At 71.2% G+C, this 114,788-nt stretch carries 99 protein-coding genes and 1 tRNA gene (1 of these 100 only partly in view); 13 read left to right on the plus strand and 87 right to left on the minus strand.

Translation table 11 applies throughout. The features are described 5' to 3' along the window. From zwf to pgl, 3 genes are all read left to right on the plus strand, one after another. Positions 1–50, plus strand: the final stretch of a protein-coding gene (zwf, locus tag DEJ35_RS09360; protein ID WP_027465683.1) for a glucose-6-phosphate dehydrogenase. The gene continues 1,489 nt to the left of window position 1, outside the view; the window shows 50 of its 1,539 coding nt (coding positions 1,490–1,539); its start codon lies off the left edge, out of view; the stop codon is at positions 48–50. Beyond that, positions 47–991 carry a glucose-6-phosphate dehydrogenase assembly protein OpcA gene (locus DEJ35_RS09365; protein WP_110862755.1) on the plus strand — a complete coding sequence of 315 codons (945 nt, stop codon included), beginning with the start codon at positions 47–49 and terminating at the stop codon, positions 989–991. The genes zwf and DEJ35_RS09365 overlap by 4 nt, the downstream gene beginning before the upstream one ends. 100 nt (positions 992–1,091) lie before the next feature. After that, complete coding sequence (gene pgl, locus DEJ35_RS09370) at positions 1,092–1,862, plus strand: 6-phosphogluconolactonase (protein WP_111192623.1); 771 nt, start codon at positions 1,092–1,094, stop codon at positions 1,860–1,862. 847 nt (positions 1,863–2,709) lie between these two features. Here pgl and DEJ35_RS09375 read toward each other — a convergent pair. The 11 genes from DEJ35_RS09375 to uvrB form a co-directional block, all read right to left on the minus strand. Then, positions 2,710–3,078, minus strand: coding sequence for an RNA polymerase-binding protein RbpA (locus DEJ35_RS09375; protein WP_110862753.1), 369 nt, complete (start codon positions 3,076–3,078; stop codon positions 2,710–2,712). 3 nt (positions 3,079–3,081) lie between these two features. Beyond that, positions 3,082–3,333 (minus strand): preprotein translocase subunit SecG, encoded by a 252-nt coding sequence (gene secG / locus DEJ35_RS09380; protein WP_017887256.1) that lies wholly within the window; start codon positions 3,331–3,333, stop codon positions 3,082–3,084. A 111-nt stretch (positions 3,334–3,444) separates the two neighbouring features. Next, positions 3,445–4,224 (minus strand): triose-phosphate isomerase, encoded by a 780-nt coding sequence (tpiA, locus tag DEJ35_RS09385; RefSeq protein ID WP_111192624.1) that lies wholly within the window; start codon positions 4,222–4,224, stop codon positions 3,445–3,447. Between the two features lie 40 nt (positions 4,225–4,264). Next, positions 4,265–5,482, minus strand: a complete 1,218-nt coding sequence (locus DEJ35_RS09390) for a phosphoglycerate kinase (protein ID WP_111192625.1) — start codon at positions 5,480–5,482, stop codon at positions 4,265–4,267. A 3-nt stretch (positions 5,483–5,485) separates the two neighbouring features. Beyond that, a complete protein-coding gene (gap, locus tag DEJ35_RS09395) occupies positions 5,486–6,490 on the minus strand; it encodes a type I glyceraldehyde-3-phosphate dehydrogenase (RefSeq protein WP_027465689.1) in 1,005 nt (334 codons plus the stop codon). Between the two features lie 269 nt (positions 6,491–6,759). Beyond that, complete coding sequence (gene whiA / locus DEJ35_RS09400; RefSeq protein ID WP_027465690.1) at positions 6,760–7,740, minus strand: DNA-binding protein WhiA; 981 nt, start codon at positions 7,738–7,740, stop codon at positions 6,760–6,762. 75 nt (positions 7,741–7,815) lie between these two features. Beyond that, on the minus strand, positions 7,816–8,715 hold the full coding sequence (gene rapZ, locus DEJ35_RS09405) for an RNase adapter RapZ (RefSeq protein ID WP_111192626.1): 900 nt from the start codon (positions 8,713–8,715) through the stop codon (positions 7,816–7,818). Positions 8,716–8,818: 103 nt separating this feature from the next. Continuing rightward, positions 8,819–10,849, minus strand: coding sequence for an excinuclease ABC subunit UvrC (uvrC, locus tag DEJ35_RS09410; RefSeq protein WP_110862750.1), 2,031 nt, complete (start codon positions 10,847–10,849; stop codon positions 8,819–8,821). Further along, positions 10,850–13,891, minus strand: coding sequence for an excinuclease ABC subunit UvrA (gene uvrA, locus DEJ35_RS09415; RefSeq protein ID WP_258378458.1), 3,042 nt, complete (start codon positions 13,889–13,891; stop codon positions 10,850–10,852). 48 nt (positions 13,892–13,939) lie between these two features. Beyond that, the gene (locus DEJ35_RS09420) at positions 13,940–14,857 is read right to left on the minus strand and encodes an SDR family NAD(P)-dependent oxidoreductase (protein ID WP_111192627.1); all 918 of its coding nucleotides are present in this window, start codon (positions 14,855–14,857) and stop codon (positions 13,940–13,942) included. Next, positions 14,847–16,919, minus strand: coding sequence for an excinuclease ABC subunit UvrB (gene uvrB, locus DEJ35_RS09425; RefSeq protein ID WP_110862762.1), 2,073 nt, complete (start codon positions 16,917–16,919; stop codon positions 14,847–14,849). Before uvrB ends, DEJ35_RS09420 begins: the two co-directional genes overlap by 11 nt. 170 nt (positions 16,920–17,089) lie before the next feature. Here uvrB and DEJ35_RS09430 point away from each other — a divergent pair, with 170 nt between their 5' ends. Beyond that, positions 17,090–18,418: an MFS transporter gene (locus DEJ35_RS09430; RefSeq protein WP_110862748.1), complete on the plus strand. Its 1,329-nt coding sequence runs from the start codon at positions 17,090–17,092 to the stop codon at positions 18,416–18,418. Positions 18,419–18,623: 205 nt separating this feature from the next. Here DEJ35_RS09430 and DEJ35_RS09435 read toward each other — a convergent pair whose 3' ends face one another. The 7 genes from DEJ35_RS09435 to polA form a co-directional block, all read right to left on the minus strand. Further along, complete coding sequence (locus DEJ35_RS09435) at positions 18,624–19,868, minus strand: acyltransferase (protein ID WP_181435556.1); 1,245 nt, start codon at positions 19,866–19,868, stop codon at positions 18,624–18,626. Positions 19,869–19,915: 47 nt separating this feature from the next. Beyond that, positions 19,916–21,412 (minus strand): class I adenylate-forming enzyme family protein, encoded by a 1,497-nt coding sequence (locus DEJ35_RS09440; protein ID WP_111123660.1) that lies wholly within the window; start codon positions 21,410–21,412, stop codon positions 19,916–19,918. Positions 21,413–21,434: 22 nt separating this feature from the next. Continuing rightward, positions 21,435–22,478 (minus strand): hypothetical protein, encoded by a 1,044-nt coding sequence (locus DEJ35_RS09445; RefSeq protein WP_111123659.1) that lies wholly within the window; start codon positions 22,476–22,478, stop codon positions 21,435–21,437. Further along, entirely contained in the window at positions 22,475–23,077 is a 603-nt protein-coding gene (coaE, locus tag DEJ35_RS09450) for a dephospho-CoA kinase (protein WP_111192629.1), read from the minus strand. Before coaE ends, DEJ35_RS09445 begins: the two co-directional genes overlap by 4 nt. Positions 23,078–23,169: 92 nt before the next feature. Beyond that, the gene (rpsA, locus tag DEJ35_RS09455; RefSeq protein WP_027465699.1) at positions 23,170–24,645 is read right to left on the minus strand and encodes a 30S ribosomal protein S1; all 1,476 of its coding nucleotides are present in this window, start codon (positions 24,643–24,645) and stop codon (positions 23,170–23,172) included. 158 nt (positions 24,646–24,803) lie between these two features. Then, positions 24,804–26,483, minus strand: coding sequence for a DUF885 domain-containing protein (locus DEJ35_RS09460; RefSeq protein ID WP_111192630.1), 1,680 nt, complete (start codon positions 26,481–26,483; stop codon positions 24,804–24,806). A gap of 50 nt (positions 26,484–26,533) precedes the next feature. After that, positions 26,534–29,176 carry a DNA polymerase I gene (polA, locus tag DEJ35_RS09465; protein ID WP_258378459.1) on the minus strand — a complete coding sequence of 881 codons (2,643 nt, stop codon included), beginning with the start codon at positions 29,174–29,176 and terminating at the stop codon, positions 26,534–26,536. A gap of 128 nt (positions 29,177–29,304) precedes the next feature. Between polA and DEJ35_RS09470 the strand changes: the two genes are divergently transcribed. After that, positions 29,305–29,673, plus strand: a complete 369-nt coding sequence (locus tag DEJ35_RS09470; RefSeq protein ID WP_051596794.1) for a PaaI family thioesterase — start codon at positions 29,305–29,307, stop codon at positions 29,671–29,673. 16 nt (positions 29,674–29,689) lie between these two features. Here DEJ35_RS09470 and DEJ35_RS09475 read toward each other — a convergent pair whose 3' ends face one another. From DEJ35_RS09475 to DEJ35_RS09500, 6 genes are all read right to left on the minus strand, one after another. Further along, positions 29,690–30,160, minus strand: coding sequence for a GNAT family N-acetyltransferase (locus tag DEJ35_RS09475; protein WP_110862741.1), 471 nt, complete (start codon positions 30,158–30,160; stop codon positions 29,690–29,692). Positions 30,161–30,268: 108 nt separating this feature from the next. Continuing rightward, positions 30,269–30,874, minus strand: a complete 606-nt coding sequence (locus DEJ35_RS09480; protein WP_017887240.1) for an ANTAR domain-containing response regulator — start codon at positions 30,872–30,874, stop codon at positions 30,269–30,271. Positions 30,875–31,568: 694 nt separating this feature from the next. After that, positions 31,569–31,653, minus strand: a tRNA-Leu gene (locus tag DEJ35_RS09485). Positions 31,654–31,708: 55 nt separating this feature from the next. Then, a complete protein-coding gene (locus tag DEJ35_RS09490) occupies positions 31,709–32,878 on the minus strand; it encodes a helix-turn-helix domain-containing protein (protein WP_111192631.1) in 1,170 nt (389 codons plus the stop codon). 52 nt (positions 32,879–32,930) lie between these two features. Then, positions 32,931–33,329 (minus strand): DUF779 domain-containing protein, encoded by a 399-nt coding sequence (locus DEJ35_RS09495; RefSeq protein ID WP_111192632.1) that lies wholly within the window; start codon positions 33,327–33,329, stop codon positions 32,931–32,933. Beyond that, entirely contained in the window at positions 33,329–34,870 is a 1,542-nt protein-coding gene (locus tag DEJ35_RS09500) for an aldehyde dehydrogenase family protein (protein ID WP_111192633.1), read from the minus strand. Before DEJ35_RS09500 ends, DEJ35_RS09495 begins: the two co-directional genes overlap by 1 nt. A 151-nt stretch (positions 34,871–35,021) precedes the next feature. On the opposite strand from DEJ35_RS09500, the gene DEJ35_RS09505 reads away from it, so the two are divergent. Beyond that, the gene (locus DEJ35_RS09505) at positions 35,022–35,561 is read left to right on the plus strand and encodes an HdeD family acid-resistance protein (protein WP_181419974.1); all 540 of its coding nucleotides are present in this window, start codon (positions 35,022–35,024) and stop codon (positions 35,559–35,561) included. A gap of 52 nt (positions 35,562–35,613) precedes the next feature. Here DEJ35_RS09505 and DEJ35_RS09510 read toward each other — a convergent pair whose 3' ends face one another. The 18 genes from DEJ35_RS09510 to fmt all read right to left on the minus strand — a co-directional run bounded on the left by DEJ35_RS09510 (position 35,614) and on the right by fmt (position 56,875). Next, positions 35,614–36,708, minus strand: a complete 1,095-nt coding sequence (locus DEJ35_RS09510) for a VIT1/CCC1 transporter family protein (protein WP_111090419.1) — start codon at positions 36,706–36,708, stop codon at positions 35,614–35,616. A 130-nt stretch (positions 36,709–36,838) separates the two neighbouring features. Further along, the gene (gene pyk, locus DEJ35_RS09515; RefSeq protein ID WP_111192634.1) at positions 36,839–38,284 is read right to left on the minus strand and encodes a pyruvate kinase; all 1,446 of its coding nucleotides are present in this window, start codon (positions 38,282–38,284) and stop codon (positions 36,839–36,841) included. A 140-nt stretch (positions 38,285–38,424) separates the two neighbouring features. Continuing rightward, positions 38,425–39,882 carry a glutamate synthase subunit beta gene (locus DEJ35_RS09520; RefSeq protein ID WP_110858958.1) on the minus strand — a complete coding sequence of 486 codons (1,458 nt, stop codon included), beginning with the start codon at positions 39,880–39,882 and terminating at the stop codon, positions 38,425–38,427. Further along, entirely contained in the window at positions 39,875–44,479 is a 4,605-nt protein-coding gene (gltB, locus tag DEJ35_RS09525) for a glutamate synthase large subunit (protein WP_375231891.1), read from the minus strand. Before gltB ends, DEJ35_RS09520 begins: the two co-directional genes overlap by 8 nt. Before the next feature lie 221 nt (positions 44,480–44,700). Beyond that, a complete protein-coding gene (gene lgt, locus DEJ35_RS09530) occupies positions 44,701–45,687 on the minus strand; it encodes a prolipoprotein diacylglyceryl transferase (RefSeq protein ID WP_181419975.1) in 987 nt (328 codons plus the stop codon). Positions 45,688–45,783: 96 nt separating this feature from the next. Beyond that, the gene (gene trpA, locus DEJ35_RS09535) at positions 45,784–46,578 is read right to left on the minus strand and encodes a tryptophan synthase subunit alpha (RefSeq protein ID WP_110858959.1); all 795 of its coding nucleotides are present in this window, start codon (positions 46,576–46,578) and stop codon (positions 45,784–45,786) included. Further along, positions 46,575–47,789 (minus strand): tryptophan synthase subunit beta, encoded by a 1,215-nt coding sequence (gene trpB / locus DEJ35_RS09540; RefSeq protein WP_111090502.1) that lies wholly within the window; start codon positions 47,787–47,789, stop codon positions 46,575–46,577. The genes trpA and trpB overlap by 4 nt, the downstream gene beginning before the upstream one ends. A 159-nt stretch (positions 47,790–47,948) precedes the next feature. Then, the gene (gene trpC / locus DEJ35_RS09545) at positions 47,949–48,734 is read right to left on the minus strand and encodes an indole-3-glycerol phosphate synthase TrpC (RefSeq protein ID WP_110859138.1); all 786 of its coding nucleotides are present in this window, start codon (positions 48,732–48,734) and stop codon (positions 47,949–47,951) included. Positions 48,735–48,753: 19 nt separating this feature from the next. Then, on the minus strand, positions 48,754–48,993 hold the full coding sequence (locus DEJ35_RS09550) for an HGxxPAAW family protein (RefSeq protein ID WP_111090420.1): 240 nt from the start codon (positions 48,991–48,993) through the stop codon (positions 48,754–48,756). After that, entirely contained in the window at positions 48,990–49,688 is a 699-nt protein-coding gene (locus DEJ35_RS09555; RefSeq protein ID WP_110858960.1) for a Trp biosynthesis-associated membrane protein, read from the minus strand. Before DEJ35_RS09555 ends, DEJ35_RS09550 begins: the two co-directional genes overlap by 4 nt. Further along, positions 49,685–51,229: an anthranilate synthase component I gene (locus tag DEJ35_RS09560; protein ID WP_110858961.1), complete on the minus strand. Its 1,545-nt coding sequence runs from the start codon at positions 51,227–51,229 to the stop codon at positions 49,685–49,687. Before DEJ35_RS09560 ends, DEJ35_RS09555 begins: the two co-directional genes overlap by 4 nt. Next, positions 51,226–51,624, minus strand: coding sequence for a phosphoribosyl-AMP cyclohydrolase (gene hisI / locus DEJ35_RS09565; protein ID WP_110858962.1), 399 nt, complete (start codon positions 51,622–51,624; stop codon positions 51,226–51,228). Before hisI ends, DEJ35_RS09560 begins: the two co-directional genes overlap by 4 nt. 25 nt (positions 51,625–51,649) lie before the next feature. Further along, complete coding sequence (gene hisF, locus DEJ35_RS09570) at positions 51,650–52,420, minus strand: imidazole glycerol phosphate synthase subunit HisF (protein WP_110858963.1); 771 nt, start codon at positions 52,418–52,420, stop codon at positions 51,650–51,652. Further along, the gene (hisG, locus tag DEJ35_RS09575; RefSeq protein ID WP_027465727.1) at positions 52,417–53,256 is read right to left on the minus strand and encodes an ATP phosphoribosyltransferase; all 840 of its coding nucleotides are present in this window, start codon (positions 53,254–53,256) and stop codon (positions 52,417–52,419) included. The genes hisF and hisG overlap by 4 nt, the downstream gene beginning before the upstream one ends. Positions 53,257–53,314: 58 nt before the next feature. Further along, complete coding sequence (locus DEJ35_RS09580) at positions 53,315–53,578, minus strand: phosphoribosyl-ATP diphosphatase (protein ID WP_027465728.1); 264 nt, start codon at positions 53,576–53,578, stop codon at positions 53,315–53,317. 101 nt (positions 53,579–53,679) lie between these two features. Next, positions 53,680–54,339 (minus strand): ribulose-phosphate 3-epimerase, encoded by a 660-nt coding sequence (rpe, locus tag DEJ35_RS09585; RefSeq protein ID WP_111192635.1) that lies wholly within the window; start codon positions 54,337–54,339, stop codon positions 53,680–53,682. Positions 54,340–54,374: 35 nt separating this feature from the next. Then, positions 54,375–55,880 (minus strand): RsmB/NOP family class I SAM-dependent RNA methyltransferase, encoded by a 1,506-nt coding sequence (locus tag DEJ35_RS09590; protein ID WP_111192656.1) that lies wholly within the window; start codon positions 55,878–55,880, stop codon positions 54,375–54,377. Between the two features lie 59 nt (positions 55,881–55,939). Next, complete coding sequence (fmt, locus tag DEJ35_RS09595; protein WP_111192636.1) at positions 55,940–56,875, minus strand: methionyl-tRNA formyltransferase; 936 nt, start codon at positions 56,873–56,875, stop codon at positions 55,940–55,942. A 133-nt stretch (positions 56,876–57,008) separates the two neighbouring features. Between fmt and DEJ35_RS09600 the strand changes: the two genes are divergently transcribed. Together DEJ35_RS09600 and DEJ35_RS09605 are read left to right on the plus strand one after the other, a co-directional pair. After that, positions 57,009–57,338, plus strand: coding sequence for a hypothetical protein (locus DEJ35_RS09600; RefSeq protein WP_110858967.1), 330 nt, complete (start codon positions 57,009–57,011; stop codon positions 57,336–57,338). A gap of 14 nt (positions 57,339–57,352) precedes the next feature. Next, positions 57,353–57,808: a DUF4383 domain-containing protein gene (locus DEJ35_RS09605; protein WP_110858968.1), complete on the plus strand. Its 456-nt coding sequence runs from the start codon at positions 57,353–57,355 to the stop codon at positions 57,806–57,808. A gap of 120 nt (positions 57,809–57,928) precedes the next feature. Here DEJ35_RS09605 and DEJ35_RS09610 read toward each other — a convergent pair whose 3' ends face one another. The 14 genes from DEJ35_RS09610 to DEJ35_RS09675 form a co-directional block, all read right to left on the minus strand. Next, on the minus strand, positions 57,929–59,911 hold the full coding sequence (locus DEJ35_RS09610) for a primosomal protein N' (protein ID WP_111192637.1): 1,983 nt from the start codon (positions 59,909–59,911) through the stop codon (positions 57,929–57,931). An 8-nt stretch (positions 59,912–59,919) separates the two neighbouring features. After that, on the minus strand, positions 59,920–61,131 hold the full coding sequence (metK, locus tag DEJ35_RS09615) for a methionine adenosyltransferase (protein ID WP_110858970.1): 1,212 nt from the start codon (positions 61,129–61,131) through the stop codon (positions 59,920–59,922). Between the two features lie 5 nt (positions 61,132–61,136). Then, positions 61,137–61,400 carry a DNA-directed RNA polymerase subunit omega gene (rpoZ, locus tag DEJ35_RS09620; protein WP_017887186.1) on the minus strand — a complete coding sequence of 88 codons (264 nt, stop codon included), beginning with the start codon at positions 61,398–61,400 and terminating at the stop codon, positions 61,137–61,139. Between the two features lie 27 nt (positions 61,401–61,427). After that, on the minus strand, positions 61,428–62,351 hold the full coding sequence (gmk, locus tag DEJ35_RS09625; protein ID WP_258369790.1) for a guanylate kinase: 924 nt from the start codon (positions 62,349–62,351) through the stop codon (positions 61,428–61,430). Continuing rightward, positions 62,348–63,232 (minus strand): orotidine-5'-phosphate decarboxylase, encoded by an 885-nt coding sequence (pyrF, locus tag DEJ35_RS09630; protein ID WP_258378461.1) that lies wholly within the window; start codon positions 63,230–63,232, stop codon positions 62,348–62,350. The genes gmk and pyrF overlap by 4 nt, the downstream gene beginning before the upstream one ends. Before the next feature lie 11 nt (positions 63,233–63,243). Further along, positions 63,244–66,537 (minus strand): carbamoyl-phosphate synthase large subunit, encoded by a 3,294-nt coding sequence (gene carB, locus DEJ35_RS09635; RefSeq protein ID WP_111192639.1) that lies wholly within the window; start codon positions 66,535–66,537, stop codon positions 63,244–63,246. Then, positions 66,537–67,736 (minus strand): glutamine-hydrolyzing carbamoyl-phosphate synthase small subunit, encoded by a 1,200-nt coding sequence (gene carA / locus DEJ35_RS09640; protein ID WP_111192640.1) that lies wholly within the window; start codon positions 67,734–67,736, stop codon positions 66,537–66,539. The genes carB and carA overlap by 1 nt, the downstream gene beginning before the upstream one ends. Next, positions 67,733–68,296 carry a hypothetical protein gene (locus tag DEJ35_RS09645; protein ID WP_051596738.1) on the minus strand — a complete coding sequence of 188 codons (564 nt, stop codon included), beginning with the start codon at positions 68,294–68,296 and terminating at the stop codon, positions 67,733–67,735. The genes carA and DEJ35_RS09645 overlap by 4 nt, the downstream gene beginning before the upstream one ends. Next, the gene (locus DEJ35_RS09650; RefSeq protein ID WP_111192641.1) at positions 68,293–69,687 is read right to left on the minus strand and encodes a dihydroorotase; all 1,395 of its coding nucleotides are present in this window, start codon (positions 69,685–69,687) and stop codon (positions 68,293–68,295) included. The genes DEJ35_RS09645 and DEJ35_RS09650 overlap by 4 nt, the downstream gene beginning before the upstream one ends. Continuing rightward, complete coding sequence (locus DEJ35_RS09655) at positions 69,684–70,658, minus strand: aspartate carbamoyltransferase catalytic subunit (RefSeq protein WP_111090425.1); 975 nt, start codon at positions 70,656–70,658, stop codon at positions 69,684–69,686. Before DEJ35_RS09655 ends, DEJ35_RS09650 begins: the two co-directional genes overlap by 4 nt. Further along, entirely contained in the window at positions 70,658–71,257 is a 600-nt protein-coding gene (gene pyrR / locus DEJ35_RS09660; protein ID WP_017887177.1) for a bifunctional pyr operon transcriptional regulator/uracil phosphoribosyltransferase PyrR, read from the minus strand. The genes DEJ35_RS09655 and pyrR overlap by 1 nt, the downstream gene beginning before the upstream one ends. Positions 71,258–71,281: 24 nt before the next feature. Beyond that, a complete protein-coding gene (nusB, locus tag DEJ35_RS09665) occupies positions 71,282–71,734 on the minus strand; it encodes a transcription antitermination factor NusB (RefSeq protein WP_027465744.1) in 453 nt (150 codons plus the stop codon). Between the two features lie 11 nt (positions 71,735–71,745). Further along, on the minus strand, positions 71,746–72,309 hold the full coding sequence (efp, locus tag DEJ35_RS09670) for an elongation factor P (RefSeq protein WP_027465745.1): 564 nt from the start codon (positions 72,307–72,309) through the stop codon (positions 71,746–71,748). Between the two features lie 110 nt (positions 72,310–72,419). Next, positions 72,420–74,111 (minus strand): AarF/ABC1/UbiB kinase family protein, encoded by a 1,692-nt coding sequence (locus DEJ35_RS09675; RefSeq protein ID WP_181435557.1) that lies wholly within the window; start codon positions 74,109–74,111, stop codon positions 72,420–72,422. Positions 74,112–74,397: 286 nt separating this feature from the next. On the opposite strand from DEJ35_RS09675, the gene DEJ35_RS09680 reads away from it, so the two are divergent. After that, complete coding sequence (locus DEJ35_RS09680; protein WP_111192643.1) at positions 74,398–74,577, plus strand: hypothetical protein; 180 nt, start codon at positions 74,398–74,400, stop codon at positions 74,575–74,577. A 9-nt stretch (positions 74,578–74,586) separates the two neighbouring features. Here DEJ35_RS09680 and aroB read toward each other — a convergent pair whose 3' ends face one another. The 9 genes from aroB to DEJ35_RS09725 all read right to left on the minus strand — a co-directional run bounded on the left by aroB (position 74,587) and on the right by DEJ35_RS09725 (position 85,061). Continuing rightward, complete coding sequence (gene aroB / locus DEJ35_RS09685) at positions 74,587–75,684, minus strand: 3-dehydroquinate synthase (protein ID WP_111192644.1); 1,098 nt, start codon at positions 75,682–75,684, stop codon at positions 74,587–74,589. Next, the gene (locus tag DEJ35_RS09690) at positions 75,681–76,340 is read right to left on the minus strand and encodes a shikimate kinase (protein WP_181419977.1); all 660 of its coding nucleotides are present in this window, start codon (positions 76,338–76,340) and stop codon (positions 75,681–75,683) included. The genes aroB and DEJ35_RS09690 overlap by 4 nt, the downstream gene beginning before the upstream one ends. Further along, on the minus strand, positions 76,337–77,557 hold the full coding sequence (gene aroC / locus DEJ35_RS09695; protein WP_111192645.1) for a chorismate synthase: 1,221 nt from the start codon (positions 77,555–77,557) through the stop codon (positions 76,337–76,339). Before aroC ends, DEJ35_RS09690 begins: the two co-directional genes overlap by 4 nt. A 43-nt stretch (positions 77,558–77,600) precedes the next feature. Then, entirely contained in the window at positions 77,601–79,163 is a 1,563-nt protein-coding gene (gene mltG / locus DEJ35_RS09700) for an endolytic transglycosylase MltG (RefSeq protein ID WP_258370293.1), read from the minus strand. 93 nt (positions 79,164–79,256) lie between these two features. Next, positions 79,257–79,700, minus strand: a complete 444-nt coding sequence (ruvX, locus tag DEJ35_RS09705) for a Holliday junction resolvase RuvX (protein ID WP_181435562.1) — start codon at positions 79,698–79,700, stop codon at positions 79,257–79,259. An 8-nt stretch (positions 79,701–79,708) separates the two neighbouring features. Further along, positions 79,709–82,366, minus strand: a complete 2,658-nt coding sequence (gene alaS / locus DEJ35_RS09710) for an alanine--tRNA ligase (RefSeq protein WP_110858981.1) — start codon at positions 82,364–82,366, stop codon at positions 79,709–79,711. 59 nt (positions 82,367–82,425) lie between these two features. After that, on the minus strand, positions 82,426–82,608 hold the full coding sequence (locus DEJ35_RS09715) for a hypothetical protein (RefSeq protein WP_111192647.1): 183 nt from the start codon (positions 82,606–82,608) through the stop codon (positions 82,426–82,428). A gap of 236 nt (positions 82,609–82,844) precedes the next feature. Continuing rightward, positions 82,845–83,474, minus strand: coding sequence for a 30S ribosomal protein S4 (gene rpsD / locus DEJ35_RS09720; RefSeq protein ID WP_017887166.1), 630 nt, complete (start codon positions 83,472–83,474; stop codon positions 82,845–82,847). Between the two features lie 234 nt (positions 83,475–83,708). After that, on the minus strand, positions 83,709–85,061 hold the full coding sequence (locus DEJ35_RS09725) for a replication-associated recombination protein A (RefSeq protein ID WP_110858982.1): 1,353 nt from the start codon (positions 85,059–85,061) through the stop codon (positions 83,709–83,711). A 129-nt stretch (positions 85,062–85,190) separates the two neighbouring features. Here DEJ35_RS09725 and DEJ35_RS09730 point away from each other — a divergent pair, with 129 nt between their 5' ends. After that, positions 85,191–86,003 carry a peptidylprolyl isomerase gene (locus DEJ35_RS09730; protein WP_111192648.1) on the plus strand — a complete coding sequence of 271 codons (813 nt, stop codon included), beginning with the start codon at positions 85,191–85,193 and terminating at the stop codon, positions 86,001–86,003. Between the two features lie 113 nt (positions 86,004–86,116). Further along, entirely contained in the window at positions 86,117–87,349 is a 1,233-nt protein-coding gene (locus DEJ35_RS09735; RefSeq protein WP_027465754.1) for a DUF349 domain-containing protein, read from the plus strand. Between the two features lie 118 nt (positions 87,350–87,467). On the opposite strand, the gene DEJ35_RS09740 is transcribed toward DEJ35_RS09735, so the two are convergent. Genes DEJ35_RS09740 through DEJ35_RS09760 form a run of 5 tightly spaced genes read right to left on the minus strand, consistent with a single transcriptional unit; the run spans position 87,468 to position 90,733 of the window. Then, positions 87,468–88,430, minus strand: coding sequence for a bifunctional riboflavin kinase/FAD synthetase (locus DEJ35_RS09740; protein ID WP_110858984.1), 963 nt, complete (start codon positions 88,428–88,430; stop codon positions 87,468–87,470). An 8-nt stretch (positions 88,431–88,438) separates the two neighbouring features. After that, positions 88,439–88,894, minus strand: a complete 456-nt coding sequence (locus DEJ35_RS09745) for a hypothetical protein (protein WP_110858985.1) — start codon at positions 88,892–88,894, stop codon at positions 88,439–88,441. Positions 88,895–88,939: 45 nt separating this feature from the next. Beyond that, complete coding sequence (locus DEJ35_RS09750; RefSeq protein ID WP_110858986.1) at positions 88,940–89,305, minus strand: hypothetical protein; 366 nt, start codon at positions 89,303–89,305, stop codon at positions 88,940–88,942. After that, on the minus strand, positions 89,302–90,264 hold the full coding sequence (truB, locus tag DEJ35_RS09755; RefSeq protein ID WP_111090430.1) for a tRNA pseudouridine(55) synthase TruB: 963 nt from the start codon (positions 90,262–90,264) through the stop codon (positions 89,302–89,304). The genes DEJ35_RS09750 and truB overlap by 4 nt, the downstream gene beginning before the upstream one ends. A gap of 22 nt (positions 90,265–90,286) precedes the next feature. Then, on the minus strand, positions 90,287–90,733 hold the full coding sequence (locus tag DEJ35_RS09760; RefSeq protein WP_111123646.1) for a hypothetical protein: 447 nt from the start codon (positions 90,731–90,733) through the stop codon (positions 90,287–90,289). A gap of 52 nt (positions 90,734–90,785) precedes the next feature. Between DEJ35_RS09760 and DEJ35_RS09765 the strand changes: the two genes are divergently transcribed. Beyond that, a complete protein-coding gene (locus DEJ35_RS09765) occupies positions 90,786–91,712 on the plus strand; it encodes an A/G-specific adenine glycosylase (RefSeq protein ID WP_375342439.1) in 927 nt (308 codons plus the stop codon). Here the strand turns inward: DEJ35_RS09765 and rbfA are convergent. From rbfA to DEJ35_RS09825, 12 genes are all read right to left on the minus strand, one after another. Then, complete coding sequence (gene rbfA, locus DEJ35_RS09770) at positions 91,709–92,182, minus strand: 30S ribosome-binding factor RbfA (RefSeq protein WP_111123645.1); 474 nt, start codon at positions 92,180–92,182, stop codon at positions 91,709–91,711. The genes DEJ35_RS09765 and rbfA overlap by 4 nt on opposite strands. A 112-nt stretch (positions 92,183–92,294) precedes the next feature. After that, on the minus strand, positions 92,295–95,144 hold the full coding sequence (infB, locus tag DEJ35_RS09775) for a translation initiation factor IF-2 (protein ID WP_110858990.1): 2,850 nt from the start codon (positions 95,142–95,144) through the stop codon (positions 92,295–92,297). A 74-nt stretch (positions 95,145–95,218) separates the two neighbouring features. Further along, positions 95,219–95,530 (minus strand): YlxR family protein, encoded by a 312-nt coding sequence (locus DEJ35_RS09780; protein WP_031259737.1) that lies wholly within the window; start codon positions 95,528–95,530, stop codon positions 95,219–95,221. Positions 95,531–95,598: 68 nt separating this feature from the next. Beyond that, positions 95,599–96,594 carry a transcription termination factor NusA gene (gene nusA, locus DEJ35_RS09785; RefSeq protein WP_027465762.1) on the minus strand — a complete coding sequence of 332 codons (996 nt, stop codon included), beginning with the start codon at positions 96,592–96,594 and terminating at the stop codon, positions 95,599–95,601. Positions 96,595–96,737: 143 nt separating this feature from the next. Beyond that, the gene (locus DEJ35_RS09790; protein ID WP_110858991.1) at positions 96,738–98,489 is read right to left on the minus strand and encodes a proline--tRNA ligase; all 1,752 of its coding nucleotides are present in this window, start codon (positions 98,487–98,489) and stop codon (positions 96,738–96,740) included. 123 nt (positions 98,490–98,612) lie between these two features. Continuing rightward, positions 98,613–99,767 carry a flavodoxin-dependent (E)-4-hydroxy-3-methylbut-2-enyl-diphosphate synthase gene (gene ispG / locus DEJ35_RS09795; protein ID WP_181430089.1) on the minus strand — a complete coding sequence of 385 codons (1,155 nt, stop codon included), beginning with the start codon at positions 99,765–99,767 and terminating at the stop codon, positions 98,613–98,615. Positions 99,768–99,823: 56 nt separating this feature from the next. Further along, positions 99,824–100,384 (minus strand): cysteine hydrolase family protein, encoded by a 561-nt coding sequence (locus DEJ35_RS09800; RefSeq protein ID WP_111090432.1) that lies wholly within the window; start codon positions 100,382–100,384, stop codon positions 99,824–99,826. Further along, positions 100,381–101,859: a cytosine permease gene (locus DEJ35_RS09805; protein ID WP_111090433.1), complete on the minus strand. Its 1,479-nt coding sequence runs from the start codon at positions 101,857–101,859 to the stop codon at positions 100,381–100,383. The genes DEJ35_RS09800 and DEJ35_RS09805 overlap by 4 nt, the downstream gene beginning before the upstream one ends. A 26-nt stretch (positions 101,860–101,885) precedes the next feature. Beyond that, positions 101,886–103,220: an RIP metalloprotease gene (locus DEJ35_RS09810; protein ID WP_181435558.1), complete on the minus strand. Its 1,335-nt coding sequence runs from the start codon at positions 103,218–103,220 to the stop codon at positions 101,886–101,888. Between the two features lie 124 nt (positions 103,221–103,344). After that, positions 103,345–104,457: a 1-deoxy-D-xylulose-5-phosphate reductoisomerase gene (gene dxr, locus DEJ35_RS09815; protein ID WP_111123640.1), complete on the minus strand. Its 1,113-nt coding sequence runs from the start codon at positions 104,455–104,457 to the stop codon at positions 103,345–103,347. Positions 104,458–104,459: 2 nt separating this feature from the next. After that, positions 104,460–105,431, minus strand: coding sequence for an FKBP-type peptidyl-prolyl cis-trans isomerase (locus DEJ35_RS09820; RefSeq protein ID WP_111192651.1), 972 nt, complete (start codon positions 105,429–105,431; stop codon positions 104,460–104,462). Positions 105,432–105,437: 6 nt separating this feature from the next. Continuing rightward, positions 105,438–105,947 carry an OsmC family protein gene (locus DEJ35_RS09825; protein ID WP_111192652.1) on the minus strand — a complete coding sequence of 170 codons (510 nt, stop codon included), beginning with the start codon at positions 105,945–105,947 and terminating at the stop codon, positions 105,438–105,440. 34 nt (positions 105,948–105,981) lie between these two features. Here DEJ35_RS09825 and DEJ35_RS09830 point away from each other — a divergent pair, with 34 nt between their 5' ends. Continuing rightward, a complete protein-coding gene (locus DEJ35_RS09830) occupies positions 105,982–106,974 on the plus strand; it encodes an asparaginase (RefSeq protein WP_111090436.1) in 993 nt (330 codons plus the stop codon). A gap of 51 nt (positions 106,975–107,025) precedes the next feature. Here the strand turns inward: DEJ35_RS09830 and DEJ35_RS09835 are convergent, their stop codons facing one another. The 5 genes from DEJ35_RS09835 to DEJ35_RS09855 form a co-directional block, all read right to left on the minus strand. Then, positions 107,026–107,787, minus strand: coding sequence for a hypothetical protein (locus DEJ35_RS09835; RefSeq protein WP_110859000.1), 762 nt, complete (start codon positions 107,785–107,787; stop codon positions 107,026–107,028). Between the two features lie 64 nt (positions 107,788–107,851). Beyond that, positions 107,852–109,849, minus strand: a complete 1,998-nt coding sequence (locus DEJ35_RS09840; protein WP_111192653.1) for a zinc-ribbon domain-containing protein — start codon at positions 109,847–109,849, stop codon at positions 107,852–107,854. Further along, positions 109,846–112,323: a transglutaminaseTgpA domain-containing protein gene (locus DEJ35_RS09845; protein WP_111090439.1), complete on the minus strand. Its 2,478-nt coding sequence runs from the start codon at positions 112,321–112,323 to the stop codon at positions 109,846–109,848. Before DEJ35_RS09845 ends, DEJ35_RS09840 begins: the two co-directional genes overlap by 4 nt. Then, positions 112,320–113,633, minus strand: coding sequence for a DUF58 domain-containing protein (locus tag DEJ35_RS09850; RefSeq protein WP_258370294.1), 1,314 nt, complete (start codon positions 113,631–113,633; stop codon positions 112,320–112,322). The genes DEJ35_RS09845 and DEJ35_RS09850 overlap by 4 nt, the downstream gene beginning before the upstream one ends. Positions 113,634–113,731: 98 nt before the next feature. Continuing rightward, the gene (locus tag DEJ35_RS09855) at positions 113,732–114,703 is read right to left on the minus strand and encodes a MoxR family ATPase (protein WP_110859004.1); all 972 of its coding nucleotides are present in this window, start codon (positions 114,701–114,703) and stop codon (positions 113,732–113,734) included. Positions 114,704–114,788: the final 85 nt, after the last annotated feature.

Consider the following 114,788-nt stretch of genomic DNA (forward strand, 5'->3'; position numbering starts at 1 on the left):
CCGCCGACGCCCTGCTCGCCCGCGATGGTCGGACCTGGAGGCGTCCATGAAGATCGACATGCCCGACACCACGGTGTCGAAGATCCAGAAGAAGCTCGTCCGCATCCGCGAGGAGGGCGGCGCCGTCGCCCTCGGTCGCGTGCTGACCCTCATCGTCTCGACGGCCCTCGGCCACGAGGAAGAGGCGATCGAGGCGGCGAACGAGGCGTCCCGCGAGCACCCGATGCGCGTGATCATCGTCTCGAAGAACAGCGGTGACACGAAGTCCCCCGGTCGTCTCGACGCGCAGATCCGTGTCGGCAGCGACGCGGGTGCGAGCGAGGTCATCGTCCTGCGCGCGTACGGCGAGACCGCGACCGACGAGGAGAGCCTGGTCACCGGCCTCCTGCTGCCCGACGCACCCGTCGTGGCCTGGTGGCCGCAGACCGCTCCCGAGCAGCCCGCGGCGTCGGCCCTCGGCCGCATCGCGCAGCGACGGATCACCGACGCGGCCGCGCAGAAGGACCCGAACGGCGCGATCGAGGCCCTCGGGGCGTCCTACGTGCCGGGTGACACCGACTTCGCCTGGACTCGTCTCACCCTGTGGCGCAACCAGCTCGCCGCGGCGCTCGACCAGCCGCCGTACGAGCCGATCACCGCGGTGGAGGTCTCCGGAGCGTCCGACAGCCCGTCGACGATCCTGCTCGCCGCCTGGCTCCAGCTGCAGCTCCGGGTGCCGGTGTCCGTCGTCACGTCACCGCGCGCGACGGGGTCCAGCGGCATCCACGGTGTGAAGCTCGTGCGTGAGTCCGGCACCATCGAGCTCGAGCGGTCCCTGGTGGACGTCGCCACGCTCTCGATGCCCGGGCAGCCGACGCACGACCTGTCGCTGCCACGCCGCAACCTGCGCGACTGCCTGGCCGAGGAACTCCGTAGACTCGACCCGGACGTCCTCTTCGGAGACGTCGTCAAGCACGGGGTGCCCCAGCTGCGCGAGACCATCGCCCGCTGATCCACACCCCACACGGTCGGGCCGCCTGTCTGGTGCAGGCGGCCCGACCGGACCGAAGGCGGTCGGACGACCGGTCGGCCGCCACGAACACGGGAGTCACGTGACCAACGAACGGCGGGTGCTCGTGCACCCGGACAAGCAGGCCCTCGGCGCTTCGGTCGCCGCACGCTTCATCACCAAGATCATCGACGTGCTCGACGAGCAGGAGCGTGCCGACATCGCGATCAGCGGTGGCTCGGTGTCCTCCCTGGTCCTCGCCGCGATCGGCCAGTCGCCGGCGCGCGAGAGCGTCGACTGGTCGAAGGTGCACGTCTGGTGGGTCGACGAGCGCTGGGTTCCGGCGGACGACGCCGACCGCAACACGATCGGCACGCAGAACGACTTCTTCGACCACGTCGACATCCCCTCGTCGAACATCCACCCGATGCCGGCGTCGGACGGCGGGGTCGACATCGAGGCCGCTGCGACCCAGTACGAGCGCGAGCTGCAGGACGCCGCACCCGAGGGTGCCGTCGCTCCGCGCTTCGACATCACGCTGCTCGGCGTCGGTCCCGACGGACACACCGCCTCGCTCTTCCCGGAGTTCCCGCAGCTCACCGTCACCGACCGCGCCGTCGTGTCGGTCGACGACTCCCCCAAGCCGCCGCCGCAGCGTCTGACCGTCACCTTCCCGGTGATCAACGCCTCGCAGCGCGTCTGGGTGATCCTCTCCGGTGCCGAGAAGGCCTCGGTCCTCGGGCTGGCCCTCGCCGGTGCGTCGATCGAAGACGTCCCCGTGGGTGGCGTGCAGGGTCGCAAGCGCACGGTCTTCTTCGTGGACCAGGACGCCGCGCGCGACGTCCCCGAGAATCTGATCGCGTCGACGTACTAGACGCGCGTTCCTGACGGACAGGAGGCCCGGAGCCAGCTGGCACCGGGCCTCCTGTCCGTCTGCGGTCGCGCCCATCGCGTGCGTCGAGCGGTCGCGACACCCCGCCGGCGCGGCACCGAGGGGTCTGGAACCGTCGTCTGCGGGCACCGCAGGCGACACAACGCGCCACCACGGCGCACCGCACGCGGCGTGTCCTGACCACTCGGCGAACCGGAGCTCGGCGCGGCACCCGGCACGTCGAGCGGTCGCGACACCCCGCCGGCGCGGCACCGAGAGGTCAGGAACCGTCGTCTGCGGGCGCCGCAGGAGACACAACGCGCCACAACGGCGCACCGCAGGCGGCGTGTCCTGACCACTCGGCGAACCGGCGCTCGGCGCGGCACTCAGCACTCCACCCCGCACTCCACCCCGCGCGGCACACCTGTGCCGAGCGGTCGCGACACCCCGCCGGCCCGGCACCGACGGGTCTGGAACCGTCGTCTGCGGCCGCCGCAGGCGACACAACGCGCCACCTCGGCGCACCGCACGCGGCGTGTCCTGACCACTCGGCAAACCGGTTCTCGGCGCGGCACCCAGCACTCCACCCCGCACTCCACCCCGCACTCCACCCCGCGCGGCACACCTGTGCCGAGCGGTCGCGACACCCCGCCAGCGCAACGCCGAGCGGTCACGAACTGTTCGCCGCGGGCGCCGCAGGCGACACAACCCGCCACCTCGGCGCACCGCACGCGGCGTGTCCTGACCTCTCGGCGAACCGGCTACCCGCGCGCCGAGCACTGCCGGCAGTCCCCCGGACGCACGAAGGCCCCCGCACCATCGGTGCAAGGGCCTTCGTCAGCGTTGAGCGCTAGCTCTTCTTCGCCGCGGTGCCGCGACGCTCTCGGAGCTGCTGGAGCGCATCCTCGAGGAGCTGCGCTGCCTCTTCCTCGGTGCGGCGTTCCTTCACGTACGCGAGGTGGGTCTTGTAGGGCTCCGTCTTGGAGACCACGGGAGGGTTCTCCTTGTCGCGCCCGGCCGGCAGACCACTCGACGGCGAGTCCACCGTCTCGGGGATCTCTTCGTCGGGCAGGTTCGCGGCGAAGTACCGCACGACCTCGTTGCCCAGGGCGTCCCAGTACGAGATCGCCACGCGCTCGGCCTGGACCCCGCGGTCCTGTTCGCCCATCGGGCCCGCGCCGACGCGGGACCCTCGGATTGCACTGCCTCCGCTTGCCATGGATCAGACCCCCGCCGTGAACTTGTTGATGAGACCGAGCACGATGATGGAGACGATCCAGACCAGACCGAGGATCACCGTGATGCGGTTGAGGTTGCGCTCGGCCACGCCGGACGCACCGAGGTTGCTCGTGACCCCACCGCCGAACATGTCGGAGAGGCCACCACCGCGGCCCTTGTGCAGCAGGATGAGGAGCGTGAGCAGGAGGCTCGTGATTGCGAGCAGGACCTGCAGCACGACGGAGAGTATCGCCACGACGTACCTTTCGTGTCAGTCAGCCGTACCAGTGTACCGGCCACGCGGAGCACGGCCGGTACCTGGACGGGAGTGGTGCGGACGACTGCCCGCGACGACGTCGCCCGTGGACTACAGCCCGACGTGCTGACGGAACCGCGCGATGGCCGCGAACTCCTGCACGTCGAGCGAAGCGCCACCGACGAGCGCGCCGTCGATGTCGGGCTCGCGGAGGAACCCCGCGATGTTGCCCGACTTGACCGAGCCGCCGTAGAGCACCCGGGTGTCGGCAGCAGCCTGGTCGCCCCAGGCTGCGGCGATGCCACGACGGATGGCCGCGCACTCGTCCTGCGCCTGCTCGGCCGTGGCCGCCTGGCCGGAGCCGATGGCCCAGACGGGCTCGTACGCCACGACGATGTCGGCGGGCTTCACCGCGTCGAGCACGACACGGAGCTGCTCGACCGGCACGACGCCGGCGCCGCGCTCTTCGCGCTGCTCGCCGGTCTCGCCGACGCACACCACGGGGACGAGACCGTGCTTGACGGCCGCTGCGGTCTTCGCCGCGACGACCTCGTCGGTCTCACCGTGCAGCGTGCGCCGCTCGGAGTGGCCGACGATGACGTACTGGGCGTCGAGTGCAGCGAGGAACGCGCCGGAGACGTCACCGGTGTAGGCGCCGGAGTCGAACTGCGACAGGTCCTGCGCACCGAAGTGGATGGGCAGCTTGTGGGCCGAGATGAGCGTCTGCACGCTCCGCAGGTCGGTGAACGGCGGGAACACCGCGACCTCGACGTCGTCGAAGTCGTGCCGGGCGTCCTTGAGCGTCCACGCGAGCTTCTGCACGGTGGCGATGGCCTGGAGGTGGTCCAGGTTCATCTTCCAGTTACCCGCGATCAGCGGAACCCGGCTCATGCTGCGCCTCCCGAGAGCACGGAACGGAGTGACATCCGGGTCATGCGGTCCACCCCAGTGCTTCGAGACCGGGCAGCGACTTGCCCTCGAGGAACTCGAGGCTCGCACCGCCGCCGGTCGAGATGTGGCCGAACTGGTCGTCCGAGAAGCCGAGCGAGCGCACGGCGGCAGCGGAGTCGCCACCACCGACGACGCCGAGGCCGTCGACCTCGGTCAGCGCCTGTGCGACGGTCTTCGTGCCGGCGGCGAAGGCCGGGAACTCGAACACGCCCATCGGGCCGTTCCAGAACACGGTCTTCGAACCCGAGACGGCCGAGGCGAACCGCGCTGCGGTCTCAGGGCCGATGTCGAGGCCGATGCCGTCCGTGCCGAACGACGAGGACTCGATGGCGTCGGCCGCCACGGTCTCGTGGTCGGCGTCGGCCGCGAAGCCGGAGGCCACCACGACGTCGGTCGGCAGGTCGATGGTGACACCGAGCTCCTTCGCCCGCGAGAGGTACTCGCGGACGACGTCGAGCTGGTCGGCCTCGAGCAGCGACTTCGCGACCCCGTGGCCCTGGGCCGCGAGGAACGTGAAGAGCATGCCGCCACCGATGCAGAGGGTGTCGACCTTCGGCAGGATGTGGTCGATGACACCGAGCTTGTCGCTGACCTTCGAACCGCCGAGCACCACGGTGTAGGGGCGCTCCGGGTCCTTGGTCAGTCGCTCGAGCACGCGGAGCTCGGTCTCGATCAGCGAACCGGCTGCGCTGGGCAGTGCGGACGCGAGCTCGTAGACCGAGGCCTGCTTGCGGTGCACGACACCGAAGCCGTCGGAGACGAAGGCGTCACCGAGGGCGGCGATGCGGTCCGCGAAGGCACCGCGCGTGGCGGCGTCCTTCGAGGTCTCCTCCGGGTTGAAGCGGAGGTTCTCGAGCAGCAGGACGTCGCCGTGCTCGAGGGCCTCGGCCGCGGCGGTCGCTTCGTCGCCGACGGTCTCGCCGACGAACGTGACCTCTTTGCCGAGCAGCTCCGAGAGCCGCTGGGCCACGGGTGCGAGCGAGAACTCGGGCTTGGGCTCCCCGTCGGGGCGGCCCAGGTGCGAGATCACGATGACGCGTGCGCCGGCGTTGACGAGGGTGTTCAGCGTGGTCAGCGACGCGCGGACGCGGCCGTCGTCCGTGATGGTGCCGTCCTTGAGCGGGACGTTCAGGTCACAACGGACGACGACGCGCTTGCCGGCGAGGTCGCCGAGGTCCTCGAGGGTGCGGAGGGCCATGTGTTACAGACGCTCGCCGACGTACTCGGTGAGGTCGACGAGGCGGTTCGAGTAGCCCCACTCGTTGTCGTACCACGAGGTGATCTTCACGAGGCCGCCGATGACCTTGGTCAGGCCGGAGTCGTAGATCGAGGAGTGCGGGTCCGTGGTGATGTCGGTCGACACCAGCGGGTCCTCGCTGTAGAGCAGGATGCCCTTGAGGGGGCCTTCTGCGGCCTCCTTGTAGGCGGCGTTGATCTCGTCGACGGTGACCTCGGACTTGGTCTCGAGGGTGAGGTCGGTGATCGACCCGGTAGGGACCGGGACACGCAGCGCGAAGCCGTCCAGCTTGCCGGCGAGCTCGGGGAGCACGAGGCCGATGGCCTTCGCCGCACCGGTCGAGGTCGGCACGATGTTCAGCGCGGCGGCACGGGCACGACGGGGGTCCTTGTGCGGGCCGTCCTGCAGGTTCTGGTCGGCGGTGTAGGCGTGCACCGTCGTCATGAGCCCACGCTCGATGCCGAACTTGTCGTGGAACACCTTGGCGAGCGGCGCGAGGCTGTTCGTGGTGCAGGACGCGTTCGAGATGATGTGGTGGTTCGCGGGGTCGTACTGACCCTCGTTCACGCCGAGCACGATGGTGACGTCGTCACCCGAGGCCGGAGCGGAGATGATGACCTTCTTGGCACCGGCGTCGATGTGCTTCTGCGCATCGGCGGCCTTGGTGAAGAAACCGGTCGACTCGATGACGATGTCGACACCCAGCTCGCCCCAGGGGAGGTTGGCGGGGTCGCGCTCGGCGAGGACCTTGATGGCCTTGCCGTCGACGACGATGTTGTCGCCGTCGAGCTCGACGGTCGCGGGGAGCTTGCCCGTGATGGAGTCGAACTTCAGCAGGTTGGCGAGCGACGCGTTGTCGGTGAGGTCGTTCACCGCCACGATCTCGAGGTCGGAGCCCTTCGCGAGGGCGGCCCGGAAGAAGTTACGGCCGATGCGGCCGAAGCCGTTGATACCGATCTTGACGGTCAATGGATCTCCTGGTGAGTGTGGAGCGCCCAGGGGGCGCTGCTTTCGGGAGTCGCGCACCCTGGCGGGCCCGCGTGTGGTGGACGATACGCCCCGTAACGTCGCCGTAACGACCCTAGCAGTCGGACACTGCGTGCCCGAGCGTGATGACGGTCCGTCCGGACGGTCGCCGACCAGGCCGGGAACGGGTCCGAGAACGGGCCGTGAAACGGACGGGAGGCGCGGTGCCAGCTGGCACCGCGCCTCCCGTCCGCAGGGTCGACAGACCCGTGTCAGGCCCCTTCGAGCTCCTCGGGAACGCTCGCTTCGGTGCCCGGGATGCCGAGGTCGGAGGCCCGCTTGTCGGCCATCGCCAGCAGGCGACGGATGCGGCCGGCGATGGCGTCCTTGGTCATGGGCGGGTCCGCGTGCTGGCCGAGCTCGTCGAGCGAGGCGTCGCGGTGCTGCAGGCGCAGTGTGCCGGCGTACTGCAGGTGGTCAGGGACCTCGTCGCCGAGGATCTCGAGCGCACGCTCGACCCGGGCGCAGGCGGCCACGGCGGCCTGCGCGGAACGGCGGAGGTTCGCGTCGTCGAAGTTGACCAGGCGGTTCGCGGTCGCACGGACCTCGCGGCGCTGGCGCATCTCCTCCCAGTCGGCGGTGGTGCGCGCGGCCCCCATGACGGTCAGCATCTGACCGATGGCCTCGCCGTCGCGGATGACGACGCGGTGCACCCCGCGGACCTCGCGGCCCTTGGCGGCGACCCCGAGACGCGACGCGGCACCGACGAGGGCCATCGCGGCCTCGTTGCCGGGGCACGTGACCTCGAGCGCTGCAGCCCGACCCGGGTCGGTCAGGGTGCCGGAGGCGAGGAAGGCGCCGCGCCAGATGGCGGCCAGGTCCTCGCGGTTGCCCGTGGTCAGGCGGTTCGGCAGCCCGCGGACGGGGCGACGACGGGCGTCCATCAAGCCGGTCTGGCGGGCGAGGGTCTCCCCCGCCTCGAGCACGCGGACCAGGTAGCGGGTGCCACGGCGGGCGGACGCGGACGACCCCACCGATGCCTCGCTGCGCACGCCGTAGAGCTCGGCGAGGTCCTTGCGGACCCGGTGCACGATGATCCGGGTGTCGAGCTCGACCTCGACCGCGATGCGGCCCGAGATGACGTGCAGACCACCTGCGAACCGGAGGATCGTGGCCAGTTCGGCGGCGCGGACCGTGTTGCGGTTCACGGCGACCCTGGCCAGTTCGTCCTTGACCTCGGCAGTCAACGGCACAGCATCATTCCTAACGTTCGTTCAGTGGTTCCCGCAGATCCGGCGGCACGGGCGTGGGAGCGGCCGGAGGGACGGTCACTCCCGGCCGAGATCTCGGTTCTTCACACGCACGGCGACGCCTGGCATCCCGCGGAGGAGGTTCGCCAACTCGGCGACGATGGCGACCGAGCGGTGCTTCCCGCCGGTACAGCCGATGGCGATCGTAGCGTGTCTTTTGTTCTCGCGCTGGTACCCCTCGAACACCGGCTCGAGGACGGCGGCGTAGCGATCGACGAACGGACGGGCTCCGGCCTGGGCCAGCACGTAGTCCGAGACCGGCTGGTCGAGCCCGGTGTGGGGCCGCAGTTCCGGCACCCAGTAGGGGTTCGGGAGGAACCGCACGTCGGCCACCATGTCGGCGTCGGCGGGCAGTCCGTACTTGAACCCGAAGCTCATCAGCGTGACCTGGACACCCACGAAGTGCTCGTCGGCGAAGTGTTCGATCACGGTGTTCGCGAGCTGGTGGATGTTGAGGTCGGAGGTGTCGATCACCACGTCGGACGCCTCGCGCAGGCCGGCGAGACGCGCCCGCTCGCGGGCGATGCCGTCGAGCAGGGTGTCCTCGCCCTGGAGCGGATGGGGTCGACGGACCTGCTCGAAGCGCCGGACCAGCACGGCGTCGGTGGCCTCGAGGAACAGCACCCGGACCCGCGCGGACGTGCTCGAGCGGACCTGCTCGACCGCGTGCTCGGGGTCGGTGAAGAACCGCCCGCCACGGACGTCGACCACGGTGGCGATCTTCGGGATCTTCTCCCCCGCGCGGTCGGCCAGCTCGGTCAGCGGGGCCAGCATCTGCGTGGGCAGGTTGTCGACGACGTACCAGCCCAGGTCTTCGAGGGCCTTGCCGACGGTGGACCGCCCGGCCCCGGACATGCCGGTGACGATGAGGATGTCGTGCTGCGACGCGTGGGTGGTCGCGGTGGCGCTGTCGGTCATCTGGGAGTGGGCTCCGTCGTGGCGGCCCGGGCGCGTCGCCCGGGGAGGTCTCGGCTGCCGGACCAGGCTACCGCCCGGTGACGGCCGGGAGGCGCGGGGTTCGTCACGACGGTCGCTGCGGACCGTCGTCGGTCACCTCGGGGACCCGCACCGGGCCTCCGGGATCGGTTCCGGTTCCGGTGTCCGTGATCGCGTCGGCGTCCGGTTCGGGGGCGCTCGACGCGCTCGTGGCGGGTGCGCTCGTCGGCGTCTGGGCCAGCTTCGAGACCACCGCGGCAGCGGTCGCCGGGCCGATCCCGTTCACCTCGCCGATGTCCTCGGCCGTGGCCTCGCGCAGCCGGGCCACCGAGCCGAAGTGCTTCAGCAGGGCGTTGACGCGGCTCGGACCGAGACCGGGGATCTCGGACAGCCGCGACCGGACGTCACGCTTCCGTTTGCTGCGCTGGTGGGTGATCGCGAACCGGTGCGCCTCGTCACGGATGCGCTGGATGAGGAAGAGCGCCTCGGAGTTGCGGGGCAGGATGACCGGGAAGTCGTCGTCGGGCAGCCAGAGCTCCTCGAGCCGCTTCGCGATGCCGACCAGGGCGATGTCGTGCACGCCGGCTTCGTCCATCGCGCGCTTCGCTGCCTGCACCTGGGGCTGGCCACCGTCGACGATGAGCAGCTGCGGGCGGTACGCGAACCGCTTCGTCGGCTTCGACCCCTCGACGACCTCGTCGGTCGTGACGTCCGGGACGTCCGGCAGCTCGGCGTCCTCGTCCAGCCGCGCCAGGCGCCGCGAGAGCACCTGGTACATGCTGTCGGTGTCGTCGGTGGTCTCGGCGATCGAGTACCGGCGGTACTGGTCCTTGCGCGGCAGACCGTCCTCGAACACCACCATCGACGCGACGACGTTGGTGCCCTGCAGGTGCGAGATGTCGTAGCACTCCATGCGGAGCGGCGCCTCGGTCATGCCGAGGGCGTCCTGGATGTCGGCCAGTGCCGCGGCCCGCGTCGTGTAGTCGGCCGAACGCTTGGTCTTGTAGAGCATGAGCGCCTGCCCGGCGTTCTGCGCGGCCGTCCGCGCGAGACCGGCACGATCGCCGCGCTGTGCCGTGCTGAGCTTCGTACCGCGCCCGTTCCGGCGCTTGCTGAGCCACTCCTGGAGCGCGTCCGCGTCCTCCGGCAGCTCGGGGACGACGACCTCGCGCGGGGGCTCGTCGGTGACGTAGACACCCTGCACGATCTGCTCGACGAGATCGCCCGTGGCGATGTCGAGCTCCTTGTCGACCACCCAGCCGCGGACACCGCGGATGCGACCACCACGGACCGAGAACAGCTGCACGGCCGCGGCGAGCTCGTCCTCCGCGATGCCGAACAGGTCGAGGTCGACCGAGTCGCGGAGCACCACGGCGGACTTCTCGAGCACGGCTTCGAGCGCCTCGACCTGGTCGCGGTACTTCGCGGCCTGCTCGTACTGCATCGCGTCCGCCGAGGCCCCCATGCGCTGCCGGAGCTCGGTGATGACCCGACGGTCGTACGAGTTCATGAAGCGTACGAACTCCTCGACGAGGGCACGGTGCTCCTCGATCGTGACCTTCTGCGAGCAGGGGCCGCCGCACTTGCCGATCTGCCCCGGGAAGCACGGGCGGCCGGTCTGCATCGCCTTCTTGTACGACGAGTCCGAACACGTGCGGATCGGGAACACCTTGATCATCAGGTCGATGGTGTCGTGCACCGCCCAGATCTTCGGGTACGGACCGAAGTACTTCGCACCCTTGATCTTGCGGTTGCGCGTCACCATCACCCGCGGCGCTTCGTCACCCAGGGTGACCGCCATGTACGGGTACGACTTGTCGTCGCGGAACTTGACGTTGAAGGGCGGGTCGAACTCCTTGATCCAGGTGTACTCCAGCTGGAGCGCCTCGATCTCGGAGCCGACCGTCGTCCACTCGACACTGCGCGCCGTCAGGACCATGCGCCGGGTGCGCTCGTGCAGCGTCGGCAACGGTGCGAAGTAGTTGCTCAGCCGGGCGCGGAGGTTCTTCGCCTTGCCGACGTAGAGCACCCGACCGGCTTCGTCACGCCAGCGGTAGACGCCCGGGTCGGTCGGGATCTCCCCCGCCTTCGGACGCCACGGGACGGTGTCCGCCACCTACCGAGCACCCGCCTTCTGCTTGCTCGCCTGCTTGGTCGTGCCCTGCTGCTTCTGGGTGGCCTGGCGTGCGCCGACCGCCTGCTGCTTGCCGACCCGGGCGTCCTGCGCGTCGAAGATCTCGCGCAGGAAGACACCGGTGTGGCTCTCCGGCACGGTCGCCACGTGTTCCGGGGTGCCCGTCGCCAGGACCGTGCCACCACCGGAACCGCCCTCGGGTCCCATGTCGATCAACCAGTCGGCGGACTTGATGACGTCGAGGTTGTGTTCGATCGTGATGACGGTGTTGCCCTTGTCGACCAGGCTCTGCAGCACGAGGAGCAGCTTGCGGACGTCCTCGAAGTGCAGACCGGTGGTCGGCTCGTCGAGCACGTAGACCGTGCGGCCGTTCGAGCGGCGCTGCAGCTCGGTGGCGAGCTTGACGCGCTGCGCCTCGCCGCCGGAGAGCGTGGTCGCGCTCTGACCCAGGCGCACGTAGCCGAGGCCCACGTCGACGAGGGTCGCCATGTACCGGTGGATCGCCGAGATCGGCTCGAAGAACTCGGCCGCCTCGCTGATCGGCATGTCGAGGACCTCGGAGATGTTCTTGCCCTTGTAGTGCACCTGGAGCGTCTCGCGGTTGTAGCGCGCACCACCGCAGACCTCGCACGCGACGTAGACGTCGGGCAGGAAGTTCATCTCGATCTTGATCGTGCCGTCGCCCGCGCAGTTCTCGCAGCGGCCGCCCTTAACGTTGAAGCTGAAGCGGCCGGGCTGGTAGCCACGCGTCTTGGCCTCCTGCGTCTCGGCGAACAGCTGACGGATGCGGTCGAACACGCCCGTGTAGGTCGCGGGGTTCGACCGTGGCGTGCGGCCGATCGGTGCTTGGTCGACGTGCACGACCTTGTCGAGCTGGTCGAGGCCCTTCACCCGGGTGTGCTTTCCCGCGATGTGCCGTGCGCCGTTGAGCTGGTTGGCGAGCACCTTGTACAGGATGTCGTTCACCAGCGTCGACTTGCCGGAACCACTCACGCCCGTGACCGCGGTGAACACACCGAGGGGGAAGTCCGCGTCGATCGACTTGAGGTTGTTCGCGCGGGCGCCCTGCACGGTGATGGCGCGCTTCAGGTTGACCTTGCGGCGCTCGGTCGGCACATCGATCGCGCGTCGGCCGGCGAGGTAGTCACCGGTGATCGACTCACGGTTCTCGATGATGTCCTCGTACGAGCCGGAGTGCACCACGTTGCCGCCGTTCACACCGGCGCCGGGGCCGATGTCGACGACCCAGTCGGCCGTGCGGATCGTGTCCTCGTCGTGCTCGACGACGATGAGCGTGTTGCCGAGGTCCTTGAGCTTGACCAGCGTGTCGATGAGTCGACGGTTGTCGCGCTGGTGCAGGCCGATGCTCGGCTCGTCGAGCACGTACAGCACGCCGGTCAGCCCGGAGCCGATCTGCGTCGCCAAGCGGATGCGCTGCGCCTCGCCGCCGGACAGACCACCGGCACCACGTGCCAGCGTGAGGTAGTTCAGACCGACTTCGAGCAGGAACTCGAGGCGTGCGCGGATCTCGCGGAGGACCGCGGCGGCGATGTGCGCTTCACGGTCGGTCAGCGTCAGCTCGTCCATGAACGCGTACGCGTTGTCGAGCGACATGTCGGTGACGTCCGCGATGCTGCGGTCGTTGACCGTCACCGCGAGCACCTCGGGCTTGAGACGGGTTCCCTCGCACACCGGGCACGGGACCTCGCGCAGGTAGCCCTGGAAGCGCTGCCGCTGCGAGTCCGACTCGGCCTCGGCGAACTTGCGCTCGATGTAGGGCATGACGCCCTCGAAGCCGCTCGTGTACCGCATCTCGCGGCCGAACCGGTTGCGCCAGGAGACCGACACCTGGAAGTCCTTGCCGGTCAGGATCGACGCCTGCACCGCGGGGTCGAGCTGGTTCCACGGGGTGTCGAGCGAGAAGCCGAGCTCCTTGCCGAGGCCGCCGAGCAGCTTGTCGAAGTAGGAGTACAGCCCGCTCGTCCCGGTCCAGGGCAGCAGGACGCCGTCGCGCAACGAGGCCTCGGGGTCGCCGAGCACCAGGTCGGGATCGACCGACATGCGCGTGCCGAGGCCGGAGCACTCGGGGCACGCACCGAACGGCGCGTTGAACGAGAACGTGCGCGGCTCGATCTCGGTGAGCGCGAGCGGGTGGTTGTTCGGGCACGAGAGGTTCTCGGAGTAGGTCCGGACCGCTCCGGGCCCCTCGTGGTCCACCAGGTCGATGCCGACGGTGCCGTCGGTCAACCGCAGGGCGGTCTCGAGCGAGTCGGTGAGACGGCCGAGGATGTCGTCGCTCGCCACCAGGCGGTCGACGATGACCGAGATGTCGTGCTTGACCTGCTTCTTGAGCTTGGGCGGGTCGCTGAGCTGGATGCGCTCCCCGTCCACGATCGCACGGGCGTAGCCGGACGCCGCGAGTTCCTGGAAGAGGTCGACGAACTCGCCCTTCTTCTTGGAGATGACGGGCGCGAGGACCTGGAACCGGGTGCCGGTCTCGAACTGCATGAGCTGGTCGGCGATCTGCTGCACGGTCTGCTTGCTGATCACCTCGCCGCACGTCGGGCAGTGCGGGACCCCGATGCGCGCCCAGAGCAGACGCATGTAGTCGTAGACCTCGGTGATCGTGCCGACCGTCGACCGGGGGTTGCGGTTCGTCGACTTCTGGTCGATCGAGACCGCCGGCGAGAGCCCCTCGATGAAGTCGACGTCGGGACGGTCGACCTGGCCGAGGAACTGGCGCGCGTAGGCGGACAGCGACTCGACGTACCGGCGCTGTCCCTCGGCGAAGATCGTGTCGAACGCCAGCGAGGACTTGCCCGACCCGGACAGGCCGGTGAAGACGACGAGCGAGTCGCGCGGGATCTCGAGGTCGACGTCACGGAGGTTGTGCACGCGGGCGCCGCGCACGCTGAGCGTGGAGGTGCTGTGCGGTGCGGTCCCGCCGGGGAGGTGGAGGTCAGCGGGCTCGCCGAAGGCGTTCCGGCCCGACGTCGAGGTACCGGGGTCAGAGGTGATGGTCATCGTCGTCGATTCTACGAAGCGGCACCGACATTCGGCCGGGATGGAGGGTCAGACGAGTGCGTCGAGAGCGAACGCGACACCGGATGCGCGCTCGCTCGCCGCCCAGAGCTGCGCTGCGACCGTACGGTCGTGCGCCCGTGGTTCGGCCGCGACCACCGTGGCCGGACCACGGAGCTGCATCCAGCCCGCCGGGCCCCAGTACTCCCCCGAGCGCACGTCCGCACCGACGGCCGCGTGCACGAGCGGCTGGGCGCCGACGTCCTTGCCCTGGGCGACGATGCGCTGCGCCGGGCGGATCCACTCGGGTTCGGGTCGTGTCGGGCTGACGTCTGGGCGGGCCGGTGACAGTCGGTCGAGCGACAGGCCGGGGTGCGCGACGACGCTCGACACGGACGACCCCGAGTCGGCCAGTCGTTCGGCGAGCTCGAAACCGAACAGCATCACCGCGAGCTTGCTCCTGGCGTACTGGCGGTGGCTCGAGTACCGACCGACCCCGAGTGGATCGATCGTGTCGAGCCCTGCGAACCGGTGGGCGATCGACCCCAGGTGCACGACCCGGCCGGCTCGTCGCTCGAGCAGGGGCAGGACCAGGGCGGTCCACGCGAAGTGTCCCAGGTGGTTCGTGCCGATCTGCAGTTCGGTGCCCTGCGCCGTGCTCCCCGGCGTGGACGCCCCGACGACCCCGGCGTTGTTCACGACGGCGTCGACGCCGTCGGGTTCCAGCGCGGCGAGTTCGTCGGCGGCGGCGTTGACCGAGTCGAGGTCGGCGAGGTCGAGGTGGACGTGGGCGAGCGAGGCTCCGTCGACGTGCCGTCGGATGCTGCGCTCGGCGGCGTCCGCCCGGTCACGGTCGCGCGTGGCCAGCACCACACGGTGCCCCGCCGCGGCGAGCTGCTCGGCGGCGTGGTACCCGAGCCCGGCACTCGCGCCGGTGACGACGACCGTGCGGGCGCCGTCAGCTGACATGCCCGGCCGACTCCATCTGGCGCAGGGCCTTCTTCAGGTCCTGCACCTCGTCGCGCAGTCGCGCCGCGAGCTCGAACTTCAGCTCGGCCGCAGCCTGCAGCATCTGATCGTTCAGGTCGGCGATGGTGGCACCGAGCTGCGTCGCGCCCTCGCCCGCGATGCCGCCGCGCTTGAGGTTCGGCGTGGGCGACCGACGGCCGTCGGTGCCGGGGCGACCCTGCAGGAGTGCCTTCGTGTCGTCGTTCTCGCGCTGCAGGACCTCGGTGATGTCCGCGATCTTCTTGCGCAGCGGCTGGGGGTCGATGCCGCGCTCCAGGTTGTAGGCGACCTGCTTCTCACGACGGCGATCGGTCTCCTCGATCGCGGTCTTCATCGAGTCGGTCATCTTGTCGGCGTACATGAGCACCTGGCCCGACACGTTGCGGGCAGCGCGACCGATCGTCTGGATGAGCGACGTCGACGAGCGGAGGAAGCCTTCCTTGTCGGCGTCGAGGATCGCCACGAGCGACACCTCGGGCAGGTCGAGCCCCTCGCGCAGCAGGTTGATGCCGACGAGCACGTCGTAGACACCCTGCCGCAGCTCGGTCAGCAGCTCGACGCGCTTGAGGGTGTCGACGTCGGAGTGCAGGTACCGGACGCGGACACCGGCGTTCCCGAGGAAGTCGGTGAGTTCCTCGGCCATGCGCTTGGTCAGCGTGGTGACGAGGACGCGCTCGTCCTTCTCGACCCGCTGCTTGATCTCCTCGAGCAGGTCGTCGATCTGGCCGTCGCTCGGCTTGACCACGATCTCGGGGTCGATCAGACCCGTCGGGCGGATGATCTGCTCGACCACGCTGTCCGTGATCCCGAGCTCGTACTTGCCGGGCGTCGCCGACAGGAAGACCTTCTGGCCGACGCGGTCGAGGAACTCCTCCCACTTGAGCGGGCGGTTGTCCATCGCGCTCGGCAGACGGAAGCCGTGCTCGACGAGCGTGCGCTTGCGCGAGGCGTCGCCTTCGTACATCGCGCCGATCTGCGGCACGGTGACGTGCGACTCGTCGATGACCAGGAGGAAGTCGTCGGGGAAGTAGTCGATGAGGCAGTGCGGCGCCTCGCCCGGACCACGGCCGTCCATGTGCCGCGAGTAGTTCTCGATGCCGGAGCAGAACCCGATCTGCTCCATCATCTCGATGTCGAACGTGGTGCGCATGCGGAGTCGCTGGGCCTCGAGCAGCTTGCCCTGGCCCTCGAGCTCGGCGAGCCGTTCCGCGAGTTCTTCCTTGATGGAGGCGATCGCGCGGTGCATCACGTCGGTGTCGGCGACGTAGTGCGAAGCCGGGAAGATCGACACGGCAGGCAGGTCGTCGATGACGTTGCCGGTGAGGGGGTGCAGCGACGAGAGCGCCTCGACCTCGTCGCCGAACATCTCGATGCGGATGGCGTGCTCTTCGTACATCGGGATGATCTCGATGGTGTCGCCGCGGACCCGGAACGTGCCACGGGCGAAGTCGACGTCGTTGCGCTGGTACTGCATCGCGACGAACTTGCGCACCAGCTGGTCGCGGGAGATCGTCTGACCCACGTGGAGTGCGACCGACGCGTTCATGTACTGCTCGGGCGTCCCCAGGCCGTAGATGCAGGAGACCGTCGACACCACGACGCTGTCGCGGCGGCTGAGCAGCGAGTTCGTCGTCGAGTGCCGGAGCCGTTCGACCTCGGCGTTGACCGAGGAGTCCTTCTCGATGAAGGTGTCGGTCTGCGGGACGTACGCCTCGGGCTGGTAGTAGTCGTAGTACGAGACGAAGTACTCGACCGCGTTGTTCGGCATCAGGCTGCGGAACTCGTTGGCGAGCTGGGCCGCGAGGGTCTTGTTGTGCGCGAGCACGAGCGTCGGCCGCTGCACCTGCTCGATGAGCCACGCGGTCGTCGCCGACTTGCCGGTACCGGTCGCACCCAGCAGCACGACGTCGGTCTCACCGGCGTTGATCCGTCCGGCGAGTTCCGCGATGGCCGCGGGCTGGTCGCCACTCGGCGAGTACTCGCTGATGACCTCGAACGGACGTACCGCTCGGGTCGGTTCGATCGCAACACCCATGGGGACAACGGTAGTCGGCACCCCTGACATCGAGGACCCCTGCTCGCCCTCGGCGTATTGTCCGCTGCAAGCGGGCTCCAAGTCGACTGATGGCCACCGGGCATACCGTTCGATCCGATCAGCCACCCGACTCCTTCCCACTCCCCCGAAGAGGCCTCATGACCACGGCGACCCCGGCCGCACCGATCAAGGGCACCCCGTTCCGCGGACGCATCCGCGGGCGTGTGCTCGTCCTGCTCTGCTGCATGTACGCGATCTCGTACATCGACCGGACGAACATCTCGACGGCGCTGCCGCACATCACCGAGGAGTTCGGGTTCAACGAGGCGACCGCCGGCCTCATCGTCTCCGCCTTCTCGTTGCCGTACGCCCTGCTGCAGGTGTTCGGCGGCACGATCAGCGAGAAGTTCGGCCCGCGCCGGGCACTCTTCGTCATCACGGTGATCTGGGGCGTCGCGACGCTCTGGACCGGCTTCGCCGTCGGCTTCTGGACCCTGTTCGCTGCTCGTGCGCTGCTCGGCCTGAGCGAGGCCGCCGCGTTCCCGACCGCCACCCAGGCGATGAGCCGCTGGATCCCCCGCGACCGGAACGGCTTCGCCCAGGGCGTGGTCCACTCGGCCGCCCGGCTCGGCAACGCCCTGGCCCCGCTCATCGTCGCGTGGGTGATCGGCGCGACGGGCAGCTGGCGCTGGGCGTTCTTCGCCACCGCGGTGCTGTCCCTGGCGTGGGCCGTCGTCTGGTTCGTCTGGTTCCGCGACAAGCCCGAGTCCGCGAAGGGCATCACGCAGGTCGAGCTCGCCGAGCTCCCGCCGGTCGAGACCCGTGCGACCCGTCCCCCGGTGCCGTGGCGGCAGATGGCGAAGCAGATCCTGCCGGTCACCTTCGTCGACTTCGGGTACGGCTGGACCCTCTGGGTGTTCCTCACGTGGCTCCCGACGTTCCTCAGCTCCACCTACGGCCTGGAGATCGGCGACTTCGCCCTGTTCACCACCCTCATCCTGCTGGCCGGTGTCGTCGGGGACACGGTCGGCGGGATGCTCAGTGACCGCATCATCCACCGCGGCGGGAACACCCGGAACGCCCGCCGGATCATCCTGGTGATCGGACTCGGCGGCTCGCTCCTCTGCCTCATCCCGCTCGTGATCGGGCAGGGCCTGCTCGTCGCGACGATCTCGCTGGCCCTGTCGTTCTTCTTCCTCGAACTCTGCAACGCCAACCTCTGGGCGATCCCGATGGACGTCGCGCCGCAGTGGTCCGGCACGGCCTCGGGCTTCATGAACACCGGGTTCGGCATCGCCGGGGTGGTCTCGCCCATCGTGTTCGGCCTGCTCATCGACGCCTCGGGCTGGCAGGTGCCCTTCGCGCTCTCCTGCGCCCTGCTCGGAGCCGCGGCCGTCGTCGCCTGGTTCATGAAGCCGCAGCGGCTGACCTCCACCGACGGCGTGCTCGAGATCGGCACCCCGAAGGCCGAGCAGCGCCCGGCCTGACGGGCGACGCGCGGAACGTGCGCCGGCCCTGGTGGTCCGCGCGCGACGGCCGGGAGGCACGCGTCGGGCCCGCCCCGCGCCTCCCGGCCGCCCGCCACGCGTCCACCGCCCCGCACGGCTGGTGCGGGGTTCCGGACTCGGTGCGATGGCGCCGCCGTCGCACCACGGACGGGACCTCCCAGAGCTGCGCCGGGCGCGCGGGCGCTCAGCGCGCCGCGCGCCGCCCGACGTCGTCGGTCTCGCCGACGAGGGCGTCGTCCGGCTCCACCGGTTCCGGCGACCGCCGGGGCACCGCCGCGCCTGCGGAACGACGCGCCCGCGCCGCTCGCGACGCCCGAGAGGACAACGACGGCCGGCCGGTCAGCGGCACGCTGAGCGGCGTCCACCGGAACAGCTCGGTCACCGCGACGGACAGGACCAACACGAGCACGTACGTGACGAGGGTGAGCCACGGCCGTGGCACGGCGGCCTCGAGCCAGCTGTCGCCGAAGAGCAGGATCCAGATGACGAACGGGTGGCTCAGGAAGATGCCGAACGAGCGATCGGACGCGTAGTCGACGAAACGGGCGGCCCGGCTGCCGGGTCGCCGGCGGTCCGCCCACGCGGCGCCGATCGCCAGGAACCCGACGAACACCGCGGTGCTCCAGACCGCCTGGATCGGCTGCAGCGGTGTCCCCGCGGCGTAGAGGGACTGCCCGAGGCCGACCTGCAGCGCCCACACGCCCAGGGTGAGCCCCCCGACACCGGCGAAGGCCCACAGGACCGAACGGCGGTGGACCCGGATGAACCGCAGGAAGGCGTCCGCGTGGTCGGCGGCGATCGCCCCCGAGACGATGAAGAAGACGTACGAGAAGAAGAACTGCTTCTGGTACCCGTGCATCCACGCGTCGCTCGCCGGGAAGTACTTGTACCCGGCGAACACCACCAGCTGGACCAGGAACGCCACGACCAGCACGGTCACGTGGTGCCCGCGGGTCCGGCGCACCAGCCAGACGATCACCGGCAGGAGCAGGTACACCTGCATCGTCACGAGCAGGAAGTACAGGTGGTACCACGAGGTGCCGGTGACGATGCCCTCGGCCGCGGTGCGCACCAGGTCCGGGACGTCGCCCCGGCGGGTCGGACTCAGCAGCCACGCCGCCGCGACGTAGAGGAACGACCACGCCAGGTACGGCACGCCCACGAGCAGGAACCGCTTCGGCCAGAACTGCGCCATCGGACGCGGGCGCAACGTGTAGCTGTACACGAGCACGAACGCGGTCAGCGAGAAGAAGACCAGCCGGGTGAAGTGCAGCAGGGCGAGCAGCGCGTTCAGCCCGACGTCGTCGGCGGCGGCGGTGTGGCTCGTGGTGTGCACCCCGATCACACACGCGAACGTGAGGATGCGGAGCACGTCGACCTCGTACAGGTGCCGGGGCTTGCCCGCGGCCGTGCGCGTCGGTGTCTGCACCCCCGGCTCAGCGCCGGTCGACGCCGGCGACACGCGTGATGGTCCGTTCACGAGGGTCGGGCCATGGTCCGGACCTTCGCGCGCTGCACCTTGCCGGTGGGCGCACGCGGCAGGTCGGGCACGACGATGACCTCGACAGGTCGGCGGAACCGCGTCAGGTGCGCCTCGGCCCGGGCCACGAGGTCGGCCACGAGGGCTGCGTGGTCGACGGGTTCGTCGGGCTGCGGGATCACGTAGGCGATCGGGACGGCACCGAGCACGTCGTCGGGGCGGCCGACGACGACCGCCTCGAGCACACGTGGGTCGCCGAGCAGGACGTCCTCGACCTCGGACGGGTAGACCTTCTCGCCACCGCGGTTGATGACGTCGTCGGAGCGCCCGGCCAGGGACACCCAGCCGTCGGCGCTGACGGACCCGACGTCACCGGTGTGGAGCCAGCCGTCGGCGTCGAACCGCTCGGACGCGCGCCCGCCCAGGTACCCGCGGACGATCCCCGCACCACGCACCCACAGGGCGCCGATCTCGTCGGCGCGCAGGAGCGAGCCGTCCTCGCCGCGGACCTGCACCTCGGACCCGACCGGCACCCCGACGGTACCCGGCCGGGCCGGTTCGTCCAGCGGGGTCGCCGTGATCTGCGAGGCGCCCTCGGTCATGCCCCAGCTCACGACGAGCGGCACGTCGCCGAGGGCGGCGCGCACGGGATCGGGCAGCGGCGCCGACGCGCTGCGCACGAACCGCAGGCCCGACGGGAACTCGAGCGGCCCGGTCTTCGCCAGCACGGCCAGGACGGCCGGGACGGCGTTCAGCCAGGTGATCCGGCGTTCCGCGAGCAGGTCCCAGAACCCGGTGCGACGGAAGCGCCGGTCGAGCACCAGGGTCGCGCCGGCGACGAGCGTCGCGAGCAGCCCGACCACCTCGGCGTTGACGTGGAACAGCGGCAACGAGTTGAACCCGCGGTCTTCCGGCACGAGCCGGTTGTGCCGCGCGACGGCACGGGCGACGAACAGCAGCTGCGTCTCGGGCAGCTCGACGCCCTTCGGTGTGCCGGTCGACCCGGAGGTGAACAGCACGACGGAACCCTGACCCGGCGCGTGCGGGCTGTCGGCGGGCAGGTCGCCGTCACGGACGGCGGTCGGGAGGAACGTGGCGGGGTCGATCCCGCTGGCCGGCGCCCCGGGGACGGTCGCGTCCACCGAGCGGTCGGACACGACGATGGACGCACCCCCGATCAGGTCGGCGAGACGGCCGGGCTCGGTGGCCGGCTGGCCGGTGTCGACGGGGATCGCCCTGAGACCTGCGGCGACGGCGCTCAGGTGCACGACCGCGAACGCGAGCGGGTCACCCACGTCGACCAGGACGGCACCCGACGGGGCGATGCCGATCGCGTCGAAGGTCCGCGACCAGGCGGTGACCGCGTCGTCGAGCGCACGGTACGTCAGGACGCGCTCGGAGCGAGCATCCTCGAGGAAGTGGCGCTCGCCCCCGCCGGCCGCACGGGCACGGATGAGCGAGCGCAGGTCGGGTTCATCGCGAACGGGCTGCACGCAAGAAGGCTATTGCCCGACCCTATGAGCGGTCGGAGGGAACAGCGGGATCTGTGGAGAACCGGTGCAGCATCCACTGCCAGAGCGGGAGCATCCGGGGCACGCCGTCACGGGTGAGCGGTGTCGAGTCCTTGATGATCAGGGAGTGCGCCTTGCCGTCGCCGCGGAGGTCGGTGAGGATCGCGTGCGGGTCCGCGCCGGCGACGGGCGGGGTGGTGTCCGTCTCGAACGGCCCGGACACGCCACTCAGCCCGAGGACGTCCCACGAACCGGTGATGCGGGGGCCGAACGCGTCACGGACGTCGTCGATGGCGTACATCCGGTCGACCGGTGTCCGGCCCGGGCGGTCCATCCACGCTGCGTGCGACGGCCCGCGGGACTCGACGGGCGAGGAGAACATCAACGCACCGTGGACACTGCGGACGTGCGCGATGTACGCCGCCTCTCCGCCGCCCTGCGAGTGCCCGGCCACGACGACGTCGTTCCAGACGATGCGGTCGTCGCCCTGGACGAACCGCCCCCAGCCGCCGTCGGGGTCGTGGTCGTCGAGGTACGCGACGGCGTCACGGAAGCGCGAGACGATGGACCCGGCCGGACTGACCGCGCTGAACTCCGACGGCCGGGTGCCGTCGAAGCGGTTCCGCTGGACCATGCCGTAGCAGCGCGCGTCCGCCTCGCACGTGCCGGACAGGGTGCGACCGAGGTTCCAGTAGTCGAGGCCGAGCACGTGGTAGCCGTCCGCCAGCGCGGCCCCGAGGAACCGCTGGTACTCGGCCGGACGGGACCGGGTCGCGGGCAGGAACAACAGGAGCGGGCCGTCGGCCGAGGTGCGCGCGGCGAAGTCGTCGCGGTTCGGGGTGAGCCGCTCACCGTTCACCGTTCCGAGCCGGAACCGGTGGAACTCCCCGTGAGGCCCGCGTTCGTCACCCGACGGCCGCTCGTGCACCGCGACCCGGCCGTTGTCCGCCACTCGCTGGGCACCGAGGACGTTCGCGGCGACGAGCGAACCGGCCCCGATCGCCACGAGGACGATCGCGGCGAGGACCAGCAGCAGACGGTGGCTCATGCCGTGATCCGTGCCCACACCTCGTCAGCGGAGCGGATCGTCTGCTCGAGCGTCCCGGTGGCGTCGACGACGTGGTCGGCGAGGGCGAGACGGTCTGCGTCGCTCGCCTGGGCGGCGACACGACGCTCGGCCTCGTCACGGGGCATCCCGCGGTGCTCGACGAGCCGTTCGATGCGCTGCGCCGCGGGGGCGTCGACCACCACGACCGCGTCGAACCGGAGCGGGCGCGAGCCGCGGGCCTCGGCGAGCAACGGCACGTCGTAGACCACCACGGCGTCGGGGTCGGCGGCCTCGGCGGCGTCGAACGCCTGCTGCGCGAGCCGCCAGACCTCGGGGTGCGTGATGGCTTCGAGGTCCTTCCGCGCCGCGGGGTCCGCGAACACGATCGACCCGAGCGCCGGCCGGTCGAGGGAACCGTCGGCGGCGATCACCGACGATCCGAACCGCTCGGCGACCTGCGCCAGGCCCGGGCTGCCCGGTGCCACGGCGTCCCGCGCCAGTCGGTCGGCGTCGACCAAGACGGCCCCGTGCTCGGTCCAGCGTCGGGAGACGGTCGACTTGCCCGCGGCGATGCCGCCCGTGAGTCCGATGATGTGCACGGCAACAGGGTAACGACCCCGATGCCCGGAAACGCCGGAAGCCCGGCACCCTGTCAGGGGTGCCGGGCTTCCGGTCGGGACGAACCGCTCGATCAGTTGTTGGTCGAGCTGAGCTTCTCGCGGAGTGCAGCGAGCGACGCGTCGTCGGCCAGGGGGCTTGCGCCACCCGTCTCGCCGGCGAACGACGAGGTCGACGACGACGAGGAAGCCGTGGCCGGGAGGTCGAAGCCACCCTGCGCCTCGTCGGCGATGGTCTTCGCGACCTGCGCCTTGTGGGCTTCCCAACGCGCCTGGGCGGCCGCGTACTGGCCCTCCCACTCGGTGCGCTGCGTGTCGTAGCCCTCGAGCCACTCGTTGGTCTCCGGGTCGAAGCCCTCGGGGTACTTGTAGTCACCCTTGTCGTCGTACTCGGTCGGCATGCCGTAGAGCGCCGGGTCGAACTCGTCGCTCTCCGGGTCGACGCCCTCGTTCGCCTGCTTGAGGCTCAGCGAGATGCGGCGACGGTCGAGGTCGATGTCGATGATCTTGACGAAGACCTCGTCGTTGACCGACACGACCTGCTCGGCGAGCTCGACGTGCTTGTTCGAGAGCTCCGAGATGTGCACCAGGCCCTCGATGCCGTCGGCAACGCGGACGAAGGCACCGAACGGGACGAGCTTCGTGACCTTGCCCGGTGCGATCTGACCGATCGCGTGGGTGCGGGCGAAGACCTGCCACGGGTCCTCCTGCGTCGCCTTGAGCGAGAGCGACACGCGCTCGCGGTCCAGGTCGACCTCGAGGATCTCGACGGTGACTTCCTGACCGACCTCGACGACCTCGCTGGCGTGCTCGATGTGCTTCCAGCTGAGCTCGGAGACGTGGACGAGACCGTCGACGCCGCCGAGGTCCACGAACGCACCGAAGTTGACGATCGAGGACACGATGCCCTTGCGGACCTGGCCCTTGTGGAGGTTGTTGAGGAACGTCGTCCGGGACTCGGACTGCGTCTGCTCGAGGAGCGCACGGCGCGACAGGACCACGTTGTTGCGGTTCTTGTCGAGCTCGAGGATCTTGGCCTCGATCTCCTGGCCGAGGTACGGCGTGAGGTCGCGGACACGACGGAGCTCGATGAGCGAGGCGGGGAGGAAGCCACGGAGGCCGATGTCGACGATGAGACCGCCCTTGACGACCTCGATGACCGTCCCGGTCACGACGCCGTCGGACTCCTTGATCTTCTCGACGTCGCCCCACGCACGCTCGTACTGCGCGCGCTTCTTCGACAGGATGAGGCGGCCTTCCTTGTCCTCCTTCTGGAGAACCAGGGCCTCGACCTCGTCGCCGACCTCGACGACCTCGTTGGGGTCGACGTCGTGCTTGATCGAGAGCTCGCGCGAGGGGATGACGCCCTCGGTCTTGTAACCGACGTCGAGGAGGACCTCGTCGCGGTCGATCTTCACGACGGTGCCGGAGATGAGATCACCGTCGTTGAAGAACTTCAGGGTCTTCTCGACCTCGGCCAGGAAGTCATCAGCCGAACCGATGTCGTTGATGGCGACCTGCTTAGGAGCCTTGGTCGTAGTGGTTGTCATGTAGAGATTGCTCCGAACGGACATGAGTCGGGCCATGGCGTGCGGGGACTCGGCCCCCGTGGTGCACCGCCGTGGCGATTGATTGAGTGGCGCGGATTGCGCCGCACAAGTCTAACCGCACCGGCGGAGGCCCCACAACCGGGCGTGTCGACGGCGCGTCACCCGACCAGCGCGGTCCGGAGGGTGTCGAGGCCGATGCTGCCGAGCGAGAGCGCCCGGTGGTGGAACGCCTTCAGGTCGAAGTCGGCTCCCTCGCGCGCGGCGACCTCGTCGCGGATGGACTCCCAGACGCGCTGGCCGACCTTGTACGAGGGTGCCTGCCCCGGCCACCCGAAGTACCGTGCGACCTCGAACCGGACGAACGCCGGGTCCATGTTGACGTTCTGCCCCATGAAGTCGAGCGCGTACTCCCACGTCCAGCCGCCTCCGTCGGGGTTCGTCTTCTGCAGGTGCACGCCGATGTCGAGGACGACGCGGGCCGCACGCATCCGCTGCCCGTCGAGCATGCCGAGCCGGTCGCCGTCGTCGTCGAGGAACCCGAGCTGCTCCATCAGCCGCTCGGCGTACAGGGCCCAGCCCTCGACGTGTCCGGAGGACCCGGACAGCTGCCGGCGCCAGGTGTTCAGCTCACCGCGGTTGTAGACGCCCTGGCTGATCTGCAGGTGGTGTCCGGGGACGCCCTCGTGGTAGACCGTCGTCTTCTCGCGCCAGGTGCCGAACTCGGTGACGCCCTCGGGCACGGACCACCACATGCGTCCGGCACGGGAGAAGTCGTCGGAGGGGCCGCTGTAGTAGATGCCGCCCTCCTGCGTGGGGGCGATCCGGCACTCCAGCCGACGGATCGGGTCCGGGATGTCGAAGTAGGTCCCGGCCATCGCGGCGATCGACGCGTCACTCGTCTCCTGCATCCACCGCTGCAACGCGTCGGTTCCGTGCAGGATCCGGGACGGATCGGTGTCGAGCACCTCGATCGCCCGGGCAACGCTCGCGCCGGACTCGATGCGGTCGGCGATGCGCTCCTGCTCGTCCCGCATGCGCGCGAGTTCCTCGAGGCCCCACTCGTACGTCTCGTCGAGGTCGACGACCGCGCCGAGGAACCGGCGCGAGTGCAGCTCGTAGGCCTCGCGACCGACGGCGTCCACGGGGGTGGCGAGCGGCAGCAGCTCGTGCTCCAGGAACTGCCCGAGCGAGCGGTACGCGGCCGAGGCGACCTGGGCTCCGCGGGTGAGCTCGGCGCGGAGCGTGTCCGGCACCGGCGAATCGTCGTCGAACGCGGCGCCTTCGGCGAGGCGCGCGAAGAAGCCGTCCTCGGCGCCGTTCCGGGCTGCCTGCTCGGCGACCAGGGCGATCTGGCGCTTGGCCGGGGTGACGTCTTCGCGGGTGCCCTCGAGCAGGGTCTCGCGGATGCCCTCGAGGGCGTCCGGCAGCGCGTGCAGCCGGCTCGCGATGTCCTGCCAGTCGCCCTCGGTCGCGGTCGGCATCAGGTCGATGATCTCGCGGACCGACTGCGCCGGGCTCGCGATGACGTTGAGGTCGCGGAGGTGCAGCTTGCGCTCGTACGACTCCTGCACCAGGTCCAGCTCGGCGCCGAGGTCGGCCTTCGTCACCTGGTCCACGGAGTCGACGGCTGGAGCGGCGTCGAGCGCACGCTTCGCACCGCGCGCCGCCTCGGCCATCGCGGCGGCACCGGCGGGCGAGGTGTCGCCGTACTCCCCCGTGCGCCCCGGGACGCCGATGTACGTGGCGGTCGTCGGGTCGAGGTCGACGAGGGTGGTGACCCAGTCCTCGGCGACGCGGTCGACGGCGGACGGCTGGCGGACAGGACGCTCTTCGCTCATGCCCCGACCCTACCGACCCGCGGGTCGACAGGACCCCCGGGCCGCCCGGGTCAGTGGGCGGCGCTCTCCCAGTTCGGCCCCACGCCGACCGAGACGTCGAGCGGGACGCTCAGCTCGGCAGCACTGCCCATCCGGGTGCGGAGGATCTCCTCCACACGCTCCTGCTCACCGGGCGCGACCTCGAGGATGAGCTCGTCGTGCACCTGGAGCAGCAGGTGGGACTGCAGCTCGCCTTCGCGCAGGTCGTCGGCGACCCCGAGCATCGCGATCTTGATGATGTCGGCGGCCGAACCCTGGATCGGGGCGTTCAGCGCGGCGCGCTCGGCGTTCTCACGCAGGACCCGGTTCGGGCTCTTCAGGTCGGGGAACGGGCGACGGCGACCGAAGATCGTCTCGGTGTAGCCGTCCTCGCGCGCCTGCTCGACGACGTTGCGCAGGTAGTCGCGCACCGCACCGAAGCGGGCGAAGTACTCGGTCATCAGGGTGCGGGCCTCGGACTGCTCGATGCGCAGCTGCTTCGACAGACCGAAGGCACTCAACCCGTAGGCCAGGCCGTAGGACATCGCCTTGACCTTGGTGCGCATCTCGTTGGAGACCTCGGACGGGTCGACGCCGAACACGCGGGCGCCGACGAAGCGGTGCAGGTCCTCGCCCTCGTTGAAGGCCTGGATGAGCCCCGGGTCGCCCGAGAGGTGCGCCATGATCCGCATCTCGATCTGCGAGTAGTCGGCGGTCACGAGCGTCGTGTACGGCTCGGCGACCGCGAACGCCGACCGGATCCGGCGACCGACGGCCGTCTTCACCGGGATGTTCTGCAGGTTCGGGTCGGTCGACGAGACCCGGCCGGTGCTCGTTCCGGTCTGCTCGTAGCGGGTGTGGATGCGCCCGTCGACCACGGCGGCGTCGAGCGTGTCGACGATCTGCCGGAGCTTCGTGGCGTCGCGGTGCTGCAGCAGGAGCCCGAGGAACGGGTGCGGGTGCTGTTCCTGCAGGTCGGCCAGGCTTGCGGCGTCGGTCGAGAACCCGGTCTTGGTCTTGCGGGTCTTCGGCATCGCGAGCTCGGTGAACAGGACTTCCTGCAGCTGCTTCGGCGACCCGAGGTTGACCTCGTGCCCGATCTCGGCGAAGGCCTGCTGCGCGAGCTCGGCGGCGCGCTCCCCCAGTTCCTTCGACAGGCCGGTGAGCACCGGGCGGTCGATGCCGACACCGATGGTCTCCATGCCGGCCAGCACCGACACGAGCGGCAGCTCGATGTCGTCGAGGACCCGCAGCGAGGACGCGTCGATCCGGGCGCGCAGGGCCGTGGTGACGCGGAGCACGAACCACGCGTGCACCCCGACGTTGACCGGGTCGGTCTCGGGGACCAGCTGGTTGGGGTCAGCCGTCGGCAGTTCTTCGCCGAGCTCCTGGTAGACGAGGTCCGACAGTGGCTGCCCCTGCTTGCCCGGCTGCGCGAGCCACCCCATGATCCGGGCGTCGCCGGCGATGCCGTTCACGACGAAGCCGGCGGTGCCGAGCGCCTTGATCGCCGCCTTGGCGTCGTGGAAGTGCTTCGGGGCGTCGGAGGCGAACCAGGCCGAGAGCTGCTCGTAGTCCTTCGCGCCGCTGCCGCCCGGCACCAGCACGGCGTCGTCGTGGGTCGCGATGCCGATGGCGCTGAGGCGTCCGTCGATGACCTCGACCGCGACGCCGTAGCCGTTCGCCGCCTCGGTCGCGTTGCGGCGCTCGAGCCAGTAGCCGAGCTCTTCGTCGATCAGGGTCTTGACGGGTGGCGGGGTCGGCGCGCCGTCGGTGACGGTGCCCTCGGCCGCCGGCTCGGCGGGATCGCCCGACCCGGCCACCTTGAAGACGCGGTCGAGCAGCGTGCGGAACTGCAGCTTGGCGAAGAGCTCGCGCACCGCGGTCTCGTCGACCGGGCGGAGCGCGACGTCGGCGGGACCGACGGGCAGCTCGACGTCGGTGACCAGGCGGTTGAGCCGGCGGTTCCGGATCGCCCGGTCCTGCTGCTCGCGCAGGTTGTTCCCGACGACGCCCTTGATCTCGTCGGCGTGCTCGAGGACGCCGTCGAGCGACCCGTACTGGGTCACCCACTTGACCGCGGTCTTCTCGCCGACCTTGTCGATGCCGATCAGGTTGTCGCTGGTCTCGCCGACGAGGGCGGCGATGTCCGGGTACTGGTGGGGCTCGATGCCGTACCGCTCGTAGACCTTGTCGCGGTCGTAGCGGGTGAGTTCGGAGACACCGCGGACCGACGGGTAGAGCAGGGTGACGTCGTCGTTGACGAGCTGGATCGAGTCGCGGTCGCCGGAGACCACGTAGACCTTGAAGCCCTGGTCGGCACCCTGCTTGGAGAGGGTCGCGAGGATGTCGTCGGCCTCGTAGTCCTCTTTCGTGACGGTGGTTATGCCCATCGCCTCGAGCGCCTGCTGCAGGAGCGGGATCTGTCCCTTGAACTCGGCCGGGGTCTCGGAGCGGGTGCCCTTGTACTCGGCGTACTCACGCGTGCGGAACGAGAACCGGGAGATGTCGAACGCCACCGCCAGGTGGGTGGGCTTCTCGCGCTGCAGGAGCATCAGCAGCATCGAGATGAAGCCGTGGATCGCGTTGGTGTGCTGCCCCTCGCGGTTCACGAAGCTGTCGACCGGCAGCGCGTAGAAGGCCCGGAAGGCGAGCGAGTGGCCGTCGATGACCATGAGGGTAGGCTTTGCGGAGTCCGACACCCGGACAGCCTACCGACGCCCGCTGACACGGAAGGTCGACGCAGACCGTGACCGACGACACCACATCGACCACGATCGATCCACGCCTCGACGAACGCGGCATGGGCGAGCTGGCCGAGAAGATGGGCATGGTCATCACCGAACTCTCGGCCGAGCGGGCGGTCGGTTCGATCCCCGTCGAGGGCAACCGCCAGCCGGTCGGCCTGCTGCACGGCGGCGCCTACGTCGTCCTCGCGGAGAGCCTCGGTTCGATGGCCGCCAACGTGCACGCCGGGCCCGGTCGCTACGCCGTCGGCATCGAGCTCAGCGCCTCGCACTCCCGCAGCGCCACGAGCGGCATCGTCACGGGCACGTGCACCGCCATCCACCTGGGCGGCACGCTCACCACCCACGAGATCGTCCTGACCGACGACCAGGGTCGCCGGTGCTCCACCGTCCGGATCACGAACATGATCCGCGAGCGTCGCTGACCGACGGACCGACGGCTCAGTCCTCCGGCGGCCGCTGCAGCAGCAGGCGGGCGTCGCCGAACCCGAGCCGCCGGTAGAGCCGCTCGCCGTCCACGCTCGAGTGCACCGACGTCCGCTCCACGCCGAGTTCGTCGGCGACCTGGAGCAGGGCCGTGACGAGCCGTCCGGCGACGCCGGAACCTCGCAGCTCCGGGTGCACGTAGACCGTCTGCACGTCGGCGGTCAGCCGGCGCCCCGGCCGGTCCGGCAGCGGCGGTCGCGCGACGAGCCCGAGCCACGCCATGCCGAGCACGACACCGTCCCGCTCCGCGACGACGCACCGGTGCGACTCCGCGTGGTCGGCGGCGAACGCCGTCATGGCATCGCGGTACGCCTCCACGCTCGCCACCGGATGAGCGCCGCCCTCGTCCACGCTCCACCGCCACCGCAGGTCGGCCACCGCCGGCATGTCGTCAGGCCGGGAGGCCCGGATCACCACGTCGTCCATGCCTCCAGCCTGCCAGGTGGTCGCGACACACGCCCCGCCCCCGGACGCAGGAACGCCGCCGACCCCAGGGGGCCGGCGGCGTTCCGTGAGCGACGGTGGAGCGCTGGACTACTTCTTGGCGCTGAGCTGCTCGATGATCGCCTTCGCGACGTCGTGCATGGTCAGGCGGCGGTCCATCGAGGCCTTCTGGATCCAGCGGAACGCCTCGGGCTCGGTGAGGCCCATCTTCTCGTTCAGCAGGCCCTTGGCGCGGTCGACGAGCTTGCGGGTCTCGAAGCGCTCGACGAGGTCGGCGACCTCGGCCTCGAGCGTGATGATCTGCTGGTACCGCGAGAGGGCGATCTCGATCGCGGGGAGCAGGTCGTTCGGGGTGAAGGGCTTGACCACGTAGGCCAGCGCGCCGGCCTCGGTGGCACGCTCGACGAGGTCCTTCTGGCTGAACGCGGTCAGCAGGACGACGGGCGCGATGTGGTTCTTGGACAGTTTCTCGGCTGCGGAGATGCCGTCGAGCTGGGGCATCTTGACGTCCATCACGACGAGGTCGGGGCGGAGGTCGGTCGCGAGCTGGACGGCGGTCTCACCGTCACCGGCTTCACCGACCACGTCGAACCCGTTGTCGCGGAGGATCTCCACGATGTCGAGGCGGATGAGCGACTCGTCCTCGGCGACGACGACGCGACGGGGTGCTGGTGCTGTTGCTTCTGTGTCACTCACGGGCGAAAGCCTACTAGACGACGGAAGTGCCGTATCCCAGACCACGCAGAACGATGCTTGGTACGAGTGGCGGGACGCGGATCGGTACTGCCCCGCTCGCCGTGAGCTTCTTGGGACGAGTGGCGGGACGCGGATCGGTACTGCCCCGCTCGCCGTGAGCTTCTTGGGACGAGTGGCGGGACGCGGATCGGTGCTGCCCCGCTCGCCGTGAGCTTCTTGGGACGAGTGGCGGGACGCGGATCGGTGCTGCCCCGCTCGCCGTGAGCATCTTGGTACGAGTGGCGGGACGCGGATCGGTGCTGCCCCGCTCGCCGTGAGCTTCTTGGTACGAGTGGCGGGACGCGGATCGGTGCTGCCCCGCACGCCGTGAGCTTCTTGGTACGAGTGGCGGGACGCGGATCGGTGCTGCCCCGCACGCCGTGCGCATCTTGGTACGAGTGGCGGGACGCGGATCGGTGCTGCCCCGCACGCCGTGCGCATCTTGGTACGAGTGGCGGGACGCGGATCGGTGCTGCCCCGCACGCCGTGCGCATCTTGGTACGAGTGGCGGGACGCGGATCGGTGCTGCCCCGCACGCCGTGCGCATCTTGGTACGAGTGGCGGGACGCGGATCGGTGCTGCCCCGCACGCCGTGCGCATCTTGGTACGAGTGGCGGGACGCGGATCGGTGCTGCCCCGCACGCCGTGCGCATCTTGGTACGAGTGGCGGGACTTGAACCCGCACGCCGTGAGGCAGAGCATTTTGAGTGCCCCGTGTCTGCCGATTCCACCACACTCGCGAGGAGGCCAACACTACCAGCCCGACCCGCGCCTCCCGGCCCGTCGTCGACCGTCTCAGGAGCCCTCGAGCGCCTCGATCGCCGCCACCAGACCAGCCCGTCGCGGCGACCGCCGCGGCAGCACCGCGAGCAGCGCGCGGAGCACGAGCGCGTCGGTCGCACCGTCCGGGGTGCGCGCCCACGCGAGCAGGGCGTCGACGCCGCCGTCGGCGACGACCGACTCGCGGAACCGCAGCCGCACCAGGTCACGGACAGCGTCGACGCCGGGTGCGGCGGAGCCCGGCAGGACCGGTCCGGCGTACCGGTCGACGGCCTGGAGGCGCGCCCCGCGTTCGAGCGCGGACAGCACGCCGTCGACGTCGGTCCGGACCCCGGTCACCCGGTACGGCCGCGACGTCACGGTCACGTCCGGGGCGTGCTGCGCGAGGACCCGGCGCAGCCGGACGACCTCGGCGCGCAGGGTGACGACCGAGCCCGGGTCTCCGTAGACGGCGGCGGCGAGGTCGGTCGCCGCGAGGCCGGCGGGGTGCGCGGCGAGCACGACGAGCAGTTCGGAGTGCCGGGCGGACAGCTCGACCCGGCGGTCGGCGATCCGGAGCACGGCGGTGTCGGTACCGAGCACGGTCAGCTCGGCCGACGGCACGCCGGGTGTCCGCACCGGTGGGCGGACCGCGGCCAGGGCGAGCTGGGCCTCGGCGGCGGCGACCGTAGCGGCGAGCAGCGAAAGCGTGTGCCGTTCGACTGCGCGGTCGTCGCCCGTCAGGTCGAGCACCCCGACGGTGGCGCCGCTCGCGTCGTGCACCGGGACGGCGGTGCACGAGAAGGGCTTGACGGCGTTCGCGTAGTGCTCGTCGGACCGGATCTGCACCGGACGGTCCAGACGCAGTGCCGTGCCGGGCGCGCTGGTGCCGACGCGGTCCTCCGACCAGTCGGCTCCGGGGACGAAGCCCATGTCCTCGGCGGCGCGACGCGTGGAGCGGGCGCCGTCGACCCAGACGAGACGACCCCCGGCGTCCGCGACGGCGACGACGCACCCGGCCGAGCGGGAGTCGTCGAGCAGCAGCCGACGGACCACCGGCAGCAGGGTGGCGAGGGGGCCGGCGTGCCGTACGGCATCGAGTTCGTCGTCGTCGAGGGCGAGGACCGGGGTGGCGTCGGGGTCGACCCGGGCGGACCGCTGCCACGACGCGGCGACGAGCGGGCGGAGCCGACCGGGTGCGCGCATGCGTCCTCCGATCGGCCCCACCCGCCGCTCCGTCGCGACGCGTGCGGTCAGCCTACGTCCGGGCCACCCGCGGGACCAGGCCGAGATCGGCGAGCTCGGCGTCGTCGAACATCCGCGACCGGGTGAGGAACCGTTTGCCCTCCGGGACCTCGACCGAGAACCCGCCGCCCCGACCGTCGACGACGTCGATCGTCAGGTGCGTGTACTTCCAGTACTCGAACTGCGACACCGACATGTAGACCTCGACCGGGTCCAGCCCGTCGACACGCAACGCGCCCAGCAGGACGTCCCCCGGGCCGGTCCGGAACATGCCGACGGGGTAGCACATCGGGCTCGAGCCGTCGCAGCAGCCGCCGGACTGGTGGAACATCAGCGGGCCGTGCCGGGCGGTGAGGGTGCGCAGGAGCTCCCCCGCCGCCGCCGTCACCGCGACGCGTGCGGTGTCGGGCATCAGAAGAAGCCCATCGGTCCGTCGGCGTAGGAGACGAGCAGGTTCTTCGTCTGCTGGTAGTGGTCGAGCATCATCTTGTGGTTCTCGCGCCCGATGCCGGACTGCTTGTAGCCGCCGAAGGCCGCACCCGCCGGGTACTGGTGGTAAGTGTTCGACCACACCCGCCCGGCCTGGATGTCACGTCCGGCGCGGTACAGGGTCGTGACGTCACGGCTCCACACCCCGGCGCCGAGCCCGTACAGGGTGTCGTTGGCCGTGGCGATCGCGTCGTCGTAACCGTTGAAGGACGTCAGGGCGAGCACGGGCCCGAAGATCTCCTCCTGGAAGATCCGCATCGAGTTGTCGCCCTCGAACACCGTCGGGGTGACGTAGTAGCCGCCCGTGAGTTCACCGCCCAGGTCCGCGCGTTCACCCCCGGTCAGGAGCGTCGCACCCTCCTGCTTGCCGATGTCGATGTAGCTCAGGATCTTCTCGAGCTGGTCGTTCGACGCCTGGGCGCCGATCATCGTGGACAGGTCGAGCGGGTGCCCCTGCTTGACGGCGCGGACGCGTTCCAGGCCGTCGGCGACGAACCCGTCGTAGATCTCCTCCGCCACCAGTGCCCGGGACGGACACGTGCAGACCTCGCCCTGGTTCAGGTTGAAGAACGTGAAGCCCTCGAGCGCCTTGTCGTAGAAGGAGTCCTTCTCGGCCGCCACGTCGGGGAAGAACACGTTCGGGCTCTTGCCGCCGAGCTCGAGCGTCACCGGGATGAGGCTCTGCGAGGCGTACTGCATGATCAGCCGCCCGGTGGTGGTCTCCCCCGTGAAGGCGATCTTCCGGATGTCCGGGTGCTGCGCGAGCGGTGCGCCGACCTCGATGCCGAAGCCGTTGACGACGTTGAGCACCCCGGCGGGCAGCAGGTCGCGGATGAGCTCGACGAGCACGTGGATGGACGCCGGGGTCTGCTCGGCGGGCTTCAGCACGACGCAGTTGCCGGCGGCGAGGGCCGGGGCGAGCTTCCACACCGCCATCAGGATCGGGAAGTTCCACGGGATGATCTGCCCGACGACGCCGAGCGGTTCGTGGAAGTGGTAGGCCACGGTGTCGTGGTCGATCTCGCCGGCGGACCCCTCCTGCGCACGGATCGCCCCGGCGAAGTACCGGAAGTGGTCGATCGCGAGCGGGATGTCCGCGCCGAGGGTCTCGCGGATCGGCTTGCCGTTCTCCCACGTCTCGGCGACGGCGAGCACCTCGAGGTGCTCCTCCATGCGGTCCGCGATCTTGTTGAGGATGACAGCGCGCTCGGCCGCGCTCGTCCGGCCCCAGGCCGGGAACGCCTTCCAGGCGGCGGCGACGGCGCGGTCGACGTCCGTCGAGTCGCCGCGGGCCACCTCGGTGAACACCTTGCCCGTGACGGGCGTCGGGTTCTCGAAGTACTGCCCGCTGGCGGACGGCACGTACTCGCCGCCGATGAAGTGGTCGTACCGGGATCGGTACTCGACCAGGGAGCCGGGCTCGCCGGGTGCGGCGTAGCTGGTGGGCGAGGGTGCGATGGTCATGGTGGTGCCCTTTCGACGACGCTGTCGGGGCGCACGGGTCGCGCGCCTGCTCCGCACGGTACGACCGCGGGGGTTGCAGGTCGTTGCACGGCCCGGGGCTCGGACGGGTAGCGTTCTGGACACCAGCGCTGGCGATCAGGGAGGAGCGCTCGTGGATTCTCGTGCAGTCAGGACGTTCCGGGTGTTCGTCGTCGTCACCGCGGTCGTCGCCATCGCACTGGGCATCGTGGCCATCGTCTGGCCCCGCCCGTCGCTCGTGCTCGTGGCGCTGCTGTTCGGCGTGTACCTCGTCGTGGCCGGGGCACTGCGCGTCTTCGCCGCGGTGCGGGGCCACGGCACCCGGCCGGTGTGGCGGTGGACGTCCGGCATCGTCGGCGGTCTGGTCGCGGTCGCGGGGCTCGTGACGCTGCTCGACCCGGCGATCCCGCTCGTCGTCTACGCCGTGCTCGCCGGGGTCGGGTTCCTGATCGAGGGGGTCGCCGCGATCGTCGGCGGCTTCGTCGGCCACCCGGGATCGTCACGCGTCCCGACGATCGTCAGCGGCGTGCTGTCCATCATCGGGGGCATCGTCGTGCTCGTCGCGCCCGGACTCGCGCTGACCGTCTTCATGGTCTTCGCCGGCATCGCGCTCATCGTCGTCGGGGCCGCGGCCCTGCTGCTCCTGCCGCCGCGCGCTGCCGTCCGCCGCTAGCCGCCGAGCGCCGCCGTCCGCTGCTCGACCGCGGCGCCCCTGCCGTCCGCCGCTAGGCCGACCCGGTGCCGAAGAGCAGCCCGAGTGCGTAGGTGACGATCGCCGCACCGAACCCGATGGCGAGCTGCCGGAAGGCCCGCTTGCCGGGAGACGCTCCGCTCAGCACGCCGACGACGGCACCGGTGCCGAGCAGGGCGATGCCCACCAGCCCGCCGGCCACCGCGATGGCCGGCCACCCCTGCATGCCGAACAGGAACGGCAGCACCGGGATGATCGCGCCCGAGGCGAAGAAGCAGAAGCTCGACACCGCGGCGCTCAGCCCGGTGCCGACCGCCTCGTGGTCGTCGGCGACCGCGGTGGAACCGGTCGCCGGCCGCCGCTCACCGATGCCGGACAGCACCTGCGCGGCGTGCTCGGACGCCTCGGCCTCGGACATCCCGCGCGCCCGGTAGACCAGGGCGAGCTCGTTCGCGTCGACGTCGAGGTCCGACACCGCCCTGCCGGCCTCGGGATGGGGCGCGGACGCCTCGAGCAGTTCGCGCTGCGACCGGACGGAGACGTACTCCCCCGCCCCCATCGACAACGCACCGGCCAGCAGGCCGGCGATGCCGCTCAGCAGCACGAAGTGCCGGTCGGCCCCCGAAGCGCTGATGCCGATGATGAGCGCCAGGTTGGACACCAGGCCGTCGTTCGCGCCGAACACCGCCGCCCGGAACGTGCCGGACAGCCGCATCCGGCCACGGTTCGCGAGCCCGCGCACGACCTCGCCGTGGATCCGCTCGTCGGCGGCCATCCGCGCGGTCGCGTCCGAGTCGTCGGCGTACGGCGAGCGGTCCTCGGCGCGCTGCATGAGCGCGAGGACGAAGACCGACCCGAACCGCTTGGCCAGCACGGCGAGCACCCGGGTGCGCAGGCTCCCCCGCTGCGGGCGTCCGACGTCGTCGCCGAGCAGGTCGAGCCAGTGGTCGGCGTGCCGTCCCTCGGCCTCGGCCAGCGCGGCGAGGATCTCGCGCTCCTCGCCGGAACGGCGGGCAGCGAGGTTGCGGTACACGGCCGCCTCGGCACGCTCGTCGGCCAGGTAGCGACGCCAGCGGCGGACGTCGGCGCGCGGCGCCGGGGTGTCGGATCGGAGGCTCACAGCGACCATCCTGCCGCCTGCGGCCGACGTCCGGTCACCGCCAGGGCCGTGGAGACGCGGCAGGGCGCGGCCCGGAAGCGGTCGGCGCTGCTCGCACCGGGCCTCCAGTCCGCGCCCTGGTGGCGACGGAGCCTCGGGATCAGTCCCGGACGTACGCCGGCGCGGCCTCGGCGTGGGCGTCGCCCACCCGGTGCACGCGCAGGTCGTTCGTCGAGCCCTCGATGCCGGGAGGGGACCCGGCCGTCACGATGACGCGGTCGCCGGGGGCGGCCAGGCCGTTCTCGAGCAGGACGTCGTCCACCTGCGAGAAGAGCTCGTCGGTGTGGGTCTTCCGCTCCACCAGGAACGAACGAACACCCCACGTGAGGGCCATCCGGCGGCGCGTGGCCTCGTTCGGGGTGAAGGCGATGATCGGCAGACCGTGGCGCAGGCGCGACATGCGGCGGGCCGAGTCGCCGGACTCCGTGAAGACGCAGAGGTACGACGCCTCGGTGAACTCGGCGATCTCGACGGCGGCGAGGGTGATCGCTCCGCCGAGGGTGCGCGGTTTGGTGCCGAGCGGGGCGATGCGCTCGAGACCGTGGTCCTCGGTGGACTCGACGATGCGGGCCATGGTGCGGACGGTCTGCACCGGGTACTCACCGACGCTCGTCTCACCGGACAGCATGACCGCGTCGGCACCGTCGAGGACGGCGTTGGCGACGTCGGACGTCTCGGCGCGGGTGGGGATCGGCGACGAGATCATCGACTCGAGCATCTGCGTCGCGACGATGACCGGCTTCGCCATGCGGCGGGACAGCTCGACGGCGCGCTTCTGCACGATCGGGACGGCCTCGAGCGGGAGCTCGACGCCGAGGTCACCGCGGGCGACCATGATGCTGTCGAAGGCGTCGATGATCTCCTCGAGCGCGTCGACGGCCTGGGGCTTCTCGACCTTGGCGATGACCGGCAGGCGCTTGCCCTCTTCGTCCATGATCTCGTGGGCACGCACGACGTCGCTCGCGTTGCGCACGAACGACAGCGCGATGAGGTCGGCGCCCTGGCGGATCGCCCAGCGCAGGTCGGCCTCGTCCTTCTCGCTCAGCGCGGGGACGTTGACGGCGACACCGGGCAGGTTGATGCCCTTGTTGTTGGACACCGTGCCGGGGACGACGACCTCGGTGCGGACCCGCACGCCGTCGGTGTCGAGGACACGGAGGCGGACACGGCCGTCGTCGATGAGGAGCGGGTCACTGGGCTTGACGTCCTGCGGCAGGCCCTTGAACGTCGTACCGCAGATCTCCTTCGAGCCGGGGACGTCCTCGGTCGTGATGGTGAAGATGTCACCGACCGCCAGGTCGTGCGGACCGTCGGCGAAGCGTGCCAGACGGATCTTCGGACCCTGCAGGTCGACGAGGATCGCAACGGGCTTGCCGAGTTCTTCGGCGGCACGACGGACGTTGACGTAGTTGGCCTCGTGGACGCTGTAGTCACCGTGGCTGAGGTTGAGGCGGGCGACGTCGACGCCCGCTTCGATGATCTCCTTGACGGTCTCGTAGTCCGACGTTGCCGGTCCGAGCGTCGAAACGATCTTTGCGCGTCTCAATGGATTCCTTCGTGGTGGTGGATGGAGCTTGGGTTTCCGCGCTGTGGGGCCGCGCGGAACGAAGCGAGGCCACCAGCACCCTACCGAGTGCTGGTGGCCTCGCGCTCACGGGAGCGTGAGCATCTGGTGGATCGCCGACATCAGACGGAGATCGCCCGGTCGGTCGCCTTGACCGGTGCCGGCAGGATCGTGGAGCCCTCGAGGTACTCGTCGACCTGGGCGGCCGCGGCACGGCCCTCGGCGATCGCCCACACGATGAGCGACTGCCCACGACCCGCGTCGCCGGCGACGAACACACCGGCCTCGTTGGTCGCGTAGTCGGCACGGCGGTCGAGCGCCCCGGAGACCGTGGTCGGCAGACCGAGCTGCGGCTCGATCGTGTCCGACTCGGGGCCGGTGAAGCCCATCGCGATGAGGACGAGGTCGGCCGGGATCTCCCGCTCGCTGCCCGCCTTCGGGACCCGTCGGCCGTCGAGGTACTCGGTCTCGGCGACCCGCAGCGCGCGGACCTCGCCGGCGTCGTTCGACAGGAACTCGACGGTGGAGGCGAGGAAGTGCCGCTCGCCGCCCTCTTCGTGGGCGCTCGTGATCTCGAACACGGTCGGGAACATCGGCCACGGCTGGTCGGACGGACGCTCGAGCGGCGGCTGCTTGCCGATCGCCAGGTTCGTCACGCTCAACGCGCCCTGGCGGTGGGCGGTGCCGATGCAGTCCGCGCCGGTGTCGCCGCCGCCGATGACGACGACGTGCTTGCCCTCGGCCGTGATCTGGTTGTCGACCGTCGTACCCGCGTTCGCCTTGTTCTGCTGGACCAGGTAGTCCATGGCGAAGTGCACGCCCTCGAGGTCGCGCCCCGGGATCGGCAGGTCGCGCGGCACCGTGGCACCGGTGGCGACGACGACCGCGTCGTAGCGTGACTTCAGGTCGTCCCAGGTGATGTCCCTACCGATCTCGACCCCGGCACGGAACCGGGTGCCCTCGGCCTGCATCTGAGCGAGACGCGCGTCGATCTGGCGCTTCTCCATCTTGAAGTCCGGGATGCCGTAACGGAGCAGGCCGCCGATGCGGTCGTCCCGCTCGTAGACGGCGACCGTGTGGCCGGCACGCGTGAGCTGCTGCGCGGCGGCGAGCCCGGCGGGGCCGGAGCCCACGACGGCGACGGTCTTGCCCGTCAGGCGCTCCGGCGGGTGGGGCGTGACCCAACCGTTCTGGAACGCCTGGTCGATGATCGAGACCTCGACCTGCTTGATCGTCACCGGGGGCTGGTTGATGCCGAGTACGCACGACGACTCGCACGGCGCGGGGCAGAGCCGACCCGTGAACTCCGGGAAGTTGTTCGTCTCGTGCAGGCGCTCGATCGCCTGCCGGCCCTCACCGCGCCACGTCAGGTCGTTCCACTCCGGGATCAGGTTGCCGAGCGGGCAGCCCTGGTGGCAGAACGGCACGCCGCAGTCCATGCAGCGGCCGGCCTGGCGCTTCAGGACACCGGACTCCTGCTGCTCGTAGACCTCTTTCCAGTCCATGAGCCGCACGGGCACGGGTCGCCGGGGCGGGAGTTCGCGTTCCTGGACCTTCAGGAATCCCTTGGGGTCAGCCACCGGTCACCTCCATGATCCTGTTCCAAACGATGTCACCGTCGGGGTCGAGCCCCTCGTCGACGGCCTGTCTGCGCGTCTCGAGCACCGCCGCGTAGTCGCGCGGCAGCACCTTGACGAAGTCGCTCAGGTCTCCGGACGCCAGCAGGTCGGACGCGAGCGTCGACCCCGTCTCGTCGGCGTGCCGGGTGAGCAGGTCGGTGACGATCTCGACGTCGGCGCTGTCGAGCGCCTCGAGCCGGAGTTCGCCGGACGCCAGGGCGTCGGTGTTCACGTGCTCCTCGCGGAGCCCACGGACGTACGCCGTGCCACCGGACATGCCGGCACCGAGGTTCCGGCCGGTCTCGCCGAGGATGAGCGCGAGCCCGCCCGTCATGTACTCGAGCGCGTGGTCGCCCACGCCCTCGACGACGGCCGTGGCACCGGAGTTCCGCACCAGGAACCGCTCGCCCACGATGCCGCGGATGAACATGCTGCCCTGGGTGGCGCCGTACCCGATGACGTTGCCGGCGATGACGTTCTCGGCGGGGTCGAAGCCCGAGCCGGCGTCGGGGCGGACGACGATCTGGCCGCCGGAGAGCCCCTTGCCGACGTAGTCGTTGCTGTCGCCGATCAGCCGCAGCGTGATGCCCGCCGGCAGGAACGCGCCGAGCGACTGCCCGGCGGAACCGCGCAGCGTCACGTCGATCGAACCGTTCGGCAGACCGTGTTCGCCGTGTCGCAGGGTCACCTGGTGGCCGAGCATGGTGCCGACGGCGCGCTCGGTGTTGCGGATGGGCAGGTCGAGCGCGATCGAACCGCCGTGGTCGAGCACGTCCGCGGTCTGCTGGATGAGCTGCACGTCGAAGTGCTGGTCCAGCTCGTGGTCCTGCTCGCGGTGGTGGCGGCGCGGTTCGGCGTCGTCGAAGTGCGGTCCCTTGAGCACCGGCGCGAGGTCGAGCCCTGAGGCCTTCCAGTGCTCGACGGCACGGTCGACGTCGAGCACGTCGGTCTGCCCGATGGCCTCGTCGAGGCTGCGGAAGCCGAGCTCGGCGAGGAGCTCGCGCACCTCTTGCGCGATGAACTCGAAGAAGTTCACGACGAACTCGGGCTTGCCGGAGAACCGCTTGCGGAGCTCGGGGTTCTGCGTGGCGACGCCGACCGGGCAGGTGTCCAGGTGACAGACCCGCATCAGGATGCAGCCCTCGACCACGAGCGGGGCGGTCGCGAAGCCGTACTCCTCGGCACCGAGCAACGCGGCCACGACGACGTCGCGCCCGGTCTTCATCTGCCCGTCCACCTGCACGACGACGCGGTCGCGCATGCCGTTCAGCATGAGCGTCTGCTGGGTCTCGGCCAGGCCGATCTCCCACGGGGTGCCGGCGTGCTTGAGCGAGTTCAGCGGGCTCGCGCCGGTGCCGCCGTCGTGGCCGGACACGAGCACGACGTCGGCCAGGGCCTTCGTCACGCCGGCCGCGACGGCACCGATGCCGGACTGGCTCACGAGCTTCACGTGGACGCGGGCGGCCGGGTTGGCCCGCTTGACGTCGAAGATCAGCTGCTTGAGGTCCTCGATGGAGTAGATGTCGTGGTGCGGCGGCGGCGAGATGAGGCCGACGCCCGCGGTGGCGTGCCGGGTGCGTGCCACCCACGGGTAGACCTTCGCCGGGGGCAGCTGACCGCCCTCGCCGGGCTTCGCACCCTGCGCCATCTTGAGCTGGATGTCGGTGGCGTGCGTGAGGTACATGCTCGTCACGCCGAAGCGGCCGGAGGCGACCTGCTTGATCGCGCTGCGGCGCTCGGGGTCGAGCAGCCGGTCGACGTCCTCGCCGCCCTCGCCCGTGTTCGAGCGACCGCCGAGTCGGTTCATCGCGATGGCGAGCGTCTCGTGGGCTTCCTTCGAGATGGACCCGTAGGACATCGCACCGGTGTTGAACCGCTTGACGATCGACTCGATCGACTCGACCTCGTCGAGCGCGATGGGCTTCCGCGTGCCCTGCTTGAAGCGGAACAGCCCGCGGAGCGTCATGAGCTGCTCGGACTGGTCGTTGACGGCGCTCGAGTACTCGCGGAAGATGTCGTACCGGCGAGCACGCGTGGCGTGCTGCAGGCGGAACACCGTGTCCGGGTTGAACAGGTGCGGCGGGCCCTGACGGCGCCACTGGTACTCGCCGCCGATCTGCAGTCGCTCGTGGGAGAGCACCGCGCCGTCCTGCGGGTACGCCTGGGCGTGCCGCTCGGCGTTCTCCTTGGCGATGACGTCGATGTCGACGCCGCCCAGGATCGACGAGGTGCCCGTGAAGTACTTGTCGACGAACTCCTGGCTGAGCCCGACGGCCTCGAACGCCTGCGCACCGGCGTAGCTGGACACCGTGGAGATGCCCATCTTCGACATGATCTTCAGCACGCCCTTGCCGAGCGCCTTGATGACGTTCTTGACGGCCTGCTCCGGGGTGATCCCGGGGATCATGCCGGCGCGCACCAGGTTCTCGCAGGTCTCCATCGCCAGGTACGGGTTGATCGCCGAGGCGCCGTACCCGATGAGGGTCGCCACGTGGTGGACCTCACGCACGTCGCCGGCCTCGACGATGAGCCCGACCTTCATGCGCTGTTCGGTGCGGATCAGGTGGTGGTGGACCGCGGCGAGGAGCAGGAGGCTCGGCACCGGTGCCTGCTCGGAGTTGCCGTCGCGGTCGGACAGCACGATGAACTGCTTGCCGGACTCGATCGCGGCGTCGACCTCGTCGCACACGGCAGCGATGCGCTTCTGCATCGCCTTCTTGCCGGCGTCGACGCGGTACAGGCCCTTGATCGTGACGGTCAGGTGGCGACCCGACTCGGTCTCGAAGTGCTGCACCTTGGCGAGCTGGTCGTTGTCGATCACCGGGAAGTCGAGCGTGATCTGCTTCGCGTGCTCGGGACCGGCGGAGAGCAGGTTGCGCTCCGGACCGAGCCCCATCCCCATCGAGGTGATGACCTGCTCGCGGATCGAGTCGAGCGGCGGGTTGGTCACCTGCGCGAACTGCTGCGTGAAGTAGTCGAAGAGCAGGCGCGGACGCTCCGACAGCACGGCGATCGGGGTGTCCGAGCCCATCGCACCGAGCGGTTCGGCCCCCGCTGCCGCCATCGGGCGCAGCAGGATCCTGACCTCTTCTTCGGTGTATCCGAACGCGCGCTGACGACGGGTGACCGAGGCCGGGGTGTGCACGATGTGCTCGCGCTCCGGCAGGTCGTTGAGGTTGATGCGGCCGGCTTCGAGCCAGTCGCCCCAGGGACCCGAGGCGGCGAGCTCGCGCTTGACCTCGTCGTCCTCGATGATGCGACCGGCCTCGGTGTCCACCAGGAACATCCGGCCCGGACGCAGACGCCCCTTGCGCACGACCTTGGCGGCCGGCACGTCGATGACCCCGGTCTCGGAGCCCATCACGATGAGGCCGTCGTCCGTGACCAGGAAGCGTCCGGGGCGCAGGCCGTTGCGGTCGAGGGTGGCGCCGACGAGCGAGCCGTCGGTGAAGGTGATCGCGGCGGGGCCGTCCCACGGCTCCATGAGCATCGAGTGGTACTCGTAGAACGCGCGGAGGTCCGGGTCCATCCCGACCTGGTTCTCCCATGCCTCGGGAACCATCATCGACACGGCGTGCGGCAGGGTCCGGCCGGTCAGGGTCAGCAGCTCGAGGACCTCGTCGAACGAGGCCGAGTCGCTCGCCCCCGGGCTCACGATGGGCAGCAGCGGGGCCATGTCGCCGAGCAGTTCGCTCTCGAGCTGCGACTGGCGGGCGCGCATCCAGTTGCGGTTGCCGCGCACCGTGTTGATCTCGCCGTTGTGGGCGATCGTCCGGAACGGCTGCGCGAGCGGCCACGACGGGAACGTGTTGGTGGAGTAGCGCGAGTGCACGATCGCGAGCTTCGAGGCGAAGCGCTCGTCGCTGAGGTCCGGGTAGAACGGTTCGAGCTGCAGCGTCGTGACCATGCCCTTGTAGACCATGGTGCGGCTCGACAGCGACATGAAGTACAGGTCGTTGTCGTGCTCGGCGCGCTTGCGGAGCCGGAAGGCCTGGCGGTCCAGCGCGATGCCGCTCCACGAGGCACCGTGCAGGTCGTGCCGGATGGAGGCGACGAAGAGCTGTTCGAACGCCGGCATCGCGGCACGGGCCAGCGTGCCGAGGACCTCCGGGCGCACCGGGACCTCGCGCCACCCGAGGACCTTCAGGCCCTCTTCGCGGGCGAGCCGCTCGACGGCGCCCTTCACCGCGTGGCGCGCGTCGTCGTCCAGGGGCAGGTAGGCGGTGCCGACGGCGTACTCCCCCGCTGCCGGCAGCTCGAAGGGCACGACGGCCCGCAGGAACTCGTCGGGCACCTGGCACAGGATGCCCGCGCCGTCACCGGTGCCCGCGTCGGAGCCCACGGCACCGCGGTGCTCGAGGTTCCGGAGCGCACCGAGCGCCGCGTCGACGATGTCGTGACCGGGCGTGCCGCGCAGGGTCGCGACCATCGCGAGCCCGCATGCGTCCTTCTCGTTCGCCGGGTCGTACATGCCCGTGGCGTCCGGGATCGCGGAGAAGCGGCGGTGCGGCGGCACGAGGCTCGTCGGTGCCGAGGGCTGGGTTGGCTGGAGCGCCATGGGGAACCGTCCTCACGAGGAAGTGGAACAGGGACAGCGGTGGCCCGGTGGTGCGTTCCGCCCGAGCGGGCGGGACTGGTGCCCGTGCCCGCCGTCAGTGAGTTGCCCTGCCGGCCGGCGAGGTTGCTGGGCCCCGCTTGTGGCGGGGGCCGTCTGGTGCTGCTGGTGGTGCTGCTGCGCGTCACCGGTGGTGGTCGGGAGGGGGTGTCTCCGCGACGCGATCAGCGAGTGGTCGTGACCGGATCGTCGCTCGTGACGCCGTCTGCTGCGTCGTCGTCGTGCTCCGAGAAGGTGTCGTCCGAGTCTACAACGGACCTCGGACGGGGCTCGCGCCCCGGCAGGTACGGGCTCGGCTCCTTGCCGGTGTGCCGACGGCTCTGCACCACGAAGATCAGGATGCCGATGACCACCGCGGCGAGGGCCACCCACACGTTGGTGCGGACACCGAAGAAGGTCTCGCTCGTGTCGACGCGGATGGACTCGAGCACCGAGCGTCCTGCGCCGTACCAGATCAGGTACAGACCGAGGACCTTGCCCCACTGCAGCGTGAACTTGCGCGCCAGGAACAGGATGACGACGACACCGAGGACGTTCCAGATGATCTCGTACAGGAACGTCGGGTGGAACAGCGTGCCCTCGGGCAGGCCCTTCGGGAACGCGGCGTTGCTCGAGTCGATCTCGAGGCCCCAGGGCAGGCTCGTCGGCATGCCGAAGAGCTCCTGGTTGAAGTAGTTGCCCAGGCGGCCGAAGGCCTGCGCGAGCAGGACGCCCGGCACGACGGCGTCGATGAACGACGTGAACCGCAGGCCCACCTGGCGGCAGCCGATCCACGCGCCGACCGACCCGAGGATGAGCGCGCCGAAGATGGCGAGCCCGCCCTCCCAGATGTACAGGAAGGACAGCGGGTCGATGCCGGGGCCGAAGTAGTCGGACACGTGGGTGAACACGTGGAAGAGGCGACCGCCGATGATGCCGGCGGGCACGGCCCAGATCGCGATGTCGATGATGATCCAGCGCTCGACGCCGCGGGCGTTGAGTCGGCGGTTCGCCAGGACGACCGCGGCCACGATCCCGATCAGGATGCAGATCGCGTACGCGTGGATGCGGAAGTCGAGGGGCAGCGACCAGCCGAACGCGTCGCGGAGCCAGGCGGTCAGGTCGAAGTACTGCCAGGCGGTGCTCGGGCTCGGGATGCTCAGGAGGGGCATGGAGGTGCTGTCGCCTTTCGGAACTGACGGGGCGCGGTCGACGTGGCGTCGGCCTCGCTCACTGTAGCGCGGGTCGCGGGCCCGACAGGAACTGGACTAGCGGCGGCGGGCGCCGGTGGAGAGGTCGGCGGCACGGTCGGCCACACCCTGCACACCGAGGTCGGCCAGCGCGCGGACGAACGCGGACCCGACGATGGCACCGTCGGCGTACTCGAGCACCTCGCCGACCTGCTCGGCCGTCGAGATCCCGAGACCCACGCAAGTGCGCTCGACCCCGGCGTCGCGCAGGCGCGACACCACCGTGCGAGCGGCGACGTCGACCCCGGCCCGTGCACCGGTCACACCCATCGTGGAGACGGCGTAGACGAACCCACGGCTGGCCTGGACCGCCTGGCGCATGCGCTCGTCGGACGAGGACGGTGCGGCGAGGAAGACCCGGTCGAGCCCGGTCCGCTCGGAGGCCTCGGTCCACGCGGAGGCCTCGTCGGGGATGAGGTCGGGCGTGATCAGGCCGGCGGCACCGGCGGCGACGAGGTCGTCCGCGAAACGGTCCACGCCGTAGCGCAGCACCGGGTTCCAATAGGTCATGACGAGCACCGGCACGTCGGCCCGCTCGGTGATCTGCTGCACGGCGTCGAAGACCTGTGCGACCCGGAAGCCGTTCGCCAGGCTCTCCTCGGCCGCCCGCTGGATCACGGGGCCGTCCATCACCGGGTCGGAGTACGGCAGGCCGAACTCGATGACGTCCACGCCGTTCTCGGCGAGGGCGACGGCGGCGTCGACGCTGGTCTGCAGGTTCGGGTACCCGGCGGGCAGGTAGCCGACGACGGCTCCGGCGCGCTCGGCGTTGGCGGTGTCGATCGTCGTGGCGACGGTCCGGTTCGTGGTCACAGCTGCACCGCGTTCTCGTCGAGGATGCCGAAGTAGCGACTGGCGGACGCGACGTCCTTGTCACCCCGGCCGGACAGGTTCACGAGCACGACGCCCTCGGGGCCGAGCTCCTTGCCGAGCTTCATCGCACCGGCGAGGGCGTGGGACGACTCGATCGCCGGGATGATGCCCTCGGTCTGGCTCAGCAGTCGGAACGCCTCCATCGCCTCGGTGTCGGTGATCGGCTGGTACTTCGCGCGGCCGATCGACGCCAGGTACGCGTGCTCCGGTCCGACGCTCGGGTAGTCGAGTCCGGCGGAGATGCTGTGGCTCTCGATCGTCTGGCCGTCCTCGTCCTGCATCAGGTACGACTTCGCGCCCTGCAGCACGCCCTCGCGACCGAGCGTGATGCTCGCCGCGTGGCGACCGGTCTCGACGCCGTCGCCGCCGGCCTCGAAGCCGTGCAGCGCGACGGACTCGTCGTCGAGGAACGCCTCGAAGATGCCCATCGCGTTCGAACCGCCGCCGACGCAGGCCGCGACGGCGTCCGGCAGGCGCCCGACGCGGTCGAGGACCTGCTGCCGCGCTTCCTCGCCGATGACCTTGTGGAACTCGCGCACCATCTCGGGGAAGGGGTGCGGACCGGCGACCGTGCCGAGCAGGTAGTGCGTCGACTCGACGTTGGCGACCCAGTCGCGCAGGGCGTCGTTGATGGCGTCCTTCAGGGTGCGCGAACCGGTCTCGACGGGGATCACCTCGGCGCCCAGCAGGCGCATCCGGGCGACGTTGAGGGCCTGTCGCTCCGTGTCGACAGCGCCCATGTAGACGACGCAGTCCATGCCGAACAGTGCGGCAGCGGTCGCGGTGGCGACGCCGTGCTGGCCGGCACCGGTCTCGGCGATCAGGCGGGTCTTGCCGAGCCGACGGGCGACGAGGGCCTGGCCGAGGACGTTGTTGATCTTGTGGGAGCCGGTGTGGTTCAGGTCCTCGCGCTTCAGGATGACCCGGGCACCACCGGCGTGCTTCGCGAACCGCGGCACCTCGGTGATGATCGAGGGGCGCCCGGTGTAGTCACGCTGCAGCTCGTCGAGCTCCGCACGGAACGCCGGGTCCGCCCAGGCCTGACGGAAGGCGGCCTCGAGCTCGTCGAGCGCGAGGACGAGGGACTCGGGGACGAAGCGTCCGCCGAAGTCACCGAAGTAGGGGCCGTGCAGGTCGCGGAGTGAGGTCACGATGTGTCTCCCGGGACGAGTCCGACGCGGCCGGTCGGCCGCGTCGGACGGGTGGAACGTGCGGCCGCGGTCGGCGGCCTCGATGCGTTGGCGGGTCAGGCCGCTCTTCGGCGGCACCGTGGGCGGATCGGGCCACGATTCGGCGGCCCCGTGGGCCGGTCAGGCCTGGTCGGCGGCGTCGACGAACGACGCCAGGGTCGCGGCAGGGTCGTCGCCCGTCACGAGCGCTTCACCGACCAGCACGACGTCGGCGCCCGCTGCACGGTAGTGGGCGACGTCGGCCGGACCGGAGACCGCGGACTCGGCGACCCGCACGACCCCGGCGGGGATGCGGTCGGCGAGCGACCCGAACAGGTCGCGGTCGAGCGAGAAGTCGGTCAGGTCACGGGCGTTGACGCCGAGGATGCGGGCACCGGCGTCGAGGCCACGCGTGACCTCGTCACCGGAGTGCGCCTCGACCAGCACGCGCATGCCGAGTTCTTCGGCCAGGGTGTGCAGTTCGACCAGGCGGGCCTGTTCGAGCGCCGCCACGATGAGCAGCACGACGTCGGCTCCGGACGCCCGGGCCTCGATCACCTGGTACGGGTCTGCGATGAAGTCCTTGCGGAGCACGGGGACCCCGACGCGGGCCTTCACGGCTTCGAGGTCGGCCAGGCTGCCGAGGAACTTGCGGCCCTCGGTCAGGACGCTGATCGTCGAGGCCCCGCCACGCTCGTAGTCGGCGGCGAGGGCGGCCGGGTCGGCGATCGCGGCCATCGACCCGCGGGACGGGCTGGCACGCTTGACCTCGGCGATGATCTTCACCCGATCGCCCGGGCTGAGGAACGCGAGGGCGTCGAGCGGCGACGCCACCCGGTCGAGGTCGCGTTCGACGTCCGAGTACGGACGATCGACACGACGGGCGGCGGCGTCCTCGAGCGCGCCCGCGACGAGGGTCTCGAGCACGTTCGGCATCGGGAGACCCCTACTCGCCGTGGTGCTTGGGGACGAACTTCGGACCGTCGACGCCGTAGCCGGCCTTCTTCATCACGCCACCGGCGATGAGGCCGATAAGGACGACGCCAGCGGAGGCCCAGACGCCCCACGGCTGGTCGAACCAGAAGAACAGCGTGCCTGCCGCGAATCCGATCAGCATGATCACGACGGCGGTCCAGGCGGCCGGCGAGTGGCCTTCGCCGAGTTCTGCGGGCTCAGTGTTGCTCACGGTGCTCCTCGTTCTGCTCCGGCGTCGTCGGTCGAGCGACGCCCTGTCGATCCTACCGTGTCGTCACTCGGCGCCCCCGCGCCCGCGCCGTCGGCGGTGGTCGGGTCCACGCCCGCGCTCAGGTCGTCCCAGTCGACGACCGCGTCGCGCTGGACGGGTGCTGCTGCGCGTGCCGCCGCGGCGGCCCCGGCGGTCGCCGCACCGTACTTCCGGCTCGGGCCGGGCCAGGCGCGCTGGACCACGATGACGACCACGCCGAGCAGCACGGCGAGCACGCCGCCCGCGATCCCGACGGCGGGCCACGGGCTCACGGAGACGCTCGACACGACACCGCGGACGGCGCCGAGGTCGCTGACCCCGGCGACCTCGCCGACGGCACCGCGTGCAGCGGCGATCGGGTCACCGAGTGCGGTGATCCCGCTGACGACCACGCCGAGGCCGAGCAGGATCTCGACGGCGGCGAGCACGATGCGCAACACCCGTCCGGCGATGGTCATCGCCAGGAAGAGTGCGAGGCTGGCGATCGCCAGCGCGGTGTACTGCGGCACGACCGCCGCCCCGTCGGCCGAGACCGTCGAGGTGACGGCGGCACCCGCGTGCAGGCGCACGGTGAACCAGGTCTGGGTCCAGGCGAGCATGATGACGCCGGCGACCAGGAGCCCGGCGACCACGACGATCGGACGCGAGCGCTTCACGAGCGGACCTCGCGCATCCGGTTGGCCGTGGCGACGGCACGCAGCGGCGCGGCGGCCTTGTTGACCGCCTCGACGTGCTCGGTCTCCGGGTCGGAGTCCGCCACGAGCCCGGCACCGGCCTGCACGCGGGCGACGCCGTCCTTGATCAGGGCCGTTCGGATCGCGATCGCCAGGTCGGCGTCACCGGCGAAGTCGAAGTACCCGACGACTCCGGCGTACGCACCGCGCTTCGCCGGCTCGAGCTCGTCGATGATCTCGAGCGCACGCGGCTTCGGCGCACCCGAGAGCGTGCCGGCCGGGAACGTCGCCCGGAACACGTCGATCGCCGAGGCGTCGGGACGCACCCGCCCCTCGACGCTCGACACCAGGTGCATGATGTGGCTGAACCGCTCGACGGTCATGAACTCGGTGACGCTGACGGTGCCCGGCTCGCACACCTTCTGCAGGTCGTTGCGGGCGAGGTCGACGAGCATCAGGTGCTCGGCGCGCTCCTTCGGGTCGCCGAGCAGGTCCTCGCCGAGGCGGACGTCCTCTTCCGGGGTCGCACCGCGCGGGCGGGACCCGGCGATCGGGTGTGTGATCGCGCGGTCACCCTGCACCTTGACCAGGGCCTCTGGCGAGGCCCCGACGATCCAGAACCGCTCGTCGGCGGTGTCCGCGAGGGCGAGGAAGTACATGTACGGACTCGGGTTCAGCGTCCGGAGGACCCGGTAGACGTCGAGCGGGTCGGCCGTGACCTCGTGGTCGAACCGCTGCGAGATGACGACCTGGAACACGTCGCCGTCGCGGATGAAGCCCTTCGAGCGCTCGACGGCCGCCATGTAGTCGGCCGGGCTCGTACGGTGGGTCGGGGTCGGCTCGGCGATCTCGAAGGCCTCGGCGACGGTCGCGACGCTCGGTTGCACCAGGTCGCCCTGCATGCGGTCGAGGCGCTGCTGCGCGTCCGCCCAGAGGGTGTCCGCGTCGTCGGTGCCGTCGTTCAGCACGCTCGCGACGAGCAGCACGAGACCGGTGCGGTGGTCGAGCGCGGCGAGTTCGGAGACGAACGACAGCGCCTGTCCGGGGACGTCGAAGTCGGCTGGCGGCACGTTCGGCAGGTGCTCGAGCTGCCGCACGGCCTCCCACCCGATGAAGCCCACGGTGCCGCCGACGAGCGGCGGCGAGCCGGGCACCCGCGGCGTGGCCCAGCGCTCGTGCAACCGTGCGAGGACCTCGAGGGGGGCGCCTTCGAGCGACCCGACGGCGCGCTCGGCGTCGATGCCGGTGTCGATCCATGCCGCGCGGTCGCCGTCCTGCGTCAGGACGCCGAAGCTCCGGACGCCGACGAACGACCAGCGCGACCACAGGCCGCCCTGGCCGGCGGACTCGAGCAGGAAGGACCCGGGGCGGCCGTCGGCGAGCTTGCGGTAGACGCCGACCGGCGTCTCGCTGTCGCCGTACAGCGCGCGGACGACCGGCAGGACCCGGTGGTCGCCGAGCAGGCCGTCGAACTCAGGTCGGGAGGTCGTGTGCGGGGTGTCGGAGATCGTCGCGGTGGTCATCGCGTCGGCTCCCCGGCCGTGTCCGCCGGGGCGGACATGGTCACGGGCGCGAGCGGGTCGACGTCGAAGCACCGGTGCGCCCCGGTGTGGCACGCCGCCCCGACCTGCTGCACCGTGACGAGGAGCGTGTCGTCGTCGCAGTCCAGCGCAGCGCCCCGGACGTACTGGGCGTGTCCCGACGTGTCGCCCTTCCGCCAGTACTCGTTCCGCGACCGCGACCAGAAGGTCACACGGCCTTCGGTGAGGGTGCGGCGGAGGGCTTCCCGGTCCATGTAGCCGAGCATGAGGACGTCCTTCGACGATTCCTCCTGCACGATGGCGGGGAGCAGGCCGTCCGCTCCGAAGCGTGCGCGGTCGAGGACCGCCTCGGTGTCGGTGCTGGTGCTGTCGGTCATGAGACTCCTAGCCTACGGCGGCGGATCAGCGGACGGCGTGGCCGGTCGCGCGGAGCGCGGCCTTGACGTCCCCCACGGTCATCTCGCCACGGTGGAAGACGCTGGCGGCGAGGACTGCATCCGCACCCGCGTCGACGGCCGGGGCGAAGTGCTCGACGCGACCCGCGCCTCCCGAGGCGATCACCGGGACGGACGAGACGGCGCGCACCGCGGTCACGAGTTCGAGGTCGAACCCGTTCTTCGTGCCGTCGGCGTCGATGGAGTTGACCAGCAGTTCCCCCGCGCCGCGCTCGACGGCCTCGCGTGCCCACGCGATGGCGTCGAGGTCGGACTCGGTCCGCCCGCCGTGGGTGGTCACCACGAAGCCCGAGGGCATCCGGTCGGACCGCTTGACGTCGAGCGACAGCACGACTGCCTGGGCGCCGAACCGGTCGGCGATCTCGCCGATGAGCTCGTGCCGTGCGATGGCTGCGCTGTTCACGCCGATCTTGTCCGCGCCGCACTGCTGCAGCCGCGAGACGTCGTCGACACTGCGCACCCCACCGCCGACGGTGAGCGGGATGAAGACCTGCTCGGCCGTCCGGGTCACGGTGTCGTACATCGTCGCGCGGTTCTCGACCGTGGCGCCGACGTCCAGGAAGGTCAGCTCGTCGGCACCTTGCTCGTAGTAGCGAGCCGCGAGCTCGACGGGGTCACCGGCGTCCTGGAGGTCCAGGAAGTTGACGCCCTTGACGACGCGACCGCCCTTGACGTCGAGGCACGGGATGACCCGCACCGACACGCCACCGGCGGTCACAGGCGTGCGGCGTGGATCGGGCTGACGAGGATCGCCCGGGCGCCGAGGTCGTAGAGCGCGTCCATGATGAGGTTCGCGTCGTCGCGCGGGATCATCACGCGGACCGCGGCCCAGTCGCGGTCGTGCAGCGGCGACACGGTGGGCGACTCGATGCCGGACGCCACCGCGGTCGCCTGCTCGAGCAGGGCCGTGGGGACGTCGTAGTCGAGCATCACGTAGCCACGGGCGACGAGCACGCCCTGCAGACGCCGGCGCAGCACGTCGATGCCGGGGATGGTCTCGTCGGTGGAGACGAGCACCGCGGTCGACTCGAGGATCACCGGGCCGAAGATCTCGAGCCCCGCCTGCCGGAGCGTGCTGCCCGTCGACACGACGTCGGCCACGGCGTCGGCGACCCCGAGCCGCACGGCGCTCTCGACCGCGCCGTCGAGCTTCACGAGCGTGGAGCTGACCCCGTGCTCGGCGAGGAACGCACCGACCAGGCCGGGGTAGCTCGTGGCCACGCGCACGCCGTCGAGGTCCTGCAGCGAGGCGAACCGACCCGGGGTGCCGGCGAACCGGAAGGTGGAGTCGGCGAAGCCGAGCGCGTCGACCTCGTGCGCCTCGGACCCGGAGTCGAGCAGCAGGTCGCGGCCGGTGATGCCGACGTCGAGCGCGCCGGACCCCACGTACGTGGCGATGTCCCGCGGGCGGAGGAAGAAGAACTCGACGCCGTTGCGCTCGTCGAGCAGGTGCAGCGCCTTCGGGTCGCGGCGGCCGGCGTACCCGGCCTCCCGCAGCATGTCGGACGCGGTCTCGGACAGGGAGCCCTTGTTGGGCACGGCGATGCGGAGCATCAGTGGGTCTGCTTTCTGTGGGGTCGTCGGCGGTCGTCGGTGCGCCGGGCGGCGCTTCCTACAGATGTCGCCAGACGTCCGCCGGGGTGAGCCCCTTGGCGACCATGAGGACCTGGAGGTGGTAGATCAGCTGCGAGATCTCCTCCGAGGTGCGCTCGTCGCCCTCGTACTCGGCCGCCATCCAGACCTCGGCGGCTTCTTCCACGATCTTCTTGCCGATCTGGTGCACGCCGGCGTCCAGTTCGGCGACGGTGCCGGAGCCCTCGGGGCGCGTGCGCGCCTTCTCGGTGAGCTCCTGGAACAGGTCGTCGAACGTCTTCACGGGGTCCAGGCTACCGGTCTCCGCCGACGCTCCCGACGCACCGTCCGGACGGGAGGCAGTGGTCGCCCCGGTGACGCCGGTGCCGTCCGGCGCTCCCCCGGTCACGAGCGCGCCCGAGCGGCAGCGTCACGCAGGTCGGCGATGCGCGCGGCGGGTTCGCCGCCGTAGACCGCGGAGCCCGCCACCAGGGTGTCGGCACCGCTCCGGACGGCCTCGGGCACGGTGTCGACCGCGATCCCGCCGTCCACCTCGAGCCAGACGTCGAGCCCCGAGGCGTCGACGGCGGCGCGGGCGTCGGCGAGCTTCGGCATCACGGACGGCATGAAGGACTGTCCGCCGAACCCGGGCTCGACCGTCATCAGCAGGATCATGTCGTAGGCGTCGAGGTGGTGCAGTACCTGCGTGATCGGGGTGCCAGGCTTCACGGCGACGGCCGCGCGGGCACCGTTCGACCGGATCGCGGCGGCGGTGGCCACCGGGTCGTCGGCTGCCTCGAAGTGGAACGTGACGCTCGACGCACCGGTCTCGGCGTACTTCGGCGCGTTGCGATCGGCGTCGGTGATCATCAGGTGCACGTCGAGCGGCACCGGCGACACCTGCTGCAGCCGCTGCACGATCGGCAGCCCGAGCGTCAGGTTCGGGACGAAGTGGTTGTCCATCACGTCGACGTGCACCAGGTCGGCGGTCTCGATGCGCTGGAGTTCGCGCTCGAGGTTCGCGAAGTCGGCGGACAGGATGCTCGGCGAGATGCGGATCGTCACCGGGCAAGCCTACCGGCGCGCCGTGGGCTGGGGCCTCAGTCGACGCGACGGAACAGCGCGATGAACATCGCGTCCGTCCCGACGCGGTGCGGCCACAGCTGCGCGGTCGCACCGTCCGCGATCTCGGGGTCCCGTGCGGCGACGCCCCGGACGATCGTGGCGGTGTCGAGCTGCTCGAGCCGGTCACCGTGCCGCCCCATCAGGGCGTCGACCTGCCCGCGGGTCTCGGCCAGGTGCGGCGAGCACGTCACGTACGCCAGGGTCCCGCCCGGTGCGAGCACCCGCACGGCGGCGTCGAGCAGTTCGGTCTGCAGGCCAGCGAGCTCCTCGACGTCCTCGGGGAGCTTCCGCCAGCGTGCCTCCGGCCGGCGACGCAGCGCTCCGAGCCCGGTGCACGGAGCGTCGAGCAGGATGCGGTCGAAGGTCATCCCGGTGCCGTCGCGTCCGTACCGACGGGCGTCGCCCTCGACGACCCGCACGTGGTCACCGAACACGCCGAGGGCGTTCCGCACGAGTCCGGCGCGGGCGGGCACGAGCTCGTTGGCGACCAGGGTCGCCCCGCCCTGCTGCGCCTCGGCGGCGAGCAGCGCGGCCTTGCCGCCGGGCCCGGCGCACATGTCGAGCCACCGCTCCCCCGCACGCACGTCCGACGAGCGGCTCAGCGCCAGCGCGGCGAGCTGCGACCCCTCGTCCTGCACGCGCAGGCGTCCGGCGGCGACGCCCGGCACGCGCGCCGGGTCGCCGCTGATGCCGCGGATGCCGACGGGCGACACCGGCGCGGCATCCGCCTGCACGACGGGCTCGTCGGCCCGGACGGGAGGCACGGTGCCGGTCACGCCGTCGGCCTCCGGTTCGTCGTCCGCGGGCACCAGGGCCGCGGGCACGTCGTCCGCACCGGTCGCGTCGGCGAACGCGGCGTCGGTGTCGTCGTCCGGCGTGGTGCGGGCGGTCGCGGTGGCGATGTCCTCGTCGGTGGCGAGTCCGGGCAGGGCCGCGAGCTGCACCCGGGGTGCTGCGTTGTCGGCGGCGAGCAGGGCGGCGAGCTCGTCGCGCGAGCGTTCGGCGGCCAGGGCGTCGCGGAGCGCCGAGACGACCCAGACCGGGTGCGACCAGCGGGTGGCGAGCAGGGCGTCCCCGGCGCGGCCCTCGGTGATCAGGGCGTCCCACTCCTGATCGGTGCGGGCGGCGATCTTGCGCATCACGGCGTTCACGAACCCGGTGGCGCGGCGGGCGCCGACCTCGCGGGCGAGCTCGACCGTGGCGTCGACGGCCGCGTGCGTCGGCGTGCGCATGGCGAGCAGCTGGTGCGCACCGAGGCGCATCACGTCGAGGACGTCCGCCTCGATGTTCTCGGCCCGGCGACCGGAGGCCAGCGCGATGATCACGTCGTAGCGGCCGAGCATCCGGATCGAGCCGTACGTGAGCTCGGTCGCGAACCCGGCGTCGCGAGCGGTGAGACCGGCGCGGCGGATGCGCGTCGGCAGCAGCAGGTTCGCGTAGGCGTCGTCGACCTGCACGGCGCGGAGCACGTCGAACGCCACGCGGCGGGCACTGGCCGGACGCGGGCCGCGGCGGGCGCCCTGGGGCTTCGTCTGGGGGCTCATGCGAGGACCTTCCCGTCCAGTTCGCCGAGGCCACGGGCCCAGGCGGCGGCGTCCATCGCCTTCTTGCCCGCCGGCTGCACCTCGAGCAGCACGAGCGGGGTGTCGGCGGTCCCGACCAGCAGCCGACCGCCGTGGAGTGCGAGCGCACCCGGCGCGAGCGACGGGGCGGGGTCCTGCGTGCCTCCCGGCTGGAGTGTGCTGCGGAGCAGCTTCACGCGGGTCTCGCCCAGGTGGGCGTACGCGCCGGGCTCGGGCGTGACCCCGCGCAGCCGCGCGTGCACGACGGTGGCGGGCACGGCGAAGTCGATGCGGCCGTCGTCGATCGTGAGCTTCGGGGCGACCGTGGGCTCGCCGGACTGCTCGGTCGCGACGGCGGTGCCGGCGGCGATGGCATCCACGACGTCCGCCACGACGTCGGCGCCGACCTCGGCCATCGCGGCGAGGACCTCGCCCGAGGTCGCCTCGGGGTCGATCTCGAAGGGCCGCGCGGCGTGGACGGGGCCGGCGTCGAGCGCCTCGACCAGCTGGAAGACCGTCGCGGCGGTCCGGGTGTCGCCGGCCATCACCGCACGCTGCACGGGAGCCGCACCGCGGTACGCCGGCAGGTCGGAGAAGTGCAGGTTGATCCACCCGTGCCGCGGGGCGTGGAGGGCCGGGCGGCGGAGCAGGGCGCCGTACGCGACGATGACGCCGAGGTCGACGTCGAGGTCCGCGATCCGGGCGGTGACGGCGTCGTCGACGCGCGAGGCCTCGATGACGGGCAGTCCGAGCTCGGCGGCGACGACGGCCACCGGGGTCGGGGTGAGGACACGCTTGCGGCCCTGCGGGGTGGCCGGCCGCGTGAGCACCGCGACGATCTCGTGGTCGGACGCCGCCAGACGGCGGAGGGTGGGGACGGCCGCAGCGGGGCTGCCGGCGACGACGAGACGCATGGGTTCGATCCTCCCACGCCGACGGGCCCACCCGACCCCGACGCCTGTCCGGGGCACGCGGTGCTCGGCACTGCCTGTGCACCAGCAGAGCGTGGGCTGCGTACGTTGTGGCTGCATCGACGGAAGGAGCACCATGACCGACCGAGACCTGCCCATCCCGGACTTCGACCACGTCCCGCTCGGCAACCTGACGGAGCACCTGACGGCCCTCGACCGCGAGCAGCTCGAGGTGCTGCTCGACCACGAGAACGCCCACGGCGCACGGTTGCCGGTGCTGGAGCGGATCCGTCACCGGATCGAGGCCCTGGACGGCGGTGCGGAGCCGACCGGTTCCGTGCCGGAGCACCTCCCCGAGACGTCTGCGGGGGCCTCGGCACCCGCGGACGTCACGCCGGCCACCGCCGGTCCGACGATCAACCCGCCGTCCCACGGCGTGCCCACCAACCCCGCGCAACCGCGCTGAGATCAGGAGACACCATGAGCGACGTCACCACCGCCACCAACCGCTACGCCGGTTCGTCCGTCCAGAAGGCCGCCCTCGTGGTCGGCATCGTGTTCCTGCTCGTCGGGATCGCCGGGTTCATCCCCGGCATCACGACCGGCGACCTGGCCGGGGCCGGACACGAGTCGATGGGCATGCTGCTCGGCATCTTCCAGGTGTCCGTGCTGCACAACATCGTGCACCTGCTGTTCGGCGTCGTCGGACTGATCGCCGCCAACCGTGCCTCCGGCTCGCGGATGTACCTGGTGATCGGCGGGATCGTCTACTTCGTGCTGTGGATCTACGGCCTCTTCACCGCCGGTCACAGCTCGGGTGCGAACTTCGTCCCGCTGAACAACGCCGACAACTGGCTGCACCTCGTCCTCGCCATCGGCATGGTCGCCCTCGGCGTCGTGCTGCCCCGCGAGCGTCGCCGGCCCGCCAACGCCTGACCGACCCGCACCAGCCCGTCGCCACTCGGCGGCAGACCCCGAACGACACCGCCGACGTCCGTCGGCGGTGTCGTTCTGCGTCGGGGCACACGCGGCCGGGCCCACGCGGGCCCGGCCGGGTCAGACCTCGGAGAACGGTTCGGCGTCGTCCAACCGCACCCGCAGCGTCGGAGCGGCGCGTCGGCGGTTGCCGCCCTTGAGCACCCGCCTGGTCGACGAGCGCCGGATCACCTCGGCCTTGAGCGTCGCGGCGACCTCGGCCCCGTGCGCGTACGGGAACCGCACGATCGCCCGGACCGTGCCCGGCAGGGCGTCGTCCTCGACCGGGACCGGACCGAGCACCGGACCGACGACGGCGTCGCCGAGCGCTTCGACCGCAGCGGTGACGGCTTCGTCGGTGCCGGTCATCGTCGCGACCCGGACCGCCGGCGGGAAGTGCAGTTCGCGGCGGTCGGTCAGCTCGTCGTGCGCGGGCCCGTCGAGTCGCCACAGGGCCATCGCCGAGGCCAGCCGACCGCCGATCCCGACCAGGTACACCTCGGCACCGGGGGCCGACTTCGCCGCCGCGTTCGTCCAGAAGCGCAGGACGTCCTCCTGCACGCGCAGCCCCTCGCGGGCGAGCATCTTCTCACCGTCCAGCAGCAGCACGCAGGCGTAGCCCCCCGGCACCGACGGCTCGGCCCCACGGGTGGCGACGACGACGGAGGGCCGGGCGGGGACCTCGTCGAGCGGGCGTGAGCCGTCGGCGACGACGATCCGGGTACCGGGGAACGCCCGCCCGAGTTCGTCGGCCGTCCGTTGCGCCCCCTGGCCGACCGGCTTGACGGTGCCGTTGCCGCACGTCGGGCAGCGGAACCCGACGGCCAGCGCGCCGCAGAACCGGCACTGCGGCGTGGCGCCACGGTGCGGGCTGCCGAGCGGCCCGCCGCAGACGCGGCAGTGCGCGCGTTCGCCGCATTCGGCGCAGACCAGCCCGGTGCCGAAGCCCGGGCTCGCGACCTGCACCAGGACGGCACCGTGCTGGCTGGCCTCGCGCGCGGCACGCCAGGCGGAACTCGGGATGCGCGCCTGCGCGGCGAACCCCTCGGCCCCGGTCTGCTGGACGGTGGGGATGACCTTCGGGGTCTTCACGCGGTGGGGCACGACGTCCTGCAGCCAGTGCAGCTCGACCAGTCGCTGCACGTCGGTGCTGCGCGCGTGCGAGACGAACAGCAGGGCGGCACCGGACTGGGCGGCCCGCACCAGGGCGACGTCGCGCGTGTGCACGTAGGGCGCCCGCTGCTCGATGAACGAGGCGTCGCCGTCGTCCCACATGGCGATCAGCCCGAGCTCGGTCGCCGGCGCGTACATGGCCGTGCGGTTGCCGATCGCGACCACCGGGTGCGTGCGGGCCTGCAGCAGGGCCTTGGCGCGCTGCCCGTTCGTCTGCTTGGCGTCGAACCGCACCACCCGCTCCGGTGGCAGCACGGCGAGCAGAGCACGCTCGAGGTCGATGACGTCGCGGAAGTCCGGCACGGCGATCACCGCGGACTGCTCGGCCGCCACCGTGTGCGCGGCCGCCTGGGCGAGCGTCGCGGCCCAGCCCGGGACCCAGACCGGCTCGCCCGCGTCGCCCACCGCCACGGGCTGGGGCACGGCGGCGACCGCGGCGCGTCCGTGCTCCGTCACCACGGCCTCCAGGACGCCGTCGGCGTAGCCGGTGACGGGCGGGGCGCTCACCGGCGGGGGCGACCACGCGGTGTCCCGGGCGAGCCAGGCCTTCTCGGCGCGCACCTGCCGCGGGGGCACGGCGAGGCGCAGGACGTCGGAGGCGACACCCGCGGCCCGGTCGGCGACGGCGCGCGCGAGGGTCCAGATCTCCGGCGCCAGGACGGGCACCGGGGACAGGACGGCCTCGATCTGGCTGAGCTCCCCCGGGTACTCACCTTCGGTGACGATCTCGACCACGTAGCCGTCGGACATCCGGGCCCCGGTGCGCAGCGGCACCTTGACGCGGACCCCCGCGACGCAGTCGTCCTCGAGCTCGGCCGGCACCCGGTAGTCGAACAGACGGTCCAACTGCGGGAGCGGCGAGTCGAGGACGACGCGCGCGACGGTGGTCACGCGGTGCTTCAGACGGTCGCGGCGACGAGTCCTGCGGCGGCGCGGAGTTCCTCGACACGGTCGAGCTGCTCCCACGTGAACCCGGGGAGCTCGCGGCCGAAGTGGCCGTAGGTCGCGGTCTGCGCGTAGATCGGCCGGAGCAGGTCGAGGTCGCGGATGATCGCGGCCGGACGCAGGTCGAACACCTGGCGGATGGCGGCCTCGATCGTGGCGTCGTCGACGTGTCCGGTGCCGAAGGTCTCGACGTAGAGCCCGACGGGCTTCGCACGGCCGATCGCGTACGCGACCTGCACCTCGAGCCGGTCGGCGAGCCCCGCGGCGACCGCGTTCTTGGCGACCCAGCGCAGCGCGTACGCCGCCGAACGGTCGACCTTCGACGGGTCCTTGCCGCTGAACGCGCCGCCACCGTGACGGGAGGCCCCGCCGTAGGTGTCGACGATCACCTTGCGGCCGGTGAGCCCGGCGTCGCCCTGGGGGCCGCCGATCTCGAAGCGACCGGTCGGGTTCACGATGACGTCGACGTGCGACGAGTCGAGGTCGACCAGGTCGAGGACCGGACGGATCACGTGCTCGGTGATCGCCGCGGTGAGCTCGTCGAGCGTGACGCTCGGCGAGTGCTGCGTGGAGAGCACGACGGTCTCGACGGTCTTCGGCACGACGCCGTCGTACCCGATGGTGACCTGGGTCTTGCCGTCGGGGCGGAGGAACGACAGCTCGCCCGACTTGCGGACCGCGGCCAGGCGCTCGGCCAGGCGGTGGGCCAGCCAGATCGCGACCGGCATGTACTCGGGGGTCTCGTTCGTCGCGAAGCCGAACATGATGCCCTGGTCGCCGGCACCCTGGCGGTCGAGCGGGTCGACCGCACCGGTGCGGGAGTCGAGCGACTCGTCGACACCCTGCGCGATGTCCGGCGACTGCGCACCGATCGAGACCTCGACACCGCACGTGGCGCCGTCGAACGAGACGTCCGACGAGTTGTAGCCGATGCCGGTGATGACGTCACGGACGAGCTTGGGGATCTCGACGTAACCGGAGGTCGTGACCTCGCCGGCGACGTGCACGAGCCCGGTGGTCACCATCGTCTCGACGGCGACGCGCGCGTTCGGGTCGACCGTCAGCAGTGCGTCGAGGATGCTGTCCGAGATCTGGTCGCAGATCTTGTCGGGGTGCCCCTCGGTCACCGACTCGGACGTGAAGAGGCGGAGAGCAGCTGCAGTCACCGGGATCAGTCGGTGGGCTGCTGCTGCTTGGTGACGGTGAGCTTGTCCTCGTTGATCTCGTGGAGCGCGACGGACAGCGGCTTGTCGTCGATCGTCGAGTCGACGAGCGGTCCGACGTTGTCGAAGAGCGAGCCCTCGTGCAGGTCGGCGTAGTAGTCGTTGATCTGGCGGGCGCGCTTGGACGCGAAGATGACGAGCGCGTACTTCGACTCGACCTTGCTGAGCAGGTCGTCGATGGGCGGGTCGATGATGCCCTGGGGGTTGGCCATGGTGTCTCCTCGAAGTCAGTGCACCCGTCAGGGCGCAGAGAACAAGTCTACGACCTCACGTGCCGCGGTGCCGACATCGGAGTTCACGATCCGCACGTCGAACTCGTCCTGGGCAGCCAGCTCGACCTTCGCGGTCTCGAGGCGACGCGCCTGTTCCTCCGCGGATTCGGTACCGCGGCCGATGAGCCGGCGCACCAGTTCCTCCCACGTCGGGGGCAGCAGGAACACGAGCACCGCCTCGGGCATGGCGTCGCGGACCTGCCGGGCGCCCTGCAGGTCGATCTCGAGCATGACCTTCTCGCCGGCGTCGAGCGCGCGGTCGATCGGCGGGCGCGGGGTGCCGTAGCGGTACGAGTTGTGGACGGTCGCCCACTCGAGCAGCTCGCGGTCGCGGATCATGCGGTCGAACTCGTCGTCGTCCACGAAGTAGTAGTGCACGCCGTCGACCTCGCCGGGGCGCGGCTTCCGGGTGGTGGCGGAGACGCTGAGGTTGACGTCCGGGTACTGCTCGCGGATGTGGGCGCTGACCGTGCCCTTGCCGACCGCGGTGGGTCCGGCGAGCACGACGAGCTTCGAGGCACCACGCTTGCGACCGCGGGCGGCGAGCCAGTCGGCCAGGGCGGCGCGCTGCCGGGTCCCCAGGCCACCGAGGCGCTTCGACGGCGCGATCCGCAGGGACCCCATGATCGCCTCCGCACGCGCGGGGCCGATGCCCGGCAGGCTCACCAGCAGGTCACGGACCCGCAGCGAGCGTTCCGCCGAAGTCGTCTCGACCAGCGAGTCGTCCCACGCGGCACGGGCGACGTCGAGCGCGGAGCGTTCCCCCGACGCGATCGCGGCCTTCACCGCGGCCCGGGCGCGTCGCGCGGCGACGGCGGCCTTCGCCGCGGCGACGCGGTCGACCTCTGGCGGGGTGCGGTGGGCGGGCAGGCCCTCGTGGTCGTCGGTCACGCTGCCGCCGCCAGTGCGGTGCGGATGCGGTCGGCGCGGTCGGTGACGAGCGCCGCGACGCCGTCCGGACCGTCGGTCAGCAGGCCGCGCGACTCACTCACGAGCACCTGCTCGGCACGGGCGCCGTACAGCGCACGGAGGTCCTCGATGCGGGCACCCTGGGCACCGAAGCCCGGGGCGAGGACCGGCGCGGAGCCGATCGCGTCCGCGTCGATGCCGAAGTCGTCGAGGTGAAGGGTCGCGCCGAGCACGAGCCCGACGTCGCCGAGGGCCTGATCGCCCACGGACCGGTTGTCGTCTGCCACGTCCAAGACGATACCGGCCGCGACCGTCCGGCCGGTACGCGGCCCCTCCGCGACGACCGCGGTCTGCAGCAACCGGGCCTCGGGGTTGCTCGTCGCCGCGAGCACGAAGACCCCCGCACCGTTCCGGCGCGCGACGTCGACCGTGCCCCGGAGCGAGCCGTACCCGAGGTACGGCGACACCGTCATCGCGTCGGCCGCGAACGGCCCGTCGCGGTCGAGCCACGCGAGCGCGTAGTCGTCACCGGTGGTCCCGATGTCGCCCCGCTTCACGTCGGCGACGACCAGGAGGCCCGCATCCCGTGCCCGGCGGATCGTCGCGTCGAGCGCACGGTAGCCCGCCACCCCCGCCGCCTCGAAGAAGGCCACCTGCGGCTTCACGATCGCCGCGCGGCCGGCGGCCGCGTCGACCAGGATCGCTCCGAAGGCGGTGAGGCCCTGCTCGTCGCGGGCGAGCCCCCACGCCGCCAGGGTGGCGGCGTGGGGGTCGATCCCGACGCAGAGCGGTGAACGCTCCCCCAAGGCGGACGCGAGGCGGACGCCGAAGGAGGCCGGGCCTCCCGACCGGGTCGTGCCCACGCTGGCAGCCGTCACCAGGTCGCGCGCTCGCGCGCGTAGTCCTGCAGGCTGCGGACGTTGAGCGGCGAACCGATCGTCTCGATCGCCGCGACGGCCGCACCGATCTGCGCGATCGTCGTGAACAGCGGCTTGTCCGCCGCCACCGTCGCCGCGCGGATCTCGTACCCGTCCGCACGACCGGCGGCACCGGACGGCGTGTTGATGACGATGTCGACCTCGCCCGTGGCCAGGAGGTCGACGACGCTCTCGCCGCCCTGGCTGTACTTGCCGACGATCCCGACCTCGATGCCGTTGCGGCGGAGGATCTCCGCCGTGCCCTCGGTCGCGATGATCGTGAAGCCGAGCTGCTGCAGGCGGTGCACCGGCAGCACGATCGCGCGCTTGTCGGTGTCGGCGACGCTCACGAAGACCGTGCCGCTGGTCGGCAGGCCGCCGTACGCGGCGTCCTGCGACTTGAGGAACGCCCGCGGGAAGTCGCGGTCGATGCCCATGACCTCGCCGGTGGAGCGCATCTCGGGGCTGAGCACCGAGTCGACGACCTGGCCCTCGCGGGTGCGGAAGCGACGGAAGGGCAGCACGGCCTCCTTCACGGCGACCGGCGACTGCGCGGGCACGAACGCGCCGTCACGCTCGGGCAGCATGCCCTCGGCGACGAGCTCGGCGACCGTGGTGCCGGTCATGATGCGGGACGCGGCCTTGGCCAGCGGGATGCCGAGCGCCTTCGAGACGAAGGGCACCGTGCGGCTGGCGCGCGGGTTCGCCTCGAGGACGTAGAGCACGCCGGCGCCGATGGCGAACTGCACGTTGAGCAGGCCCTGCACGCCGATGCCGCGGGCGATCTTCTCGGTCGCGTCGACGACGCCCTGGATCTCCGCGCGGCCGAGGCCGACCGGGGGCAGGGTGCACGCCGAGTCGCCGGAGTGGATACCCGCCTCTTCGAGGTGCTCCATGATGCCGCCGATGTAGAGTCGCTCGCCGTCGAAGAGCGCGTCGACGTCGATCTCCACGGCGTCGTCCAGGAACCGGTCCACCAGCAGCGGGAGCTCCGGGCCGATGATCGCCTGGTCGGCCATCCGGTCGAAGTAGTCCGCCAGCGACGGGGAGTCGTACAGGATCTCCATGCCGCGGCCGCCGAGCACGAACGACGGGCGGACGAGGACGGGGTACCCGATCTCCTCGGCCACCGTGGTCGCGCTCGCCAGGTCGTGGGCCGTGCCGTTCCGCGGTGCGAGCAGACCGGCTGCGTCGAGGATGGCGGAGAACTGCCCGCGCTCCTCGGCGGAGTCGATCGCGGTCGGGCTGGTGCCGAGGATCGGGATGCCCGCGGCCTCGAGCGGCTTCGCCAGGCCCAGGGCGGTCTGGCCACCGAGCTGCACGACGACGCCGACGAGCTCGCCGGACGCCGCCTCGGCCTCGATGACCTCGAGGACGTCCTCGGCGGTCAGCGGTTCGAAGTACAGGCGGTCCGAGGTGTCGTAGTCGGTCGACACGGTCTCGGGGTTGCAGTTGATCATGATCGTCTCGAACCCGGCGGCGCTCAGCGCGAAGGACGCGTGCACGCAGGAGTAGTCGAACTCGACGCCCTGCCCGATGCGGTTCGGGCCGGAGCCGAGGATGACGACCTTCTTGCGATCGTTCGGGACGACCTCGGTCTCGGTGTCGTACGACGAGTAGTGGTACGGCGTCAGGGCCGGGAACTCACCGGCGCAGGTGTCGACCGTCTTGAAGACGGGCCGGATGCCCTGGGCGTGCCGCTCGTCACGGACCTGCTGCTCGGAGACCGGTGCCGCGTCTGAGCTGCGCAGGCTCGCGATCTGGGTGTCGCTGAAGCCGTGCTCCTTCGCCCACCGCAGGGTGTCCGCGTCGAGGGACTCGGCGGCCCGGACCTCGTCCGCGACCTCGTTGATGAGCACGATCTGGTCGATGAACCAGGGGTCGATCTTCGTGGCCTCGAAGACCTCGTCCGCGGTGGCACCCGCGACCAGGGCCTGCTGGACCGTCACGATGCGACCGTCGGTCGGGATCGACGACTTCGTCAGCAGGGCGTCCTTGTCGAGCTCGGCCGCCGGGGTGTCCCAGTGGAAGCTCGACCCGCGCTTCTCGAGCGAGCGCAGCGACTTCTGCAGTGCGGTGGCGTAGTTCCGGCCGATGGCCATCGCCTCGCCGACGCTCTTCATCGTCGTGGTGAGGGTGGCGTCGGCGGCCGGGAACTTCTCGAACGCGAACCGCGGGGTCTTCACGACCACGTAGTCGAGCGTCGGCTCGAAGCTCGCCGGGGTGACCTTCGTGATGTCGTTCTCGATCTCGTCGAGCCGGTAGCCGATGGCGAGCTTCGCCGCGATCTTGGCGATCGGGAAGCCCGTGGCCTTCGATGCGAGGGCCGACGAGCGGGACACGCGGGGGTTCATCTCGATGACGATGACGCGGCCGTTGGACGGGTCGACGGCGAACTGGATGTTGCAGCCGCCGGTGTCGACACCGACGCGACGGATGATGTCGATGCCGATGTTCCGCATGTTCTGGTACTCGCGGTCGGTCAGGGTCAGCGCGGGGGCGACCGTGATCGAGTCACCGGTGTGGACACCGACCGGGTCGACGTTCTCGATGGAGCAGATGACGACGGTGTTGTCGTAGTTGTCGCGCATCAGCTCGAGCTCGTACTCCTTCCAACCGAGGATGGACTCCTCGAGCAGGACCTCGGTCGTCGGGCTGGACTGCAGCCCGTCGCCGACGAAGCGGACGAGTTCTGCCTCGTTGTAGGCGAAGCCCGAGCCGAGGCCGCCCATGGTGAAGGACGGGCGGACGACCAGCGGGTACCCGAGGTCCTTCGCGAACTCCTTGGCTTCTTCGAGCGTGTGCGCGATGTGGCTGCGGGCGACGTCGGCACCGGACTCGAGGACGAGCTCCTTGAAGAGCTGGCGGTCCTCGCCGCGCTGGATCGCCTCGACCTTGGCACCGATGAGCTCGACGCCGTGCTTGGTGAGGATGCCGGCCTCGTCGAGCGCGATGGCCGCGTTCAGGGCCGTCTGACCGCCGAGGGTCGGCAGGACGGCGTCCGGCTTCTCGATGCGGATGATCTCCTCGAGCGACGCGTTCGTGATCGGCTCGATGTAGGTCGCGTCGGCGAAGTCGGGGTCGGTCATGATCGTCGCCGGGTTCGGGTTGACCAGGATGACCCGGACGCCCTCGGCGCGGAGGACGCGGCACGCCTGGGTGCCGGAGTAGTCGAACTCGGCGGCCTGACCGATGACGATCGGGCCGGAACCGATGACGAGGACGGAGTTGATGTCTGCGCGCTTGGGCATCAGTTCGCTTCCTTGGTGATGTCTGCTGCGGGGGTCGTGGCGTCTGCGGTGGCCGCGTCGAGCGGCTCCCCGTCGCGACGCTCGCGCACCATGTCCGCGAACCGGTCGAAGAGGTACATGCTGTCGTGCGGTCCGGCGGCGGCCTCGGGGTGGTACTGCACGCTGAACGCCGGCACGTCGAGCGCGCGGAGGCCCTCGACCACGTTGTCGTTCAGCGAGTAGTGCGAGACCTCGACCCGACCGAACCCGGCCGGCGACTCGAGGACCTCGCCGAGGGGCGCGTCGACCGCGAAGCCGTGGTTCTGGCTCGTGATCTCGACCTTGCCCGTGGTCGTGTCGAGCACCGGCTGGTTGATGCCGCGGTGGCCGAAGGGCAGCTTGTAGGTGCCGAAGCCGAGCGCGCGGCCGAGCAGCTGGTTGCCGAAGCAGATGCCGAAGAACGGCCGACCGGTGCGCAGGCTGTCCTGCAGCAGTTCCACCTGTGCGTCCGACGCGGCGGGGTCGCCGGGGCCGTTCGAGTAGAACAGGGCGTCCGGGTCGAGTGCCGACAGTTCGGCGGCGGAGATGTCCTGCGGCACCACGTGCACCTCGAAGCCGCGGGCGGCGAGGTAGCGGGTGGTCGAGGCCTTCACGCCGAGGTCGAGCACGGCCAGGGTGCCGATCTGCTCGCCCTCGGCGGGGACGACGTAGGTCTCCGGGGTGGACACGACCGACGAGAAGCTCGCCCCGGCCATGCCGGCCTGGTCGCGCACGAGCTGCTCCTGCTCGGACGCCGGCAGTGCGGCGTCCGCACCGCTGAAGATGCCGCCCTTCATGGCGCCGGCGTCACGGATGCGGCGGGTGAGTGCGCGGGTGTCGAGCCCTGCGATGCCGACGATGCCGTCGCGCACCAGGTGGTCGTCGAGCGTGGCGTTCGCGCGGTGGTTCGACACCACGCGGCTGGGGTCGCGCACCACGTACCCGGCGACCCAGATGCGACGGGACTCGGGGTCCTCGTCGTTCACGCCCGTGTTGCCGATGTGCGGCGCGGTCTGCACCACGATCTGTCCGGCGTAGGAGGGGTCGGTCAGCGTCTCCTGGTAGCCGGTCATGCCGGTCGCGAAGACCACCTCACCGAGCGTGCGCCCACGGGCGCCGTAGGCCCAGCCGTCGTACCGGGTGCCGTCTTCGAGGACCAGGACGGCCCGTTCGCGTGTCATGCTTTCTTCCCTTCGCCCGCGGTTCGCGGAGCATCGGCCGCAGTCGCCTGCGGCCCGGTCTCGGTCAGTCCCTGCAGGGCGTGCAGCGCGGCTGCGTCGCCCTCCGGGAACCGGAAGTAGGTGTCGAGGTCCGTCGCACCTGCGGCGCCGGTCGCCGTCCATCGCAGACGGACCAGTCCCCCGGGTTCGACCACTCGGTCGATCGCCCACGTGGACCGGTCGGCGCCGCGGACCGCGTCGCGCGCGATCCAGCGGTCGTCGGTGCCGGCGAGGCGCATCACCACGCCGGTCGCGTGGACCGTCACCCCGCCGCGGCCGCGGAACCCGAGGCCGCCTGCGGTGATGCGTTCCAACGGCTGGTCGGCACGGGTCGTCGCGACGGTGAACCCGTCCCACGACCCGACCGCCGGTGCCAGGTCGGCGGGCACCCGGACCGGAGGCACGGCTTCCGCCTGCTTCCTGGTCCGCGTCCGCCAGGTGCGCGCCATCGCGACGAACAGGGCGGCGACCGCGAGCAGGATCACCGCGCCGAGGAGCCAGCGCTGGGCGTCGCCGCTCATGCGCGCGCCCCCGTCCGCAGCGCCGCGTCGTGCGCCGCGGCGTGCGCCGCGGCGTGCGCCGCGGCGTGCGCCGCGGTCGTCTCCGCGTCGACGACGCGGCCGTCGAGCACGGTCGCGTACCCCTGGTGGAAGGTGGCGACGACCCGGCCCGGCAGCGTCATGCCGAGGTACGGCGAGTTCTGCGACTGCCCGGCGAGGTCGGTGACCGCGAACTCGCGACTGGCTGACGGGTCGTAGAGGGTGATCTCGGCGGGGGCGCCCTCGGCGATCCGCTGCCCGTGCCCCTCGACCTGGCCGATCCGCGCCGGTGCCTCGGACAGCACCCGGGCGACGTCGGCCCAGTCGAGCCGGCCGTCGTCGACCACCGCGGCCTGCACCACGCTCAGCGCGGATTCGAGGCCGACCATGCCGTTCGCGGCGGCGGGCCACTCGCAGCACTTCGCCTCGGCGGTGTGCGGTGCGTGGTCGGTCGCGACGATGTCGATGGTGCCGTCGGCCAGGGCAGCGCGGAGTGCCTCGACGTCCTCGCGGGCCCGGAGCGGCGGGTTCACCTTGTAGCGGGCGTCGTACCCGGGGGCACCGTCGTGGCCGGCGATGAGGTCCTCGGTGAGCACCAGGTGGTGCGGCGTGACCTCGGCCGTGACGTCGATGCCGCGGGACTTGGCCCACCGGATCACCTCGACGCTGCCGGCCGTCGAGACGTGGCAGACGTGCAGGCGTGCTCCGACGTGGTCGGCGAGCAGGACGTCGCGGGCGATGATCGCCTCTTCCGCGACGGCGGGCCAGCCGGCGAGGCCGAGTTCCGAGGACAGTCGGCCCTCGTTCATCTGCGCGCCGATGGTCAGCCGGGGCTCCTGGGCGTGCTGCGCGAGCACCCCGCCGAAGCCCTTGATGTACTCGAGTGCGCGACGCATGAGCAGCGGGTCGGCCACGCAGGAGCCGTCGTCCGAGAAGACCCGGACCTTCGCCCGGGACGTCGCCATCGCGCCGATCTCGGACAGGTGGGTGCCCTGCAGCCCCTGTGACACGGCGCCGATCGGGCGGACCGTCACGTAGCCGGCGTCGTCACCGAGCGCCTGGACCTGCTCGACGACCCCGGCGGTGTCCGCGACGGGGCTCGAGTTCGCCATGGCGTTGACGGCGGTGAACCCGCCGGCAGCCGCGGCACGCGAGCCGGTGAGGACCGTCTCGGACTCCTCGTGACCGGGCTCGCGCAGGTGCGTGTGGAGGTCCACGAGACCGGGCAGGGCGATGAGGCCGTCCGCGTCCACGGTGGTGGCGCCGGCCGTGTCGAGACCGGACCCGACCGCGGTGATTCGCCCGTCCTGCAGGCGGATGTCGGCACGCGAGCCGTCGACCAGCTGCGCGCCACGGATCAGGTGAGCGGTCATGCGGCGGACTCCTTCGCATCGGTGCCGTTGCCGGCACTGCCCGTCAGGGCGAGGTAGAGGACGGCCATCCGGACCGAGACGCCGTTCTCGACCTGCTCGACGACGGTCGAGCGGGGGTCGTCGGCGGCGACGCCGGCGATCTCGAGACCGCGGTTCATCGGACCGGGGTGCATGATCAGCGTGCGCTCGGACAGTCGCCCGAAGCGCGCCGCCGTCAGGCCCCAGTGCCGCGTGTACTCGCGCGGGTTCGGGAAGAAGGCGTCGTTCATGCGTTCCTGCTGGATGCGGAGCGTCATGACGACGTCCGGGTCCTCGGCCAGGGCGGTGTCGAGGTCGTGGTGCACCGCGGCGCCGAACGGGGACGGGGTGGCGGGCAGCAGCGTCGGCGGCGCGGCGAAGGTCACGCTCGCCCCGAGGGTGCGGAGCAGCCACGCGTTCGACCGGGCTACCCGGCTGTGCAGCACGTCGCCGATGATCAGGACGCGCACGCCGTCGAGGCCCTGGCCACGCGAACCGGCGCCGTGCAGGCGGCGGCGCATGGTGAAGGCGTCGAGCAGCGCCTGCGTCGGGTGCTCGTGGGTCCCGTCACCGGCGTTGACCACCGGCACGTCGATCCAGTCGGCGTCGGCCAGCACCCGCGGGGCGCCCGATGCACCGTGGCGCATGACGATGCCGTCGATGCCCATCGCGCCGAGGGTCTGCACGGTGTCCTTCAGGGATTCACCCTTCGAGACGCTCGAGCCCTTCGCGGCGAAGTTCAGGACGTCGGCGGACAGGCGCTTCGCGGCGGCCTCGAACGAGATGCGCGTGCGCGTGGAGTCCTCGAAGAACAGGTTCACCACGGTCTTGCCGCGCAGGGCCGGGAGCTTCCGGACCTCGCGCGTGTTGACCTCGGCCATCTCCTCGGCGACGTCGAGGATGTGGACGGCCTGGTCGCGGGACAGGTCGGCGGTCGAGAGCAGGTGCCGCATCACGCCACCCCCTGCTCGATGAACACGGTGTCGTCGCCGTCGGTCTCGGCCAGGTGCAGCGTGACCCGCTCGTCGGACGCGGTCGGCAGGTTCTTGCCCACGTGGTCCGCACGGATCGGCAGCTCGCGGTGGCCGCGGTCGACGAGCACGGCGAGCCGGACGGCGCGCGGCCGCCCGATGCCCTGCAGCGCGTCGAGCGCGGCGCGGACGGTGCGGCCGGAGTAGAGCACGTCGTCGACGAGCACGACGACCTTGCCGTCGATGCCGCCGGCGGGGATGACCGTCCGGTGCGGCGCGCGACCGATGCCGTGGCCGAGGTCGTCCCGGTGCATGGTGACGTCGAGCGTGCCGACACGCTCCGTCCCGATGCCGCCGGCGGCCGAGGACCACTCCGGCTCGATGCCTGCCAGGATCCGGCCGAGGCGTTCCGCCAGGACAGCACCGCGGGTCGGGATGCCGAGGAGCACGAGATCCGAGCCCCCGTGGTTGGCTTCGAGGATCTCGTGCGCGATGCGTGTCAGGGCACGCGTGATGTCGGGCTGTTGCAGGACCGTTCTGGTTCCCACGTCGACCCCCTTCCCCGCCTCACTGGACGGCATTAAAGGATGCTGACGTGGTCAACCCTACCGGGACTCCTGGTCTCCTGCGACCGTCCGACCGGACGGTGCGCGACCGCCGGCGACCGCCCCGAGCACGCCGTTGACGAAGCCCGCCGAGTCCTCGGTGGACAGCGACTGCGCGAGCTCGACCGCCTCGGCGATGGCGACGGCGTCGGGCACCTCCGGGTTGAACCGGAGCTCCCACACGGCCATCCGCAGGATGCAGCGGTCGAGGACCGGCATCCGGGCGATCGACCAGCCCTGGGCGTGGTCGACGATGACGGAGTCGATCTCGTGACGAGCGTCGTCGACACCGGTGACGATCTGACGGGCGTAGTCCCAGCTGGAGGCACGCTCCGGCTGGTCCAGGTGCCGGACCGTCTCGGTGGCGAGCACGTCCGCGATCGGCAGCTCGCGCACCTCGGCCACGTACAGCATGTCGAGGGCGCGCTTGCGGGCCTTCGAACGAGCACTCATACGGTCAGCGCCTAGGAGTTGACGCGGCCGAGGAAGCTGCCGTCGCGCGTGTCGATCTTCACCAGGGTGCCGCTCTCCAGGTACAGCGGGACCTGGATGCGGTGGCCGGTCGCGATGATGGTCGCGTCCTTGGTGCCGCCGGAGGAACGGTCGCCCTGCAGACCGGGCTCGGTCTCGACCTCGGTGACGATCGACGTCGGGAGCTCGACGTACAGCGGGTTGCCCTCGTTCATCGCGATGGTGACCATCGCGGACTCGAGCAGGTAGTTCTTGGCGTCGCCGACCACGGTCGCGGAGACCGGGATCTGGTCGTACGTGTCGGTGTCCATGAACACGTAGGAGTCGCCGTCCTCGTAGAGGAACTGGTAGTCACGACGGTCGACGGTCGCGGTGTCGATCTTCGCGCCGGCGTTGAACGTGCGGTCGACGACCTTGCCGGAGACGACGTTCTTGAGCTTCGTGCGGACGAACGCGCCGCCCTTGCCCGGCTTGACGTGCTGGAACTCGACGACCGACCACAGCTGGCCGTCGATGATGAGAACGGCGCCGTTCTTGATGTCTGTGGTACTGGCCATGAGTCGTCGGTGTCCCGTTCGGTCGTGTTGTGAAGTGTCCTCGGGCCGCGGACGGCCCCGGACGAGTGTAGCGGACGCCCGCCCGGCGGCCGGAGCGGTGCGCGCCGCGGTCAGCGTCGCCGTCGGGCGAGCCAGGCGTCGATCGCCGCCCAGCCGAGCAGCACCACCGCCGCTCCCCCGAGCAACCCGCCCGCGACCCCGGTGGACAGGGCCGCCGTCGGTCGCGCCGGCAACGACAGGTAGACGATCGCCAGGATCCCCGCCCCCGCGCCGAGCAGCACGAGCAGGATGCGCCGGATCATGCCGGACACGAGCCGCCGGTCGCGGCTGTCCGCGAAGAGCCGGATGTTCACCGTGAAGCGGCCGGTCTCGATCGCCTCGCCGATGCGGTCCACCCGGCGGGGCAGGCGGCGGGCAGCCGACACGACGCCGAGCAGCTCCTTCGCCGCGAGGTCCCGGAGCTTGCCGGGCCGGAGCTGGTCGGTGATCTGCTCCCGGGCGAGTCCGCGGGACTCCTCGAGGAGGTCGAACGACGGTGCGAGCGTGCGGAGCGTGCCCTCGAAGATGGCCAGGGCACGAGCCGCGGCGACGAAGTCCGGCGGCGGCTTCAACCGGTACCGCCCGAAGACCTCGACCGCGTCGTCCACGGTGTCGACACCGATGCGCGCACCCGGGCCGAGCTCGTCCGCGACGAAGCGGGCGATGTCCCGACGGAAGTCGGGCTCGTCGTGCGCATCGCGCACGGGCGCCATCCGCAGGACCGCATCGGCGATCCGCGACGTGTCGTCCTGCAGGTAGGCGGCCAACAGGTCCTGGACCGTGTCCCGGAGACCCGGGTCGAGCCTCCCGACCGATCCGAAGTCGATCAACGCGGGCCGCCCGTCGGGCAGCACCAGGACGTTCCCCGGGTGCAGGTCCGCGTGGTACAGGCCGTCGAAGACGACCTGGCGCAGGAAGGCGCGGAGGATCGCGCGCATCGGCGCGTCGAGGTCGCGCTCGGAACGCTCGGCGCGGATCGCGCTGAGCGTGTCGCCCTCCAGGAACTCCATCACGAGCACACGCCGGCCGGACAGGTCCGGGTAGGGGTCCGGGAACCGGACCTCGTCCGGACGCGCGCTGCGGGCCTGGGCAGCACGCAGCGCGGTGAGGTTCCGGAGCTCCGAGACGAAGTCGACCTGCCGGATCAGGTCGTCCGCGTACTGGCCCGCGATGTCCTGCACGCCGACCTGTCGCGCCTCGGTCGACCACCGGGCCATGAACCGGACGACCCGCAGCGCGATGTCGACGTCGCGGCGCACCGCGGCGTCGATCCCCGGCCGCTGCACCTTGACGGCGACCGCGGTGCCGTCGGGCAGCCGGGCGCGGTGCACCTGCGCGATGGACGCCGCTGCGACGGGCACCGGGTCGAAGGTCGCGAACACCTGGTCGACCGGGGCACCGAGCTCCTGCTCGAGGAGCGCACGGACCTCGTCCGCCGGCGCCGCCGTGACGTTCCGCTGCAGGTGGGCGAGTCCCTCGGTCCACTCCTCGGGCAGCAGGTCGTCGCGGGTGGAGAGCAGCTGGCCCATCTTCACGAACCCGCCACCGGCTTCCTCGAGCGCCCGGCGCAGGTGCTCGGCCTGGTCGCGACGCAGGTCCGAGGTGGCCGGGTCGTGCGAGAAGTCGAGACGACGGAACGGCACCAGGTGGTGGCGGCGGGCGATGGAGAGGAGTTCGGTGAAGCGTCGACCACGGGAGCGCAGGGTGCCGGTGTCGGCATCGCGCGGGCCGGAGAGGTCGCTCAGTCGGGGTGGGGTGGGCACGCCCGCCAGTCTGCTCCCCGGCGCTGGGTCCGCAGCGTGCGGGTGGCCCGGTCCGTCGCGTCGCCCCGTCCTCCTCCACAGCCTGGAGGCCCGGCGCGGCTTCCACAGGTCGGCGCGGGCCCGGCGCGGGCCTCGGTCCTGCGGCGGACACTCGTGCCGTGGAGACAGCACTGACGACTGTGCTCCGCGAACTCGAGAGCCGACTCGCAGGGCGCGCGCTCCGCAGACGTCCGGCGTCCGGCCGCACACCGCCCGACGGCCAGAACGAGCAGGAAGGACCCGGCTGATGTCGATCCTGCGACCGCTTCCGGACGCTCCGGACATCGACGAGGACGACGACGTCCTCTTCGCCTGGGACCACGGCGCCACCGTCGACGAGTGGCGGGAGTCCCAGCGCACCGGTGTGGTCACCGTCTCGATGCGTGTCACCTGGTGGTGGCGCAGGACGCGACGGGTCCTGCGCTGACCGAGGTGGCTAGACGCCGACCTCCTGGTAGGCGGTGAAGAGCAGGTGGTCCTCGGGGCCCTCGAGCACGACGGGCTTGCCGACGCCGTCCAGGATGATGAACCGCAGCATGCCGGCACGGGCCTTCTTGTCGCGACGCATGGTGGCGAGCAGCCCCTGCCACCGCCCGATGCCGTACGAGGTCGGCAGGTCGAGCGACTCGAGGATCGTCCGGTGCCGGTCGACCGTCGCGTCGTCCAGGTGGCCCGTGAGCCGGGCGAGCTCGGCGGCGAACACCATGCCGACCGACACCGCTGCCCCGTGGCGCCACTGGTACCGCTCGGCGTGCTCGATCGCGTGCCCGAGGGTGTGCCCGTAGTTCAGGATCTCGCGTCGGCCCTGCTCGGTGAAGTCGTCCGAGACGACCTCGGCCTTGAGCGCGATGGCGAGCTCGACGACCCGCCGGAACTCCGGCGTCGTCGGGTCGGTCACCCGGTCGACGTCGGCCTCGACGATGTCCAGGATCTCGGGCACGGCGATGAACCCGGCCTTCACGATCTCCGCGAAGCCCGTCAGGATCTCGTTGCGCGGCAGCGTGCGGGCGAGGTCGAGGTCCACGACGACGGCACGCGGGGCGGAGAAGGCGCCGACCAGGTTCTTGCCCTCGTTCGTGTTGATGCCCGTCTTCCCGCCGACGCTGGCGTCCACCATGCCGAGCACGCTGGTCGGGACGGCCACGTACGGCACACCGCGCAGCCAGGTCGCGGCGACGAAGCCGGCCAGGTCGGTGACGGCACCGCCACCGAGGCCGATGACCGCGTCGGTGCGGGTGAAGTCCGCCTGCCCCATGATCTGCCAGCAGAACGCCGCGACCTCGACGCGCTTGGCGCCCTCGGCGTCGGGGACCTCGGCGATCAGGGCTTCGAGCCCGGCCTCGACCAGCAGCGCACGGAGCTCGTTCGCCCGGGCACCGAGCGTCGGCGAGTGCACGATGAGGACCTTGGCGACGCGCGGGCCCAGGATCGAGGGCAGGGCGCCGAGCAGGTCCGTGCCGACGGCCACCGTGTAGCCGTCGTCACCGCCGACCCGGATCTCGGTGGTCCCGGCGGGCAGGGTCGACTCGGTCACGGTGCTCCTTCGGTGCTGGTGGTCGCGCTGCCGGGCGCGGTGGTGGTGCTGCCGGGCGCGGTGGTGGTGCTGCCGGGCGCGGTGGTGGTGGTGCCGTTGCGCTCGGAGGCGTTTGCGTCGCTGCGCTCGGTGGTGCCGGCGTCGCTGCGCAGCCACGTGACGACCTCGTCGACCACCCGGGACATCGGCCGGCGAGACGTGTCGACCACCACGTGCGCGAGCTCGGCGTAGGTGGCGGCCCGCTCGTCCATGATCGTCTGCCAGGCGTCGATCCCGCCGTTCGCCAGCAGCGGCCGGTCGGACCCGGCGATGCGGTCGGCGACGGCCTCGGGCGACACGGTGAGCAGGACGATGCGCGCCCCGCTCAGGGCCTGCCGGGTGTCCGCGTGGGTGACGGCTCCCCCGCCCACGGCGATCACGCCGCCGATGGCGAGCGCTCCCCGGACGGCCTCGGCTTCGAGCGCGCGGAACGCCGGCTCACCGCGGTCGGCGAAGATCCCGGGGATCGGCCCGTGCTCGCGCACGATGACCCGGTCGGTGTCCGTGAACGGGACGCCGAGCGCCTTCGCGACCCGCTTGCCGACGCTCGACTTGCCGGCGCCCATCGGGCCGATGACGACCACGGGCGCGTCGGCGCGTCCGACGTCGGTGCTCACAGGTCGGTCGAGGTCGCCGACGGCTCGGTCCGGCGCGTCCGCAGGGTCTCCGGGATCGCGGCGAGGTAGGCGTCGAGGTTGCGCTTCGTCTCGACGACGTTGTCGCCGCCGAACTTCTCGAGCACCGCGTCGGCGAGCACCAGGGCCACCATCGCCTCGGCGACGACACCCGCCGCGGGCACGGCGCAGACGTCCGAGCGCTGGTGGTGCGCCGAGGCGTCCTCTCCGGAGACGACGTCCACCGTGTGCAGGGCGTGCGGGATGGTCGCGATCGGCTTCATGCCGGCGCGGACCCGCAGCACGGTGCCCGTGGACATCCCGCCCTCGGTCCCACCGGCGCGGTCGCTCGTGCGGTAGATCTCGCCGTCCTCGCGGTACAGCTCGTCGTGGGCGGCGGAGCCCCGGCGCCCGGCGGTCGCGAAGCCGTCGCCGACCTCGACGCCCTTGATGGCCTGGATCCCCATGATCGCCGCGGCGAGGCGGGCATCGAGCCGGCGGTCCCAGTGCACGTGCGAGCCGAGGCCCGGCGGGACGCCGTAGAACAGCACCTCGACGACGCCGCCGAGGGTGTCGCCGTCCTTCTTCGCGGCCTCGACCTCGGTGACCATGCGTGCGGAGGTCTCGGCGTCGAAGCAGCGCAGCTGGTCCTCGTCGAGGCGGTCCACGTCGTCGGGCAGCGGCAGGCGCGTGCCGTCCGGGACCCGGACGGTCCCGACCTGCAGCGTGTGCGCCACCGAGCGGATGCCGAGTTCGGCCAGGAACGACTTCGCGACGGCGCCGAGCGCCACCCGGGCAGCGGTCTCGCGGGCGCTTGCACGCTCCAGGATCGGGCGGGCCTCGTCGAAGCCGTACTTCTGCATGCCGACCAGGTCGGCGTGACCCGGACGCGGTCGGGTCAGCGGGGCGCTCCGACCGCGGGACATCTCGGTGGACTCGATCGGTTCGGGGTTCATGACCTCGACCCACTTCGGCCACTCGGTGTTGCCGATGCGGATCGCGATGGGGCTGCCGAGCGAGTAGCCGTGCCGGACGCCGCCGGACACGTGCAGCTCGTCCTGCTCGAACTTCATCCGCGAGCCACGGCCGTAGCCGAGCTTGCGGCGCGCGAGATCGGCACGGATGGACTCGAACGACACCGGGACTCCCGCGGGCAGGCCCTCGAGCATGGCGATCAGTTCGGGTCCGTGGGACTCACCAGCAGTCAACCAACGAAGCATGCCGCAATCCTCCCACAGCGCACCGCCGTGCGACGTCGCCGTCCTACTGGTAGTCGGGGTGCGCCCGCAGCCATGCCTGGAACTGCTTCACCGCGACGAGGTGCTCGTTGTAGGTGTTCGAGAACACCGTCTCGCCGGTCTCCAGGTTCACCGTCACGAAGTACAGCCACTTGCCCGGGGCCTCGTTCGTCACGGCCTTGATCGCGATGTCCCCGGGGTTGGAGATCGGTGCCGGCGGCAGCCCCTCGTGCACGTAGGTGTTGTACGCGTTCGACTCGTCGGCCCGTTCGGCGTCGGTCGTCGTCACGGTGTGCGTGTTGCCCGTGCCGTAGGCGACGGTGGCGTCGGACTGCAGGCGCATGCCCTGGTCGAGGCGGTTCTGGAACACCCGCGCGACCTTGGGGTAGTCGGCCGCGAGGCCGGCTTCCTTCTGCACCAGCGACGCGAAGACGATGGTGCGCTCCTGGTCGGCTTCCTTGACGCCGGCGGCGGACAGGTGCTCCTTCATGGTGTCGACCATCGACTTGAAGTACTGCTCGGCGGTCCAGCCCGGGTTGATCGGGTAGGTCGCGGGGAAGAGCCAGCCCTCGAGCGTCGTGACGCCGGACGGCAGGTCGTAGGCCGACAGGTCCTTCGCGGCCGCGTCGACCTCCTTCGCGGTCAGGCCGGCCTTCGAGACCATCCCGGCCTCGATGTCGGCGAGAGCGGTGCCCTCCGGGATGATGATCGACGCCTGCACGCGGTTCTTCGTGTCCTGCAGTGCCGCGAGCGCGGACTTCGAGCTCATCTGCTTCTTCAGCGCGTACGAACCGGGCTGGAACTGCACGTCCGGCGAGGCCAGCAGGAGCTTGTAGAACACCTTCGAGTCCTTGACGACGCCGCTGCGCTGCAACGTCGCGGCGACGTTCTCGCCGATGTCGCCCTGCTTGATGGTGATGGTCACCTTCGAGGTGCCGTCGCCCGTGTAGTCGTCGGGCTCCTGCGCGCCGCTGATCGCCGCGATGAGCTGCTGGATCTTGGGGGCGGCGAAGGTGTACGCCCCGACGCCGGCGGCGAGCACGACCGCGACGATGACGAGCCCCGCGATGAGCGGTCCGCGTCGGCGCTTCGGCCGTGGCTCACGGGGCGGCCTGGAGGCGCGTCCTCCCCCGCCTCGTCCTCCGCGGCCGCCGCCTCCCGCGGCGCCACCGCCGCCGGTCACGTCACCGTCGTCCGTCCCGTCGACCCCGGATCCGCCGCCCGCAGCGGTCGCCGCGGGCTCGGTCGGCAGCTCGCCGGTCAGCAGTGCGGCAACCTCGGGGTGCAGGTCTTCGGGACGGGTGGCGATCGGCGCGTCTGCGGGGGCCGCAGGGCGTTCGTCGTGTGCGGCTGCCGACGCATCGGTGGTCCGTTCGGGGACCGGTGGCTCGTCGATCGCTGCGACACGGGCTCGTTCGGCCTCGAGGGCACGGGCTTCGCGTCGGGACATCGGAGGCGCCGGGGGTGGGGTCACCTGACCAGCGTCGTCGCGGTCATCGGTGCCTGTCGTGCGGTCGGAAGTCGCCTTCCGCCGCTCGGCGTCGTTGCCGGGCGCGATGATCGCGTTCCAGTCCAGATCGTCTGCCAACGTCCTCGGTCTCTCGGTCGGGAACTCCACCTGGGCACCGTCGTCCTCGCAGCTGACGACGAGAGCACCCATGTGCGGTACCGGGCAGCCCTGTCAGGGAAGCGTGGTGCCCGGAGGGGCACCGGCACTGCGCTCGTGGTCGAGCGCGTGTTGCAGAATGATAATAGCGGCTGCTTGGTCGATCACGGCCCGGGACTTCTTCGTGTTCTTGCCGGCCTGGTGCAGCCCCCGCTGGGCCGTCACGGTCGACAGTCGTTCGTCGACCAGGCGCACCGGCCGACGCGCCGCGATCCGGGCGGCGAAGACGCGGGCGTCCTCGGTCGAGGCCGTGTCCCCACCCGACATCGACAGGGGCAGCCCGACGACGACCTCGAGCACGTCGTACTCGTCCGCGAGCTCGAGGATCCGCCGGAGGTCCTTCGAGTCGTCACGACGGACGGTCTCGACCGGCGTCGCCAGCAGACCGTCGCGGTCGCACACGGCGACCCCGATCCGGGCGCGCCCGACGTCCACGCCGAGCCGCCGCCCGGACCGGATGCCCACGGTCAGCCCGCGAGCCGTGCGGTCACGGCACGCAGCGCCGCGGGGAGCGCGGCCGCGTCGGTCCCGCCGCCCTGCGCCAGGTCCGGCTTGCCGCCGCCACCGCCACCGAGCACGCCGGCGGCCTCCTTCGCGAGGGGGCCCGCCTGCACGCCCGCAGCACGAGCGGCGTCGTTGGTCGCGACGATCACGATCGGCTTGCCGCCGACGACCGCCCCGAGCACGACGACGGCCGCGCCGTCACCGAGCTGGCCGCGCACGCCGGTGGCGAGCGAGCGCAGGTCGTCGCCGGACTGCAGGCCGTCGACCGTCTCGGCGACCACGGTGGTGGCGCCGACGGTCGTGGCGTTGCGGGCGATGGCGGGCACGCGCTGCTGCAGGTTCGCCGACTCGTACTCGGCGAGCTTCTTCTGGGCGGACCGGAGGTCCTCCATCAGGTTCTGGACCCGGGCTGGCAGGTCGGCACGGGGTGCCTTGAGCGCGCTGGAGAGCTGCGACACGATCGTGCGCTCGACGGCGAGGTCGCGGAACCCCTCGAGGCCGACCAGTGCCTCGACGCGGCGGTTCGTCGAACCGACGCTCGACTCCCCCACCAGGTTGACGAGCCCGATCTGCGCGCTCGAGGCGACGTGCGTGCCACCGCAGAGCTCGCGGGACCACGGGCCGCCGATGTCGACCATGCGGACCTCGGCGCCGTACTTCTCACCGAACAGGGCCTGCGCCCCGAGGGCCTTCGCCTCGTCGATGGGCAGGATGCGCGTGGAGACCTCGAGGTCGGTGCGGATCGCGGTGTTCACGACCTCCTCGATCTCGGAGCGGGTCTCGAGCGAGACCGGCTGGGACCACGAGAAGTCGAGGCGCATGTAGCCGGACTTGTTGTACGAACCGGCCTGCAGCGCCTCCGGGCCGAGGATGTCGCGGAGGGCCGCGTTGACCAGGTGTGTCGCGGAGTGCGCCTGGGTCGCACCGCGGCGGTACTCCGCGTCGACGACGGTGCTCGCGGCGTCGCCGACACCGACCTCGCCGGAGCGGACCTGCACGGTGTGGCTCCACAGCCCGGAGACCGGTCGCTGGACGTCGAGGACCTCGAGGTCGAACCCGTTGCCGACGATCGAGCCCTGGTCGGCGTCCTGGCCACCCGACTCGGCGTACAGGGAGGTCTCGCCGAGGATGACCTCGGCGATGTCACCAGCGACCGCACGGTCGACGCTCACGCCGCCGACGATGATGCCGAGCACGCGCGTCTCGGCCTCGAGCGCGTCGTAGCCGAGGAACGTCGTCTCACCCTTCGCCCGGAAGGCGCTGTAGACGCTCAGGTCGGCGATCGCGGTCTTCTTGCTCTTCGCGTCGGCCTTCGCCCGGGCACGCTGCTCGGACATCAGGGTCTCGAACGCCGTGCGGTCGACGTGCACGCCGGCTTCCTCGGCCATCTCCATCGTCAGGTCGATGGGGAACCCGAACGTGTCGTGCAGCAGGAACGCCGTGTCGCCGCCGATCGACGGGGCGCCGTCCTGCTTCGCGCGCTCGACCGCGACGTCCAGGATGGTCGTGCCCTGCGCCAGGGTGCGGAGGAAGGTCTCCTCTTCCGCGTAGGCGATGCGGGAGATCCGGTCGTAGTCGGACGCCACCTCGGGGTAGGCGTCGCGCATGGCGTCGCGGGACGCCGGGAAGAGCTCGGGGAACGTAGGGGCCTCGACACCGAGCAGGCGCATCGCGCGGACGGTGCGACGGAGCAGCCGACGGAGGATGTACCCGCGGCCCTCGTTCGACGGGCTCACGCCGTCGGCGATGAGCATCAGCGAGGAACGGACGTGGTCGGCGATGACGCGCATCCGCACGTCGTCCTCGTGCACGGCACCGTAGGGCCGGCCGGAGATCTCGGCCGCACGGTCGAGCACCGGGCGCACCTGGTCGATCTCGTACATGTTGTCGACGCCCTGCTTGATGAAGGCGACGCGCTCGAGCCCCATGCCGGTGTCGATGTTCTTGTTCGGCAGCTCGCCGGTGATCTCGAAGTCGTACTTCGACCGCACGTCGGCGATCTGGTACTGCATGAAGACGAGGTTCCAGATCTCGACGTACCGGTCGTCGTCCGTCGCCGGGCCGCCGTCGATGCCGTACTCGGGGCCACGGTCGAAGAAGATCTCCGAGCAGGGACCCGCCGGTCCGGGCTGTCCGGTCGACCAGTAGTTGGTGTCCTTGCCGAGGCGCTGGATCCGCTCGTCGGGCAGCGAGGAGTGCTGCTTCCAGAAGCCGATCGCCTCGTCGTCCTCTTCGTAGACGGTGACCCAGAGGTCGTCGGGTGAGAAGCCGAGCCCACCGTCGGTCTCGGGCTTGGTCAGGAACTCCCAGGCGAACTGGATCGCCTGCTCCTTGAAGTAGTCGCCGAACGAGAAGTTCCCGTTCATCTGGAAGAAGGTGCCGTGGCGAGGGGTCTTGCCGACCTCTTCGATGTCGTTCGTGCGGATGCACTTCTGCACGCTCGTCGCCCGCGGGAACGGCGCCGGGATGAGACCCGTCAGGTACGGGATGAACGGCACCATGCCGGCGACCGTGAAGAGGAGCGACGGGTCGTCGGAGACGAGGGACGCGGACGGGACGACGGTGTGGCCGCGGTCACCGAAGTACTGGAGCCAACGGCGGCGGATCTCTGCGGTCTGCATGGTGCTTCCTGGGTTCAGGTCGTGGGTGGAGGAGGGTCGTGGCTGCTCGGTCGGAGCGCTCAGACGTCGGTACGGAGCTCGGCCTCGCGCGACCGGTAGCCGTCCGCGACGGCACCCGTGAAGGCCTTCGTCTTGGCGTTCACCTCGGCGAAGAGCCGGGCGCCACCGGAGGTCTGGGCGACCCGGTGTGCGACGGCGAACCCGATGACCATGCCGACGGCGACGAAGAACAGCTGTTTCACGGTGCCTCTCCCTCTGTGCACCCGGGCGGTGCATGCCCGGACAAGCTTAGTCGCCGGGCACTTCCGCGCGTCCCCGTCTGCAAGACGCCGTCGTGTCGGCGCGACGCCGCCGAAACCGACGGCGTCTCGCGCACACCGAGGCGCCTCGCCGAGACGACGGCGTGTTCCGGCGCCGGAACGCCGAACGGCGGGTCGCCCTCGAGAGGACGACCCGCCGTTCGGGTGTGATCAGTGGATCAGCGAGCTGCGTAGTACTCGACGACGAGCTGCACTTCACAGGTCACGGGGACCTCGGCGCGCTTCGGGCGACGCACGAGGCGCGCCTGGAGCTTCTCGATCTCGACCTCGAGGTAGCCCGGGACCTTCGGGAGGACTTCCTGGTGGCCACCGGCAGCGGCGACCTGGAAGGGCTCCATCGACTCGGACTTCGCCTTGACGTGGATCAGCTGGCCCTCCTTGACGCGGAAGGAGGGGCGGTCGACGAGCTTGCCGTCGACGAGGATGTGGCGGTGCACGATCAGCTGACGGGCCTGCGCGGTGGTGCGGGCGAAGCCGGCACGGACCACGAGGGCGTCGAGGCGCTGCTCGAGGAGCTCGACCAGGTTCTCACCGGTCAGGCCCTTCGTCTTGCGGGCCTCTTCGAAGACGATGCGGAGCTGCTTCTCGCGGATGCCGTACTGGGCGCGCAGACGCTGCTTCTCACGGAGGCGGACGGCGTAGTCGCTGTCCGCACGACGGCGCGTACGGCCGTGCTCACCGGGCCCGTAGGGGCGCTTCTCGAGGTAACGGGCAGCCTTCGGCGTCAGCGGGATGCCGAGTGCGCGCGACAGGCGGGTCTTGCTGCGGGTACGTGACTTGGTAGACACAGGGTCCTTTTCTCTGTTCGAACTGAATACTCACCGGAGGCCGGGCACGCGAGTGCCGGTGGCCCCGACGACGGGATCCAGAGGGATGAGCCTGTGGGATCGGACGGCTACAGTCCGAACCTCTGCCCCCGTACCACCGGAGTGGCACTCTGTCCTCGACGCAGCCGTGCTCGAGGACCAGGACGTAGGCCCGGCAATGCTAGCAGCATCGGGGCGAGCGCAGAAGCACCGACGCTAGTGGCCGCGTGTGATCTTCCGGAGCCGTTCGAGCCGCGGCCCGACCTCGCGCTCGTACCCGTTGGCAGTCGGCGTGTAGTACTCGGTGCCCTCGAGTGCGTCCGGCAGGTACTGCTGCTCGGCGACCCCGTGCTCGGCGTCGTGGGAGTAGACGTACCCCTTGCCGTGCCCGAGGCGCTTCGCCCCGGCGTAGTGCGCGTCGCGCAGGTGCATCGGGACCGTGCCCATGCGCCCCGCCTTGACGTCGGCCATCGCCTGGTTGACCCCGTTGTAGGCGGCGTTCGACTTCGGCGCCGTCGCCAGGTAGACGACCGCCTCGGCCAGCGGGATCCGCCCCTCGGGCATCCCGATGAGCTGGACGGCCTGGGCCGCCGCGACGGCGATGGGCAGCGCCTGCGGATCGGCCATGCCGATGTCCTCGGACGCGGAGATGATGATCCGCCTCGCGATGAACCGGGAGTCCTCGCCGGCCTCGATCATCCGCGCGAGGTAGTGCAGGGCGGCGTCGACGTCGCTCCCCCGCACCGACTTGATGAACGCGCTGATGACGTCGTAGTGCTCGTCGCCCTGTCGGTCGTAGCGCAGCAGGGCCCGGTCGACCGCTGCCGCGACGGTGTCGGCATCGACGACGGGCACGGTGTCATCGTCCTCGTCCTGCGCGGCGCTGGCCGACGCCGCCGCGGCCTCGAGCGCGGTGAGGGCACGTCGGGCGTCACCGGACGCGAGCCGGATGATCGCGCTGCGGGCTTCGTCACCGAGGACGACGGCACCGCCGAGCCCGCGGGGGTCTTCCACCGCGCGGTCGACGAGCATGCCGAGGTCGGGATCGGTGAGCGGTTTGAGCGTCAGGAGCAGCGAACGGGACAGCAGCGGCGAGATGACCGAGAACGACGGGTTCTCGGTGGTGGCCGCGATGAGGATGACCCACCCGTTCTCGACGCCGGGCAGCAGGGCGTCCTGCTGGGCCTTGCTGAACCGGTGGATCTCGTCGAGGAACAGCACCGTGGTCGACCCGTACAGGTCACGGTGGGTCAGCGCCTTCTCCATGACCTCGCGCACGTCCTTCACACCGGCGGTCACGGCCGAGAGCTCGACGAACTCGCGACCGGACTGCCGTGCGATGGCCTGCGCCAGCGTGGTCTTGCCGGTTCCGGGTGGTCCCCACAGGATCACGGAGACCCCGCCGGGGTTCTCACGCGTGCCGGTGGCGAGCTGCACCAGGGGCGAACCCCGGCCGAGCAGGTGCTGCTGACCGGCGACCTCGTCGAGGCTGGTGGGGCGCATCCGGACGGCGAGCGGGACGGAACCCTGCGCGAGACCGGCGCGACCACCCGTGGTGGGCGCGTGCATTCCCGAACGATCCGCTGCCATCCTGCAATCGTAGGCCGGTCCACCGACGCAGGCCGCGCCTCCCTGCTGGTGGCGGCGACCGTTCGGCTACGCTCGTTGCACACTGCGACGAGAGGGCAGACCAGCACCGTGGCACCGAAGAACCCAGCGCGTGACAACCGTGAGGCGCGCGAGCGCCTCCGCCTCTACCAGGCCCGCCAGGGCCTCCACGAGCGGCAGCGACGCCGCCGCGTGCGGGACAACCTGATCGGCGCCGGTGCCCTCGTCCTCGTCGCGGCCCTCGTCACCGGGTCGCAGCTCGCCTTCGCAGGATCGCGGGGATCGGGCGCCCCGGCCCCGAGCGCCTCCGCGTCGTCGACGGCCACGCCGTCGGCCAGCGCCGCGGCCGGCAACACCGGCGACGTGCCGAGCAAGTCGATCGCGAAGGGCGCGACCTGGACCGGCACCCTCACGCTCAACGAGGACATCGACCTCGGCATCGAGCTGGACGGCGCGAAGGCGCCGCAGGCCACGAGCGTCGAGATCTCGTTGATCCGTGAGCAGTTCTACAACGGCACCACCTGCCACCGGCTCGCCGACAGCGACGGGCTGAAGTTCCTGCAGTGCGGCTCCGCGAACGGCGACGGCACCGGTGACGCCGGCTTCGAGTACGGCCCGCTCGAGAACGTGCCGGAGGACGGCGTCTACGAGGAGGGCACGATCGCGATCGCGCGGTCGGACTCCCCCTACTCGCAGTCGACGCAGTTCTTCATCGTCTACGGGGACACCACGCTCGACGGCTCCACGGGCGGCTACACGGTCGTCGGCAAGGTCACGAGCGGGCTGTCCGAGCTCGAGTCGAAAATCGCCGCGAAGGGCATCGCATCGCCCGGCGGCGACGGCACCGGCGAGCCGAAGGTGGCGACGAAGATCACCGACGCGACCATCGCGGAGCAGAAGTAGTCCACAACCCGGCGCACCGGTCGGGCGGCGGAGCCCGTCCGTGCAATAGGCTGACGACCTGACCGTGCCGACGGTGACGTCGGCGATGCACGACCACGATCGAGGCGAGACCTGTGGGATCTGACGAAGCAACGACCTGGGGGCGGGTCGACGAGAACGGGACCGTGTACGTCCGGTACGAAGAGACCGAACGTGCTGTCGGTGAGTACCCGGACGCCACCCCCGAAGAAGCCCTCGCCTACTTCGCGCGGAAGTACGCCGACCTCGAGGGGCAGGTGAAGATCGCCGAGCAGCGCGTCCAGCGCGGTGCGTCGGCGAACGACGTCGCCCGGACGGTGGAGCACCTGACCGCTCTGGTCGCCGACGCGCGGGTGGTGGGTGACATCAAGTCGCTCGAGACCCGCGTGGGCGCGCTCACCGAGCAGCTCGGCTCGCTCACCAAGGAGCAGGCGGAACAGGCGCAGCAGGCGCTGCAGGACGCCCTGGCGCACCGCACCGCCCTGGTCGAGGAAGCCGAGGCACTCGCCGCGGTGGATCCGGCGCGCGCGCAGTGGAAGCAGATCACGGCGCAGCTCGACGACGTGTTCGCGCGCTGGCAGCAGCACCAGCACGACGGCCCGCGCATCCCCAAGAACGAGGCCAACGACCTCTGGAAGCGGTTCCGCGCAGCGCGGTCCACCGTTGACCAGCACCGTCGTGCCTTCTACTCCGAGCTGGACGCACAGCACCGTGACGCCCGGACCCGCAAGCAGGAGCTCGTGGCGCAGGCCGAGGCCCTCGCGCCCCGCGGTTCCGACGCGATCCCGGACTACCGCCAGCTCCTCGACGACTGGAAGAACGCCGGGCGGGCAGGCAAGCGCCACGACGACGCACTCTGGGCGCGCTTCAAGGCCGCCGGAGACGTGCTGTTCGAGCAGCGCCACGCCGAGAGCGCAGCTGAGAACGAAGAGTTCTCCGCCAACCTCGAGGCGAAGCAGGCCCTGCTGACCGAGGCCGAGCCGCTCCTGCAGGCGACCGACCGGGTGGCCGCGCGCAAGACCCTCACCGGGATCCAGCGCCGGTGGGACGAGATCGGCAAGGTCCCCCGCGGTGACGTCCGTCGGGTCGAGGACCGCCTGCGTGCCGTCGAGGACCACGTGCGTGGGCTCGAGGACGCGCACTGGAAGGAATCGAACCCGGAGCGCAAGGCCCGTCAGAACGGCCTCGCGAGCCAGCTGGAAGACGCGATCGGCAAGCTCCAGTCCGAGCTCGCCGCGGCGCAGGCCACCGGCGACGCCCGGAAGATCAAGGACGCGCAGGAAGCCCTCGACGCCCGCAAGATCTGGCTCGACGCCCTGGGCGGCTGAGCCTCCGCACCACGAACGACGCCCCCGTGACCGATCGGTCACGGGGGCGTCGTTCGTGCCGGGGGAACCAGCGGGCGAGCCGGACCAGCGTGCTGGCCGATCCAGCGTGCTCAGCAGGTCAGACCGGCGCGGGCAGTCCGAGCAGCAGCCGGATGTCGAGGTCGTCCTGCCGCATCTGCGCGGCGAGCTCGTCCATCGACGAGAACTTCACCATGCCGCGCACGTACGACACGAAGAGCACCGAGATGCGATCGCCGTACAGGTCGATGTCGACGTCGAGCAGGTGCGCCTCGATCTGCTTCGCCGGCACGCCCTCGAACGTCGGGTTGTTGCCGACCGACACCGCTGCCGGGTAGACGGTGCCGTCGTGCAGCACCCGGGCGGCGTAGACGCCGTCGGCGGGGACGAAGCCCTCGCACGCCGGGTCGAGGTTCGCGGTGGGGTACCCCATCGCCCGGCCGCGCTGGTTGCCGTGCACCACGACGCTCCGCACGGCGTGTTCCCGCCCGAGGAGTCGTGCGGCCTCGGCCACACGGCCCTGACCCAGGAGCTCCCGGATCCAGGTGGAGGACACCCGGCGCTCACCGTCGGGTCGGACGTCGTCGATCAGGTCCACGTCGTCGATGAGCTCGACCGTGAACCCGTGCTGCTCCCCCATGGCACGCAGCAGCGCGACGTCGCCGGCGCCCTTCGCGCCGAAACGGAAGTCGCTGCCGACGAAGACGAGCCGGGCGTGCAGGGTGTCGACGAGGATCTCGGACACGAACGCCTCGGGCGACTTCGACTGCAGTTCCTGGTCGAACCGGAGCAGCAGGGTGGCGTCCACCCCGGCATCCTCGAGCAGTTCGCGGCGCTGCGCGGTGCTCGTCAGGGCCGGCGGGACGTGCGGCGGGTCGATGACGTTGAGCGGGTGGCGGTCGAACGTGACCACGGTGGCCACGAGGTCGTGCTCGCGAGCGGCACGCTCGAGGTGTGCGATGACGGCACGGTGCCCGACGTGCACGCCGTCGAACTTGCCGATGGTGACCGCACTCGGCCCGAACCCGTCCGCCACGTCGGCGGTGTCCTCGTAGAACTGCACGGCTGCTCCTACTCGCTCGCCGGGGCGGTGGACGAGGACGCAACCGGTGCCGACGACTCGGTGACCGCGGTGCGGTGGTGCTTGCGGAGCCACCAGAGCCCGGCGATCGGCAGCACGAGCGGCGCGAAGGCGTAGCCCATCCCGTAGTACGACCAGATGGTGTCGTCGGGGAACAACTGGCGGTCGAACAGCGACAGGGTGCCGATGACGAGCACGCCGGTCATCTCGAACACGATCGTGACGCAGGCGACCCGGTACCAGAACCGGCCGGGCACGATGAGGGCGATCATCGCGACGATGTAGACGACGGCAGCGATGGCACTGAGCGTGTAGGCGAACGGTGCGAACGAGAACTTCTCGATGATCTGCACGACGCTGCGTCCGGTCGCCGCCAGCGCGAGGATGCCGTACACGGCGATGAGGACGCGGCCGATGCCGGTCGCGAGTGAGGATCTGGTCGCCATTGCACCGATTCTACCGACGCGCGGCTCCGCGCATGACCTCTGGCGTCAGTTCAGCGCGAACCAGATCTGGTACATCCGGTAGACCATCACCGCGACGGTGAAGGCCCCGGCGCCGAGCACCACGGTGCTCCACTTCGTGCGGTCGACCAGTGCCCACACGACCGCGGCCGGTGGGACGAGCAGCACCGACACGGCGTACACCCCGAACTCGAGCGCGTTGCCGTCGGGCGGACTGCCCGTCGCCGGCAGCACGATCGAGATGACGCCCTGCACCAGGAGCAGCAGTTCGATGAGCACGAGGGCGCCGACGGTGTAGTCGTTCGGCTTCCAACCGATGAACCCCACGACGACCGCGAAGAGCCCCACCACCACGGCGAGCACCAGCTGCACCCACATGTACCACTCGATCACGCGCGGGCTCCGGTCTGCGAGGAGGACGACGCACCGGGCGTCGGGAAGTTCGTGATGACCCGGAGCAGTCCACGGCGGACGGAGACGAGGCCGACCAGCCGGTCGTCGGACGCGGTGACCGCTGCCACCGGACCGTCCGAGTCGGGGTGCTCGGCCGCGACGCGCTTGCCGTCGCTGAGGTCCTTCGCCGAGGCTGCGTCGAGGGTCACGGACGAGAAGAGCCGCCGGGCGATGTCCGCCGGACGTGCGAGCGCGGCGCGGACGTCGACGGTGTCGTCCTCGAGGTCGATCGCGTCCTGCACGTCGAACGGTCCGACGCGGGTCCGCCGGAGCGCGACGAGGTGCGCTCCGGTGCCGAGGGCAGCGCCGACGTCACGCGCGAGCGCGCGGACGTAGGTGCCCGACGAGCAGGTCACGACGACGTCGAGGTCCACCACGGCGATGTCGGTGCCGTCGACGGCGACGGTCCGCTCGTTCCGCGTCGTCACGTCGAACTGCGAGACGGTCACCGTGCGCGACTTGAGCTCCACCGCCTCGCCCTTGCGCGCCAGGTCGTAGGCACGGCGCCCGTCGACCTTGATCGCGCTGACCGTGGACGGGACCTGGTCGATCACACCCCGCTGTGCTGCGACGGCGGTCTCGACGGCGTCGTCCGAGACGTCGGCAGCGATCACACCGACGGCAGCGGTCGGCGTGCCGTCGGCGTCGTCCGAGTCCGTCGAGACACCGAGCCGGATGGTCGCCGTGTAGGTCTTGTCCAGGCCCACCAGGTGCGTCAGCAACCGGGTGGACGGCCCGATGCCGAGCAGCAGCAGCCCGGTGGCCATGGGGTCGAGGGTCCCGGCGTGGCCGACCTTCTTCAGGCCGAGGCGCCGACGGGCGATGGAGACCACCCGGTGGCTGGAGATCCCCTGCGGTTTGTCGACGAGGAGGATGCCGTCCGGCGCGGTTTCGAGCACCAGGCGAGATTACCAGCGCCGGTCAGCAGGCGTCGTTCCACTCGCGACGGGGGTGCTCGGGATCGGTGACGTCGAGCACGGCGGAGGCCGCGATCTTCACGTCGGCACGGCGCTCGAGCCGGCCGGACTCCTGCTCCACCCACAGCGACCAGCGCCACAGGGTACGCACCCCCGGGGCCAGGACGCCCCGCCCGTGCACGACCAGGACACCGTCACCGGCTCCGGTTGTGCGGAACGGCGTCACCAGGTCGGACCGGAGCGTGTCCTGGTCGGCGGACGGCGCGGCTGCCGCCATCGCGGAGACCCCGTGCTGCTCGAAACCGGTGACGAGCGCGGCCGCGACCCGTTCGAGGTCGGTGCCGTCCTGCCCGTCGACGCCGATGACGGTGCGGTTCGTGCCGACCTGCGCGATCGCCTCTGCAGCGATCGCAGCCATCGTGTCGGTCTCTTCTGGTGCCCAGCGTGCCATGCGTCCACCGTAGGCTGTCGAGGTGAACGCGCGTCGGGCCTCCAGACCGGATGTGGACGAACCGACCGCGCGACGCGGCGTGCAGGAGCCGGCCACGCCGGAACGGCCCGACATCGCGACCCCGCTGATCGCGTGGTTCCGGCAGCAGGCGCGGGACCTGCCGTGGCGGCGCCCCGGCTTCCCCGCGTGGGGGACGCTCGTCAGCGAGATCATGCTGCAGCAGACGCAGGTCGCGCGCGTGATCCCCCGTCTGGAGGCGTGGCTCACCCGGTGGCCGACGCCTCGCGACCTCGCGGACTCGCCGCCGTCCGAGGCGGTGCGTGCCTGGGACCGGCTCGGCTATCCGAGACGCGCGCTCGCGCTGCACGCGGCGGCGACCGCCATCGCGACCCACCACGGCAACGTCGTGCCGCGCGACGTCGACGTCCTGCTCGCGCTGCCGGGCATCGGCGACTACACCGCGCGGGCCGTCGCGGTCTTCGCGTACGGCGACCGGCACCCGGTCGTGGACGTCAACGTGCGCCGCGTGCTCGCACGTGCGGTCCTCGGCCAGGGCGAACCCGGGCCGGCGAAGGCGAAGCAGGACCTCCCGCTGATGGAGTCCGTGCTGCCGGCGGACCGCGACGACGCAGCCGCCACGAACGCCGCCGTGATGGAGCTCGGCGCGCTCGTGTGCGTGTCCCGCTCCCCCGCTTGCGACGCGTGCCCGATCGCGGACCGCTGCGTGTGGCGTGCGGCCGGGTACCCGGAGCACGACGGGCCGCGAGTTCCGCGGCAGGCGAAGTTCGCCGGCAGTGACCGCCAGGTGCGCGGCCTGATCATGGCCGAGCTGCGCGCCAGCGACGTGCCGGTCACCCGGTCCGAGATCGAACCGGTGTGGCCGGACGCCGACCAGCGCGACCGGGCGCTCGCGTCGCTCCTGCGTGACGGACTGGCCGTCGGCGACGACGCGAGCGGCTACCAGCTGCCCGGGACCTAGGAACGCGGCTCGGCGGAGCCGTCGGTCTCGGCAGCGTCGTCGGCTTCGTCGTCCTCGTCGCGCTTGTACGGGTCGGCGTCGCCGGCGTACGTCGCGCCCACCGAGGCTGCCCGCACCTGCTCGTCACGCACCTGGGCCTGCACGAGCAGGTCCTCCATGTGTGCCGAGGTCTCGGGCAGGGCGTCGGCGATGAACTCGAGCGACGGCGTGAGCCGGGCGGTGATGTTCTTGCCGACCTCGGACCGGAGCATGCCGGTCGCCGCCTTGAGCGCCGCGGCGGAGTCCGCACGCTCCTCGTCGGTGCCGTACACGGTGTAGAAGATCGACGCGTGCTGCAGGTCACCGGTCACACGGACATCGGTGATCGTGACGAACCCGAGTCGCGGGTCCCGCAGACCCTTGTCGAGTCGACGTGCGACGACTTCCTTGATGCGGTCCGCCATCTTGCGTGCGCGCTGCGGATCGGCCATTGGTGCCTCCTGAGGCAGTGGCGGGACGCTTCCCGCCGGTGGTCCTGCGTGGGAAAGGGGTCGGGCCCCGGCCTCCCGCACGGGGAGGCCGGGGCCCAGAGGAGTCACGCGATCAGTCGCGCGGCTTCTCGACGAGTTCGGTCGTCTCGACCTCGTCGCCGATCTGGATGTCGTTGAACTTGCCCAGACCGATACCGGCTTCGAAGTCCGTGCGGACCTCGGTCACGTCGTCCTTGAAGCGACGCAGCGACTCGATGGCCAGGCCATCGGCGATCACCACACCCTCGCGGATGACGCGCGCCTTGGCGTTGCGCGTGATCGTGCCGGAGCGGACGATGACACCCGCGATGTTGCCGAACTTCGAGGAACGGAACACCTCGCGGATCTCGGCGACGCCCGACTGGACCTCTTCGTACTCGGGCTTGAGCATGCCCTTGAGGGACTGCTCGATGTCGTCGAGTGCGTTGTAGATGACCGAGTAGAAGCGCACGTCGATGCCTTCACGCGCCGCACGCTCGCGGGCCTTGACGTCCGGACGGACGTTGAAGCCGATGACGATGGCGTTGTCGATCGTGGCGAGGTCGATGTCCGACTCCGTGATCGCACCGACACCGCGGTGCAGGATGCGGAGCTGGACGCTGTCGTCGACCTCGATGTCCAGGAGCGACTGCTCGAGTGCCTCGACGGCACCGGAGACGTCACCCTTGATGATGAGGTTGAGCGACTCGACCTTGCCCTCTTCGAGAGCACGGGTGAAGTCCTCGAGCGAGATGCGCTTGCGCGACTTCGCCAGCAGGGCGTTGCGCTCGGCGGCTTCACGCTTCTCGGCGATCTGACGAGCCGTGCGGTCCTCTTCGGTGACGAGGAAGGTGTCACCGGCGCGGGGCACCGAGGACAGACCCTGCACCTGGACCGGGCGGCTCGGCGTCGCGGCCTTGACCGCGACCCCGTTCTCGTCCGTCATCGCACGGACTCGGCCGTAGGCCGTGCCCGCCACGATGGCGTCACCGACGTGGAGCGTGCCGGACTGGATGAGGACCGTGGCGACTGCACCGCGACCCTTGTCGAGCCGGGCCTCGATCGCGACACCACGGGCGTCCTTGTCGGGGTTCGCACGCAGGTCGAGACCGGCGTCCGCGGTGAGCAGCACGGCGTCCAGGAGCTCCTGGATGCCGATGTTCTGCCGCGCCGACACGTCGACGAACATGACGTCGCCGCCGTACTCCTCGGCCACCAGGTTGTACTCGGTGAGCTGCTGGCGGACCTTGGCGGGGTTCGCGCCTTCCTTGTCGATCTTGTTGACCGCGACGACGATCGGCACACCGGCCGACTGCGCGTGGTTCAACGCCTCGATGGTCTGGGGCATGATGCCGTCGTCCGCCGCGACCACGAGGATCGCGATGTCCGTCACCTGGGCACCGCGGGCACGCATGGCCGTGAAGGCCTCGTGACCCGGGGTGTCGATGAAGGTGATCGGGCGGTCGATGCCCTCGTGCTGGGCGACGATCTGGTACGCACCGATGTGCTGGGTGATGCCACCGGCCTCGCCCTCGACGACCTTCGAGTTGCGGATCGCGTCGAGGAGGCGGGTCTTGCCGTGGTCGACGTGACCCATGACGGTGACCACCGGCGGCCGCTGCTGCAGCACGTCGTCGTCTTCGTCCTCGAGTTCTGCGTCGAGGTCGATGTCGAAGCCCTCGAGGAGCTCCTTGTCCTCGTCCTCGGGCGAGACGATCTGGATCTTGTAGCCCAGCTCGTCACCGAGGACCTCGAACGTGGCCTCGTCCAGCGACTCGGTCGCGGTCGCCATCTCACCGAGGTGGAACAGCACCGTCACGAGGTTGCCGGGCATGGCGTCGATCTTGTCCGCGAAGTCCGAGATGCTCGCACCACGACGGAGTCGGACGACCGTGTTGCCGTCGCCGCGAGGGACCTGCACACCGCCGAGCGACGGTGCCTGACGCATCTCGTACTCGGCGCGCTTCGTCCGCTTCGACTTGCGGGCACGGCTCTTGCCGCCACCGCGACCGAACGCACCGGCGGTACCACCACCGGGGCCACGACCACGGCCACCGCCACCGGCGGGACGCGGGCCGCTGAAGGCCGGACGGGGGAAGCCGCCACCGGCACCGCCGCCGGCACCCGGACGGGCACCGGGGCCGCCACGGCCACCACCCTGGCCCGGGCGCTGCCCGAAGCCGTTGGGACGGTTGCCCTGACCGGGACCACCGGGACGCGGAGCACCCGGACGGGGCGTGCCCGGACGCGGGGGCTGCGGACGCGGGATGCCACCGCCACCGGCTGCGCCGGCGGCCGGGCGCTGGCCCATGCCCTGGTTGGACGAGTACGGGTTGTTGCCGGGGCGCGGCGGGCGCGAGCCCATGCCCTGGTTCGACGAGTACGGGTTGTTGCCCGGACGTGCACCGGGCTTGGGGCCACCCGGCTTCGGACCGGCGGCCGCGGGAGCCTTCGGGCTGGTGCCCGGCTTCACGGCGTCGGACTTCGGCGCTGCGTCGGTCGACCCGCCTGCCTCGGCGGCCTGCTTCTCAGCGGCCTGCTTCTCGGCGCGGGCCTTCTGCGCGGCCTCGGCCTCGGCCTGTCGCTGGGCGACGGACTTCGGTGCGGCCGGTGCGGGCACGTCGGCAGCGGGTGCTGCCGGGGCCTCGGGCTCGGGAGCCGGTGCCGGACGAGCCGGGCCCGGACGGGGGCCGCCGGGCTTCGGTGCACTCGACTTCGGCGCGCTTGCCTTGGCGGGTGCGCTCGGCGCGGAGGCCGAGGCGGCGGGCTTCGCCGCGGGGGCGCCGTCTGCCTGGAGGGCGGCACGGAGCTTCCGTGCCACGGGGGGCTCGATGCTCGAGCTGGCACCCCGGACGAACTCGCCGAGCTCCTTGAGCTTCTCGAGTGCGGTCTTGCTGTCGACGCCGAGTTCGCTTGCGATCTCGTGTACGCGTGGTTTAGCCACTGTTCTCCTTCACGGGTCCCACCCCGTGAAGGGGCAGGACTCAATGGATGACGGGTCTCATTTCGAGCCGCTCATCAGTTGTCCATAAGCCGTTCAGCCTGTTCTGTCATGTCCGGGCGCTCGGCCGGTTCCTGTGGGAGACCGACGATGTGGTCGAGCACCGCGGACGTGTCGGGATCGCGATCCAACCGGAGCGCACGGCGGAAAGCCCTGCGCTTGACGGCCAGATCGTAGGCATCGACGGTCGGTGTGAGCCACGCTCCCCGCCCCGGCATGACTGCCTTCGGATCCGCCACGACACGGCCGTCGCTCAGGGCGACGACTCGGAGGAGGGAGGATCGGGAAGCGCGACGACGACTGCCGATGCACGTTCTGACGGGAACCACTCTACTCCTTGCCTCGGACGTGCGCGATCCGGCGCGCCCTCGCAGGGCGCGCCGGGAGCGAAATCGTCCTAGTCCTCGCCGTCCAGGATGGAGTCCGGCTGGATGTCGATGCGGGCACCGGTGAGCTTCGCGGCGAGGCGGGCGTTCTGCCCTTCCTTGCCGATCGCGAGCGACAGCTGGTAGTCCGGCACGAGCGCGCGGACGGCCTTCGTCGAGGCGTCGAGCACGAACGCACTCGTCACCTTGGCCGGCGACAGGGCGCTCGCGACGAACGACGCCAGGTCGGACGAGTAGTCGACGATGTCGATCTTCTCGGCACCGAGCTCGTTCGTGACGGCGCGGACACGTGCGCCGAGCTCGCCGATGCAGGCACCCTTCGCGTTCACACCGGGCTCGTTCGCCTTGACGGCGATCTTCGTGCGGTGCCCGGCCTCGCGGGCGAGCGAGGTGATCTCGACGACACCGGACGCGATCTCCGGGACCTCGAGCGCGAAGAGCTTCCGGACGAGGCCCGGGTGCGTGCGCGAGACGATGATCTGCGGGCCCTTGTTGCCACGGGCCACGCTCGTCACGTAGACGCGGATGCGGGAGCCGTGCGTGTAGGACTCCCCCGGCACCTGCTCCTCGGGCGGCAGGATCGCCTCGATCGTGCCGAGGTCGACGTGCACCATCTTCGGGTTCGGGCCCTGCTGGACCACGCCCGCGACGATGTCGCCTTCCTTGCCGCGGAACTCGCCGAGGATCTTGTCGTCGCCGATGTCGCGCAGGCGCTGGTTGATGACCTGCTTCGCCGCGAAGGCCGCGATGCGTCCGAAGTCACTCGGCTGGTCGACGGCTTCACCGATGACGGTGCCCTCGTCGTCGAGCTCGGGGACGTAGACGCTGACCTCGCCGGACTTGCGGTCGAGCTCCACACGCGACTGCGCGTGGGCCGGCTCGCCGTTCTCGTCGGCGTGCTTCTGGTAGGCGGTCAGGATGGCAGATTCGATGATCTGGACGAGCTCGTCGAACGGGATCTCCCGCTCGCGCTCCATGAGTCGCAGGACTGCGAGATCGATCTTCACCGAGGTGCCTCCGTATTCAGATGAGTCGCTCCTGCGGGGTGGAACTGCGCAGAAGTCGGCCACAAGCCTACCCCAGAACCAGGAGACGGACAGGAGGCCCGTGGCGGCGTCGCCACGGGCCTCCTGTCCGTCAGGGGTCGCGTCTAGATCGCCCGGACCGCGTCGAGCAGGTCGGCCACCGGCACGTCGCGGCGGTCGCCGGTCGCGCGGTCCCACAGCTCGACGACGCCCTCGGCGGCGCCGCGGCCGGCGACGACGACGATCGGCATGCCGAGCAGCTCGGCATCGCGGAGCTTCACGCCGGGCGACACCTTCGGGCGGTCGTCGTACAGCACGTCGAACCGCTCGCCCTCGAGCTCGGCGACGACGGAGGCCGCCAGGTCGTAGGCGACCTGGTCACGTCCGGTGGCGACGATGTGCACGTCGAACGGCGCGACGTTCTTCGGCCAGACCAGGCCCTTCTCGTCGTTGTGGGACTCGGCCAGGATCGCGAGGATGCGGGTCACGCCGATGCCGTACGAGCCCATCGTGACCGTGGCGAGCTTGCCGTTCTCGTCCTGCACCTTGAGACCGAGCGCCTCGGCGTACTTCCGACCGAGCTGGAACACGTGCCCGATCTCCATGCCGCGAGCGGTCTCGAGCGGGCCGGAGCCGTCCGGGGACGGGTCACCGGCGCGGACGTCGGAGACCTCGACGACACCGTCGGCCACGAAGTCGCGGCCGGCGACGAGGCCGGAGACGTGCACGCCGCGCTCGTTGGCGCCGGTGATCCAGCTCGTGCCGTCGACCACACGGGGGTCGACGAAGTAGCGGATGCCGGTGGCGCTGTCGGCGCCGAGGACCTGCGGGCCGATGTAGCCCTTCACCAGGCCCCGGTGCTTCTTGAAGTCGTCGTCGCCGGCGGCCTCGACCTCGGCCGGGGCGAACGACACCTCGGCGCGCTTCAGGTCGACGTCGCGGTCACCGGGCAGGCCGACGACCACGACCTCGCGCGTGCCGTCGAGGTGGGTGAGCGCGAGGACGACGTTCTTCAGCGTGTCGGCCGCGGTCCACGGAGCACCATCGCGCGGCGCGACCTGGTTCGCGTGGGCGACGAGCGTGTCGATCGTCGGGGTGTCCGACGCCGGCAGCAGCACGGGCTCGGGCTGGCCCTCGATCGGCAGCGACTCGGGGACGGGGGTGACGTAGGCCTCGACGTTGGCCGCGTAGCCGCCGGCGCTGCGGACGAAGGTGTCCTCGCCGACGCCGATCGGGTGCAGGAACTCCTCGGACTTGGAGCCGCCCATCGCACCGGCGTCGGCCTTGACGATGACGTAGTCGAGGCCGAGGCGGGCGAAGATCTTCTCGTACGCGTCGCGCATGACCTGGTAGCTGCGCTCGAGGCCCTCGTCGGTGAGGTCGAACGAGTACGCGTCCTTCATGGTGAACTCGCGGCCGCGCAGGAGTCCGGCGCGGGGCCGGGCCTCGTCGCGGTACTTGTCCTGGATCTGGAACAGCGTCACCGGCAGGTCCTTGTAGGACGAGTACAGGTCCTTCACCAGGAGCGCGAACATCTCCTCGTGCGTGGGCGCGAGCAGGTAGTCGGAGCCCTTGCGGTCCTGCAGGCGGAACATGCCGTCGCCGTACTCGGTCCAGCGGTTCGTCGCCTCGTACGGCTCGCGCGGCAGCAGCGCCGGCAGCAGGACCTCCTGCGCACCGGCGGCGACCATCTCGTCGCGGATGATCGCCTCGATCTTGGCGCGCACGCGGAGTCCGAGCGGCAGCCAGGCGAAGATCCCCGGGGACTGGCGACGGACGTACCCGGCGCGGACGAGCAGCTTGTGGCTCGTCACCTCGGCGTCGGAGGGGTCGTCGCGGAGCGTACGGAGGAACAGATGCGAAAGCCGTGTGACCACGGGGCAAGCCTAGTGGCGGTGCCTGCCCGGTGCGTGCGGCCCCTCGCACCACGCGCGAGAACGACGCGTCGCGCGCCACGCGCGAGAACGACGCGTCGGGCGCCCACCGCGCGAGAACCGGCGCTAGACGGTCGTGACGACCTGGGGCGTGCCCGTGGCGGCGGCCGGACCCATCTCGTCCGCGATGCGGTTCGCCTCGTCGATCAGGGTCTGGACGATCTCGGCCTCGGGCACGGTCTTGACGACCTGGCCCTTGACGAAGATCTGCCCCTTGCCGTTGCCCGAGGCGACGCCCAGGTCGGCCTCGCGTGCCTCGCCCGGGCCGTTCACGACGCAGCCCATGACGGCGACTCGGAGCGGGACGGTCATGCCCTCGAGCCCCTTGGTGACGTCGTTCGCGAGCTGGTACACGTCGACCTGCGCGCGACCGCAGCTCGGGCAGGAGACGATCTCGAGCTTGCGCTCCCGCAGGTTGAGCGACTGCAGGATCTGCAGGCCGACCTTGACCTCTTGCGCGGGCGGGGCGGAGAGCGACACGCGGATGGTGTCGCCGATGCCCTCGGCCAGCAGGATGCCGAACGCGGTGGCGCTCTTGATGGTGCCCTGGAACTCCGGGCCGGCCTCGGTCACGCCGAGATGCAGCGGCCAGTCGCCGGCGGCGGCGAGCTGGCGGTAGGCCTTGACCATGACGATCGGGTCGTTGTGCTTGACCGAGATCTTGAAGTCGTGGAAGTCGTGCTCCTCGAACAGCGAGGCTTCCCACACGGCGGACTCGACGAGCGCCTCGGGGGTGGCCTTGCCGTACTTCTGCAGCAGGCTCGGCTCGAGCGACCCCGCGTTCACGCCGATGCGGAGCGAGACGCCGGCGTCCTTGGCGGCCTTGGCGATCGCGCCGACCTGGTCGTCGAACTTGCGGATGTTGCCCGGGTTGACGCGGACGGCGGCACAGCCGGCGTCGATCGCCTGGAAGACGTACTTCGGCTGGAAGTGGATGTCGGCGATCACGGGGATCTGCGACTTCTTCGCGATGATCGCCAGCGCGTCGGCGTCGTCCTGGGTGGGCACGGCGACCCGGACGATGTCGCAGCCCGAGGCCGTGAGCTCGGCGATCTGCTGCAGCGTCGCGTTGATGTTCGTGGTCTGCGTCGTGGTCATCGACTGCACGGACACCGGGGCGTCGCCGCCCACGAGCACCTTGCCGACCCGGATCTGCCGCGACTTGCGACGCGGAGCGAGGGTTTCGGGGGACTTGGGCATACCGAGGTTGACTGCGGGCACGTGAGCACTCTACGCGCTCGGTCTGACCGTGCCGGGTCCGGTCCCCGTGGGTCCGTTCAGAGGTCCCCGACCGAGTCCACGACGGTGATGAGCGGGGCGTAGAGCCGCATCGCCGCGAGCGCACGGTCGTGGTCCGCGTCGGTCCCGCCGGCGCAGGCGTCGGCCACGACGGTCACCGTCGCACCGGCGTCGGCCGCCGCCAGCGCGGTCGACAGCACGCAGCAGTCGGTCGAGACCCCCGTCAGCACCAGGTGCGGGTGGTCGCCGACGACGGCCCGGAGGCTCGTCCCCCACTTGCCGAAGGTCGGCTCCGTCACGACGGGGTCGTTCCGGTCCGCGGCGGCCGACGCGAACGGCTCGGTGAGCGCGTACAGCGGGTCGGCGTCCGGGACCAGTGCGAAGGGCCAGTCGCGGTAGTACGGCACCCACGCGCCCTCGGGCTGCGCCGGTGCCACGAAGCGGGTGAACACCGTGCGGCCCGTGAACCGCGGCAGGAGCCGCTCGACGCCGGCGCCGGCGTGGTCGTACCGCGGTGCGGCCCACGGGTTCTCGCCGGTGAAGACCTGCTGCATGTCGATGACGACGAGCCAGGCGTCGTCGCGGATCGCAGCGCTCATCGCAGGTTGTCCGGGGTGCCGAGTGCTTCCTGACGGCGGATCGACCCGCGCGCGAACAGCAGCGTGCCGAGGAACCCGACGACCAGGGCGACGAGGACGCCGAGGTTCGCGTACGCCCACGGCCCCTCGCGGCCACCGAGGCCGAACGGGCCGAGCAGGTAGCCCTGCCAGTTGAGCCAGGCGGGGACGCCGTAGGTGTTCGTCACGAGGCCCCACCCGAGCAAGGTACCGAGCACGACGAGCGCGATCGGCAGCCATCGGACATCGCCGTAGCGCCCGCGGCGGTCGTCGAGCTCGGCCTCGGCGTAGGCGCGTCGACGGAGCAGGACGTCGGCGACGAAGATCCCGGCCCACGCGGCGATCGGGACGCCGAGGGTCACGAGGAAGGCCTGGAACGGCGAGATGAAGTCCTGCGCGAAGAAGGCGACGTAGACGGCACCGGCGACCATGATCACACCGTCGACACCCGCGGCGGCCGGACGCGAGATCTTCACACCGACGCTCAGCAGTGCGAGGCCCGACGAGTAGATGTCGAGGACGGCTCCCCCGACGAGCCCGAGGATCGCCACGATCGCGAACGGGATGAGGAACCAGACGGGGAGCACCGTCGTGAGCGCGCCGATCGGGTCGGCTCCGATCGCGTCGTTCAGGTCCGGTGACGACCCCGCCAGCATCACGCCGATCACCACGAGGACTGCCGGTGCGAGGGCACCGCCGAACGTCGTCCAGCCGACGACACCGCCCGTCGAGGCGTTCCGTGGCAGGTACCGCGAGTAGTCAGCGGCGGCGTTCACCCAGCCGAGTCCGAACCCGGTCATCACGAGGACGAGCGCCCCGATGACGTTCTGCCCGCTGCCGGACGGGAGGGCACCGAGCGCTGCGAAGTCGATCGTCGGCGCGGCGAGCACGATGTAGACAACGGTCAACACGGCGGTGACGACGGTGATCACGGTCTGCAGGCGCATGATGACGTCGAACCCGGCGATGCCGGCTCCGACGATCAGTGCGGCGACCACGACGAGCGCGACGATCTTCGTCAGCACCCCGCCGTCCCAGCCGAGCTCGGTGAACACCGTCGAGGTCGCCAGGACCGCCAGCGCGGCGAGCGACGTCTCCCACCCGACGGTGAGGACCCAGCTGAGGAACGACGGCACGCGGTTGCCACGGACCCCGAAGGCCGCGCGGCTCAGCACCATCGTCGGCGCGGACCCGCGTTTGCCGGCGATCGCGACGACGCCGCACAGCAGGAACGAGAACACCACCCCGATGACCGAGACGATCGTCGCCTGGGCCAGCGAGATGCCGAAGCCGAGGACGAAGGAGCCGTAGCTCAGGCCGAGGACGGAGATGTTGGCGGCGAACCACGGCCAGAACAACCCCCTCGGGGTGCCCTTCCGGTCGGACTCGGCGATGACGTCGAGCCCCTGGCGTTCGACGGCGCGAACCTCGGGCGGGTTCGTGGCGGCTGTGCTCATGCGCTGAGCGTAGTGGCTCGGCAGCCCTACCCGAAGAGGTTCACCGGTCGAACGATGTCGGCGTAGATGAGCAGGGCGCTCATGCCCGCCAGCAGCACCACGACCACCATCGTCAGCGGCATCGTCTTCGCCAGGTCGATGGGCCCCGGGTCCGCCTTGCCGACGAGCTTGAACGAGCGTCGCTTGATCGCTTCCCAGAGCGCACCCGCGATGTGTCCGCCGTCGAGGGGCAGCAGCGGCACCATGTTCAGCACGAACAGGCCGATGTTGAGCGAGGCCAGCAGCCCGAGGATCGTGTACGCCTTGTCGACCACGGGGACACCGCTCATCGACGAGACCTCGCCGATCGCACGGCCCACGCCCACCACCGACACGGGGCTGTCCTGCGACCGCTCCTGGGCACCGAACGCGGCGTTCCACACCGCGACCAGGCGCTGCGGCAGGTCGATGATCAGGTGCGCCGACGCCGCGATCTGGGCGCCGGTCGCGGGCAGCACCTCGGCCGGGGACTGCCGCACCAGGGACTGCCCGATGCTGACGCCGACCACGCCGACGCGCTGGGTCTTCGTGGTGCCGTCGTCGTTCTCGACGACCTTGCCCTCGGCGTCGTAGACGTCGCGGGTGGCGGTCGTCGGGGTGATCTCGAGGGTCTTGCGGGCGCCGTCGCGCTCGACCACCACGGTGACCTGCTCACCGGCGGACTCCTGGAAGACCTCGGAGACGCGGGTGATCGTGGGGTCCTGCTCGCCGTTCACCGAGAGCACGACGTCGCCGGACTCGATGCCCGCCTGCTTCGCCGGCGACACGGCGTCGCCGGGCGAGCACTCGGTCGTCCGGCTGTTCGGCAGCACGCACTCGACGCTCGACGTGAAGGTCGTGGTCGGCGCCCCGAACCCGCACAGCAGGACACCGAACAGCACGATGCCGATCACCAGGTTCATGGCCGGGCCCGCGACCATCACGATGATCCGCTTCCACGGCGTCAGGCGGTAGAAGGCGCGGGAGTCGTCGCCACCGGAGTCCGCGATCTGCTCGGCGCTGGCCTGACGGGCGTCCTGCACGAACGCGCCGTACATGCCGGTGTTCGTGATGGCGTTCGCCCGGCCCGAGGCGCGCGGCTTGAGCATGCCGACCATCGAGATGTACCCACCGAGCAGGATCGGACGGATCCCGTACTCGGTCTCACCCCGCTTGAACGACCACATCGCCTTGCCGAAGCCCAGTGAGTACTGCGTCACCTTGACGTTGAAGAGCTTCGCGAAGGACAGGTGCCCCAGCTCGTGGAGTCCGATCGAGACCAGCAGGCCGATGATGAAGACGACCACGCCGAGGACGAAGAGCAGGACGGATTCGACGGTCACCGGGAAAGAGTACGGGACTGATTCCATGACGGAGCCGAGCGCCGTCTGAGAGGTGATCAGGGCCTCCCGTCCGTCGCCGTCCGCGGTCTGCCGCCTCCGCGTCGGACGGGAGGCGCGACTCGCGTCAGCGGGTCAGCGCGCGGTCCGCAGCGGTGCGCGCCCACTGCTCCGCCGCGAGCACGCCGTCGAGTGACGGCTCCCCCGCGGTGTGCTCCTCGACGATGCGCTCGACCGTGTCGACGATGTCCAGGAAACCGATCGCGCCGGCGTGGAACGCGGCGACGGCCTGCTCGTTCGCGGCGTTGAACACGGCCGGGAACGTCCCGCCCAGCTCGCCCACCCGCTTCGCGAGGGCGACGGCGCCGAAGGCGTCCTGGTCGAGGGGCTCGAACGTCCACGTGCTCGCGGTCGTCCAGTCGAGCGGCACGCCGACACCCGGCACCCGGTCCGGCCAGGCCAGGCCGAGCGCGATCGGCAGGCGCATGTCCGGCGGCGACGCCTGGGCGATGGTGGAACCGTCGACGAACTCGACCATCGAGTGCACGATGGACTGCGCGTGCACGGTGACGTCGATGCGGTCGTACGGCACGTCGAAGAGCAGGTGGGCCTCGATGACCTCGAGCCCCTTGTTCACCAGGGTGGCGGAGTTCGTCGTGACGACGAGCCCCATGTCCCAGGTGGGGTGCGCCAGCGCCTGGGCAGGGGTGACGTCGCGGAGCTGCTCGCGGGTGCGCCCGCGGAACGGGCCCCCGCTCGCGGTGAGGACGAGCCGCTGCACCTCGGTGTCGACGCCGGCGCGGAGCGCTTGCGCGATCGCGGAGTGCTCGCTGTCGACGGGCACGATCTGACCGGGCGCCGCGGCCTGCTGCACGAGGGAGCCGCCGACGATCAGGCTCTCCTTGTTCGCGAGGGCGAGCGTGGCACCGCTCTCGAGTGCGGCCAGCGTCGGACCGAGCCCGACCGAACCGGTGATGCCGTTGAGCACGACGTCGGCCTCGACGCTCCGGACGAGCCGCTCCGAGTCGGCCGCTCCGAACGCGGTGTCGCGCACGCCGAAGCGGGCGGCCTGCTCGGCGACGAGATCGCGGTTGCTGCCGGCGGTGAGGCCGACGACCTCGAACCGGTCGGGGTTGCGGGCGACGACGTCGAGCGCCTGGGTGCCGATCGAGCCGGTGCTGCCGAGGACGACGATGCGTCTGCGGTCCGGACCGGTGCTGCCGGGGCGGCCGTCCGTCACGGTCAGCCCTTGGCGAGGATGTCGACCACGAAGACGAGCGTGGCGTTCTTCGGGATGCCCGAGCCCTCCTGCGGGTTGGCGCCGTAGGCGTCCTCCGGCGTGGCGACGATCAGGACCTGTGAGCCGACCTTCTGCCCGACGAGCCCGGTGACGAAGCCCTTGATGAGTGCGCTCTCCGACACGGTGAAGGTGGTGGGGACGCCCTTCGACCACGAGGAGTCGAACTCCTTGCCGGTGTCGTAGACGATGCCCTTGTACTGCACGAGTGCGGTGTCGCCGTCGGCGATCTCGGTGCCGTCGCCCTGCTTCAGCACCTCGACCGTGGTCTTCGTGGGCGCCTTCACGCCGTCGGGAACCGTGATCTCCGGCTCACCCGAGGCCTTGTCCTCGACCGTGGGCAGGGCCGGGTCCTGGTCCCGCGGGGTGCCGGTCGCCTTGGTCGGCGTCTGCGCGACGACGTCCGCGACCACGACGATCTCGCCGCCGGTGTTGAAACCGAGTGCGGAGGACTGTCCGACCGCGGCGATCCGGTCGCCCACCTTCGAGCAGGCGAGGAGCGCGCCGAAGCCCGACCCGCCGACGGACAGGACCTGCGGGTTGCCCTCGTCGAAGCCGACGGTACCGAGCTTCTTGGCGTCCGACGTCTCGTACACGCTGTAGGACACCTGCGCGTAGTCGCCCTCGTCGAGCGCCGCGCCCTTCCCCTTCACGAGCCGGGTGGCCTGCGGCGTCTTCGCGGACAGGCCCGAGGCGAACTTCACCGTCGGGGCCTTCGTGCCACCGAACGACCCGGTCGCCTCGACGGCGTCGGAGGACTTCCCCGGGTCTGGGCAGGAGGTGATCGCCGAGGCCGTGGCACTGGCCGACGGGGTCGGCGAGGCCGAGGACCCGTCCGAGCCGGAGCCGGAGCAGGCGGCGAGTCCCAGCACGACGGCGGGGACGATGGCGATCGGGAGCAGGCGGAGACGCTTCACGAGGACCTAGTCTGCCCCACCAGTCGAAGAGTCCCCTGCCAATGACGCAGGTCGGACGACCAGCTGCGGCTCGTGGTGCACCGGGAACGCCACGGACCGCGCGATGAAGCAGAGCTGGTTCGCGGTGACGTGTGCGGCTTCGGCGTCCTCGACGCGGTCGGCCTCGAGGATCGTGACGACCGGGTGCAGGGTCGCCTCGGTCAGTTCGCCCGAACCGTCACGGTTCAGGCGGAGCGACGCGGTCGCGGTGTCCTGGTAGTCCACGACGGTGAAGCCCTTCGTGACCGCGACGTGCAGGTAGCTGAGCATGTGGCACTGGGCGAGCGCCGCGAGCACCATCTCCTCGGGGTTCCAGCGGTCACGGTCCCCGCGGAACGTCGGGTCGGCGGAGCCGGGGATGTCGGGCCTGCCCGTCGCCGAGACCACGTGTTCGCGGCCGTAGTCGCGGTACCCGGACGTGCCGGTCCCGCGGTCGCCGGTCCAGCTGACGGAGACCTCGTAGGAGTGGTCGTGCACGGGTGCGCCCCTTCGCCTTGGCTAGCATGGCGGCATGACGGTGAGCCCCGAAGTCCGCAGTGATCGCCATCCTCTCACCGCCGACGGTTCCGTCGAGCTGGCGGTGCTCGAACGCTCAGGGTTCGACGAGAGCCGACACATCGGCGCCGGCGTCGTCGTCGACGCGACCGGCACGGTGATCGACTCCGTGGGCGACGTGACGGCGAGCATCTACCCGCGTTCCACCATGAAGCCGTTCCAGGCCCTGGCGGTCCGACGTGCCGGTGCGCTGTTCTCGGACGAGGAGCTCGTCCTCACCACGGCGAGCCACGCCGGTACCGCGGCGCACCAGGCGCTCGCCCTGCACATGCTCGAGTCCTTCGACCACGTCGAGGCCGACCTCGGCTGCCCGCCCGACATGCCGTTCGACCGCGGCACCGCCCGCACGATGGACGGACCCCGCCGACTGGCGATGAACTGCTCCGGCAAGCACGCCGGCATGCTCGCGGCCTGCCGGGTGAACGGGTGGGACGAGGCCACCTACCTCGACATCGAGCACCCGTTGCAGCAGCGGGTGCGTTCCGTGGTCGAGGAGTACACGCACGAGACCGTCGACCTGGTCGGCACGGACGGCTGCGGCGCCCCCGTGTTCCCGCTGACCCTGACGGGGCTGGCACGCGGGTTCGCCGGCGTCGTGGCACGGGCCGACGACGACTCCGCCGCGCTGACCGACGCGGTCCTGGCGCACCCGTGGGCGATCGATGGCGTCGGGCGCGCGAACACGGTCACCATCGAGCGGCTGCAGGTGCTGGCGAAGCTCGGTGCCGAGGGCGTCATGGTCATGGGGTTGCCCGGCGGCGCCGCGGTGGCGGTGAAGGTGCTCGACGGCTCGCAGCGGGCCGGCACCCTGGCAGCACTGGCCCTGCTCGAGCGGAACGGCCTCGTGGCGTCCGACGGTGTGGCCGAGGTGCTCGAGGCGACCGGTGAGCGGGTGCTCGGTGGTGGCGTCCCCGTCGGTGCGGTGCGCGCCGGCGCCGGGCTGCGCTGATCCGTCGCGAGTGCTGTTCCTCGGTCGGCGCTGATACCCGGACCGCGCTGGTCATCGGTCCGCACTGACGGGGTCGGGGGCGAGGACCGGCAGCGCCGGGGACACGCGGACGACCCCGTGGCCGTCGAGTCGACGGACGGAGCAGCCGTACCGCGAGACCTCGACGGTGACGTCCCGGTGTCGGGGCGCTGCTCCGAGTCCGGGGACGAGCACCACCGTGCCGAGCGGTCGGCCGTCGGCGCCCATCCACACCGCGATCGAGGTCCCCGACGGAAGGGTCTCCGCTGACGGCGTGCTCGGGGTGGTCGGGGCCGGATCGTCGCTGCCGGAGCCCGCTGCGTCGAGGACTCCTGGCGCGACGGCCCATCGCAGATCGTCGTCGGCGTGGACGGCAGCGGCTCGGAGCTGCTCGGCGAGCCCGCGGAACACCGCGACGGCGAGTGCTCCGGCACCGACGACCACCACGTGGGACCCGGCGTCGACGCGGAGCAGGTCACCGCCCGGCCCGTGCCCGAGGACGAGTGCCGGCAGGCCGTCACCGTCCTCGGGGGTCGGTCCCATCGGCTGCTCCGGCGCGCCGAGCGGATCGGCCGCGGCGGGTTGGTCCGGCCCGTGCGGCGCAACGACCTGGGCCGGACGGGTTCCGGGATCCGGCGGCGCCGACTGGTGCAGCACCACGTCGACCAGGGCGCAGCACGCACCCGCCCCGAGCAGGACGGTCTGCCCCGCGCCACCGATCGGCGCGAGGACGCCGGCCACGACGAGCGCGACCGCGGCCCCCACGATCACACAGCGGGCGGTGAAGCGGGTCATGTCCCCATCGCACCAGGTACGAAGGGCCCAGCGCTGGTCCGCGACGGATCTGTGGAGAAGTCGCCTACTGCACGAGGAAGAACTGCTCACCGATGTCGACGCGGGCGCCACGCTCGACGCGGTACCGCCGACCGGGCTCGCAGCGGCGGATCGATCCATCGATGTGCCGGACCACCGTGCCGTTGCCGGAGAACCGGTCGGAGACCCACAGGTCGTCGCCGTCGCGGCCGAGCTCGAGGTGGGTCTTCGACACGGACTTGCCCGGGTCGTGCACGGTCAGCAGGTCGTCGTACCGCTCCCCCGGCTGCGGTCGCGGCAGGCGTCCGAGCAGGCCGGTGCCGTGCACCCCGAGCCGTTCACCCGTGCTGAAGTGCAGGACGAACGGCGCCCGGGTCGGGGTCTTCGCGACGATGCGGGTCTCGTCGACGTCGTCGTCGGCGTCGTCATCGGCGTCGTGGAGCGCATCGGCTCCGGCGTTCGACTCCGACCGGCTCGCCGGCGGGAACGGCAGCGCGGGTCCGGTCGCTCCGGGGATCGGGGGCAGCGGTGCAGCCACGGGCGCACCGGTGGTGGTGGCGGACGGCGCGGAGGACGGGACGGTCGCGGAACCGGGCACCGGCGGGAGTGGGGTGCGCGGCACGGCGGACGCCTCGGGCTCGCCCACCGGGGCAGCGTGCGCCCCTCGGGGGCGACGGCCCGCACCGGACTGCTCGACCCCGGCGCGGAGCGACTCGTCGTCCACCCGGGCCTCGTCGTTCGGCTCGTCGCCCTGCTCGTCGCGTGCAGTGATCTCGTCGGAGCTGTTCTCGTCGGAGCCGCTCTCGTCGGACTCGTCCGAGCCCGCGGGCTCAGACGATCCACCGGCCGGCTCGTCCGCATCGTCGGTCGTTCCGGACGTCTCGGTGCCGTCAGACCCCTGGGCGCCGTCAGACCCCTGGGTGCCGTCGGATCCCTCTGCTGCCCAGTCGGGTCGGGTCATCGGCAAGGGCATGACGGGGCCGGTGAAGGCCGCGGTGACCGCCGGGCGGACGGCTCCGCACTCGCCGCAGAAGATGTCGTCGGGCTCGAGCCGGTTGCCACAGACGTGGCAGATGGTCGTCTCGTGCATGCCGGGGGTGACGAGCGGGGCCGGACGCGGCGGCCGTCGATCGATGAGCGGCTCGACCACGGCGGTGTCCCCGGGCTGCGGGGGCGACACGACGGCGGGGCGGTCGTCCGCGGCACTCGTCTCCGACGCCGCCACGATCACGTCGTCGCGCTCCGGCTCGGAGCCGGCCTGGGCATCCTGTTCCCGCTGTGCGCCCTGTGGTTCCGACGCAGGAGCCGCGGCGCCCTGCTCGGTGGCCGGTTCGGCAGCTGCTCCTGGCCCCGGCGGAACGACCGGCTCCGACGGCGTCTCGGCAGCCGGGGTACCGCGGCCCACCCACCAGGAAGGACCGGCGGGTGCCGCTGGGGGTGCGGTGGCGGCTGGCGGCGCCCACACGGGCAGAGCGGGCTCCGCGGTGTGCGGAGGTGCGACGGGCTGCTGCGCCGTCTGCTCAGGAGCGGGCGACGCGGCATCACGCACCGGGGTCGCGGGCGTCGCTGGGCGACCGGGAGCCGGGGCGATGCGGGTGCGCTCGGGATCGTCGGCGTCGAGGGGCTCGGACGGGTAGGCGTCGGGGTCGAGAGCCGGCTCCGGATCCGACTGGCCCGGCGCACCCGACCAGTCCCCGAGTCCGGATCCGGCGCCGTGCACGTGTGAGGGCGCCTGGCGCGGTGCGAAGTCGTCGGGACGCTGCACCGGCACGGGTGCCGGCGGTTCGGTTCCACGGCGGTCGGCACCGGTGAGCCAGGCGCGGGTGGCGGGATCGAGCGTGGCTTCGGGCAACCAGGCGTCGGAGGCCGGGTCGGACCGTCGGCCATGGGCGTCGGGCTGCTGCAACGGTGGCGGCGGTGCCTGTTCGACGGGGGTCGGCGCGACCGGGCGACGGCTCGCCGCGGCGGTGACCGCGCGTCCGCACTCACCGCAGAAGATCGCTCCGTCCGGGAGCATCGATCCGCAGTGTTCGCATCTGATCACGTGGTGCCTCTGTCCTCACTCGGCCGTCCACGACGCTCGTCCGGCCTCTGGACATCGTAGTCGCCGTGCCCCGACGCAGTCTGGCCGTCGGTCACACGACGGGACCGTGGCGTCGGACGACGCCCGGTTCCCCGCAGCGACCGGAGTGACACGGCGGTGCGGAACCGCTCCCGACGGCTCCGCCCGGTCCGGAGCGAAGCGATCGCGTCGTCCGTCGCCGCCCACATGCGATCGGCGGTCGTCTGGTCGGCGTCGCTCGGGCCGAACACCGCACGGTCGGCCAGTGCCGCGAGTCCGGCGCCGCCGTCACCCGGTGCACCGACCACGGCTTCACGTCGGGTGGCGGAACGCCGCACGTCGTGCCCGCGGTCGAGCAGCGCGTCGCGGTACTCGTCCCAGGCACCGACGATGCGACCCCGGTGCGTGGTGGCGTTCCGTCGTCGTCGCCGTCGCAGTCGCTTCAGCAGCACGATCACGGCGAACGGCAACAGGACCAGTGCGACCACGCCGAGGGTCCCGAGGGCCCAGGGCAGCACGGCGAGCAGGATCCGGAGCCAGAGCGGCTGCACCGGCGGCGTGTTCCGGTCGCTCTCGGGCGGCGTCTGCTGGTCCTGGTCCTGCTGGTCCACCGGGGGCGGCGGCACGACCGTCTCCGGTCGGGTCACCGGCTGCGGGGTCTGCTGCTGCTCGTCCGGGATCTCACGCACCTCGGGGTTCGGGTTGAGCATCACCCACCCCCACTGCGCGGTGTCCACCTCGACGCGTGCCGTGACGTCGGACCCACGGAAGGTCATCGTCCCGCCACGCGCTGCGGTGCCGTCGCTGCCCGAGTCACCCCCGGCCGTGAAGCCCATCACGACCCGCGCGGGGAACCCGAGCTGGTCGGCCATCAGCGCGGCCGCCGCGGCGTACTGTTCCTGGTCACCGATCATCAGGGGCGCGGTGAGGAGCTCCTGGACGCGGTCGGCGCCGTGGCCGGACCGACTCATCCGGTCGTCACCGACACCGTGACTGACGTACCCCTTCCGCTGCAGTGCCTGCACCGCGGCGAGGAGCTTCGCGCCGGGTGCCGACACGTCCTCTGTCGTCGACTCGACGGTGTCGCGCACGGCGTCGGGGACGTCCCGTGCGGTGGGAACCGCGGCGCTCCCTGGCCGCGCGGTGGCCAGCTGCCGTTCCGTCGGCTGGTCGGGCAGCACCGCCGTCAGGTCGTAGGACGTGCCGTCCCCCACTCCGCCGACCACGGCGCCGGTGCCGGTCGATCCGTTGTAGAAGAAGGCGCCGCGCTCGTCGTCCGCGTCCTGCCCGGTGAACTCCACGCGCTCCAGGGCGCCGACCGTCGGCAGCCACACACCGCGGTACCCGTCGACCGTCACACCGACGTCGACCGTGGTGCCCCGGACGCCACGGACGTCGACGGCGGTCGGCACGCGTTCGAAGGTGCCCGAGCCCGCCGAGCCGTCGGCGCCGCCGACCCGGTAGACCACGCCGTCGTAGGTGTCGAGCGTCGCGATGCGGACGAACCCGCCCTCGGGCAGGCCGGTCACCCGGAGCTGGATCGCGTCCGAGGCAGTGGGTTCCTCGTAGGCGCGGAATCCGCTGAGCGGACTGACGTAGTCGCGGGGGTCGAACGGCTTCACGACGTCGGTGCGCGCGACGGTGCGGTCACCGGAGGGCGGTGCGACCAGGCCGAGGCCGGTCGCGACGACCGCCGCGGCCACGATGGTGCCGGTGCCCACGAGCGCGGGTCGGACGATGGACCGTGCGACCGGCACCCGTGAACCGATGGTGGTCGCCACGGCGACCGCACGACGCGCGTGCCGGACCGTCAGCGCCCAGACGAGGGCGAGACCGACCAGGACGACCGCCGTCACGATCGACGTGTCGAGCCGGCTCGGCCCGACGACCACCCCCACCGCGAAGAGCACCAGCGCCGGGATGCTCGCGAGTTCCTGCCGGGAGGCGCGGGTCGCCACGCTCACGGCGGTCACCGTCGCCACGAGCAACGTCACGAAGTAGGGCACGAGGAGCGCTTCGTAGGAGCCCACCGGGAGGCTGATGGTCACCAGCTGCTTCCAGCCGAGGGCGACGCCGGCGAAGAGGTCGAGGAGTCCGTGTCCGGTGGGCAGCAGGCCGTTCGCCTGGCTCGGCACGGCGGCGGGGACGCCGGTCAGCGTGAACGCGGCGACGGTCGCGATCGCCACGACGGCCGTCGGGAGCCGGAGCAGGGTGCCGAGGAGCGCGACGATCGTGCCGATGACGATCGCGGTGACCGCGGCGGTGATCATCGCGCCGTCCCGGTACACCGGCCACCAGGACGTGCTCGCGACGGCCAGCAACAGCCAGACCGCCAGCGTGCCGCCGGCGAGGCGGAACGGGACGAGCCGACGGGCACCGCGACGGTCGGATCGCCGGGTCGAGCGTCTCGCCCGGTCCGCCGCAGGGGCCGGGTTGGTCACGGGTGCGGCGCTCATGCTGCCGACGCCGATCGGTGCAGGGCGTGCCGGAGGTCGTCCAGGTAGCCGATGGTCATCACGGTCAGACCCGCGACACGCAGGAACCGCGGCTGGGCCTCGGGCTCGCAGATCACCGCGACGACCTCCACCCCGACGGGGAACCGCGTGGCGGCGAGTCGGAGCGCGGGCAGGCCGACGGTCGAGCCCACGACGAGGAACGCGACGGAGATGCCGTCGGTGTCGCTCCCGACGATCCGGGAGACCTCGGCGATCGGCAGGCACGCGTCGGCGAGGCCGACCGAGGCGAAGTCGTCGAGCAGGCGCGTCGGCGTGACGGTGGGGAGCGTCCGGACGGCGTACACCGCACGCTTCGCGAACTCCGGCGTGCGCTGGGACACCACGACCGAGACCTCACGGCCGTCGCGGATCGCCCGCGCGCCGAGGGAAGCGGCCGCGCTCACCGCGAGCTCGAACTCCTCGTCGTCGGCGAACTCTCCGCGCGCGATGCCGAGCGCGACGACGAGGTGCGAGCGACGGGTGTCCTCGAACTGCCGGACCATGAGCGCGCCGGACTTCGCCGTCGACTTCCAGTGGATGGTGCGCGGGTCGTCGCCGGGCATGTACTCGCGGATGGCGTGGAAAGCGATGTCCGCGGGCGACAGGTCGGTCGTCGCCTGCCCCTCGAGGTCGCGCACCAGGCCTGTGCTCGTCGACGGGATCGCGATGGTGCGCGGGTGCACGATGACCTGCTCGCGGGCGGTCCAGACGAGCTCACGGCGGACGAGTCCCACCGGGTCTGCGCGGACCCCCGTCACGGGCCCGACGTCGAGCACCCCGCGGCGGAGCGTCGGGACCGGGACCTGGCGCTCGAAGGTGCCGTGCGGCCCGATGGCCGGGATCGCGACGTCGACCAGGCCTGATCCGACCGGCACCTCGACGGTGGTCGGCACCGACGGCAGGCGCGTGGGGTTCTCGGCCGTGATGATCACGCCAGCGTCGTCGCCGACCGCCACACGGTGCTGCGGCAGCCGCATCCGGATGGCCAGCCGCGACCGGCCGATCAACGCCACCGCAGCGACCACCGCGAGCACGGCGCCGGCGAACCCGACGACGACGACCTCCCGCAGGCCGAACCGGTAGCCGGCCACGAACGCGACGAGCGTCAGCGCGGCGACCGTCCACCCGAGCCCGGTGACGACGGACGAGACCTCGCCCCAAAGACGCAGGACGAGCCTCCAGGCCGTTGCCCAGAGCCGGACGATCCCGATGACCGCATCCGCTGCGACACCCTCGCGGTCACCGACGATCCGCGTCCGGACGTTGGTCATGCCGGTGACCGTCCCCGTGCGCTCGTACGCCGCCGTGCCACGACGCGACCGCGTCGAGGACGGACGGCGTGAGCGCGTGGAGACGGGCCGGCGGTCCGTCACGTCGTGACTCGGTCGGCGGGCGGCGGGGTCTCCACCAGGAGCTGCGCGATGACGCTCGGTGCGCTGACGCCGTCGAACTCGGCCTCAGCGTCGAGCACCAGGCGGTGCGCGAGGACCGGGACGGCCAGCGCCTTCACGTCGTCCGGTGTGACGTAGTGGCGACCACTCAGCGCCGCGAGGACACGGGAAGCACGGATCAGACCCATCGCCCCGCGGACGCTGACGCCGAGCCGGACCTCGCTCGCGGAGCGGGTCGCGTCCACCAGGCGGGCGACGTAGTCGGCGATCACGGCGTCGACGTGCACGGTGCGCGCCAGGGCGGCCATCTCGGTGATGGTCGCGGCGGGCACGACGCTCGCCAGCGGGACCGACGCCGACGGAGCCGACGAGGTCTCGAGGATCTTCACCGTCGCGGCGTGGTCGGGGTAGCCGATGGACGTCTTCATGAGGAAGCGGTCGAGCTGCGCCTCGGGCAGGCGGTAGGTGCCGGCCTGCTCGATCGGGTTCTGGGTCGCGATGACCATGAACGGCGCAGCGAGACGGTGGTTGACGCCGTCGACCGTGATCGCGGACTCCTCCATCGCCTCGAGCAGCGCGGACTGGGTCTTCGGGCTCGCACGGTTGATCTCGTCGGCGAGCACGATGTTCGCGAAGACCGGCCCGCGGTGGAAGTCGAACTCCTGCGTCCGTTGGTCGTAGACGCTGATGCCGGTGATGTCGCCCGGCAGCAGGTCGGGGGTGAACTGGATGCGGTTCGTGGAGCCCTGCACGCTCTGCGCCATCGCTCGGGCGAGGCTCGTCTTGCCCGTGCCGGGGACGTCCTCGAGGAGCAGGTGCCCCTCGCTGAGCATCGCCGTGACCGCGAGGCGGATCACGAACGTCTTCCCGAGGAGCACCTGCTCGACGTTGGTCACGATGCGGCCTGCGACGTCGGCGAACCAGGTGGCCTGCTCCGGGGTCATGCTCATGCGGGGTGGTCCTTCGGTCGTGGCGGGAGGGCGGCGTGGGCGGGTCCGGGCGGCGGGGGTCAGCCGCCGGGGGCTGGTTCCGGGG

It is taken from the genome of Curtobacterium sp. MCPF17_051, from assembly GCF_003234595.1.
Lineage (GTDB): Bacteria > Actinomycetota > Actinomycetes > Actinomycetales > Microbacteriaceae > Curtobacterium > Curtobacterium flaccumfaciens.

Bases quoted from the DNA above. Each gene is read 5' to 3' on its own strand.
- nusB (WP_027465744.1), bottom strand. From the start codon at position 71,734: ATGAGTGCTCGTTCGAAGGCCCGCAAGCGCGCCCTCGACATGCTGTAC.
- DEJ35_RS09390 (WP_111192625.1), bottom strand. From the start codon at position 5,482: ATGGCCCTCCGCACCCTCGAGGACCTCGGCGACCTCGCCGGCAAGCGC.
- DEJ35_RS09850 (WP_258370294.1), bottom strand. From the start codon at position 113,633: ATGACCAACGTCCGGACGCGGATCGTCGGTGACCGCGAGGGTGTCGCA.
- DEJ35_RS09725 (WP_110858982.1), bottom strand. From the start codon at position 85,061: ATGCACGCGCCCACCACGGGTGGTCGCGCCGGTCTCGCGCAGGGTTCC.
- DEJ35_RS09445 (WP_111123659.1), bottom strand. From the start codon at position 22,478: ATGAGCCACCGTCTGCTGCTGGTCCTCGCCGCGATCGTCCTCGTGGCG.
- DEJ35_RS09475 (WP_110862741.1), bottom strand. From the start codon at position 30,160: ATGGACGACGTGGTGATCCGGGCCTCCCGGCCTGACGACATGCCGGCG.
- DEJ35_RS09650 (WP_111192641.1), bottom strand. From the start codon at position 69,687: ATGACCGCTCACCTGATCCGTGGCGCGCAGCTGGTCGACGGCTCGCGT.
- rapZ (WP_111192626.1), bottom strand. From the start codon at position 8,715: ATGACCGACAGCGCCACCGCGACCACCCACGCGTCGCAGCACGACATC.
- uvrA (WP_258378458.1), bottom strand. From the start codon at position 13,891: ATGACCATCACCTCTGACCCCGGTACCTCGACGTCGGGCCGGAACGCC.
- alaS (WP_110858981.1), bottom strand. From the start codon at position 82,366: ATGCAGACCGCAGAGATCCGCCGCCGTTGGCTCCAGTACTTCGGTGAC.
- DEJ35_RS09855 (WP_110859004.1), bottom strand. From the start codon at position 114,703: ATGAGCATGACCCCGGAGCAGGCCACCTGGTTCGCCGACGTCGCAGGC.
- DEJ35_RS09845 (WP_111090439.1), bottom strand. From the start codon at position 112,323: ATGAGCGCCGCACCCGTGACCAACCCGGCCCCTGCGGCGGACCGGGCG.
- DEJ35_RS09600 (WP_110858967.1), top strand. From the start codon at position 57,009: ATGACCGACCGAGACCTGCCCATCCCGGACTTCGACCACGTCCCGCTC.
- DEJ35_RS09430 (WP_110862748.1), top strand. From the start codon at position 17,090: ATGACCACGGCGACCCCGGCCGCACCGATCAAGGGCACCCCGTTCCGC.
- hisG (WP_027465727.1), bottom strand. From the start codon at position 53,256: ATGCTCCGCATCGCCGTGCCCAACAAGGGCTCCCTGTCCGAGACCGCG.
- fmt (WP_111192636.1), bottom strand. From the start codon at position 56,875: ATGCGTCTCGTCGTCGCCGGCAGCCCCGCTGCGGCCGTCCCCACCCTC.
- carB (WP_111192639.1), bottom strand. From the start codon at position 66,537: ATGCCCAAGCGCGCAGACATCAACTCCGTCCTCGTCATCGGTTCCGGC.
- rpsA (WP_027465699.1), bottom strand. From the start codon at position 24,645: ATGACAACCACTACGACCAAGGCTCCTAAGCAGGTCGCCATCAACGAC.
- DEJ35_RS09680 (WP_111192643.1), top strand. From the start codon at position 74,398: ATGTCGATCCTGCGACCGCTTCCGGACGCTCCGGACATCGACGAGGAC.
- DEJ35_RS09655 (WP_111090425.1), bottom strand. From the start codon at position 70,658: ATGCGGCACCTGCTCTCGACCGCCGACCTGTCCCGCGACCAGGCCGTC.
- DEJ35_RS09510 (WP_111090419.1), bottom strand. From the start codon at position 36,708: ATGGTCGCTGTGAGCCTCCGATCCGACACCCCGGCGCCGCGCGCCGAC.
- DEJ35_RS09760 (WP_111123646.1), bottom strand. From the start codon at position 90,733: ATGGCACGCTGGGCACCAGAAGAGACCGACACGATGGCTGCGATCGCT.
- DEJ35_RS09605 (WP_110858968.1), top strand. From the start codon at position 57,353: ATGAGCGACGTCACCACCGCCACCAACCGCTACGCCGGTTCGTCCGTC.
- lgt (WP_181419975.1), bottom strand. From the start codon at position 45,687: ATGCCCCTCCTGAGCATCCCGAGCCCGAGCACCGCCTGGCAGTACTTC.
- DEJ35_RS09500 (WP_111192633.1), bottom strand. From the start codon at position 34,870: ATGACCATCGCACCCTCGCCCACCAGCTACGCCGCACCCGGCGAGCCC.
- polA (WP_258378459.1), bottom strand. From the start codon at position 29,176: ATGGTCATCGACGGCCACTCGCTCGCCTTCCGGGCCTTCTACGCGCTG.
- DEJ35_RS09490 (WP_111192631.1), bottom strand. From the start codon at position 32,878: ATGCGCGCACCCGGTCGGCTCCGCCCGCTCGTCGCCGCGTCGTGGCAG.
- aroC (WP_111192645.1), bottom strand. From the start codon at position 77,557: ATGCTTCGTTGGTTGACTGCTGGTGAGTCCCACGGACCCGAACTGATC.
- rbfA (WP_111123645.1), bottom strand. From the start codon at position 92,182: ATGGCCGATCCGCAGCGCGCACGCAAGATGGCGGACCGCATCAAGGAA.
- DEJ35_RS09800 (WP_111090432.1), bottom strand. From the start codon at position 100,384: ATGAGCGCTGCGATCCGCGACGACGCCTGGCTCGTCGTCATCGACATG.
- DEJ35_RS09365 (WP_110862755.1), top strand. From the start codon at position 47: ATGAAGATCGACATGCCCGACACCACGGTGTCGAAGATCCAGAAGAAG.
- efp (WP_027465745.1), bottom strand. From the start codon at position 72,309: ATGGCCAGTACCACAGACATCAAGAACGGCGCCGTTCTCATCATCGAC.
- rpoZ (WP_017887186.1), bottom strand. From the start codon at position 61,400: ATGGCCAACCCCCAGGGCATCATCGACCCGCCCATCGACGACCTGCTC.
- DEJ35_RS09830 (WP_111090436.1), top strand. From the start codon at position 105,982: ATGACGGTGAGCCCCGAAGTCCGCAGTGATCGCCATCCTCTCACCGCC.
- DEJ35_RS09835 (WP_110859000.1), bottom strand. From the start codon at position 107,787: ATGACCCGCTTCACCGCCCGCTGTGTGATCGTGGGGGCCGCGGTCGCG.
- DEJ35_RS09495 (WP_111192632.1), bottom strand. From the start codon at position 33,329: ATGCCCGACACCGCACGCGTCGCGGTGACGGCGGCGGCGGGGGAGCTC.
- hisI (WP_110858962.1), bottom strand. From the start codon at position 51,624: ATGACCGACAGCACCAGCACCGACACCGAGGCGGTCCTCGACCGCGCA.
- DEJ35_RS09745 (WP_110858985.1), bottom strand. From the start codon at position 88,894: ATGGCGACCAGATCCTCACTCGCGACCGGCATCGGCCGCGTCCTCATC.
- DEJ35_RS09420 (WP_111192627.1), bottom strand. From the start codon at position 14,857: ATGTCAGCTGACGGCGCCCGCACGGTCGTCGTCACCGGCGCGAGTGCC.
- DEJ35_RS09470 (WP_051596794.1), top strand. From the start codon at position 29,305: ATGGGCGAGCTGGCCGAGAAGATGGGCATGGTCATCACCGAACTCTCG.
- DEJ35_RS09560 (WP_110858961.1), bottom strand. From the start codon at position 51,229: ATGACCACCGCGACGATCTCCGACACCCCGCACACGACCTCCCGACCT.
- pyrR (WP_017887177.1), bottom strand. From the start codon at position 71,257: ATGCCGTCCAGTGAGGCGGGGAAGGGGGTCGACGTGGGAACCAGAACG.
- DEJ35_RS09460 (WP_111192630.1), bottom strand. From the start codon at position 26,483: ATGAGCGAAGAGCGTCCTGTCCGCCAGCCGTCCGCCGTCGACCGCGTC.
- DEJ35_RS09805 (WP_111090433.1), bottom strand. From the start codon at position 101,859: ATGAGCACAGCCGCCACGAACCCGCCCGAGGTTCGCGCCGTCGAACGC.
- tpiA (WP_111192624.1), bottom strand. From the start codon at position 4,224: ATGAGCCGGGTTCCGCTGATCGCGGGTAACTGGAAGATGAACCTGGAC.
- carA (WP_111192640.1), bottom strand. From the start codon at position 67,736: ATGACACGCGAACGGGCCGTCCTGGTCCTCGAAGACGGCACCCGGTAC.
- DEJ35_RS09375 (WP_110862753.1), bottom strand. From the start codon at position 3,078: ATGGCAAGCGGAGGCAGTGCAATCCGAGGGTCCCGCGTCGGCGCGGGC.
- gltB (WP_375231891.1), bottom strand. From the start codon at position 44,479: ATGGCGCTCCAGCCAACCCAGCCCTCGGCACCGACGAGCCTCGTGCCG.
- DEJ35_RS09645 (WP_051596738.1), bottom strand. From the start codon at position 68,296: ATGAGCGGCGACGCCCAGCGCTGGCTCCTCGGCGCGGTGATCCTGCTC.